We start from the raw sequence: 115,343 nt of genomic DNA, 5'->3' as shown, positions 1-115,343 counted from the left end.
AGACCATTCACTATCAAAACCCCAATATCGTCGCCGGTTGCGTACCGACCTGGGGTACAAAAGTGTTGCTCTGCCGCCGCGCCATCGAGCCGCGCCTCGGTTACTGGACCTTGCCCGCCGGTTTCATGGAGAACGGCGAGACCATCGAACAGGCCGCCGTACGCGAAACTGCCGAGGAAGCCTGCGCCCGCGTGCGCAATCTGAGCATCTACACATTGATCGATGTGCCGCACATCAGTCAGGTGCATGTGTTCTTCCGCGCCGAGCTGGTCGATCTGGACTTCGCCGCCGGCCCCGAGAGCCTCGAAGTGCAACTATTCGACGAAGCCGACATTCCCTGGGACGAGCTGGCTTTCCGCACGGTGGGGCGTACCTTAGAATGCTTCTTCGCTGATCGGCGTATCGAGGCGTATCCGGTTCGGTCGGAATCGATTCCTCCGTTGGCGCAGCCGGTCATTATTTAATCAAGACATTGGCGTGATGGCCGACAAAAAGATCGCAGCCTTCGGCAGCTCCTACATGTACACATACATATAAAATGTTGGTTATCTGCGTCACTCCCTGGGGAATCGTTTCAATGCGCTGGTTGCTTGCCCTGTTCTGCCTGTCGTTCGTTACCGTCTCCCAAGCGTCCTTCGTGACCACCGTGACGCCTTCGAATACCCCGCTCATCGAGAAAGTCCTGGTGCTCAAAGCGGCTCATCAACTGCAGTTGATCGCTGACGGCAAGCCGCTGAAGACCTATCGCATTTCGCTGGGCAAAGGCGCGAAGAAAGGCCCGAAACTGATAGAGGGTGACAAGCGCACGCCAGAAGGTTTCTATTGGATCGACTGGCGCAAGACCAGCGACAAATTCAACCTGTCGATGCACATTTCCTACCCGAACATCAGCGATTCGGCCCGCGCCCGACGTGAAGGCGTCGAGCCCGGCGGCATGATCATGATCCACGGCACGCCGGATTCGGAAGAAACCCCGGAAGACCTGTTCCACACCCTCGACTGGACTGACGGCTGCGTCGCCATGCGTAACGTCGACATGCGCGAAGTGTGGAATCTGGTGCCGGACGGCACGATGGTCGAAATCCGCCCTTAACTTCCTCACGACCATTGGTCGGCATTAAAAAATAAATCAAAAAGATCGCAGCCTGCGGCAGCTCCTACAAGGGTGATACCACTCTCAACTGTAGGAGCTGCCGCAGGCTGCGATCTTTTGCTTTTCCTGGCCAACCACTAATACCACTTGAAACCACACCCCCTGAATACCGCCAATTCATTAGACATGGCGCTGTTTCATCGCGTTGACATGGTATTCAAGTGGTATTAATTTCCGCCCCACAAGCGAGCCACAACAATCCTATACTCGCGACGGAAATGCCCTACATGAACGACCTCCATACCTTACGCCCGGACGACTCTCAGCCGACGCCGCTGTACCTGCAACTGGCACGCAATCTGGAAGCAGCGATTCATGCCGGGCAGTGGAAGTCCGAGCAGGCGATGCCCTCGGAACGCAACCTCAGCGAGCAACTGGGCATTTCCCGGGTGACTGCGCGCAAGGCATTGGAAGTCCTCCTCGATCAAGGCCTGATCCGTCGCCTGCAAGGTTCCGGCACGTTCATCACCCCACGCCTCGAACAACCGCTATCGCGCCTCTCCGGTTTCAGCGAGATGCTGCGCCTCAAGGGCTTCGTGCCCAGCTCGCAATGGCTGGAACGCGAAATCACCCTGCCGACTCATGAAGAATTGATCCGCCTCAGCCTGTCGCCGAACGACAAGGTTGCGCGCATGAAGCGTCTGCGCAAAGCCGATGACACGGTCATGGCGATCGAAATGAGCACCCTGCCCGCCTCGATCATGCCCAAGCCGCAACTGGTCGGCGATTCGCTCTACGAATACCTCGACGGCATCGGCAAACCGATCGTCCGCGCCTTGCAGCACATTCAGGCGATCAACGCCTCGGACGAATTCGCCGCGCTGGTCGGCATCGCTCCCGGCACCGCGATGCTGCTGATGACCCGGGTCGGTTATCTGGAAGACAACACGCCGATCGAAGTCACCGACACCTATTGCCGCAACGACTACTACGACTTTGTTGCAGAGCTTCGTAGATAAAGAGCTGCGCCGCTGAGAGCGGCCCAAAGCGAGAATCAAAATGTCCGAAGACAACATCCTCACCGCCAGCGGCTGGGTTCGCGGCCGGCTGGTCCACGAACACGGCAAAGTCGTGTCGATCGAAGGCGTGCCTTGCGATCCGGCGAGTAATGACTTGCCGTATCTGCTGCCCGGTTTCATCGATCTGCACGTCCACGGCGGCGGCGGCAAAGACATCATGGAAGGCGCCAGCGCTTTCGAAACCATCACCAGAACCCACGTGCGTTTCGGCACCACCTCGCTGCTGGCGACCACCATGACCGCGCCGAGTGCCGAGATTTCCAGCGTTCTAAAAGAAGTCGGAGAGTTCTGCGAACAGCGTCCGAAAGGTGCCGCCCGCGTCCTCGGCGTCCACCTCGAAGGCCCGTACATCAACCCGGGAAAACTCGGTGCGCAACCGAACTTCGCCCACACCGCGTTGATGGCCGAAGTCGAAGAGTACCTGGCACTGGCGCCGATCCGGGTGATCACCATCGCCCCGGAAATCGCCGGTCATGACGGTTTGATCCGTGAGCTGAGCAGCCGTGGCGTGCGCATGCAGATCGGTCACACCCTCGGCAGTTACGAGGAAGGTGTCGCCGCCCTCGATGCCGGCGCCACCAGTTTCACTCACCTCTACAACGCCATGAGCCCGCTGCATCACCGTGAACCGGGCATCGTCGGCGCGGCATTGGCCCACGCTAAATTCGCAGAGCTGATTCCCGATCTGCTGCATGTGCATCCCGGTGCCATTCGCGTGGCACTGCGCTCGATCCCCTGCCTGTATTGCGTGACCGATTCGACTGCCGCTGCCGGCATGCCCGACGGTGAATACAAGCTCGGCAGCCACACCGTGACCAAATGCCTGGGCGGCGTGCGCCTGCCGGACGGCACTTTGGCCGGCAGCACCCTGACCATGGATCAGGCCCTGCGCAATCTGGTGAAGATTGGTCTGCCGATCGCCGAAGCCTCACAACGTCTTTCGCAATTCCCCGCCGACTACCTCGGCATTACTGAACGCGGGCGCCTTGCACCAGGTGCCTGGGCCGACTGCGTGCGGCTCGATCGCTCACTCACACTGACCGCCGTCATGGTCGAAGGAGAAGACATTGACTTCAAAAATGCTTGAGGAGGCGCTGTCCTCGTTCGAGGCCGTGCAAGCCCAACTGCAACAACTCGACCCGCAAATGATCGAGATCGCCGGGCGCCTGCGCCGGCAGCCACCACAAGTGGCGATGACCGTTGCGCGCGGTAGCTCCGACCACGCGGCGAGCTACTTCGCCTACCTGACCATGCAGCAACTGGGTGTGCCGGTGGCGTCGTTGCCGATGTCGGTGGTGACCATGCAACAGGCGCCGTTGAAGGTCAGCGGTCAGGTCGCGTTCGCCTTTTCACAATCGGGGCAGAGCCCGGATCTGGTCAACAGCCTGCGTCTGTTGCGCAAGCGTGGCGCGTTGAGCGTGTCGATGGTCAACGCCGCCGACTCGCCACTGGAAGCGGCGTGTGAATTCAGCCTGCCGCTGCTCGCTGGGACTGAAAGCAGCGTCGCCGCGACCAAGAGTTTTATCGCCACCCTCAGCGCCAGCGCCCGGTTGATCGCGCACTGGAAAGAGGACAGCGAATTGCTGGAGGCCGGCAACGCCCTGCCTGAAGGTCTGCGCGAAGCGGCGAAACAGGACTGGAGTGTGGCTATCGAAGCCCTGCGCGATTGCGAGCGCTTGATGGTCATCGGCCGTGGCGCCGGTTTCGCCATTGCTCAAGAGGCAGCGCTGAAATTCAAGGAAACCTCGGCAATTCAAGCCGAAGCGTTCAGCAGCGCCGAAGTGCGTCACGGCCCGATGGCGCTGATCGACGAACACTATCCATTGCTGGTTTTCGCTCCACGCGGCGCCGAACAGGCCGGCCTGCTGAGCCTCGCCGCAGAGATGCGCCAACGCGGCGCCCGCGTATTGCTGGCCGCGCCGGACGATGTGAGCGAACGCGATCTGACCCTGACCCGCGCCGAACACCCGGCCCTTGATCCGATTCTGGCGATCCAGAGTTTCTACGTGATGGCCGCAGGTCTGGCCGTGGCCCGTGGCATGGACCCGGATCAACCACGCCATCTGAGCAAAGTGACCCGTACGCACTAATTGAAGCAAGCCTGTAGGAACTGCCGAAGGCTGCGATCTTTTGATTTTGATCCAAAAAAACAAGATCAAAAGATCGCAGCCTTCGGCAGCTCCTACAGGGACATCGAACCGAGATTTAACCGATGAGACCGAGCCATGCACAACAACAATAAAGAGCTGACCCTCAGCGCCCCGCTCAGCGGCCCGGTGCTCACGCTCGCCAAAGTCCCGGACGCGGTGTTCGCCAGCGGCGCGATGGGCGACGGCATTGCCATCGACCCGATCAACGACACGCTGTATTCGCCGTGTGCCGGGGTGATCATCCACGTCGCGCGCACCGGCCACGCCCTCACCGTGCGTGCCGACAATGGCGCGGAAATCCTTTTGCATCTGGGTCTCGACACCGTTGAACTGAACGGCGAAGGCTTCTCGATGCTGGTCAAGGATGGCACCCGCGTCAGCAAGGGTCAGCCGTTGTTGCGCTATGACCTGGACAAGGTCGGCCAGCAATGCAAAAGCCTGGTCAGCCTGTTGATCCTGACCAACAGCCAGGATTTTCAAGTGCGGCCGATTACGCTGAAAGCGGTGAAGGTTGGCGAGCCGCTATTGCACATTGTTGCGCGTAACAGCGTGGCGGCGAATGTCGCGGAGGTCGGCGGACCTGAGGTTCATGGTCATGTGCTGGTGGCTCATCGCGGTGGTTTGCATGCCCGCCCCGCTGCGCTGATTCGGCAAACTGCGCAAGCTTTCAAAAGCCAGTCGCAACTGCACTTCGCTGGCAAATCGGCGCCGTGCAACAGCCTGATCGGTTTGATGGGCCTGGCGGTTGGCGAGCAGGATGAAGTGCAAGTCAGTTGTCAGGGCACGGACGCTGAAGCAGCGTTGCAAGCGTTGCTCACCGCGTTGGCCACGGCGCTGCCGGATGATCATCACGCGGTGGCGCCGGTCAGTATTGCGCCTCTTAAACGCCCCGCCGAAGCAGGTGTGCTGCACGGTGTGTGCGCCGCGCCCGGACTGGTCGGCGGGCCGCTCTTTCGCTTGAACGCGATCAGTTTGCCGGCGGATGCCGGTCATCATGATCCGCTGCAACAACTGCAGATTCTTGAGACGGCGCTGACTCAAGTAAGGAGAGAAATCGACGGCACCCTCGCCCAAGCGAAAACACACAAGAACGCCGATGAAGAAGCGATCTTCGCCGCGCATCTGGCACTGCTGGAAGATCCAGCGCTGCTCGACGCCGCGCAGCAAGCCATCGAACAAGGCACTGCGGCGACTCACGCGTGGAGCCAGTCGATCGATGTGCAGTGCGAAGTCCTGCAACACACCGGCAGCGCGCTGCTGGCTGAGCGCGCCAACGATCTGCGCGACCTCAAGCAACGCGTGTTGCGGGCATTGCTCGGCGAAGCATGGCATTACGACGTGCCGGCCGGCGCCATTGTTGCCGCTCACGAACTGACACCCTCGGATCTGCTGCAACTCAGCGCGCAAGGCGTTGCCGGGTTATGCATGGCCGAGGGTGGTGCGACCTCGCACGTGGCGATTCTCGCGCGTGGCAAAGGTCTGCCGTGCATGGTGGCGTTGGGTTCGGCCTTGCTTGATCAGCCGCAAGGCCAAGCGGTGGTGCTCGATGCCGACGGTGGACGCCTCGAACTGACGCCGAATGCCGAACGTCTGGCTGAAGTTCAGCAGGCGCAAATTGATCGTCAGCAACGCCGCGACGCACAGCAAGCCAAGGCTCACCTGCCTGCAGAAACCCGCAATGGCGTGACTATCGAAGTCGTCGCCAACGTCGCCTCCAGCGCTGAAGCCGCAGACGCCTTTGCCAATGGTGCCGATGGCGTCGGTTTGCTGCGCACCGAGTTCCTCTTCGTTGATCGTCAGACCGCTCCGGATGTCGAAGAACAGCGTGCGGCCTATCAAGGCGTACTGGATGCGATGGGCGAACACTCGGTGATCATCCGCACCATCGACGTCGGCGGCGATAAACAACTCGACTACCTGCCGCTGCCCATCGAAGCCAACCCGGTGCTCGGTCTGCGCGGCATTCGTCTGGCTCAGGCTCGCCCGGAGATCCTCGATCAGCAACTGCGCGCGCTGCTGCAAGTCAGCCCGCTGCGCCGCTGCCGGATCCTGTTGCCGATGGTCACTGAGGTCGACGAACTGCTGCACATTCGTCAACGCGTCGATGCGCTGTGCCTGGAACTCGGTGTCAGTCAGCGCCCGGAAATCGGCGTGATGATCGAAGTCCCCGCCGCCGCTCTGCAAGCCGAACAACTCGCCGAACACGCCGACTTCCTCTCGATCGGCACCAACGACTTGTCGCAATACACCTTGGCCATGGATCGCGATCACGCCGGTCTCGCCGCACGGGTCGACGCCTTGCACCCCGCGCTATTGCGCCTGATCGCCATGACCTGCGAAGGCGCGGCAGTCCACAAGCGTTGGGTCGGCGTCTGCGGCGCCCTCGCCTCCGACCCGCTGGCGACGCCGGTACTGATTGGTCTGGGCGTTACCGAATTGTCGGTCAGCCCGGTGCAAATCGGTGAAATCAAGGATCGCGTGCGCCAGGTGCACGAAGCCGAATGCCAGCGCCTCAGCCGCGACCTGCTCAAGCTGAGCAGCGCCGCCGCCGTGCGCCACGCCTGTCATCAACATTGGCCACTGCGCTAACAAAAACAACAAGGACAAACGCCATGTATCAACTCTTTATCGAAGGCCTGCAACGCCTCGGCCGCGCGCTGATGCTGCCGATCGCGATCCTGCCGATTGCCGGCCTGCTGCTGCGGCTGGGTGACACCGACCTGCTGAACATCGCGATCATCCACGACGCCGGTCAAGTGATCTTCGCCAACCTGGCAATGATCTTCGCCATCGGCATCGCGGTCGGTTTTGCCAAGGACAACAACGGTACTGCCGGTCTGGCCGGGGTAATCGGTTATCTGGTGATGATCTCCACGCTCAAGGTGCTCGATTCAACCATCAACATGGGCATGCTCGCCGGTATCGTCAGCGGCCTGATGGCCGGCGCGCTGTACAACCGCTTCAAGGACATCAAGCTGCCGGAGTACCTCGCATTCTTTGGTGGTCGACGGTTTGTGCCGATTGTCACCGGGTTCGCGGCGGTCGGTCTGGGCGTGGTGTTCGGTTATATCTGGCCGCCGATCCAGCACGGCATCAACGCCTTCGGCGCGCTGATGATGGAAAGCGGCAGCATTGGCGCGTTCGTGTTTGGCGTGTTCAACCGCCTGCTGATCGTCACCGGACTGCACCACATCCTCAACAACATGGCGTGGTTTGTGTTCGGCAACTTCACCGACCCAACTACCGGGGCATTGGTGACCGGCGACCTGTCGCGCTACTTCGCCGGTGATCCGAAGGGCGGCCAGTTCATGACCGGCATGTTCCCGATGATGATCTTCGGCCTGCCGGCGGCGTGTCTGGCGATGTACCGCAACGCCCTGCCGGAACGCCGCAAAGTGATGGGCGGGATTTTCCTGTCGATGGCTTTGACTTCGTTTTTGACCGGGGTGACCGAGCCGATCGAATTCGCCTTCATGTTTCTGGCGCCGCTGTTGTATTTGCTGCATGCGCTGCTGACCGGGTTGTCGATGGCGATTACCAATGCGCTGAACATTCACCTCGGCTTCACCTTCTCCGGCGGCTTTATCGACATGGTCCTGGGCTGGGGTCGTTCGACCAACGGCTGGCTGGTGATCCCGGTCGGGCTGGCCTATGCCGTGGTGTATTACGCGGTGTTTGATTTCTGTATTCGTCGCTTCAATCTGAAGACGCCGGGGCGTGAGGATGTGGCGACCGCTGAGAAAGCCGTCCTCACCGAAAACCAACGAGCCGGTGCTTACATCAAAGCCCTCGGTGGTGCGGAGAATCTGCTGACCGTTGGCGCCTGCACTACCCGTCTGCGACTGGAGATGGTCGATCGCAACAAGGCCTCCGATGCCGATTTGAAAGCGCTGGGTGCGATGGCAGTTGTGCGTCCGGGCAAAGGTGGAAGTTTGCAGGTGGTGGTCGGGCCGCTGGCCGACAGCATTGCAGATGAGATTCGCCTGGCGATGCCGGCGGTGGGCCGTGCGGTTCTTGCTGAGCCTGTTGCGGTTGTCGATGAACCGAAAGCGGTTGTGGTCGCGGGTTCTGAAGCTCAGCAATGGCTGAATGCACTGGGCGGTGGCGACAATGTGCTGCAACTGGACTGCATTGCCATGAGCCGGATTCGCTTGCTGCTGGCAGATGGCAAGGCGTTGTCCGAGGCGCAGTTGAAGGAATTGGGTTGTCAGGGTGTCAGCCAGTTGGAAGGTGGCGTTTGGCATTTGCTGGTGGGTGACAAGGCTGCGAGTTTGAGCGGAGCGCTTGAGGCGTTGGTCAATCGCAGTGAGGTCAGTGCCAAGGTTTGAGCCTTTACATCAGGCTCTACTCGAAACAACTGATACAAAAACCCGGCGTTGGCCGGGTTTTTTCATGCTGCTCAAGTTCAGGACATTCTTGCGCGCTGTTCCGCCTCGTAATGCCGAGTCTGGTACGGCATGAGCGCCTGAATCTTCAAACCCAGACTTTCCGTCAAACCCCAAGCAACCGCCAACTCGTCGCGGCGATTGCGTAATAAAACAGCTGGTTGAGAAACGACGTGTTGCTTGGGTGTTTTGGCGTTGAAAAGCTCGAGTGCATGGAGCGTTTCCAACACGCGGCTATCCGATACACATGCGAAACGTGTAAATCGCTCCAGCAGATAAGCTGCTCGCCGCAGCTCGACTTCATCGCTGTGAAACTTGAGAAATGTTGATATCTCACTCTCAAGATCGGATTTTGAATACCAGACCTCTTTGGCTGCATCGACCAGCGCCGTCCCATCGGCTTGATCCAGCGGTCTTCTGACCAACGTATCCAATGCCGAAGAGAGGACATGATCATCAAGAGAGTTCGACATCTGGTTCCTCCAGGTAGTCCTGCAAGATATTGAAGAGCACTGAGGCAGGTTGCTCTTTGTTGCCAACATATACATCAATTGCTTGCAATGCCAGACGCCGGAAATCACTCGTCAGAATGAAACCGGCTCTGAGAAGCGCCTTGATGTCCGCAACGTCGTGATCGGTAGCCCTGCCAAGTTTTGTAATTGCAATATCCACCGGAGCAGCGATGTGAATCTGGAGCGGGGACGTCTCCGGAAACTCAGTCATGGGAATACTTCGCACCCAGTAGTCTTCATGGATCGGGCCAAAACTAGTGTTGTATTGAAGGTCGTAGTTCAGCTCCATCACTCGAGCGGAGCGTTCGTCGATAAAAGGCTCCGGAACTTGAGCTAGAAGCGCTTGAAGGTCGAACCCTGGCGGAAGGCAAGCTTCATAAATCTCCGCATCGACATCCATGGAAATACGATGATTTGTGTAGAGATGTACGGCGCAACCACCAAAGACGATGATTTTGACTGCCCCCGGATCGGTATTTTCCTGCGTCAATTCTGCTTCGACTGATTTGAACATCGAAACCAATGCCTTCCCCAAGGCAGTATTCGTGTTGATGCGGGGAGTGACTACGGGTAGCAATTCCATTTTTGAACCTCAGAGTCATGTCGATGGCTCACGCGATACAACCTGTTACCCAGCTCGCTGTTTGCCAGAGACAGATCAAGGTATGGATGCGACTTCCGAGGGACAACCTGAAAGAATGGTAGGAAATTTCCCGAGTTTGCTGACGCTCTGAAACTCGTCTGACGCCTGTCAGTGCCTCATCGCTGGCAAGCCAGCTCCCACAAGAGAATGCGTTTCAACTGTGGGAGCCAGCCTGCTGGCGGTGAACGATGACGCGCTCGTCAGGTTTGTGGGTCGACTCGATCCAGCGCTCGATTTACTGCCAGTTCGGCGAGCATGACGATTTGCTGGATGCCTAAAGCCGTACTGCGCTGCGAACCGCTTAGCTCATTGGCGAAGTTGCTGGCGGCGTTGCTTGCGCTGGCCAACGACTCAACGGCGTGGGCGAGCAGGCTTTCGGTGTCGACCTGGGGGCAGACCATGAACATGGTGCTTGGTCGCCGGGGCTTTGCGGGTTCGGGGCACAGGTAGAAGTCGAGGGCGCGCTTGATGGCTTCACGGTTGCGGGCCTGCTCTTCGGCGCGCAGGGCTTCTTCGAGTGGGGTTTTGGTTTCGGGTGGATCTGTAGTGGTCAACTAATCCCGGACACGACGTTAAGTTTTTTCTCGGCCTGAGCTGGGGCCAGTCCGTTGTTGAATTGGTGCGGTCTAATCCAGTTGTACCGATGCATCAGGTAATGACTGATGTCGCGGTGCGCTTCTTGAGCTGTCATGTAGCCCACGGTCGGTATCCATTCAGTTTTCAGGCTGCGAAACACACGCTCCATCGGCGCGTTATCCCAACAGTTTCCACGACGGCTCATGCTTTGGCGCATGCGGTAACGCCAAAGCCGTTGGCGAAACTGGCGACTGCCATATTGCGAGCCCTGATCCGAGTGAAACAAAAGCCCTTGAGGCTTGCCACGCTGCTCGTAAGCCATGTCCAACGCCTTGATGACCAGATCCGCATCCGGCTTGTTCGACAGCGCCCAGCCCACCACTCGGCGCGCGTAAAGATCCATAACCACAGCTAGGTAATGCCATTTCCCTTGAGCCCAGATGTAGGTGATGTCGCCACACCAAACCTGATTCGGCGCCGGCACATCAAACTCTCGATTCAATATGTTCGGAATGTCGGGCCGCTCAACCGTCGCTTGTTTGTAGGCATGTGATCCAGGTTGTTTACTGACCAACTCCAGTTCCCGCATCAGGCCTCGCACCTTGAACCGCCCAATTTGCTCGCCGTCTTCCTGCATCATCGACACGATGCTGCGGCTACCGGCGGCGCTTCGACTTTGCGTAAACAGTTCGTTAACCCGGCTGCGCAACCGAAGCCGCTCAACGTCTGGAGTTCGGCGCCTGAGACGGTGGGCGTAGTAACACGAACGAGTGACATCAAAGACTGCGCAAAGCCAATCAACCGGCTCTTGGGGGCTCAGTTGATCAATCAGCGCGTGCGCTCGTGCTCTTCCGACATCAAGAGCGCGGTAGCCTTTTTTAAAATGGATTTCTCCCGCTCAAGTCGAGCGATTCGAGCTTCCAATTCCTGGATTTTCTGTTGCTCTGGCGTCAGCGCTTTACTCTGCGGAGTAACGCCAGTGCGCTCCTGCTGAAGCTGATTAACCCAGCGGCGCAACGCGGACTCAACCACACCAAGCGAGCGGCTGGCTTCGATATGGCTATAGCCTTGATCGAGCACGAGGCCTGCGGCCTCGCGTTTGAATTCAGCGGAAAAAGAACGACGTTGTTTGGTCATCAGACACCTCTATCTGGCGAGCATTCTCGCCTAAATGGGTGTCCGGTTTCATTAGACCACTACAATCGGGTACGGGCTTGTTCATTGCAATGATCTCTAATCAAATGATTGAAGCCATCACTGGTCGTTTCTCACGCGACGAAGAGGTGGCAGCTATGTGCGGAGTGAGAAACCGGTAAGAGATCAACCCGGCCGAACCGAAGTCCGCCCGCACACAGCCGCCATAGAACATTACCGGCAGCAAATGAGCTGGCGGCGATTATGGTGCTACTGACGTTTGATTAAAACCTCTTACCGGGTTCTCACACCCGATCACCGATTTGCGGTGACAGCCAAAGACTAGAGACCCGACGTCCGACGGACAACCTGAAAACCTTGTGGGAAGGTTCTGGTAAGTCCGAACATTTCTAAACGCCCGCCCCCCCCCCTCACCTAACCCTCTCCCTGAGGTAGGAGGGACTGACCGAGGGAGAGGGCTGGGCGGGCGGCGTTCCGATGAGGGGCGATCCAGCACAAAACCCAAGTCGATCACACACCACTCAAACAGGATGAGCGTTAGCTCGGCTGGCCCCACATTGTCGGCACTGTCAACTGTCAGGTCTGACAGTTGTGTTCATTTGCTTTCTGTTTATAACTTGTCCGCCAGAGGCAGTACTCACCAGTTGTCGTCGCCTTGAACTCTTTAACTTATAGGAGATAACGAGATGACCATTACCGTCGAAACACTGGAAAACCTGCGAAAAGACTTCGTCAGATATGACCAAAATCAAGATGGTAAGCTCACCGTTCGCGAATATGAACAGGCGATGGAGCCTTACACCTCACCCGAAACGTTGGCAGAGGCAATTAAGGAGCTTGACCTCGACAACAACAATGAGATCACCTGGTTTGAATTCCTCACGGATTACGTGAACGACGTGGCTGGCAGAAAAACGATCAGTTGGCAGGTGATAGAGAAGTTCGACAGTGACTTCAAACGCTATGACGCAAACAACGACGGAAAGGTGTCATTCAATGAGCTTTACGATGCCATGAGTAACTACTCCAACCCGACCAAGCTCGCCGACGAATTGGACCAGTTTCATCAACGTCATGACGTCGACAACGACAAAGCGCTCACGTGGGATGAGTTTTTCATCAGTCTTGTAAGGTCGTTTGAGTAAGGCAGAAAGAGAGGATCCATCAGAAGAAGCATCGGATGAACGCGGCGAGGTAAGACTTACCGTAATCATTGATGATTTGGCCAGCCTAACCCCAAGCAGGCTCACTCCATTGGTTTTGTTTGCATTCAGTTAGAGATTGGTCGGCTGGCAGGCCACCATCGCTGGCAAGCCAAGCCCCCACAGAGGAAATGTATTTCAAACTGTGCGAGCCAGCCTGCTAGCGATGAACGATGAAGCGGACGTCAGGTTTGTGGATCGACTCGATCCAGCGCTCGGTTTACCGCCAATTCGGCGAGCATGACGATTTGCTGGATGCCTAACACCGTGCTGCGCTGAGAACCGCTTAGCTCATTGGCGAAGTTGCTGGCGGCGGTGCTTGCCGAGGAGAAAGATTCGCAGGCGTGGGCGAGCAGGCTTTCGGTGTCGACCTGGGGGCAGACCATGAACATGGTGCTTGGTCGGCGGGGCTTTGCGGGTTCGGGGCACAGGTAGAAGTCGAGGGCACGTTTGATGGCTTCACGGTTGCGGGCCTGCTCTTCGGCGCGCAGGGCTTCTTCGAGTGGGGTTTTGGTTTCGGGTGGATCGGGGACGGGCTTGGTCATGGATCGGTCCTTACTGATTGGAGCCATCCAAATACCGTTTCTCACGCGGCGAGTGGGTGGCAACTATGTGCGGGGTGAGAAACCGGGCAAGGACCAGCAAACCTCCGGCCGGACCGAAGTCCGCCCGCACATAGCCGCCATAACAATGCAGCAGCGAATCAGCTGGCGGCAATTATGGGACTACTGGCGCTGGAATGACACTTACCCGAGTTCTCACACCCGATCACTGAAGATTCAGTGACAGCCAAAGACTAGAGATCCGACGTCCGACGGACAACCTGAAAACCTTGTGGGAAGGTTCTGGTGATCTCACATCCAATTAAACAACGCGAATCGCCTCCCTCGTGTAGGAGCTGCCGAAGGCTGCGATCTTTGGACTTTGACGTTTCAACATCAAAAGCAAAATCAAAATCAAAAGATCGCAGCCTTCGGCAGCTCCTACAGGGGAACGAATACCCCCTCGGAGATTGGTCGGCTGTCAGGCGCCCCCAAGAGCGTCAATGTGAGTCCAACCCAAGCGGCAAAGCCGCCCCACTCAACAGGATGAGCGCAAGCTCGGCTGCCGCTCTTGATCTTGATCCACCGGCCCCGTCGGCAGGCTGAGCGGAGGGATTCATCCGGGGGTGGGCGCGCAGCGCCGTTCGACGAAGTCGAACACATCGAGAGGAGGTGCAGCGAAGCAAACCGGAGGCGATGCCCCCGGATGAGTCCCGGAGCGAAGGAACCCCGAGCCTTAGCGAGTGGGCCGAACGTTGGGGCAAGCCTTTTGGGTTACCTTTTCGGCGTTTGGAAAAGGTGACCCGCCGTAAGGGCGGAACCCTAAGCAGCCGTTACCGCAGCAACGGATATGTACCCGGTCAGCCAGCACATCATTGCCTGATCCGGAGCCTTCGCGAGCAAGCCCGCTCCCACATTGGAACCCCATCGCACAAAAAATCGCGGACAACAAAAAACCCGCAGACAATCACTCATCTGCGGGTTTCCTGTTTAAGCAGCAAGAAAGATCAGAAATCTTCCAGCCGCCACACCTCATAAGCCGGTGTCTCGTAGGGATGACTGAGCTTCAACGCCGCTACAGCAGCAACGATCAACTCATCCGCCACCACCAGCTCAACCTTCCATTCCTCAACCCGCTCGATCTGCCCCGCTTCACCAATGAACGGCTGACTGCCGTCCAAAGGTCGAAACTGGCCAGACCCAAGCACCTGCCACGCACAGTGGTCATAGTCACCGATTCGCCCACCACCGGCAGCGAACACAGCCTCTTTGACCACCTCGACATGACTGTCGGGAACAAAAAAAGCGAGCTTGTACACAGGCCTTAGTTAACCCAGACGCGCGCGTTACGGAACATGCGCATCCACGGTGCATCTTCGTTCCAGTCTTCCGAACGCCACGAGTTCTGCACGGCACGGAACACACGCTCCGGGTGCGGCATCATGATCGTCACACGGCCATCACGGCTGGTGAGACCGGTAATCCCGCGCGGCGAGCCGTTCGGGTTGGCCGGATAACGCTCGGTGACCTTGCCGTGGTTGTCGACAAAACGCATCGCCACGCAACCCGACAGATCGGCTTCCAGCAGTGCTTCTTCGCTGGAGAATTCGGCGTGACCTTCACCGTGAGCAATGGCGATCGGCATACGCGAACCGGCCATGCCCTGCAGGAAGATCGAGTTCGATTCCTGAACCTGAACCATCGCCACGCGCGCTTCGAACTGCTCGGAACGGTTGCGCACGAAGTGCGGCCAGAACTCGCTGCCCGGGATCAGCTCGTGCAGGTTGGACATCATCTGGCAACCGTTGCACACGCCGAGGGTGAAGCTGTCGTTACGCTCGAAGAAGCCTTGGAACGCATCGCGGGCGCGGCTGTTGAACAGTGCCGATTTGGCCCAGCCCTCACCGGCGCCGAGCACGTCGCCGTAGGAGAAACCACCGCAGGCCACCAGACCTTTGAACTCGTTCAGGTCGACACGGCCGGCGAGAATGTCGCTCATGTGCACGTCGATCGCGTTGAAACCGGCACGGTCGAACGCGGCAGCCATTTCCACCTGACCGTTGACGCCCTGCTCACGCAGCACGGCAACCTGTGGGCGGATGCCTTTCTTGATGTAAGGCGCGGCGATGTCCTGGTTGACGTCGTAGCTGAGCTTGACGCTCAGGCCCGGGTTGTCTTCTTCCAGCAGCACGTCGAACTCTTGCTCGGCGCAGTCGGCGTTGTCACGCAGACGCTGGATCTGGTAGCTGGTTTCAGCCCAGGTACGTTGCAGCAGACGACGCTGGCCTTCGAACACGGTGTCACCGTTGAAGGTGATGTTGATCTGGCCATTGTTGATCGGCTGACCGATCACCGACACGCAGTCGCCCAGACCGGCCGCGCTGAATTGCGCGAGGATGTCTGGCGTGGCGTCCTGACGAACCTGGATCACCGCACCCAGTTCTTCGTTGAACAGGATCGCAGCGATTTCGGACGAGGACTCGGCAACGCTGTCGAGGTTCAGGCTCAGACCGCAGTGGCCGGCGAAGGCCATTTCCACTACAGAAGTCAGCAGACCACCGTCGGAACGGTCGTGGTAAGCCAGCAGGTGACCGTCGGCGTTGAGGCCCTGGATCACCGCGAAGAAGGCTTTCAGGTCTTCGGCGTCATCGACGTCCGGCGCGTGTTTGCCGAGCTTGCCGTGTACCTGTGCAAGGATCGAAGCGCCCATACGGTTCTGACCGCGACCGAGGTCGATCAGGATCAGGTCGGTGGTGCCTTTGTCCATGCGCAGTTCCGGGGTCAGGGTCTGACGGATGTCAGCCACTGGCGCGAAACCGGTCACGATCAGCGACATCGGCGAGGTCACGGTTTTTTCTTCGCCGTTATCGTTCCAGCGAGTGGCCATGGACATCGAGTCCTTGCCCACCGGAATGGTGATGCCCAGCTCAGGACACAGCTCCATACCGACCGCTTTCACGGTGTCGTACAGACGCGCGTCTTCGCCCGGGTGGCCGGCAGCGGACATCCAGTTCGCCGACAGTTTGATGTCGGAGATCTTGTTGATGCGCGAAGCAGCGATATTGGTCAGGGTTTCGCCGATGGCCATGCGGCCCGACGCCGGAGCATCCAGCAATGCCAGCGGAGTGCGCTCGCCCATCGCCATGGCTTCACCGGTGTAAACGTCGAAACTGGTGGCGGTGACGGCAACGTCAGCCACCGGAACCTGCCACGGGCCGACCATTTGGTCACGGGCAACCAGGCCGGTGATGGTGCGGTCGCCGATGGTGATCAGGAAGCTCTTGCTCGCCACGGCCGGGTGATGCAGAACGCGCTCGATGGATTCGGTGATGTCGAGGTTCGACGGATCGAAGTCATCGCCCAGCTCGGCTTCACGAACCACCGAACGGTGCATGCGCGGGGCTTTGCCCAGCAACACTTCCAGCGGCATGTCCACCGGGTTGTTGCCGAAGTGGCTGTCGGTCACGGTCAGTTGCGGTTCAGCGGTGGCTTCACCGACTACTGCAAACGGGCAGCGCTCGCGTTCGCAGATCGCCTGGAAGCGCTCGAAGTCTTCCGGGCCGACCGCCAGAACGTAACGTTCCTGGGATTCGTTGGACCAGATTTCGTGCGGGGCCATGCCCGGCTCGTCGTTTGGAATGTTGCGCAGTTCGAAACGACCACCGCGGTCGCCGTCGTTGACCAGCTCCGGGAAGGCGTTGGACAGACCGCCCGCGCCGACGTCGTGGATGAAGCTGATCGGGTTCTTGTCACCCAGTTGCCAGCAACGGTCGATGACTTCCTGGCAGCGACGCTCCATTTCAGGGTTTTCACGCTGCACGGAAGCGAAGTCGAGATCCGCCGAGCTGGTGCCGGTGGCCATCGAGGAGGCCGCGCCGCCGCCCAGACCGATGAGCATCGCCGGGCCGCCGAGGACGATCAGCTTGGAGCCAACGACGATCTCGCCTTTCTTGACGTGCTCTTCACGGATGTTGCCCATGCCGCCAGCCAACATGATCGGCTTGTGGTAACCGCGAACTTCGTCACCGTGCGGGGTGGTGATCGACTGTTCGAAGGTACGGAAGTAGCCAGTCAGGGCCGGACGACCGAATTCGTTGTTGAACGCGGCGCCGCCGAGCGGGCCTTCGATCATGATATCCAGCGCGGTAACGATGCGCTCAGGCTTGCCGTACGGCACTTCCCACGGCTGTTCGAAGCCCGGGATCTGCAGATTGGACACGGTGAAACCGGTCAGGCCGGCTTTTGGCTTGGCGCCACGACCGGTTGCACCTTCATCACGGATCTCGCCACCGGAACCGGTCGACGCGCCCGGGAACGGAGCGATCGCGGTCGGGTGGTTGTGGGTTTCAACCTTCATCAGGATGTGCACCGGCTCCTGCACCGCGCCGTACTGGCGGGTTTCAGGATTCGGGAAGAAACGGCCGGCAACGTTGCCGACGATCACCGAGGCGTTGTCCTTATAAGCCGACAGAACGCCTTCGCTGTGCATCACGTAGGTGTTCTTGATCATGCCGAACAGGCTTTTTTCCTGGTTCTCGCCATCAATATCCCAACTGGCGTTGAAGATCTTGTGGCGGCAGTGCTCGGAGTTGGCCTGGGCGAACATCATCAGTTCGATGTCGTGCGGGTTGCGCTTGAGGCCGTTGAAGGCGTTGACCAGATAGTCGATCTCGTCTTCGGCCAGGGCCAGGCCCAGCTCGGTGTTGGCTTTTTCCAGCGCGGCGCGACCACCACCAAGGATGTCGATTGCAGTCAGCGGCTTCGGCTCGGCGTGGCTGAACAGACCGGCGGCCTGTTCGAGGTTGGCCAGCACGATTTGCGTCATGCGGTCATGCAGTACATCGGCAATCTGCTGGGCTTCGGCTTCGCTGAACTGACCGGCAACGTAGAAGGCGATACCGCGCTCCAGACGCTGGATCTTGCTCAGGCCGCAGTTGCGGGCGATGTCGCTGGCCTTGCTCGACCATGGCGAGATGGTGCCGAAACGCGGCAACACCAGAAACAGACGACCGGTCGGCTCTTGTACCGGAACGCTTGGGCCGTACTTCAGAAGGCGCGCTAGCACCTGCTGTTCGTCGCCGGTCAGGACGCCGGTGACTTCGGCGAAGTGAGCGAATTCAGCATACAGGCCACTGACAGCTGAAACCTTCTGGCTCAGTTGCTCAAGGAGTTTGCTGTGGCGAAAGGCAGAAAGGGCAGGAGCGCCGCGCAGGATCAACATCTTCGGGACAGCCTCGGGAAGGGGTGTGCTTTGAGGCCGTGCATTCTAGCCTAAACCGCCCTCAACATCACCCGAAACGCTACGCACGGTTGCACTCGGGTATCAATCTGTGTTTCCGACTTCAGAGTCAGGTAAATCAACCATTCAGAGGCCGCTTATTTTTACTGTAACAAAAAGCCGTAAAGGCCCGTTTCTGTGGGGTTTCGTCCGGTTTTGTGATCGCTAGCAGACTCGCCCTGCACTGTCGAGATATGGCGCCCGTGGCCGTTTGCGTATACTGCGCAGATGTTTTTCCCAACGGCTTTGCGTCCGCGGTACGCCAAATGGCTGATCGCAACCGGACTCTTCCTGATGCTCGGTGGCTGTGTTGATAAACCCAACACACTCGAGCGCGTAAAGGAGGATGGTGTGCTGCGGGTGATTACCCGTAACAGCCCCGCCACCTACTTTCAGGATCGCAGCGGTGAAACCGGCTTCGAATACGAGCTGGTGAAGCGCTTCGCCGACGATTTGGGTGTCGAGCTGAAGATCGAGACCGCCGACAACCTCGACGACCTGTTCGACCAGATCGGCAAACCGAATGGCCCGGTGCTGGCTGCCGCCGGTCTGGTCAGCAGCGAACAGCGCAAGAAACAGGTGCGCTTCTCGCACTCCTACCTTGAAGTCACCCCGCAGATCATCTATCGCAACGGCCAGTCGCGGCCGACCGACCCGGGTGATCTGGTCGGCAAGAAGATTATGGTGCTCAAAGGCAGTACCCATGCCGAACAACTGGCGGAGCTGAAAAAGAAATTCCCCGGCATTGAATATGAAGAGTCCGATGCGGTTGAAGTGGTCGACCTGCTGCGCATGGTCGATGAAGGGCAGATTGACCTGACCCTGGTCGACTCCAACGAAGTGGCGATGAACCAGGTGTATTTCACCAATATTCGCGTGGCCTTCGACCTTGGCGATGCGCGCAGCCAGAGCTGGGCGGTCGGCCCGGGAGAAGACAATAGCCTGCTCAACGAAATCAACGCGTATCTGGACAAGGTGCAGAAGAACGGCACCCTGCAACGCTTGAAGGATCGTTATTACGGCCACGTCGATGTCCTCGGCTACATGGGTGCCACGACCTTCGCCCAGCACTTGCAGCAGCGCCTGCCGAAATACGAACAGCACTTCAAGAATTACGCGAAGAAAGAGAAAGTCGACTGGCGCCTGCTGGCAGCCATTGGTTATCAGGAATCGCTGTGGCAGCCGACCGTCACCTCGAAAACCGGTGTGCGCGGCCTGATGATGCTCACACAGAACACCGCTCAGGCGATGGGTGTGTCCAACCGCCTCGATCCGAAGCAGAGCATCATGGGCGGCGCCAAGTACCTGGCTTATATGAAGGACCAGCTCGACGATTCGATCAAGGAACCGGATCGCACGTGGTTCGCCCTGGCGGCGTACAACGTCGGCAGCGGTCATCTGGATGACGCGCGCAAGCTGACGGCCAAGGAAGGGTTGAACCCGGACAAATGGCTGGACGTGAAGAAGATCCTACCGCGCCTTTCCCAGAAGCAGTGGTACAGCAAGACGCGTTATGGCTACGCCCGAGGCGGCGAGCCGGTGCATTTTGTGGCGAACATCCGTCGTTACTACGACATTTTGACCTGGGTGACGCAGCCGCAGCTTGAGGGTGATCAAGTGGCTGAAGGCAATTTGCATGTGCCCGGCATCGACAAGTCAAAACCCGCGCAAGAACCTGCCCCGCTTTAAAAGCATAAGATCGCAACCTTCGGCAGCTCCTACAGGGTTATGCGTACACCTGTAGGAGCTGCCGAAGGCTGCGATCTTTTGATCTTAGCCCTTGAGAGCGGCCGCCAGAATCAGCGCCTTCATTTCCGATACTGCAGACTTGAAGCCGACGAACAACGCATGTGCCACCAGCGCATGGCCGATGTTCAGTTCGTTGATACCCTTGATTGCCGCTACGGCTTCAACGTTGTGGTAATGCAAGCCGTGACCCGCGTTAACGATCAGCCCTTGGGCCAAACCAAACGCCACACCGTCCGCCACACGCTTCAATTCTTCAGCCACTTCGGTCGGGGTTTCGGCATCGGCGTAACGACCGGTGTGCAACTCGATGGCTGGAGCGCCAACACGCTTCGACGCCGCTATCTGACGCTCGTCGGCATCGATGAACAGCGACACTTCGCTGCCGATCTTCGACAGACGTTCAACTGCTGCCTTGATGCGCTCTTCCTGCCCCGCTACATCCAGACCGCCTTCAGTGGTCAGTTCCTGACGGGTTTCCGGGACCAGGCAAATGTGTGCCGGACGGATGCGTTCGGCGAACGCCATCATTTCTTCGGTAACGCCCATTTCAAAGTTCATGCGGGTTTGCAGCACATCCTTGAGCAGCAGTACGTCGCGCTCTTGAATGTGCCGGCGGTCTTCACGCAGGTGCACGGTAATGCCATCAGCGCCCGCCTCTTCCGCGTCCAGCGCAGCCTTGACCGGATCCGGGTAGCGCGTGCCACGGGCCTGACGCAGGGTGGCGACGTGGTCGATGTTCACGCCAAGAAGAATGCGATTACTGGTGGTCACGGATGCGCGCTCCTGAAGAAAAAGATTCGGCGCACAGCATACACGGTGAAGGGTCTGTTTACGTCTGGGCGCGGCGGCAACGGGATGCTGGCTGAGTGCAGGGCAAGGCGCGAGGAACGAAGTTTGGTTGCGCCAAATGAGTTCCGAGCAACGCGGCCCTGCGCACAGCCAGCGCCCGTTGCGCCGCTTCCAGACGTAAACAGACCCTTAGGGCTTGCGAAACAGCTCACGACTGACGAGAGGGCGACCGCCCAAATGAACGGCCAAGGCCTGCCGCATCAAGCGCTTGGCGGCGGACAGCGCACCGGGCGCGGTCCAGTCGGCTTCGGCCATGGCCAGTAATTCGACGCCGTTGAACAGGCCCGGCTGCAGCAGGAAAACCCGTTCAAGCCCCGCATCCACTTGCAGACGATAGAGACCGTCTGGCGCGACGGGCTCGCCATGGACGTCGGTATTCAACGAAAAGCCGTAACCGAGATCGTCCAACAGTCGCCACTCGAAGGAGCGCAGCAATGGCTCCAGCGGTCGACCTTCAGCCAGCGCTAGCAAAGTCGCGGCGTAGTGATCGAATACGCCCGGATGCGGGTCTTCAGCGGGCAGCAAACGAATCAGCAACTCATTGAGATAGAGACCGCTGAACAGCGCTTCGCCGTTGAGCCAGGCAGAGGTGCCAGAACCCTCCATGCGCCCGACATTCTTCAGCTCGCCCTTGCCGCGGAACTCCACTTCCAGCGACACGAACGGCCGCGCCAATGTCCCGGCCTTGCCCCGCGCACTGCGCAACACCGCCCGCAGCCGACCTTGCGGCGTGAGGAAATCCACCAACGCACTGGTTTCGCGGTAGGCGCGAGAATGCAGGACGTAGGCGGGTTGGGCAGGAGGCGGGTTTTGCGACATGACGTTTTTCCCGGTCGGGATTGCAAAAAAGATCGCAGCCTTCGGCAGCTCCTACAGGTGTAAACAAGACATTGTAGGAGCTGCCGAAGGCTGCGATCTTTTGATCTTCGAATCGCTTACAGGTCGCCGTAACCCAGCGAACGCAGCGCACGCTCGTCGTCGGACCAGCCGCCCTTCACCTTGACCCACAGGTTGAGCATGATCTTGGAGTCGAACAGCAGCTCCATGTCCTTGCGCGCTTCGGTGCCGATGCGTTTGATGCGCTCGCCCTTGTCGCCAATGATGATCTTCTTCTGGCCGTCACGTTCAACGAGGATCAAGGCGTGGATGTGCAGGGTTTTGCCCTGCTGCTTGAACTCTTCGATCTCGACGGTGATCTGGTACGGCAGCTCAGCGCCCATCTGGCGCATGATTTTCTCGCGCACCAGTTCAGCGGCGAGGAAACGGCTGCTGCGGTCGGTGATCTGGTCTTCCGGGAAGAAGTGATCGTTCTCCGGCAGATGATCGGCAATGACCTTTTCCAGCGCGTCGAGGTTGTGACCGTGTTGCGCCGAAATCGGAATGATCTGCGCGTTCGGCAGTTGTTCCTGCAACCAGCTCAGGTGCGGCATCAGCTCGGCTTTGTCTTCGATGCGGTCGGTCTTGTTCAGCGCGACGATCAGCGGACCCGTCACGTACTGCACGCGTTCAAGAACCATCTGGTCTTCGTCGGTCCACTTGGTGCGATCGACCACGAAGATCACCACGTCGACGTCTTTCAACGCCGCCGAAGCGGTTTTGTTCATGTAGCGGTTCAGGGCCTTTTCGCCACCCTTGTGCATGCCGGGGGTGTCGACGTAGATCGCCTGCACGTCACCTTCGGTTTTGATCCCGAGCATATTGTGGCGAGTGGTCTGCGGCTTGCGCGAAGTGATCGCGAGCTTCTGGCCAAGGATGTGGTTCAGCAACGTGGACTTGCCAACGTTGGGACGGCCGACGATGGCAACATAGCCACAGCGAGTTGCGTTTGTATCAGTCATTGCCATTCTCCACGCCCAGGGCAATCAGTGCTGCGGCGGCCGCTACCTGTTCGGCAATACGACGGCTCACACCCTGACCTCGGCTTTTTTCATTCAGTAAGACAACTTCGCACTCGACGAAGAAGGTTCGGCAGTGCGGCTCGCCCTGGATATCTACCACTTCGTAGCGTGGCAGATCGCAACCGCGCGATTGCAGGTGTTCCTGCAGGCGGGTTTTCGGATCCTTGTTGGTGTCGACCAGCGTCAGGCCTTCGAACTCACCGGCCAGCCAGGCCAGCACGCGCTCACGCGCCATGTCCATGCCGGCGTCGAGATAGATCGCGCCGATCAAGGCTTCGAGGGCGTCGGCCAGAATCGATTCGCGACGGAAACCGCCGCTTTTCAACTCGCCGGAACCCAGTCGCAGGTAATCGCCAAGGTCGAAACCGCGCGCCAGTACGGCCAGCGTCTCACCTTTTACCAAACGTGCGCGCAAACGCGACAACTGGCCTTCGCGGGCCAGCGGGAAGCGATCGAACAGCGCCTCGCCGGCAACGAAGTTGAGGATGGCATCGCCAAGGAATTCCAGGCGTTCGTTGTTGCGCCCGGCAAAACTGCGGTGCGTCAGAGCCAGCAGCATCAGCTCCTGGTCCTTGAAGGTGTAACCGAGCTGACGCTCGAGACGGCTTAGAGAAACGCTCACGGTTTACCCACGCTGAGTTCGTGGCTGGATTCCACTGCCATCGCCGGGATGCGGCGCAGGCCTGGGACAATTAACGCTGTGTTCAAAAATTAAATCCTGGCGATTGCGAAGCCGATTGTGCCGACTCCAGAAATGCATTCGGCGCTGTGGTCAACAGCGCCGTGTGTGATTACTTGATCAGGCCAACCCGCGAGAAATTCGGCAGGTGACTGAGTTTCGGTTCTGGCCAGCTCATCCAGACCGCGAAGGCCTTGCCGACGATATTCTGGTCGGGAACCATGCCCAGCAGATCCTTGGGAATGTTCGGATCATCCCAGTAGCGACTGTCATTCGAGTTGTCGCGGTTGTCGCCCATCATGAAGTAGTGCCCGGCAGGCACTGTCCACGAGCGATCCGGCGTGGCGCGGTAGCGGCTCATTTCCTTGCGGATCAGATGCTCGGCGGCGCCCAGTTTCTCTTTGTACAGTTCGGCGCTGCCCAGCGTGCCCGGCTCGGCGCCGACCATCTGCTCGGCAATCGACTCGCCGTTCACAAACAGACGCTTGTCGGCGGTGTAACGCACCGTGTCACCCGGCAGCCCCACTACACGCTTGATGTAGTTGACGTTCGGATCGCTCGGGTAGCGGAACACCATCACATCGCCGCGCTGCGGATCACCGACTTCGATGATTTTCTTGTCGATCACCGGCAGGCGGATCCCGTAAGAAAACTTGTTCACCAGAATGAAGTCGCCGACATCCAAGGTCGGTTTCATCGAGCCCGAAGGGATCTGGAACGGCTCCACGAGGAACGAGCGCAGTACCAGCACGATGAACAACACCGGGAAGAACGACTTGCCGTATTCGACCAGCAGCGGCTCTTTATTCAGTTTTTCAACGACCACCCCGTCAGGCTGGCTGACGCTGCCTTGATAAGAGGCAATGGCAGCACGCCGACGCGGTGCCAGGATCAACAGATCAAGCAACGCCAACAGGCCGCAGACGAACACGGCGATGACCAGCAACAGCGGGAAATTTAGTGACATAGGACCTAACTATCCAACCTGAGCACGGCAAGGAAGGCTTCTTGTGGAATTTCCACGTTGCCGACCTGCTTCATGCGTTTCTTACCGGCCTTTTGCTTCTCGAGCAGTTTCTTCTTACGGCTGACGTCACCACCGTAGCATTTGGCCAATACGTTCTTTCTGAGCGCCTTGACGGTTGTCCGGGCAACGATCTGACCACCGATGGCGGCCTGAATGGCTACGTCGAACATCTGACGAGGAATCAGTTCTTTCATCTTCTCGGTCAACTGGCGACCTTTGTAGTGCGAGTTGTCACGGTGCACGATCAATGCAAGGGCATCGACCTTGTCGCCGTTGATCAGCACGTCCAGTTTCACCAGATTAGCCGATTGGTAACGATCGAAATGGTAATCCAGCGAAGCATAGCCACGGCTGGTGGATTTGAGACGGTCGAAGAAGTCCAGGACCACTTCGTTCATCGGCAGGTCGTAAGTGACTTGCACCTGATTGCCGAGGAACAGCATGTCGACTTGAACGCCACGCTTCTCGATGCACAGGGTGATGACGTTGCCCAAGTGTTCCTGCGGCACCAGAATGTTGGCGCGCACGATCGGCTCGCGCATGTCTTCGATCGACGACACATCCGGCAGCTTGGACGGGTTGTCGACGTAAATCGTTTCACCGGTTTTCAGCACCAGCTCGAAGATTACCGTCGGCGCCGTGGTGATCAGGTCCAGGTTGTACTCGCGCTCAAGGCGCTCCTGGATGATTTCCATGTGCAGCATGCCGAGGAACCCGCAACGGAAGCCGAAGCCCAGTGCGTCGGAGCTTTCCGGGGTGTATTGCAGCGACGAGTCGTTGAGGGTCAGCTTCTGCAGCGCTTCGCGGAAATCCTCGAAGTCGTCGGAGCTGACCGGGAACAGACCGGCGTAAACCTGCGGCTGGATGCGTTTGAAGCCGGGCAGCACTTCAACGTCCGGGGTCGAGCTCAGGGTCAGGGTGTCACCGACCGGTGCACCGTGAATGTCCTTGATGCTGGCAATGATGAAGCCCACTTCGCCGGCCTTGAGGTCAGCGGTGGCGGTGTGTTTCGGGTTGAACACGCCAACGCTGTCGACCAGGTGGATCTTGCCGGTGGACTTGACGAGGATCTTGTCGCCCTTCTTCACGCGACCATGACGCACGCGCACCAGGGAGACAACGCCCAGGTAGTTGTCGAACCAGGAATCGATGATCAACGCTTGCAGCGGATCTTCGATGTTGCCGGTCGGCGCAGGAATGGTCTGCACAAGGCGCTCGAGCACTTCGTCGACACCCAGGCCGGTTTTGGCACTGCAGGTGACGGCGTCGGTGGCGTCGATGCCGATGATCTTCTCGATCTCGTCCTTGACGCGCTCAGGATCAGCCTGCGGCAGGTCGATCTTGTTCAGCACCGGCATGACCTCAAGGCCCTGCTCGATGGCGGTGTAGCAGTTGGCCACGGACTGGGCTTCAACACCCTGACCCGCATCGACCACCAGCAAGGCACCTTCACACGCGGCCAGGGAACGGCTGACTTCGTAGGTGAAGTCGACGTGGCCCGGGGTGTCAATGAAGTTCAGCTGATACTTGATGCCGTCTTTGGCGGTGTAATAGAGGGTAACGCTGTGGGCCTTGATGGTGATCCCGCGTTCACGCTCCAGATCCATGGAATCCAGTACCTGGGCTTCCATTTCACGCTCGGCCAGGCCGCCGCACATCTGGATGAAGCGATCGGCCAGCGTCGACTTGCCATGGTCAATGTGGGCGATGATGGAGAAATTGCGGATATGACTCAAATCACTCACGGATCAACACTCAAAAAGGCTGCAGGCATAGCCCGCCGAAAAATAGCCGGGAATTGTACCTGATACACGGCGCAAGCGTCACGTTCGCCTGTCACCCGGATTGCATGCAAAAACGCCCCGATCTGTCGACCGAGGCGTTTTCGAGGTTTAAAGCACAGGTCAATCGCCTGTCATCAACCGGCTCTTCGCAGCAGCCAGACACCCGCCAGCGCACAAACCCCGGCCGGCACCAGTACCGCGAACAGCGGCGAGAAACCGAACACCAGGCTCGACGGGCCGAGCAAATCCTGGACGATACGGAAGGTGAAGCCCACCAGAACACCGGTGAACACGCGCTGACCGAGAGTCACCGAACGCAACGGACCGAAGATGAAGGAGATCGCCATCAACACCAGAGCGGCAGTGACCAACGGCTGCAACACCTTGACCCAAAATGCCAGCCAGTAACGGCCGTTGCTCAGGCCTTGCTCGGACAGGTAGTGGATGTAACCCCACAAGCCACTGATCGACAGCGATTCCGGCGCCATGACCACGGTGCTGAGCAATTGCGGGCTCAACGCCACGTCCCATTGCTCACTCGGGGTATTGACGACTTCCGTGCTGCGTTCATGGAACAGCGTGGTGGCAACGTCGGTGAGTTGCCACTTATTGCCGTCGAACTCGGCCTTCTTGGCGAAGCTCGAACTCAGCAGATGGCGCTCCTTGTCGAAGTGATAGCGGGTCACGCCATACAACAGGCCGTTCGGTTGCACGGCGTTGATGTGGATGAATTCTTCACCCTGACGGTGCCACATACCGTGCTTGGCGCTCTGCGCGTCGCCGCTGCCTTGCGCCAGCGAGCGATTGGCCTGCGCCATGCTTTCGGTTGCCGGAGCAACGTACTCGCCGATCAGCACACCGGCCAGCATCAGCACCAGCATTGGCTTCATTACAGCCCAGACAATACGGCCGATGGACACGCCTGCAGCGCGCATGACCGTCAGCTCACTGCTGCTGGCCAGACTGCCGAGGCCGATCAGGCAGCCGATCAATGCGGCCATTGGCAGCATTTCGTAGAGACGGCGCGGCGCGGTCAGCAGTACGAAGCTCAGGACATCAACGAGGGTGTAGGTTTCGCTGACGTCACCCATCTCATCGATGAAGGCGAACAGCGTCGCCAGGCCGAGAATGATGGCGAGCACGGCAATGATCGCCATGAACACGCTGCTGCCGATGTAGCGATCGAGTTTAACCACGGGCCACCTCCAGCGCTGCGGAGCGACGGCTGGCCATCTTCAGGCGTAGCGGCTCCCAATAGAGCAGGCCGAGACCGATGAACAGGAAGATCGCGTGCACCCACCATAGGCCAAGGGCCGGCGGGATCTTGCCTTTTTCAAGGGCGCCGCGGGCGGCAATCAGAATGGTCAGGTAAGCCATATAAAGAAGAATCGCCGGCAGCAGCTTGAGGAAACGCCCTTGGCGCGGATTGACTCGCGACAGTGGCACCGCCATCAAGGTCACGATAAATACCAGCAGCGGCAGGGACAAACGCCATTGCAGTTCGGTTTTCGAGCGAATGTCATCGCTGCCCAGCAGAGACGAGGTCGGCATGGCGTCGCGATCGGTGACTTCTTCGCTGACGTCCGGCTTGGGCAACAGCACGCCGTAGGTTTCGTAATGAATGGCACGGTAATCGGCCTGACCCGGACTGCCGTCGTAGCGGTAGCCGTTATCGAGGATCAGATAGCGGTTGCCGTCGGGGCGCACTTCCTGGCGACCGCTTTCAGCCACCAGCACGGAAATCCCGCGATCCTTTTGATCGGCGCCGAGGTTCTTCTGCGAAATGAACACGCTACCCAGGTTGACGCGATCGTCACTCAGGGTTTCGGTGTAGGTCACCCGGGTGCCGTCACGCAGGGCCTGGAAGCGTCCCGGCTCGAGGGTATCGAATTCGGTCAGCGCGTCCTGCTTGTTCAGCAGCAACTGGAACTGGTTGGCGCCTTGTGGGGCCAGCCCAAGGCTCAGCCATGCCACCACCAGCGCAACCAGGGTCGCTGGAAACAAGGTCATGCGAAACAGCTTCTGCTGGCTCATGCCGGTGGCCGACAGCACGGTCATCTCGCTTTCGAGATACAGACGACCGTAGGCCAGCAGGATCCCGAGGAACAGGCCCAGCGGCAGAATCAGTTGCAGAAACCCCGGCAGACGAAAGCCCATGATCAGGAACAGCGAGCCCGGATCGAGCTGACCGGCAGCGGCCTGAGCGAGGTATTTGATGAAGCGACCGCTCATGATGATGACCAACAGCACGGCACTCACGGCGCTGAGGGTCAACAGGACTTCGCGGGACAGATAACGGAAGACGATCAAACCAGACACTCCAGGGTTGTCAGGCTAAGGCGGCCAAACAAGCAAACACATCGACCGGCCCGCAACGCAGAGCCGTCGAAAAAAGATGCGGCATTATCCTGTGATTGGAGGCGCCTGTCACTGCGCACACTCATCCATGTCTGTAATCCTTTGCAGATCGTACAACCTAGGGGGCGTTCTCAATTAGTTTTCACACCGCGCCGGGTCTGCTGTTGTGCAGGGCAAGGCGCGAGAAGCGTGGTTTGGTCATTCCAAATAAGCTTCGAGCAACGCAGCCCTGCACAACAGCAGGCCCGGCCCTTCGGGTTGTGCCTTAAAGCCGGCCAGTCTGCGTTGCAGGCCTTGGAAAGGGAACAACCATTCCCAGCGGCCTGCGCCTTGCCTGGCTGGCTTTAAGGCGACAACGCGGTGTGAAAACTAATTGAGAACGCCCCCTAGGGTTGTCAGGCGCGGGGAGCGAGGTTCAAACTGCGGCCCTTGTCGCAGGCTTTGGCCTGCGCCTCTTCTATCTATAAGCAGGCGACTGCGGACACCGTCGAACGCCTGCGTGTTGACCATTCATTCAGGGATCCGGACATGGAACTGGTTGTAAAAAGCGTTGGCCCAGAAACGTTGAAAACCGCCACCCTGGTGGTTGCCGTCGGTGAAGGCCGCAAACTCGGTGTCGCCGCCAAACAGGTCGACGAACTCAGCGGTGGCGCGATCAGCGCCGTTCTCAAGCGTGGCGATCTGGCCGGCAAGGTCGGCCAGAGCCTGTTGCTGCACAGCCTGCCGAATCTGAAAGCCGAGCGCGTGCTGCTGGTCGGCGTGGGCAAGGATGAAGAACTGGGTGACCGCCCGTTCCGCAAAATCGTTGCCGGCATCCTCAACACCCTGAAGGGCCTGGGCGGCAGCGACGCCGTGCTGGCGCTGGATGAAATTATTGTTAAAAATCGCGACAGCTACGGTAAAACCCGTCTGCTGGCGGAAACCCTGGTGGACGGCGAATACACCTTCGACCAGTTCAAGAGCCAGAAAGCCGAACCGCGCGCCCTGAAGAAAATCACCCTGCTGACCATCAAGGCCGCCCAAGCCGAAGTGCAACGCGCCGTGAACCACGCCACTGCGATCGCCAACGGCATGGCCTTCACCCGCGATCTGGGCAACCTGCCGCCGAACATCTGCCACCCGACCTTCCTCGGCGAACAAGCGAAGAACCTCGGCAAAGAGTTCAAGGATCTGAAAGTCGAAGTCCTCGACGAGAAGAAGATCAAATCCCTGGGCATGGGCTCGTTCTACGCCGTCGGCCAAGGCAGCGAGCAGCCGCCGCGCCTGATCGTCATGCAATACAACGGCGGCAAGAAATCCGAGAAGCCGTACGCACTGGTCGGTAAAGGCATCACCTTCGACACCGGCGGCATCAGCCTGAAGCCAGGCGCCGGCATGGACGAAATGAAATACGACATGGGCGGCGCTGCCTCCGTGTTCGGCACCCTGCGCGCCGTGCTTGAGCTGAAACTGCCGATCAACCTGGTGTGCATCCTCGCCTGCGCGGAAAACATGCCGAGCGGCAACGCGACACGTCCAGGCGACATCGTCACCACCATGAGCGGCCAGACCGTGGAAATCCTCAACACCGACGCCGAAGGCCGTCTGGTGCTGTGCGATGCGCTGACCTACTCCGAGCGCTTCAAGCCACAAGCGGTGATCGACATTGCCACCCTGACCGGCGCTTGCGTCGTCGCACTGGGTGCGCACACCTCGGGTCTGCTGGGCAACAACGACGAACTGATCGGCCAACTGCTCAGCGCCGGTAAAGCCGCTGACGACCGCGCCTGGCAACTGCCGCTGTTCGACGAGTACCAGGAACAACTGGACAGCCCGTTTGCCGACATCGCCAACATTGGCGGGCCGAAGGCCGGCACGATCACCGCCGCGTGCTTCCTCTCACGCTTCACCAAAAACCTCAACTGGGCGCACCTGGACATCGCCGGCACCGCATGGACCAGCGGTGGCAAGGACAAGGGCGCCACTGGCCGTCCAGTACCTCTGCTGACCCAGTACCTGCTGGATCGCGCCAAAGCCTGAACCCGCTGATGGGCGGCGTCACTCTCGGGTGACGCCGCTTGCCGCTCTGGAACCGCAATGACCAAAGTCGATTTTTACATCCTGCCCAGCGCCGACCCGTCGGCTCGCCTGGATTTTGCCTGCAAACTCACCGAGAAAGCCTGGCGCATGGGCCATCGCATCTATCTGCATTGCAGCGATGCGGCTCAGCGTGACGATCTCGATGCGCGCCTGTGGGCATTCAAGGGCGAAACGTTCGTGCCTCACGGCCCGGCTGACAGTGAACCGGACGGTTTGATTGTGCTGGGGTTGGGTGACGACTGCGGTCAGCATCAGGATTTACTGGTCAATCTCGATCTGAAAGTCCCGGCCTTCGCCAGCAAATTCGCCCGGGTGGCGGAAGTGGTGGTCGAAGATCCGACGATTCGGGCGGCCGCGCGGGAGAGTTTCCGTTTCTACCGCGAACAGGGCTATCCTCTGCAAGATCACCGTTTACAGCGACTCTGAGCATTCCAATGGACACTCCGAAACCGCAGCAAAAGCCAACACACCTGCTGGACGATCTCGAATCGATTCGCCAGTTGCTCGGCGACGACAACCTGCAACCACCGCTGTTGACCGACACGGTCGACGACGGCGAACAGGAACAGATTCCGATGTTGTTTGACTCTGTCGGCGCCGAGCCGGCTGCTGTCGAACCATCACCCGCGCCAGCCCCGACACCCGCCGCGCAACCTGTGGCACCTGTGAATAAAGGCCCGGACGCCCTGCTCCACCTCGACAGCGAACTACGCGCCGCCGCGCAATTGATCATGCAGGACGTGATCGACGACTTCGCGCCGCACATCGAAACCGAAATCAAACGCCGGCTCGATGCGCGGATGGAACGGCTGCTGAGTCAGTACGAATAACCCGTCCCGTGTAGGAGCTGCCGCAGGCTGCGATCTTTTGGCCTTTGTTTTTTAAAGACAAGATCAAAAGATCGCAGCCTTCGGCAGCTCCTACATTTAGATCTCCATCCGGCCCGCCCCGCTCGCCCTCGGCCCCATGCCCCGCTATACTCGTCGGCTTTTCCTGAATTAATGCCAATAGGGTCCCGCCGCGCATGGATAAGACCTACCAGCCGCACGCCATTGAAACTTCCTGGTACAACACCTGGGAGTCCGAGAACTACTTCGCCCCGCAAGGCGCGGGCGACTCCTACACCATCATGATCCCGCCGCCGAACGTCACCGGCAGCCTGCACATGGGGCACGGTTTCAACAACGCGATCATGGACGCCCTGATCCGTTTCCGCCGCATGCAGGGTCGCAACACCCTGTGGCAACCGGGTACCGACCACGCCGGTATCGCCACGCAGATGCTGGTGGAGCGTCAACTCGAAGCCCAGGGCCAGAATCGCCATGATCTGGGCCGCGAAAAATTCCTCGAGAAAGTCTGGGAATGGAAGGATCAGTCCGGTGGCAACATCAGCCGTCAGATCCGCCGCCTCGGCTCGTCCGTTGACTGGAGCCGCGAGCGCTTCACCATGGACGACGGCCTCTCGGAAGCCGTTAAAGAAGCCTTCGTGCGCCTGCACGAAGACGGTCTGATCTATCGCGGCAAGCGTCTGGTCAACTGGGACACCAAACTGCACACGGCGATTTCCGACCTCGAAGTGGAAAACCACGACGAGAAAGGTTTCCTGTGGAACCTCAAGTACCCGCTGGCCGACGGCGCGAAAACCGCTGATGGCAACGATTTCCTGATCGTCGCGACCACCCGTCCGGAAACCATGCTCGGCGACTCCGCCGTTGCGGTGAACCCGAACGACGAGCGCTACCAAGCCCTGATCGGCAAGTTTGTCGAGTTGCCACTGGTTGGCCGCCGCATCCCGATCATCGCCGACGATTACTGCGATCCTGAATTCGGCACCGGTTGCGTGAAAATCACCCCGGCCCACGACTTCAACGACTACGAAGTCGGCAAGCGCCACAACCTGCCGCTGCTGAATATCTTCGACAAGAATGCCAACGTGCTGCCGGCAGCCCAGGTGTTCAACCTTGATGGCACGCTGAACGACAGCATCGACGGCGCGATTCCGGCTGAATACGCCGGTCTTGAGCGTTTTGAAGCGCGTAAGCAAATCGTTGCTGCGTTCGACGCCGCCGGCCTGCTGGTCAGCGTCAACGACCACGGCCTGAAAGTACCGAAAGGCGACCGCTCCGGCACCATCATCGAGCCGTGGTTGACCGACCAGTGGTACGTGTCGACCAAGCCTTTGGCCGAGCCTGCGATTGCCGCCGTTGAAGACGGCCGCATCCAGTTCGTGCCGAAGCAGTACGAAAACATGTACTTCTCGTGGATGCGCGACATTCAGGACTGGTGCATCAGCCGTCAGCTGTGGTGGGGCCACCGGATTCCGGCCTGGTACGACGAGTCGGGCAAAGTCTACGTCGGTCGCGACGAAGCCGAAGTACGTGCCAAGCACAACCTCGGTCCGGACGTGGCGCTGCAACAGGACAACGACGTACTCGACACCTGGTTCAGTTCGGGTCTGTGGACCTTCTCCACCCTGGGCTGGCCGGAAAAAACCGAGTTCCTGAAGAAATTCCACTCCACCGACGTACTGGTGACGGGCTTCGACATCATTTTCTTCTGGGTTGCCCGGATGATCATGCTGACCATGCACCTGATCAAGAACGAGGACGGCACGCCGCAAGTTCCGTTCAAGACCGTTTATGTGCACGGTCTGGTGCGCGATGGCCAGGGCCAGAAGATGTCCAAGTCCAAGGGCAACGTCCTGGATCCGCTGGACATCATCGACGGTATCGAGCTGGAAGAGCTGGTGCAGAAGCGCACCTCCGGCATGATGCAGCCGAAACTGGCGAAGAAGATCGAGAAGCAGACCCGCGAGGAGTTCGCCGACGGCATCGCCAGCTACGGCACCGACGCCCTGCGCTTCACTTTCTGCTCGCTGGCCTCGACCGGTCGCGACATCAAGTTCGACATGGGCCGCGTCGAAGGCTATCGCAACTTCTGCAACAAGATCTGGAACGCCGCGCGTTACGTTCTGGACAAGGGCGAAGACTGCGGCCAGAACGGCGAAGCCTACGAGCTGTCGCTGGCGGATCGCTGGATCATCTCGCAGCTGCAACGCACCGAAGCCGAAGTGACCCGTCAACTCGATCAGTTCCGTTTTGACCTGGCAGCACAAGCGCTGTACGAGTTCATCTGGAACCAGTACTGCGACTGGTACCTGGAACTGTCCAAGCCAGTGCTGTGGGACGAGAATGCGCCGGTTGAACGTCAGCGCGGCACCCGCCGCACGCTGGTTCGCGTACTGGAAGTGGCGCTGCGTCTGGCGCATCCGTTCATGCCGTTCATCACTGAAGAAATCTGGCAGCGCATCGCGCCGCTGGCTGGTATTCAGGGCAAGACGATCATGCTGCAAGCGTGGCCAGTGGCCAACGAAGAGCGCATCGATCCCGCGGCCGAAGACGACATCGAATGGCTCAAGGAACTGATGCTCGGCACGCGTAACATCCGTGGCGAAATGAACATCGGCCCGGGCAAACCGCTGCCAATCTACCTGAAGAACGTCAGCGCTGAAGACCAGCGCCGTCTGACCGAGAACGAAGCGCTGCTGAAGAAACTGGCGCGACTGGAATCGATCACTGTTCTGAAAGCCGGCGAAGAAGCGCCGCTGTCCGCCACCGCACTGGTTGGCGAGATGGAAGTGCTGGTACCAATGGCCGGCCTGATCGACAAGGGCGCTGAACTGGCGCGTCTGGACAAGGAAATCCTGCGTCTGCAGGGCGAAGTCCAGCGCGTTGGCGGCAAACTGTCCAACGCCGGTTTCGTCGACAAGGCCCCGGCCGAAGTCATCGAAAAAGAACGCGCCAAACTGGCCGAGGCTGAACAAGCCCTGGGCAAACTGGCCGAGCAGCATGCGCGGATTGCCAGCCTGTAACTGGTAAATCGCAATAAAAAAGGGAGGCCCAGGTGGCCTCCCTTTTTTATGGTTCCCGCCACCTTCCCCTGTAGGAGCTGCCGAAGGCTGCGATCTTTTGATCTTGTTTTTCAGGATCAAGATCAAAAGATCGCAGCCTTCAGCAGCTCCTACATAAATCAAAATCCCCAAGTCCAAGGTCATGGGTCACAGGTTCGGCGCATGGCTCATCAATGTGGGACAATACCCGCCACTTTCAGCCATACCCGAATCGACCACGCCCATGAACGCCCCCCGCACACCCAAACCTGCGCGCAAGAAGCCTGACTCCGCGACCCCGGCCAAGACCGTCGAGCCGCGTGAAAAGGCCAGCCTGCACCCGCGCAATCGCCATCAGGGTCGTTACGACTTCCCGGCACTGATCAAGACCACGCCGGAACTGGCGAAGTTCGTGATCACCAACCCGTACGGCAAGGAAAGCATCGACTTCGCCAGCCCCGATGCGGTGCGCGTGTTCAACCGGGCGCTGCTCAAGTCGTTCTATGGCATCCAGCATTGGGACATCCCGGCAGATTACCTCTGCCCGCCTGTTCCAGGCCGTGCCGATTACGTGCACTTCCTTGCGGATTTGCTGGCCAGCATGAACGACGGCAAGGTCCCGCGTGGCGCGATCGTCAACGTGCTGGACATCGGCATGGGCGCCAACTGCGTTTATCCGCTGATCGGTAACAGTGAATACCGCTGGCACTTCCTCGGCTCGGAGATCGATCCGACCGCCGTGGCCGCAGCCAAAGCCATCGTCCAGTCCAACGATCTGAGCAAGGTTATCCAGCTGCGTCAGCAGGAAAACCGCAAGCACATCCTGATCGGCTTGCTGGAGCCGGGCGAGCGCTTCGACCTGACCATGTGCAACCCGCCGTTCCACGCCTCGATGGACGAAGCGACCAAGGGCAGCGAGCGCAAATGGCGTGCACTGGGCAAGGCCGACCCGAAACGCAAACTACCGGTGCTGAACTTCGGTGGCCAATCGGCCGAGCTGTGGTGCGAGGGCGGTGAAGCGCGCTTCGTGACGCAATTGATCGCCGAGAGCGCGAATTTCCAGCATAAAGTGCTGTGGTTCAGCACCTTGGTGTCGAAAGCGTCGAACCTGCCGGCCATTGAAACCGCGCTGAAAAAGGCCGGCGTGCTGGAAAGCCAGGTCGTGGAGATGTCTCAGGGCCAGAAGCAAAGCCGTTTCGTCGCCTGGACGTTCCAGACCAAGTCCGAGCAGCAGATCTGGCGCCGCGAGCGCTGGGTTCGCTGATAGCTGCGCAGATGCCCCTGTAGGAGCTGCGGCACGCTGCGATCTTTTGATCTTGATCCTGAAGAACAAGATCAAAAGATCGCAGCCTCGTTTCACTCGACAGCTCCTACAAGGCGGTGTCATTCCTCGCCAAATCGCAGACACAAAAAAACCGTGCCCGGATCGCTCCGGTGCACGGTTTTTTTTATCGCTGCGTCTTACTTGTTCACAGCGTCGGTCAGGCCTTTGGCCACAACCAGCTTGATCACTTTCTTAGCAGGGATTTCGATGGCAGCGCCAGTCGAAGGGTTACGGCCAGTGCGGGCAGGACGCTCGGTCACTTTCAGCTTGCCGATACCTGGCAAGGTGATTTCGCCGCCGTTTTCCAGCTGATCGGCAACGATTTGGCCCAGTTGGTCCAGAGCGTTACGCGCGGTGGTTTTCGGCGCGTCGATAGCTTCAGCGATGTCGGCGATCAGTTGGTCTTTAGTAAGAGCCATGTAGTGTTCCTTCCCTATCAAATTCATATGGATTGCAGAGTGCAGTGTCAGCCATCGAGCCCGATCTTCTGGATCTGGCACCCTCGGCGATAACCACGACGAGTCGGGTTATAGATACCGAAATCAGGGTTTGGTTCGACCTGACAAATGCTGATTGCACGCTTAACGCAGTGACTTCGCGTAAGACCGGGCAAAACTAGCACAGAGCCGGGGAAATATCCGCCTCTAGCTACCCATTTGGTCAGCTTTATTGCGCTAAATCGGTAAAAAACTGCATAAGCGCCAGAGCGCGCCCCGGTTTTGCCCTACAACCCGCGCCAAAACCAGTGGTTGCGGTACACTGGGCGCTTTTTCGGGGGAGCCTGCCCTCCTCCCTTCCAACAGCCGAGAAGCCCATGCCGATCCGTCATTGCATCGTCCACCTGATCGACAAAAAACCCGACGGCACACCCGCAGTTCTGCACGCCCGTGACACGGAACTGGCCGAGTCTGCAGCCATCGAAAACATGCTCGCCGACCTCAACGAGAGCTACAACGCCAAACAGGGCAAAGCCTGGGGCCTGTTCCATCCGGAGTCCGGCGCGTTCCCCTTCAGCGGCTGGCTGAAGGAATACATGGAGGGCGGCAAGGACTTCACTGCGTTCAGCAAAGTCGCGGTCGAACACCTGCAAAAACTGATGGAAGAGTCGAATCTGTCGGTCGGCGGACACGTGCTGTTCGCCCACTATCAGCAAGGCATGACCGATTACCTGGCCATCGCCCTGCTGCACCACAGCGAAGGCGTGGCAGTGACCGATGAACTGGACGTGACCCCGTCGCGCCACCTCGACCTAGGTCAGTTGCACCTGGCGGCGCGGATCAACGTCTCTGAATGGCAGAACAACAAGCAGTCCAAGCAATACATCTCGTTCATCAAGGGCAAGAACGGCAAAAAGGTTTCGGAATACTTCCGCGACTTTATCGGCTGCCAGGAAGGCGTCGACGGCCCGGGCGAGACCCGGACTCTGCTCAAGGCTTTCAGCGACTTCGTCGAGAGCGAAGACCTGCCGGAAGAATCCGCTCGCGAGAAGACCAAGACCCTGGTCGATTACGCCAGCAGCCAGGCCAAACTCGGCGAACCGATGGGTCTGGAAGAGTTGTCCGAGCTGATCGACGAAGAACGCCCGAAAGCCTTCTACGATCACATCCGCAACAAGGACTACGGCCTGTCGCCTGAAATTCCGGCGGACAAACGCACCCTGAATCAATTCCGCCGCTTCACCGGCCGCGCCGAAGGCCTGTCGATCAGCTTTGAAGCGCACCTGCTGGGTTCGAAGATCGAATACGACGAAGAGGCTGGCACCCTGGTGATCAAAGGCCTGCCAACGTCGCTCACCGATCAGTTGAAGCGGCGTAACTGATGCTCGGCAATGTGCTGAAGAAGGTTGCACTGGTTCTGCTGGTGGTCGTGGTTTATCAGAACTGGGGCAAGATCGAGCGGGTGTTCAACCCGTCACAAATGGTCTCGGAGCAGACACGGGCGCAGGCCAATGTCGTGCTCTACGCCACTGACTGGTGCGGCTACTGCAAGCAGACCAAACGCTTTCTCGACAGCAAGGGGATTGCGTTCAAGGAGTTCGATATCGAGAAGGATGCCGAGGCGCGCAAGGCGTATGAGGCATTGGGTGGGCGCGGGATTCCGCTGATTGACGTTAACGGCACATTGATTCGCGGATTCGACCCGGACGAAATCCTCGCCGCCTTGAAGTAACAGCAGGATCAAAAGATCGCAGCCTGCGGCAGCTCCTACATGAGATCGGTGTAGGAGCTGCCGAAGGCTGCGATCTTTTGCTTTTAGCGGGCTTCGATACGGAATCCAAAACGCGGGAAGTGCACATGCACCACGCCGCCGCGCTCGTCTTCGCGCCGAATGATCAACTCTTCGCTGCCGGCAAACAGCAACTCACCCACCACCGGATCAACCCCGTAATCCGTCGCAGCAATCGCCACCTGCTGACCAGCCTTGAAACCGTTCGGATCAACGAACTGCTCATCCGGCAATGCTGCCGGTGTCGCCTTGCGTGCAACCTCAAGCGCCTCTTCCGACGTCATCGCACTGGCTGCGCCATGACCAAAGCCCAGCACTCGCCCCAACCAGGCTGCAACCGCCGGATACTCATCCACCAGCGGTGCCGTGACGTGAGTCGCTTTCAGGAACCACATGGGATGCGCCAGTGCAAAGTCGGCAATCGACGGCTCGCCAAACAGGAAGTCACCCTGCTCGCGCTGCAACTGCTGCTCCAGCCGCGCCATGATCGTCGGCCACTGATGCTTGGCTTGTTCGGCAGACAAACGCGTGGCGCTGCCACCACTGAACAGACCGGCACGGTCGGCGATAAACGCTTTTATCGCTTCCGGTGGCAGCTTGGCGAAACGCACGGCAACCGATTCCGGCTGGAACACCAGACTCACGGCATGCTGGAACACCACCGAATCAGCCCAAGTGGCAAAACTCGCGGAGGTGAACTCCTGACCTTCAGGGAAGAACGCCGGCAAAGCCTTTTCCTGCTCCAGGCGCCGCGCGATTAACGATGTGTCGCAATAGATGTCAGCGCCAATCTGCAACACCGGTGTCTTGCGGTAGCCGCCAGTCAGCGCGGTCAGATCCGGTTTCGGCATCACCGGCGAAATATGCACCGAGCGCCACGACAAGCCTTTGAAACCCAACAGCAGGCGGGCCTTCTCGGCAAATGGGGAGGTCGGGTAGTGGTGCAGAATCAACTCGGACATGCTCGGCTCCGCCGCTCAGATAGTGAGCCAGCAGCTTAGCGCGCATTTGCTTAGCAGCCTACAGATCTGCCTGATGGGAACCAATCAGTCAGATTGATAAGAGCGCCAAAGTGATCTGGTCATCCTGACATCGCGCCAGCGCGCTGCCTTACAGATAAAGTCATAGAACTCATGCTAGTTACACGCCTTTTTTCGTATCAGTTTAAAGACACCCAGTGTTACGCGCAAAGACCCACAAATTCCTGAACCTTGGTTGCGCAAGGTTACGAGATCTTACCGGTCCGCAAACTTGCGCGTAGCCGCCACTCAATTTATCCCTAATTGAGCTACAGATAATTACGATTAGTTCTAAACACCTGTCATATCTGACAGTTGAACTAAAAAGCTTTCGCACCAACAATAAAGATCAGCACATCAGTAAAAAGTGCTCAATTAATTAAAACCATATTCAATAAGGAAACGAGAAATGGACATTAAAGTGCTTAACCGTTTGCGAGATCTTCAACAACGAGAAGACAAGTGCACAAACCACCCGTTTATCCACCCGGAATTCCCCGGAGTAAAAACCGATAAAAAATATCGATTTTTGAAATTCGATGAAGCCACTGACGACCTTACCTTACGTGAAGTCTGGGATAACGGCCCACCGGAGGACATCACCATAAAGGCCAGCACAGTTACAATCGTTGACAGGAGGAGCGATTACGGAATTAACTGTGTTGACTGGATTGAACAAAAAGAGGACTGGAAGGTATCTAAACTCATATAAACTCGATAAATCTTCTCTATACCTCCAAACCCGGCGGTATTTTCTGGCATCACTCCCGCAAACGCCGGGTTATTCGCCACGCCGCGATCACGTCATTGCGCGTGATGTTCTCGATGCGCTCGAAGTCATTTTTCGTAGCAATGTCACCCACAGGAATAATCTGAATCGCCTTATTACTGCTGCCAGGAGTATTGACGAACGGCGAGCGGAAATTTGCTGAGGATGCTGCGTTTGAGAAAGGTACCGACCGGCATACTTGGCTGCGCATTGTTTGGCAGCGATGGGGAAGGCTGTTGTCAATGATGTGGTGAAGACTCTTGCGCCTGAAAAAAGCCGTCCTGCGTAGCTCAACCTGCTGCCACTCCACGTGCCCCATTTTTTGGAGTTTTAATGCCTAACGGGATGTACTGATACAACGCGCCCTTCACCGCGTCCGGCGACGACAAAAATTGAATGAGGTCGCTAGTACAGCATGGAGCATTTACAGCCCTTCGAATTGGTATTTGAGGTCGCAGGTAAAATGAACTCACCGTCAAATTCGAATTTGGGTTGCATCTAGACAGGAGAATTTCTCGTAGGGAAAGAGTTGGAAAAACTTTTGAGGCGCAGGAGTTGAAGCACGTCCACAAAGTGTCCACACCAATTGGGATCACATTCCGAAGAGAGGGTAAATGGTGCTGGAAAACGCAACCGGAACGACCTTCCCCGCGTCTCCGTTGCCCAATTAAGTTGATGCAAAATCAACTCGGACATGCTTGAGTCGGCAGCTAAGCGCGCATCGGCTTGGCAGCCTAGATATCTGCCCGATGGGACGCGACCAGGCATTCCTTTGCGCTTTTCTTGAGCTTTTTGATCAAGCGTTCCTGACGCAACGCATCGCTCTTGTCGCGGCACAGCTCGGTGTAGACCAGCGCCATCGCCGGGCTGGAGAGGAAGAACCGTGCACCTTTGCCGCTTTGATGCTTGGCGAAACGGCGCACCGGGTCATCACTGATCCCGCAGTACAACGAACCATTGGCGGCGCGAACGAGGTAGACGAACCAGGATTTGCTCACCGGTTCGGCGACATCGACAGATTTTTCGCTAAGGCTGGTCACTTCGGGATCAAGACGTGTAGGAAACAGGCGGCGATCTTATCAGCGACCGGCCTGAAATGCCTTCAGTCCCTTCAATGCCTGGGCGCGCACGGCGTTGCGCACCAGCGGCGTCCAGCCCAGTAGCAGGCCTTTGAAACCGAGCGCCTGACGCGACCAGCGCCACAGATCAAAATGATCGTGGTGCTCGCAGATCTTGCCGTCACGGAACACGAAGCGGGCCTGGATATCGTTGACCACGACGTTGCCGGTCTGGCTGAACAGGTAGGTTGCGACCCAATGTGCACCGCCGCTGCGTTCATCGGCACGAACGTTGTCGAAGGTCAGCGAGAAGTCTTTGGCGCGGGTGGTGAGCATGCGCCACATGTCGCCGGCATCGCGGCCACGCAGTTCGCCGAAGGCCGGGTCGCTGAACACTACATCGTCGGTGTAGCAGGCGGCCATGGCTTCGGCGTCGAGGCGCTGGAAGGCCTGGTAGAAGCGGGTGATCAACGCGGCGTGGGCTTCGCTCATGGGCAATCTCCAAGATAGGTACAGATTGCCAGCACGATAGTCTGCAATGTGCAGAAACACTATCGGCATTCGCAAACCGAATACCCGCTGTACACAAAACCCATGTAGGAGTGAGCCCGCTCGCGATAGCGGAGTGTCAGTCAGCGCAACGTTGACTGGTATAAAGCTATCGCGAGCAGGCTCACTCCTACAGTTTGAACCGCGTCAGATCTTCTCGCTTTGCACTTGCACGTACAGCGCACGCCCGGCGCCAAGCCCGGCGATGATCGCACCTGTACCGGTGATGCCAAAGATCCAGCCGACGGCATTCCAGCCGCCGGTCCAGTCATGCACCACGCCGACCGCGAACGGCCCCATCGACGCCAGCGTGTAACCAAAACCCTGAGACATGCTCGACAGGTTCGCCGCGACATGTGAATCCCGCGAGCGCAACACGATCAAGGTCAGCGCCAGACTGAACGTACCGCCCTGCCCCAGACCCAACAGAATCGCCCAGCCCCACAGCCCTTCGATCGGCGCATACAGACAACCGAACAGACCGCCGAGGGTCAGCGCCATCACCACCACAATCGCCAGACGCTGATCCTTGCCGCGAGTGGCCAGCCACGGCGCAGCCAGTGAACTGGCCAGTTGAATGATCACCGAACCGGACAACACCAGACCGGCCTGGGTTGGCGTCAGTCCACGACCAATCAGGATCGACGGTAACCAGCCGAAGACGATGTAGGCCAGCGATGATTGCAGGCCCATGTACAAGGTCACTTGCCAGGCCAGCGGATCACGCAGCAGACCGCGTACGCGGTATGCAACATTGTGCGCGCCATGTTTCTGCCCGACTTGCGGCAACCAGAACACCGCTGCAACCAACGCCGGAATCACCCAGAAACCCAGGCCCATCGCCCAGCTACCACCGAAATGCTCACTCAGCGGCACGCTGGAACCTGCCGCCATCGCTGCGCCCAGGCACAGCGCCATGGTGTAGACACCGGTCATGGTGCCGGCGTGTTTGGCGAAATCGCGTTTGACGATGCCCGGCAACAGAACGCCGATGATGCCAATACTGGCACCACCCAATACGCTGCCGGCGAACAGGCCGATCTCACCGAAGTTGCTGCGCAAAATGATCCCGCCCGCCAGTGTCAGCAAAATCCCCAGCACCACCCGCTCAGCACCAAAACGTCGCGCCAGAATCGGTGCCAGTGGCGCAAACAAACCGAGGCACAACACCGGCAGCGTAGTCAGCAGACCGGCCTGAGCCGCCGACAAGCCAAGACTTTTCGACACATCGCTGAGCAGCGGCGCCATGCTCGACAGCGCCGGACGCAAGTTCAGCGCCACCAGAATCAAGCCGAGCAGCAACAACCACGGTCGGCGTACCAGCGGATGGCTTTGTTGCACTTGTTCGTCATCAGCCTCGGCGTCGATCAGCAGTTCTTCAAGTTCTGCCGTGCGCTTGGGGGTTGTGGATATCTCGTTGCGGGACATGGATTTCTCGGTTTCAAGGTTCATTGATCAACTGCCTCGATAAGGCTTTGGCCCGTTCCGGGTCGCGTTGCTCGACCGCATCGAGCAACTCGATGTGCAGGTCGAACACTTCCTGACGGCGCGGGACGATGTTCAGGGTCTGGCGCAATTGCGCGCCGACGATGCTGGAGAAATAGCGGTACAGCTCGCTGAGGGTCGGGTTGTGCGCGGCGTCGACCAAACGGCGGTGGAACACCAGATCGCAGGCGATGTAGGTGTCGAGATCGCCGTGGTAATGGCTGCCGCTGGTGCCGAGCGCCTCGCGCAATGCGACGAGGTCTTCTTCGGTACGACGTAACGCCGCCAGGCCGATGGCCTCGACTTCGAGGATGTGGCGGGTTTCCCGTGCCTGTTCCAGCGAGCATTGCGACAGCGCTTTCAGGGTATCCATCGGATCGACCACTGCGCGCAGGTAACTGCCGTCGCCCTGACGAATCTCGATCAGCCCGGAAAACGCCAATACGCGCATGGCTTCGCGCACGGTGTTGCGGCTGATGCCCAGTTCGGCGCACAGCTCGGGTTCAGTCGGCAAACGCTCGCCGACCTGCCAGGCACCGCCGTTGATGCGCTGACGAAGTTGATCCAAGGCCTGATCGACCAGGGATCGTTTGATGAGTGGAGAAATGTCTGACATAGGATTCGCCCTTTCATCCAATCATAGGATGAATTTTCTGACATGTTAGTCAGACCCGTGTAGGACGGCAACCACCTAGGGTCAATCGGAGACACATGAAGCGGTATTTTCGATTGGTCAAAATTACCCTTTAAGGGTAATTTCAGGGACAGGGTTTTGGTTTCTTATGGAAAAGAACACACCCCATTACGACTTGGCGGTGATCAAGGCGGAAGTCAGACGACTTGGCAGACAAGCTTTCACCAAGACCGCGGACAAAACCGGTCTCGATCTCGGTTTTAGCTTCGCAGAAATGCAGGAGATCGTTTTCGGGTTGCAGAACAGGATGTTGTACAAATCGATGACCACCTATGACGATCATCGAGTCTGGCAGGACGTGTATCACATCAACTCAAAAGGCCTGGAGATTTACATCAAGGTGACATACCGCCCTGCCGGCGGCGCACCGGTAATCTCCTTCAAGGAGAAAAACCCATGAAAACCCGGCAATGTTTCAGCTGTGGTGCCCGTGAGGGAATGAGGCATTTCGAGGGTCGCGGTGAGACCCTGAGTGTCAAAGGCATGGAGCGCCGCGTAGATGATCTCGCTGGCTGGGAATGCCGGCAGTGCGGGGAAATCGAGTGGGATGACGGCACCGATAGCGCTGATCGTTACACGGAAGCAGGCGATGAGCTGGTTATCGCTGCAAGACAAATGATCGGTTCCGAGATGAAGCGCATCCGGCGCAAATTGCACCTGACGCAAAAAGAGACGGTGCAACTGCTGTCAGGTGGAGGCCACAACGCATTTTCCAGGTACGAACGAGGCGAATTGCTGCCGCCGAAGGCGTTGATGCTTTTGATGCGGCTGCTGGATCGTTACCCGCACTTGCTTGCCGATGCGAAAGTCTTGGCCGAAGGGGCTGACTTGAGAGGTGCGTTCAAGTACACCGTGCACAAGGAACACGAAACCCTCACCGTTTCCTGACTCCAAAAAACAAACCCGGCACAAGGCCGGGTTGTTTTTACACACAAACCATCAATGCAAAATCTGACTCAAGAACAGCTTCGTCCGCTCGTTCTGCGGGTTATCGAAGAAGTCATTCGGCGCCGCCTGCTCAACGATTTCACCTTTATCCATGAAGATCACGCGATTGGCCACAGTCCGCGCAAAGCCCATTTCGTGAGTCACGCAAAGCATGGTCATGCCGTCTTCAGCCAGACCGATCATGGTGTCGAGTACTTCCTTCACCATCTCCGGATCGAGCGCTGAAGTCGGTTCATCGAACAGCATGATTTTCGGTTTCATGCACAGGGCGCGGGCGATCGCCACACGCTGTTGCTGACCACCGGACAGTTGCCCCGGAAACTTGTGCGCCTGCTCCGGAATGCGTACGCGTTCCAGGTAATGCATGGCGATTTCCTCGGCCTTGCGCTTGGGCATCTTGCGTACCCACATTGGCGCCAGGGTGCAGTTCTGCAGAATGGTCAGGTGCGGGAACAGGTTGAAGTGCTGGAACACCATGCCGACTTCGCGGCGGATCGCTTCGATCTGCTTGAGGTCGTTGGTCAGTTCCACGCCGTCGACGACGATGCGGCCCTGCTGGTGTTCTTCCAGACGATTGAGGCAGCGAATCGTTGTCGATTTTCCGGAACCCGACGGCCCGCACAGGACGATACGCTCGCCCTGTTTGACGTTGAGGTTGATGTCTTTCAGCACGTGGAACTGGCCGTACCACTTGTTGACGCCCTGCATCTGAATAATGCCTTCAGAACCTGCAGGCTTTTTGATTGCTTCACTCATTTACAGAACTCCTAACGCTTGTGGCCAGTGTCGAGCTTGCGTTCCAGATGCATGGAATAGCGCGACATACCAAAACAGAAAATCCAGAACACCAGGGCGGCGAACACGTAGCCTTCGGTGGCCATGCCCAGCCATTTCGGATCGGCAGCGGCTTGTTTGACGCTGTTGAGCAGGTCAAAGAGGCCGATGATGATCACCAGACTGGTGTCCTTGAACAGCGCAATGAAGGTGTTGACGATGCCGGGAATCACCAGCTTTAGGGCTTGCGGCAGAATCACCAGGCCCATCGAACGCCAGTAACCGAGCCCCATCGCTGCAGCCGCTTCGTACTGGCCTTTGGGGATCGCTTGCAGACCGCCGCGCACCACTTCGGCGACGTACGCCGACTGGAACAGGATCACGCCGATCAGTGCCCGCAGTAGCTTGTCGAAGTTCATGCCTTCAGGCAGGAACAGCGGCAGCATCACCGACGACATGAACAGCACCGTGATCAACGGCACGCCGCGCCAGAATTCGATAAAGGTCACGCAGACCACACGAATCGCCGGCATGTTCGAACGTCGCCCGAGCGCCAGCACAATCCCCAGCGGCAACGCACCGGCGATACCGACAGTGGCGATGACCAGGGTCAGCATCAGGCCGCCCCACTGGCTGGTTGCCACCGGGGTCAGACCGAAACCGCCGTGCAGCAGGGTGAAGGCAATGATCGGGTACAGCACCAGAAAGCTCAGCCCGTAGATCGCTTTACGCGGTACGCGCGAGATGAACAATGGCGCCGCGCCGATCACCGCCAGCCACACGGTCAGGTCGACACGCCAGCGCAGTTCCGTCGGGTAGTAGCCGTACATGAACTGGCCGAAACGCTGCTGAATGAACACCCAGCAGGCGCCCTCCTTGGTGCAGTCGGCGCGGGTGGTGCCAACCCAGTTGGCATCGACAATCGCCCAACTGAGGATCGGCGGCACCACGAGATAAATCAGGTAGAACGCAAACAGCGTCAGCAGGGTGTTGAGCCAGCTGGAGAACATGTTCGCGCGCATCCACGCCACCACGCCGATGCTGCTGTTCGGTGGGGGCATGTCGGGTTTGAAAGTATGAGTACTCATGCGCTTTTCCTTACCGCTCGATCAGCGCAATGCGCTTGTTGTACCAGTTCATCAGCAGGGAAATGCTGATACTGATCGCTAGGTACACGCTCATGGTGATGGCAATCACCTCGATCGCCTGACCGGTCTGGTTAAGCACCGTGCCGGCGAACAGCGACACCATTTCCGGGTAACCGATACCGGCTGCCAGCGAGGAGTTCTTCGCCAGGTTGAGGTATTGGCTGGTCAGCGGCGGAATGATCACGCGCAGAGCTTGCGGAATGATCACTTTGCGCAGGGTCGGGCCGTTGCGCAGGCCGAGGGAACGCGCGGCTTCGGTCTGGCCGTGGCTGACCGACTTGATCCCGGAACGCACGATCTCGGCGATGAACGCCGCGGTGTACACGGTCAAGGCCAGGGTCAACGCGAGCAGTTCCGGGATCAGCACCCAGCCGCCAACAAAGTTGAAGCCTTTAAGCTCGGGCATTTCCCAATGCAGCGGAGCGCCGAAGATCAGTGCGCACAAGGTCGGGATCACCAGCAGAATCGCCAGACCGACCCAGAACTTGTGAAACGGCACGCCGGTTTCTTCAAAGCGTTTGTTGGCCCAGCGGGTCATCAGCACGATGCCGACAATGGCCACCACAATGCTGATCACGAACGCCCAGAAACCATCAGCCGCCAGTGCGGCCGGCATGTTCAGGCCACGGCTGCTGACGAAGAAGGTGTCGCCGAAGTTATGGCTGTTGCGCGGCCCCGGCATGGTCAGGAACACCGCGAAGTACCAGAACAGGATTTGCAGCAGCGGCGGAATGTTGCGGAACACTTCCACATACACGGTCGCCAGTTTGCTGATGATCCAGTTCTGCGACAGCCGCGCCACACCGATGATGAACCCGAGGATCGTCGCCAGAACCACGCCGATCACGGTCACCAACAGGGTATTGAGAAGACCGATGACAAAGACGCGGGCATAGCTGTCCGCTTCGGTGTAGTCGATCAGGTGTTGAGCGATGCCGAATCCGGCACTGCGCTCCAGAAAGCCGAAACCGGAGGTAATGCCCCGGTGCTGAAGGTTGGTTTGCGTGTTGTCGAACAAGTACCAGCCCAGCGAGACCACCGCCACAACGGTGATGATCTGGAATAGCCACGCACGCACTCGTGGATCGCTGAGGCTGAGCCTCTGCTTTGGTGCGCCGATTGAATTTTGCATGAAGTGCCCCGGAAAAAATGGAACAAGAACATCACCCGGCGGTTGGCCCACCGGGTGATAGAACCATTAGCGCACTGGTGGTGCGTACTGAATGCCGCCGTTGTTCCACAGGGCGTTCAAGCCGCGGTCGATTTCCAGCGGAGTGCTCTTGCCGAGGTTTTTCTCGAAGATCTCGCCGTAGTTGCCGACTTGTTTGACGATCTGCACAACCCAGTCTTTCGGCAGTTTCAGGTCTTTGCCGTATTCGCCGTCAGCGCCGAGCATACGGGCGACGTCCGGGTTCTTGGTCGATTTGGCTTCAGCTTCGACGTTCTTCGAAGTGATGCCGGCTTCTTCGGTGTTGAGCAGCGCGTAGCCAACCCAACGGACGATGGCCAGCCACTCGTCGTCGCCATTACGTACGACCGGGCCCAGTGGTTCTTTGGAAATGGTTTCCGGCAGAACCACGTAGTCCTTCGGCGATGCCAGCTTGGAGCGCTGGGCGAACAGTTGGGACTTGTCGGAGGTCAGCACGTCGCAACGACCGGATTCCAGCGATTTGGCGCTTTCATCGGAGGTGTCGAAAGTGATCGGGGTGTATTTCAGACCGTTGCCACGGAAGTAGTCGGAAACGTTCAGCTCGGTGGTGGTACCGGCCTGGATGCAGATGGTTGCACCGTCCAGCTCTTTGGCACTCTTCACGCCCAGCTTGTTGTTCACCAGGAAGCCGATGCCGTCGTAGTAGGTAATGAAGCCCGGGAATTTCAGGCCCATGCCCGCGTCACGCGAACTGGTCATGGTGGTGTTGCGCGACAGGATGTCGATCTCGCCCGATTGCAGCGCGGTGAAGCGCTCCTTGGCGTTCAACTGACTGAACTTGACCTTGGTCGCGTCGCCGAATACGGCAGCGGCCACAGCGCGGCAGACGTCAGCGTCGATCCCGAGGATCTTGCCGGTCGCGTCCGGTACCGAGAAGCCCGGCAGACCGTCGCTCACGCCACACTGCACGAAACCTTTCTTCTGCACTGCATCCAGGGTTGCACCCGCCTGAGCGAACCCGCTGACACCGAGTACTGTTGCTGCAGTCACGATGGCCAGGGTGGATTTCAACATCTTCATTCAAACCTCCAGTTTTGCTCTTGTTGTGTCGGAGCTTGAGTCCAGTCGCACCCTTTTGAGGCGTTGTTGACCCGTGTTGGCTTTTTTTGGGGTCAACCGACGTAAGACCTTCGCTATGAGTCTAGTAGGAGAAAATCCACATCATGGACAACTCACTTCTCACCAATCGGCCGAACGGGCTGTAGCCCTTTCACGTTCGCTGCGCCCGTAGCGGCCATTGGCGAACATCCATCACCGGATTCTTTGCCATCCCGTCGCGGGTCGTACACTGATAGTGTTACCGCCACGCGTAGGATGCTTCGTACAGAACCTTCCATAGCAAAGCCCGTACCACACCTGTCACGGAATCGATTCGGCGACAGGTCAATAGCAAAACTTGTAACCTTGCGACATCTTCTTAACGGATCAACCGGGCGCGCACTCGAATCACGCACTTATTGAGAGCGCCCGCACATATTTGGAGCAGACATGACCGAGCCCTTGATTCTTCAGCCTGTTAAGCCCGCAGACGCCTGCGTGATCTGGCTGCACGGCCTCGGCGCCGACCGCTACGACTTCTTGCCGGTAGCGGAAGCGTTGCAGGAAAGCCTGCTGAGCACACGCTTCGTGCTGCCGCAGGCGCCGACGCGTCCAGTGACCATAAATGGCGGATATGCCATGCCCAGTTGGTACGACATTAAAGCCATGAGCCCGGCGCGAGCGATCGACCGTGATGAGCTGGAAGCGTCGGCGGATCGCATCATCGAATTGATCGAAAACCAGCGCGCCAGCGGAATAGACGCCTCGCGGATTTTCCTTGCCGGTTTTTCCCAGGGCGGCGCTGTCGTTTTGCACACCGCTTTTGTGAAATGGCAAGGCGCACTCGGTGGCGTACTTGCTCTGTCGACCTATGCACCGACGTTCAGCGATGACATGCAGCTTTCAGCCAGTCAGCAGCGGATTCCCGCGATATGCCTGCACGGTCAGTTCGACGGCGTGGTACAGAACTCGATGGGACGCAGCGCCTACGAGCATTTGGTGAAGCATGGTGTCACCGTGACATGGCAGGAATACCCAATGGAGCACGAAGTGTTACCCGAGGAAATTCGCGACATCGGCGTCTGGTTGAGCGAACGCCTGCGCTAAGCGTCGAGATTAAAATCACCCTTTGATCCCTCCTACTACGCCGCGCCCGTTTCTTGCATTACACTGGCCGGCGTACATTCCTTAACCAATTGATGAGATGACCGTGCTCGAAGCACTCAAGAAAATGTTCGGTAAAAGCGAGGCTGAGCAGCTCGCGCCAGTTCCCAGTGCGCCGTCGCACGCCCCCGGTCATCGCAACGATGCGCCCCAGGCCGACCGCCCCGCTGCCGTAGCAGCACCGAAGCAAGACCCGAAACCCGCTCCGGCCGCGCCAATCGCCGCCGAGCCTGCGCGCAGTGAAGAGCCGAAACCGGCCAGAGCGCGTCGCGAACCAAAGCCCAAGGCCCCGGTCATTCCATGGAAACTCGAAGATTTCGTTGTCGAGCCACAGGAAGGCAAAACCCGCTTCCACGATTTCAATCTTTCACCAGAACTGATGCATGCCATTCAGGATCTGGGCTTCCCGTACTGCACGCCGATCCAGGCGCAAGTGCTGGGTTTCACCCTCGCCGGCAAAGACGCCATTGGTCGCGCGCAGACCGGTACCGGCAAGACCGCCGCGTTCCTGATCTCGATCATCACCCAACTGCTGCAAACGCCGCCGCCGAAAGAACGCTACATGGGCGAACCCCGTGCGCTGATCATCGCGCCGACCCGTGAGCTGGTGGTGCAGATCGCCAAGGACGCCGCTGACCTGACCAAATACACCGGTCTCAACGTCATGACGTTCGTTGGCGGCATGGACTTCGACAAGCAGCTCAAGCACCTCGAAGCGCGTCACTGCGACATTCTCGTGGCGACCCCCGGCCGCCTGCTCGACTTCAACCAGCGCGGCGACGTGCACCTGGACATGGTCGAAGTGATGGTGCTGGACGAAGCCGACCGCATGCTCGACATGGGTTTCATCCCGCAAGTACGCCAGATCATTCGCCAGACCCCGCCGAAGTCCGAGCGCCAGACCCTGCTGTTCTCCGCGACCTTCACCGAAGACGTGATGAACCTGGCCAAGCAATGGACGACCGATCCGTCCATCGTCGAAATCGAAGTCACCAACGTCGCCAGCGAAAACGTCGAGCAACACATCTACGCCGTGGCCGGTGCCGACAAGTACAAATTGCTCTACAACCTGGTCAACGATAATGGCTGGGAGCGGGTGATGGTCTTCGCCAACCGCAAGGACGAAGTGCGCCGTATCGAAGAGCGTCTGGTGCGCGACGGTGTGAATGCTGCGCAGTTGTCCGGCGATGTGCCGCAACACAAACGCATCAAGACCCTCGAAGGTTTCCGCGAAGGCAAGATTCGCGTGCTCGTCGCCACCGATGTGGCCGGTCGCGGCATTCACATCGACGGCATCAGCCACGTGATCAACTTCACCCTGCCGGAAGTCCCGGACGACTACGTGCACCGCATTGGCCGGACCGGTCGTGCTGGCGCCGATGGCGTGTCGATCAGCTTCGCCGGTGAAGACGACTCCTATCAGTTGCCGTCCATCGAAGAGAAGCTCGGTCGCAAGATCAGTTGCGAAACGCCACCGACACATCTGTTGCGCGCGGTCGAGCGCAAGCGTCCGCAGTAAGCGACACTTGAAGGAAAAGCGCAGCCGGCCACGGACTGCGCTTTTTTTTTCGTCCGGCATTTCATCAGGCGCTTGCGAGAGATAACTAAAAGTCCATAATAGACAAATTAGTTTATATCCAGACTCCGGAGCCTGATATGTCCAGTACGCCCTACGTGATCGACCAACATCAGGCCCGCGAGCTGCTGGCGCGCATTGATGTGCCGCAGATCCTGCGCAAGCTGTTCCGCGATCTCGCTGCCGGACACGCCGTGCAACCAGCGCAGCAACTGGTGGAGTTCCCGCAGGGTGCCGGCGACTTCATCAACTATCTGGGCGTGTTGGCCGAGGACGGGGTTTACGGCGTGAAGACCTCGCCGTACATCGTTCGCGAGCAGGGTGCGCTGGTAACCGCGTGGACATTGTTGATGTCGATGAAAACCGGGCAGCCGTTGCTGTTGTGTGATGCCGGTGAACTGACCACCGCGCGTACTGCAGCGACTACCGCAGTGGCAGTCGACGCCCTTGCACCGCTGAATGCCACACGACTGGCAATCATCGGCAGTGGCAAGGTTGCGCAGGCGCATCTGCACTATGTGAAATCGCTGCGTGACTGGCAGAGCATCAGCGTGCATTCACCGTCTCTGCTCGAAGACGCTGATACTCAGGCACGGTTGAAAGCCATCGTTGCCGATCTGAACATTGCCGACAACCGCGAAGCCGCCCTTGCCGAGGCCGATGTGATCATGCTCTGCACCTCGTCCGCCGGACCGGTGATCGATCCTGCCGCATTGAGCAAGCCGGCACTGATCACTTCGATCAGCACCAACGCCCCACGCGCCCACGAAGTTCCACCGCAGAGCCTCAACGACATGCAGGTGTTCTGCGACTATCGTCTGACCACGCCGGGTTCGGCGGGCGAGATGTTGATTGCCAGCGAACAGCATGGCTGGAGCAAGGATTCGATTGTCGGCGACCTCGCCGATCTGCTCAGCGAAAAAGTGCAGCGCCCGGATTACGACCGCCACGTGTTTTTCCGCTCAATCGGCTTGGGCCTGGAAGACATTGCTCTGGCCAATGCGATTTACCACCTGAACAACTGACCACTGTAGGAGCTGCCGAAGGCTGCGATCTTTTGATCTTGATCTTAAAAAACCAGATCAAAAGATCGCAGCCTTCGGCAGCTCCTACAGGGATCGCATTCCGATTGGGGAGTTGCCAATGACAGATCCCCAGAGAACCCCGATAGTTTTGGAGTTTTTCATGAGCCAGGCAGATTTCATCATCATCGGCGGCGGGATTGCCGGCGCTTCCACCGGTTTCTGGCTGTCGCCGCACGCTAAAGTGATCGTGCTCGAACGCGAATCCCACCCGGCCTATCACTCCACCGGGCGCTCCGCCGCGCTGTTCACTGCCGCGTACGGCACACCGCAAGTGCGTACACTGACGCAGGCCAGCCGGGCGTTCTTCGACAATCCGCCAAGCGGTTTCTGCGAACACCCATTGCTGACCCCGCGCGGCGAAATGACCGTCGACTTCAGCGGTGACGCCGCCGAACTCAATAACCAATACCTCAGCGCCAAAGCCACGGTGCCGGAGATGCAACTGCTCAGCGCCGACGAAGCCTGCGCGCGGCTACCGATCCTGCGTCGGGAAAAAGTCCACGGCGCGATCTACGATCCGAGCGCCAGCGACATCGACACCGACGCCTTGCATCAGGGCTACCTGCGCGGCATCCGTCGCAATAACGGTGAAGTGCATACCGATTGCGAAGTACTCGGCCTGAGCCGCGACGCCGACGGCCTCTGGCACGTGCAAACCAACGGCCAGACTTTCAGCGCACCGATGATCATCAACGCCGCTGGCGCCTGGGCCGACAAAATCGGCGTTTTGGCCGGTGCCAAGCCGCTGGGCCTGCAACCGAAACGCCGCGCCGCATTTATTTTCGCCGGCCCCGAAGGCGTCGATATTCATCACTGGCCAATGCTGGTCAGCCTCGACGAATCCTTCTATATGAAGCCTGACGCCGGCATGTTCCTCGGCTCGCCGGCCAACGCCGACCCGGTCGAACCTCACGATGTGCAGCCGGAAGAACTGGACATCGCCATGGGCATCTACCAGATCGAAGAAGCCACGACGCTGACCATCCGCCGCCCGACCCGCACCTGGGCCGGGCTGCGCAGTTTCGTTGCCGACGGTGATCTGCTCAGCGGTTTCGATCCGCAGGTGCCAGGTTTATTCTGGGTCGCCGCGCAAGGTGGCTACGGCATCCAGACTTCGCCGGCGATGGGCCAGGCCAGCGCGGCGTTGGTGCGTGGTCAGCCGCTGCCCGAGCACTTGCTGCAGTTCGGCCTGAGCAGCGCCATGCTCTCCCCTGCCCGCCTCGCCTGATCGTCCCCCCGGATGACGCGTCCAACGGATTGCGGCACACTCGCACCGCCTCCTGATCACGGGGGCGTTGACGCTGCCTGGAGCTCCACTGTCATGACCGCCCCTGAATTCGACCCGGCGCTGGATAACTTCCGCGCCATCGCCGATGCCATCGCCACGCTGTTCTTTCCGCACGCCGAAGTGGTGCTGCACGACCTGCGCACGCAGAAGGTCGACTACATCGCCAACAACCTGTCCAAACGCGAGATCGGCGACGACTCGTCACTGGAAGACATGCTCAGCGAGGATGTCAGCGACCGCAATATCGGCCCGTACGAAAAGCTCAATTGGGATGGCCAGAAGATCCGTAGCCTGAGCAGCGTCCTGCGCGACAGCGAAGGCCTGCCGCTGGCGGTACTGTGCATCAATCTGAATATTTCGCTGTTCGAGAATGCCAAGGCAGCGCTGGACCTGTTCCTCTCACCGAGCAAACTGATCCCGCAACCGGATTCACTGTTTCGCGATGACTGGCAGGAACGCATCAACACCTTCCTTCACGCCTGGCTGCGCGAGCGGCAACTGAGCCTGAATGTGCTGACTCGCGATCACAAACGTGAACTGGTGCTGGCGCTACACGCCGAGGGAGCGTTCAAGGGCAAGAGTGCCTCGAACTATGTGGCCAATGTGCTGAACATGGGGCGGGCGACGGTGTACAAGCATTTGAAGGAATTGAAAGGCTAGAGATTTGCGGTGATTTCTCTGACGCCATCGCTGGCAAGCCAGCTCCCACAGGTTTTGTGTACGCCGCAAATCCTTGTGGGAGCTGGCTTGCCAGCGATAGCGGACTATCAGTCGCCGTAGATGTCGGACTTGAAGTACTTCTCGGAAATTTTCTGGTACTCGCCACTCGCGCGAATGCCATCAATGGCGCCATTCAACTGGCTAACCAGTTCAGCATTGCCCTTGCGCACCGCAATCCCCGCGCCCTCGCCCACGTACTTCGGATCCTTCAACTCAGGCCCGACAAACGCATAACCCTTGCCACGCGGCATCGACAGGAAGTCATTGAGTGGAATGGTGTCAGCAAAAATCGCATCCAGCCGCCCCGCCGCCAGATCCATGTAAATCTCTTCGTTGTTGCTGTAGCGCTTGACGTTGATGCCCTTCGGTTCGAACACCTCGGTGGCATAACGATCGGTGGTGGTCGCGCGCTGCACGCCGACATTCTTGCCCTTCAGGCTGGCGTATTGATCGTCGACGGTGGCGCCTTCCTTCATCACGAGGCGTGACGAAGTGAAGTAATACTTGTGAGTGAAATCCACCGACTTCTTGCGGTCTTCGTTGATCGTCATCGATGACAGCGCCATGTCGATTTTCTTCACTTTCAGCGAAGGAATCAGGCCGTCAAACTCACCTTCGACCCACACGCACTTGACCTTCATCTGCGCGCACAGGGCGTTGCCGATGTCGTAGTCGAAACCGACTATTTCACCTTTATCGGTTTTCGAGGCGAATGGCGGGTAAGCGGCTTCGATACCGATGCGCAGGGTTTGCTCGGCGGCGAACACGCTGGCGGAGGCCAACAGGCTGAGGGCCAGACCGGTGATGAGGGGGAGTTTCTTCATGTTCGTTCTCTCGCGGGTTGTTGTTGGTTTGGCAAGATGAAGGAGAGCAGCTGCTAGCGGGGAGCTTCGAGCGGCAAGATTGAAGCATGTTGTACTTGTAAATCCATCTTGGACTTATATGTACAAATCGTCAATTCGGGGCAGAAGCAAAAAGATCGCAGCCTTCGGCAGCTCCTACAGGGGTATGCCGACCCAATGTAGGAGCTGCCGAAGGCTGCGATCTTTTGATTTACTTCTTCCAGCGATCCGCCGCTGCATGATCACTGTCCCGCCCTTCAACCCATCGCGGCCCGTCGCTGGTGTTTTCCTTCTTCCAGAACGGTGCGCGGGTTTTCAGGTAGTCCATGACGAAGGCACAAGCATCGAAGGCGGCCTGGCGATGGGCACTGGCAGCGCCGACAAACACGATCGGTTCGCCCGGTTCCAGTGCACCGATGCGATGCAGCACTTCCAGCTTCAACAGCGGCCAGCGCTGCTCGGCTTCGCTGGCGATCTTGCCGAGGGCTTTTTCGGTCATGCCCGGATAGTGCTCGAGGAACATTCCCGCTACATCCAGGCCATCGTTGAAATCGCGCACGTAGCCGACAAAACTCACCACTGCGCCGACGCCGACATTGGCCGCGTGCATCGCGTTGACTTCAGCGCCCGGATCGAACGGCGTGGCCTGCACGCGAATAGCCATGGTTCAGCCTCCGGTCACGGTAGGGAAAAACGCAACTTCGTCGCCATCGGTCACTGGTTCGTCGAGCTGGCAGAGGTCTTCGTTGCGTGCACACATCAGGTTTTGTTCGCTCAGCACCTCGGCGCCGTCACGTTGCGCCTGCATTTGAAGAACATGTGCTCGCACGTCGTCGACGGTAGCGAAATCACCCTCAACCTTCAGCGAGTCCACACCCAGCGCTTCACGGTAACGGGCAAAAAACTTCACGGTCAGGTTCATGGCTGCTCCGCTTGAAAGTGGCCGCTCTTGCCGCCGACCTTCTCCAGCAAGCGCACGCTTTCGATGGTCATGCCACGATCGACGGCTTTGCACATGTCGTAGATGGTCAGGGCGGCGACACTGGCGGCGGTCAGCGCTTCCATCTCGACGCCGGTCTGCCCGGACAGTTTGCAGCGGGCGACGATGCGCACGGTGTCTTCGCCATCAGCGCTGAGTTCGACTTTGACGCCAGTGAGCATCAGCGGGTGGCAGAGGGGAATCAGATCACTGGTTTTCTTCGCCGCTTGAATGCCGGCAATGCGCGCCACGGCGAACACGTCACCCTTTGGGTGGCCGCCGCTGACGATCATCTGCAGCGTTGCGGGGAGCATGCGCACCAGCGCTTGGGCCGTCGCTTCACGGAACGTCACGGCTTTTTCGGTGACGTCGACCATGTTGGCGCGACCTTGGGAATCGAGATGAGTCAGCACGGGATTACTCCTGATCAGGAGCGTGGATTGTAAACCTGCGGGTCAAATTTCCGCACGCACGAATATGGTGTTCTTCGTGTAGGAGCTGCCGAAGGCTGCGATCTTTTGACTTTGATTTTTAAAAACAAGATCAAAAGATCGCAGCCTTCGGCAGCTCCTACATTGGGATTTGTGCAGGGGCATAAAAAACCGGGCGGCTTTGAGGGCCGCCCGGTTTTGGGTGAAGGGTTACAAATGCGATTCGGCGTATTCAGCCAGAATCGAGCGAGGCACCCCTTGCAGGGTGATGTGCACACCGTTGGGGAAATCCTTGAAACGTTCGGTCAGGTAGGTCAGCCCGGAGCTGGTCGCGGACAGGTAAGGGGTGTCGATCTGTGCGAGGTTACCCAGGCACACCACTTTCGAACCGGCGCCGGCACGGGTGATGATGGTTTTCATCTGGTGCGGTGTGAGGTTCTGGCATTCGTCGATCAGAATCAGGCTCTGCTGGAAGCTGCGACCGCGAATGTAGTTGAGCGATTTGAACTGCAACGGCACTTTGCTGAGGATGTAATCGACGCTGCCATGGGTGTTTTCGTCATCCATGTGCAAGGCTTCGAGGTTGTCGGTGATGGCGCCCAGCCAAGGCTCCATTTTTTCCGCTTCGGTGCCGGGCAGGAAGCCGATTTCCTGGTCCAGACCCTGCACGCTGCGGGTGGCAATGATGCGGCGATAACGCTTGCTGACCATGGTCTGCTCGATCGCTGCGGCCAGTGCCAGAATGGTTTTCCCGGAACCGGCGGCACCCGACAGATTGACCAGATGAATGTCCGGATCCAGCAGCGCGTACAACGCCAGACTCTGATAGATGTCGCGCGGTTTAAGCCCCCAGGCCTCTTGGTGCAGCAGCGGTTCCTGGTGCAGATCGAGGATCAGCAGCTTGGCCTCATCAATCTCCTTGATCCAGCCGACAAAGCCCTGTTCATCAATGATGAACTCGTTGATGTGCACTGCCGGCAAGTTGTCGATCAGTTGCACTTGATGCCAGGTGCGGCCGTGATCCTGACGGGTGTCGACCTTGCTCACGCGGTCCCAGAAGGAGCCGGTCATGTTGTGGTAGCCGTTGGGCAGCAGGGACACATCATCGACCAGTTGGTCGGTGCTGTAATCCTCGGCATCGATGCCACAGGCGCGCGCCTTGAGGCGCATGTTGATGTCTTTGGTGACCAACACGACCGGTTTCTTCGGATCGCGGGTATGCAGGTCGATCAGTTGGTTGATGATTTTGTTGTCGTTCAGATGCTCGGGCAGAATCAGGTTCGATTCGGCCTGTTTGCTCATCAGAATTGACAGCAAGCCCTTCGGCCCGCCTTTGCCGCGCTGGATCGGCACACCCAGTTCGACGTCTTCCGGGGACGCATCGCCCAGGGTCTTGTCGATCAGCCGGATGGCCTGACGGCATTCAGCGGCCACGCTGTGATGCCCGCTCTTGAGCTTGTCCAGCTCTTCAAGCACGGTCATCGGGATCGCGACGTGGTGTTCTTCGAAATTCAGCAGGGCGTTTGGATCGTGAATCAATACGTTGGTATCGAGTACATAAAGGATTGGCTGGTTGGAGGAAGGGCTACGTCCGTGATCATCCATACTCGGTCACCTTTGTCAGAGCCAGTAGACGCAATACCTGAGCGGTGCTGCGCCTCGAAGTGACTGCCGAAATCTCACCTGCGGAGATTCAAGTGACTGCAAACAAACGGGTCTTGGAAGACGCCACCTGTGTTGCAGGTTTCGGCGGTCTGTCTTCGTAATACTCCAAAACCGATGACATAAAAAAGTACTTTGACGGTTTTTTTAAGTTTATTTTGCAGAGTGACGAAAAGCCCTTGGCGGACTGTCCATAGCCCGCTAAAGTCGGAAGTCCACCTGCACCGAAATTCCGTAAAAAATCGCCCCAAGCCCAATGTTTCCGGGCTTTTGCCGTTTCTCAGCGAAACGCGTCCTGACAGTCCTCCCAACCGATGCCGCTTTGCGCGGTTTGCGTGATCAGCCACGGCAACGAGGTCTTCACCGCGTCTTGTTTCATGTTGAAATTGATTACCCCGTGGCGCCACAACAGCATCAGGGTCAGCACCCGCTGCGCACTCGGCGCGCCCTTGAGTTTGCCCGCGCCGTCCTGGGCATCGATGTCCCACAGCGCCACTTGCAGGCCCTGGGTGTTGAAGAAACCTTGCGCATCGCTGCGGCGCTGCCCTTCCGGCGGACGGAACAGCGGCACGTAGTTTTCCGGCAACTTGTTCTTCACCAGATCAGCGCTGCGCCGCACCGAATCCTGCCAGTCCTGCCAGTGGCTGTGGGAGCGGAACTCCCAACCTTGAACGCCGACGCACTGTTTCGAGAACTCTGCTTGCAGGCTGCTGACCGAGCGATCAGCCAGCCGCGCCTGAATATCCTTGCCCAAGACAAAGAATGTGCCGCTCAGGTTTGCCTTGCGCAGGTATTCGGTGAGCCAACCGGTGTTGTCCGGTTGCAGGTTGGCGGCGCTGTCGAACGTCAGCAGAAACAGGCGGTCGTGCATCTCGTCGCCGTTGCGCTCGTAGTCTCCGAAACGATCGAATTCGTTGCTGGTCTGTGGGGACAGAGCGGCCTTGCGCAGCAACTCGTCGAGATATTGCACATGGAAGATCCGGCTCGGTTCGGCCCACTTGGTGTAATAACTGTCGTCGCTGACCACGAACTTGGCGGCTTGCTCGCGCAGCGTCGGCAGGTCTTCGACAAGGAAACAGAACGAGGCGTCCTGATCACAGCTTTGCTGGGCGTAGTTGTAGTTGGCCAGCAGACGCTGCCAGAGGCGTTGACGCAGAATATTGACCGCATCGATGTTGACCGTGCGCAAGCCCAGACGCGGACCCAGAGCAGCCTCGTCCATCGACTCAGTGCCCAGCAGGACACGGGCGAACATGAGGATTTCCGCCCGTGAGGCCACGTCAAACAGCGTCGGGTTGCTGAGCTGCTCTGGCCAGGTACTGCGATCCAGCGTCGCCACATCGCCCGGCGCCGCGACGGCACCGACGCTCAACAGCCACGCGGTGAATAAAAGAACAATGCGCAAAAGGGATGTCTCCATAACAAAACCCGCGCGGCACTATAGCTGATGTGCAAGGCTGAAGGACGCCGCCCTCACCCCAGCCCTCCCGAAACGTCGGACCGCCCGGGGGGAGAGGGAGCTGACCGAGTATCGCTTTCGATATCCGCCAATCGGAACTACCGAGTCGCACTCAAATTTTGAAATCAGTGAGATCGGCTCCCTCTCCCTCTGGGAGAGGGCTGGGGTGAGGGAAACATCCACCAGCCGTCGCAAATGCCCAAGCTTCCCCACACCTATTGCCCCCATAGCTGGAGTCAACTCGGACAACCCCCTAGAATCGCCCCCACGATTAAAGGAGACGACTTCATGCTGATGGTGATTTCCCCCGCCAAGACCCTCGATTACGAAACACCGCCGGCGACCCAGCGCTTCACCCAGCCGCAATACCTTGACCACTCGCAGGAACTGATCCAGCAACTGCGCGACCTGACGCCTGCACAAATCAGCGAGCTGATGCATGTGTCCGACAAGATCGGCGGGCTCAACGCCGCGCGTTTCGGCAGCTGGACGCCTGCGTTCACCCCGGACAACGCCAAACAGGCGCTGCTCGCCTTCAAGGGCGACGTCTACACCGGTCTCGACGCACAGTCCTTCAGCGAAGCCGATTTCGATTACGCGCAAAAACACCTGCGCATGCTCTCCGGCCTCTATGGCTTGCTGCGCCCGCTCGACCTGATGCAACCGTATCGCCTGGAAATGGGCACCAAACTGGCCAACGCCCGGGGCAAGGACTTGTACGCTTTCTGGGGCACGCGCATCAGCGAATGGCTGAACGAAGCGCTGGTCGATCAGGGCGACGATGTGCTGCTCAACCTTGCGTCCAACGAGTACTTCTCGGCGGTCAAACGCACGGCCCTGAACGCGCGGATCATCAACACCGAGTTCAAGGACCAGAAGAACGGCCAGTACAAGATCATCAGCTTCTACGCGAAGAAAGCGCGGGGCCTGATGAGCCGTTTCGTGATTCAGGAAAAGATCAACGATCCGGCCCTGCTCAAGCAGTTCGATGTACAGGGTTATCGCTACAGCGCCGAGCAGTCGAAACCGGACAATCTGGTGTTTTTGCGCGACCACGCCCCCGAATAAAGCATGCCCAATGCACGACTCTTTCTATAAAGAGTCGTGCAGCTCGCACGATGTCAAAAAACCCTCGCCACATTTCGCCATTTTAATGGCGCCAGAAAATCCTCCCTGTCTTTTCTAAGATTAGTTTCACTCGACACTGATCATTTTTTTCAGTAGTGGCACCTAAATTTTTTCACCGTAGTGGCACAAAACTATCTAACGTGATTTTTCGCCTGTTATTAAAGGTCGAAAACGAAAGTGCTATCAAATTGAGACTAGTGCCATCTCTGACAATATTTCAAGAAATTTCAGATTTCGCGATGAGCGGGCAGGAACTTCGTTCGAATGCATAGCTCATACCACCGGTAACGATTCTCGCCGAGTTTGTACGAGATAACTTACGCGGAGCAGATGGCCATGTAACCAAGTTGTCACAGCAACTTGCCTAGATGACTAACTAGTCTCAAAACAGACGATGGACAGGAGATACGCACCATTAATATCCCCTACAAAGGCCATGGCCGCGCCCTTATAAACGTGCTCGCCTGAGCACCCAACCGCTTGATTTACGGGACTTTCATCCCGACATCGAGCGCGCAAGACGATTGCACAAGAGTCTTCTCCAAAGAAGATCGGATGCATAACAGGGCACGTCATAACAACAAGGCCTGGTTACGCACATCTTGAGTGCACTTATTTAGACACTCGAAACTTAGTATGCCTGCACACGGCATTGTGGCGCCTGTATGCCGCACTTTCGAGTGCACTAATGAACGCTGAACACCATTAACTCCGGCCCTCTAAGGCCTGATATATACAGAGGTAATTGCGATGCGCATCAGCATATTTGGTTTGGGTTACGTTGGCGCAGTATGTGCCGGTTGCCTGTCTGCACGGGGCCATGACGTAGTTGGCGTCGATGTTGCCAAAGACAAGATCGACATGATCAATGCCGGCAAATCGCCGATTGTTGAACCGGGCCTGGGCGAACTTCTGCAACAGGGTATCCAGACCGGTCGTCTGCGTGGCACGACCAACTTCGCCGAGGCGATTCGCGACACCGACCTGTCGATGATCTGCGTCGGTACGCCGAGCAAGAAGAACGGCGACCTCGAACTGAACTACATCGAAGCGGTATGCCGCGAGATCGGTTTTGTCCTGCGTGAAAAAACCACTCGCCACACCATCGTCGTGCGCAGCACCGTACTGCCGGGCACTGTTGCCAACGTGGTGATCCCGATTCTCGAAGACTGCTCGGGCAAGAAAGCCGGCGTCGACTTCGGCGTTGCGGTCAACCCTGAGTTCCTGCGTGAATCCACCGCGATCGCCGACTACGACCTGCCACCGATGACCGTCATCGGCGAGTTCGACAAGGCCTCGGGCGACGTTCTGCAATCGCTGTACGAAGAACTCGACGCACCGATCATCCGCAAGGACATCGCCGTCGCCGAGATGATCAAGTACACCTGCAACGTCTGGCACGCAACCAAAGTGACCTTCGCCAACGAGATCGGCAACATCGCCAAAGCGGTCGGCGTCGATGGCCGTGAAGTGATGGAAGTGGTCTGCCAGGACAAGACCCTCAACCTGTCCCAGTACTACATGCGCCCAGGCTTCGCCTTCGGCGGTTCGTGCCTGCCAAAAGACGTGCGCGCCCTGACCTACCGCGCCGGTTCCCTGGACGTCGAAGCGCCGCTGCTCAACTCGCTGATGCGCAGCAACGAATCGCAAGTGCAGAACGCCTTCGACATCGTTGAAAGCCACGACAAACGCAAAGTCGCCCTGCTCGGCCTGAGCTTCAAGGCCGGCACCGACGATCTACGCGAAAGCCCGCTGGTGGAACTGGCCGAGATGCTGATCGGCAAGGGTTACGACCTGAGCATCTACGACAGCAACGTCGAGTACGCCCGAGTTCACGGCGCGAACAAGGACTACATCGAGTCGAAGATCCCGCACGTTTCGTCCCTGCTCAACGCGGACTTCGATTCGGTGATCGACAACTCCGACGTGATCATCCTCGGCAACCGCGACGAGAAGTTCCGCCCGTTGGCCCAGCAAGCGCCGCACGGCAAGCAGGTCATCGACCTGGTCGGCTTCATGGCCAAAGCCACCGACGCCGGTACGCGCACCGAGGGTATCTGCTGGTAATGCAGACCTAAGCGACAAGCTTCGAGCTGCAGGACTTGCAGCTCGGAGCTTGCAGCTTGAAGCCTCCCTTACCTTCGGATGACGCTGATGAGCAAGCTCAAACATTTTTTTCTGCAATCAGCCGGCTGGCTTTTTTATCTCAGTCTGCTGATGGGCCTGGCCTTGATGCTGCCCACGTCCACATTCGACTCCGAGTCGAAGGACTTCATTTTCCTGATTGGCGCCGTGGGTATCTGGCGCTACTCGATGGGTGCAACGCACTTTGTGCGCGGCATGATTTTTCTCTACATCGTTTACCCGCACCTGCGCCGCAAAGTGCGCAAGCTGGGTAAGGCGGCGGACCCGTCGCATGTGTTCCTGATGGTCACCAGTTTCCGGATCGACGCGCTCACCACTGCGCAGGTCTACAGCTCGGTGATCCGCGAAGCCATCGACTGCGAACTGCCGACCACCGTGGTCTGCTCGATCGTCGAAATGTCCGATGAGCTGCTGGTCAAGGCACTGTGGGCACGGATGAATCCGCCCGACCGCGTCAAGCTCGACTTCGTGCGCATTCCCGGCACCGGCAAACGTGATGGCCTGGCCTATGGTTTCCGCGCGATCTCCCGTCACCTGCCGGACGACCGCGCCGTGGTGGCCGTGATCGATGGCGACACCGTGCTCGGCGAAGGCACCGTGCGCAAGACCGTGCCGTGGTTCCAGCTGTTCGGCAACGTCGGCGGCCTGACCACCAACGAGTTCTGCGAAGTGCGCGGCGGCTACATCATGAGCGAATGGCACAAGCTGCGTTTCGCCCAGCGCCACATCAACATGTGCTCGATGGCCCTGTCCAAACGCGTGCTGACCATGACCGGTCGTATGTCGGTGTTCCGCGCCACTGTGGTGACCAACCCGGAATTCATCGCCGACGTTGAAAGCGACTCGCTGCAACACTGGCGTCTGGGTCGTTTCAAGTTTTTGACCGGCGACGACAAGTCGAGCTGGTTCAGCCTGATGCGCCTCGGCTACGACACTTTCTACGTGCCTGACGCGGCGATCAACACCGTTGAACACCCGCCGGAAAAGAGCTTCATCAAGGCCAGCCGCAAACTGATGTTCCGCTGGTACGGCAACAACCTGCGGCAGAACTCGCGAGCGCTGGGCCTGGGTGTGAAACGTCTCGGCGCGTTCACCTCGGTGGTGCTGTTCGACCAACGCGTGTCGATGTGGACCTCCTTGCTCGGCCTGACCGTGGCGCTCATCGCCAGCTTCAAATACGGCACCGCGTTCATCCTCGTTTACCTGCTGTGGATCGGCATCACCCGCCTGATCCTGACGTTGCTGTTGTCGTGTTCCGGTCACCGCATCGGCCCGGCTTACCCAGCGATTCTGTATTACAACCAGATCGTCGGTGCGCTGGTGAAGATCTACGTGTTCTTCCGCCTCGACCAACAATCCTGGACTCGCCAACCGACATCCCTGACCCGTGATCTCGCCAGCTTTCAACGTTGGTTCAACACCTGGTCGTCTCGGACCATGACCTTCTCCGCCGGCAGCATTTTTGTCGCCGTGCTGCTGATGATGGTCTGACCCGCCCCTATTGAATTAACAAGGAAATCGCCCCTATGAATACCGCCGTCAACGCCAACGTAGTGCATGAATCCGAAGCCCAGCGCCAACACGCCCGCGTGAAAATCCCGGCCAAACTGCGCTTCTTCGGTCCCGACCGGACGCCGGTCGAAGCGCGGGTCATCGACCTGTCTGCCGGTGGTCTGGCATTCAACGCCGGGCAGCTGCCGCTGACCATTGGCCAGGTGTACAAGGCGCGTCTGCAATTCGTCATCGACAACCTCGGCATCGCCATGGACGTTGAACTGCAAGTACGTTCCTTCGATCGCCAGACCGGCCGCGCCGGCTGCCAGTTCCAGAATCTGGAGCCGCAGGACATTTCCACCCTGCGCCACTTGATCACTTCGCACCTGGCCGGCGACATCGTCAGCATCGGTGAAGTGCTGGCGACCCTGCAGCGCGACAACTTCACCAAGGCGCGCAAGGTCAAGGACGGCGGCTCCGGCATGACCCCGTTCGGTCGCCTGAAAGCGGTGACATTCAGCGCCGGTATCTTCGCGGTCGGTCTGGTCGCGGCGGGTTTCATTTTCAAATCGGTGTACGGCATGTACTTCGTCAGCCACGCGCAGGCCGGTCTGGTCAGCGTGCCGGGGATGAACATCACCATGCCGCGTGACGGCACCGTGCAGAGCCTGGTCAAGTCCGACGGCGTCGCGGCGAAAGGCGCGCCACTGGCGACCTTCAGCACCAGCATGCTCGACGTACTCAAGGGCCATCTGGAAGAAGATCAACTGTCGCCGGCCAAGGTTGAAGAACTGTTCGGCAAGCAAATGACCGGCACCCTGACCTCGCCGTGCGATTGCACCGTGGCCCAGCAACTGGTGGCTGACGGTCAATACGCGAGCAAGGGCGATGTGATCTTCCAACTGGTGCCGCGCAATACCCAGGCCACCGTCGATGCGCGCTTCTCCTATCGCCAGTTCGGCGACGTGCGTCCAGGCACCCCGGTGAGCTTCCAGATTGCCGGCGAAGACAAGACCCGCACCGGCAAGATCGTCAGCAGCACCAGCCTGAAGAGCGCCGACCTGTCTTCCGATATCCGCGTGCAGATCCAGCCTGACGAGCCGCTCGACAGCAGCCTCGCCGGCCGTCCGGTGGAAGTGAACAGCGACCGTGGCCCGAACCTGAACTGGCTGATCGACAAAGCCATGGCTGCCGGTCTTTAAGTCGAGGACATGCCTGTGACTACTCCACCCATCCTGAAAACACCGCGATCCCTGTGGGAGCTGGCCTGCCGGCGATTGGATCAGCGCGGTGTGTCTGATGTACCGCGCCGCCTGAATCGCGAGCAGGCTCACTCCTACATGGGGACGGTGTGTGCCTTGGCATTGGCGGTGAGTCTGGCCGGTTGCGCCGGCCTGCCCGATCAGCGTCTGGCCAACGAAGCGCTCAAGCGTGGCGACACCGCCACCGCCGCGCAGAACTATCAGCAACTGGCTGATCTGGGTTACAGCGAAGCGCAAGTCGGCCTCGCCGATATCCAGGTCGACAGCCGCGACCCCGAGCAGATGAAACAGGCCGAAGCGACTTACCGCGCCGCTGCCAGTGTTTCGCCGCGTGCTCAGGCGCGTCTCGGTCGCTTGCTGGTGGCCAAGCCGGGCTCCACCGAAGCCGAGCACCACGAAGCCGAAACCCTGCTGAAAAAAGCCGCCGCCAATGGCGAAGGCAATACGTTGATCCCGCTGGCGATGCTGTACCTGCAATACCCGCACAGCTTCCCCAACATCAACGCGCAGCAGCAGATCGATCAGTGGCGCAAATCCGGCTACCCGGAAGCCGGTCTGGCGCAGGTGCTGCTGTATCGCACCCAAGGTACTTACGACCAGCACCTGGATGACGTGGAAAAGATCTGCAAAGCCGCGCTCAACACCACCGACATCTGCTACGTCGAACTGGCCACCGTGTACCAGAAACGTGCGCAGCCTGAGCAACAAGCCGAGCTGATCAAGCAGATGCAGGCCGGTTACAGCCGTGGCACCGTCACCGCCCAGCGCGTCGATTCCGTCGCCCGTGTACTGGCTGATTCGACCCTCGGCAAGCCCGACGAGAAAACCGCGCAGTCGCTGCTCGAGCCGATCGCTCCGGGCTACCCGGCGTCGTGGGTGACCCTCGCACAACTGCTCTACGACTACCCGGAACTGGGTGACGTCGATCAGATGATGAAGTACCTCGACAACGGCCGCGCCGCCGACCAACCGCGCGCCGAGTTGTTGCTGGGCAAGCTCTACTACGAAGGCAAAATGGTCCCGGCCGACGCCAAAGTCGCCGAAGAACATTTCCAGAAAGCCGTTGGCCGCGAAGTCGCCGCCGACTACTACCTCGGCCAGATCTATCGCCGTGGCTACCTGGGCAAGGTCTATCCGCAGAAGGCTCTCGACCACTTGTTGACCGCTGCGCGCAATGGCCAGAACAGCGCCGACTTCGCCATCGCCCAACTGTTCTCCCAAGGCAAGGGCACCAGGCCCGACCCGCTCAACGCCTATGTGTTCAGCCAATTGGCCAAGGCGCAAAACACCCCGCAAGCCGATGAGCTGGCGACCACCCTCGCCGCGCAACTGCCGCCCGAGCGTCTGGCCGAAGCCCAACGTCTGCTGCAACAAGAGCAAGCCAGCCGTGGCGCTCTGAACCCGAACACGCTGCAACTGCACGCCCTGCAAGAAGAAGACGGCGAGGAAAAATTATGAAGTTGAATCCATTCGTGAAGGCCGGCATTGGCCTTTCGTTCGCGCTGATCTGGTCTTGCCCGACACTGGCCGCGATGACTGAAACCCAGAACTTCGGCCTCGAAGTGAAAGTCACCGGCCAGTCCGAAGACGACCGTGACCTCGGCACCGCCAGCGGCGGCGACGTCAACGGTGTCGGCCTCGACCTGCGTCCGTGGATCTATGGTGAAAGCGGCGCGTGGAGTGCCTACGCCATGGGCCAGGCCGTGACCTCGACCGACATCATCGAAACCGACACCCTGCAACAATCCGACGGTGAACAAGCCACCGACAACAGTGATCGCAAAACCAAGAAAAACTACCTGGCGATGCGCGAGTTCTGGGTCGGCTACAGCGGCCTCACCCCGTACCCGGGCGAGATGCTCAAGTTCGGTCGTCAACGTTTGCGCAATGACGACGGCCAATGGCGCGACACCAATATCGAAGCGCTGAACTGGACCTTCGACACCACCCTGTTGCGCGCCAACGCCGGTGTCGCCGAACGCTTCAGCGAATACCGCACCGACCTCAAAGAGCTGGCGCCGAAAGACAAGGATCGCCTGCACGCTTACGCCGATGCAGCCTATCAGTGGACCCCGGGCAACTGGGTCGGCATTCGCGGTCATCACACCCACGACGACGGCAAACTCGATTACGCCGAGCCGGGCGTGCCGCGCGACTCGCTGGATAAAACCGAGAACGGCGACATCAGCTGGATCGGCCTGACCGCCGACAGCGACGCCTACAACTGGCGCAACACCAACACCGTCAACTACTGGGGCAGCATCACCGGCATGAGCGGCGACCGCGACTCGGTCAACGCCCTCAACGCCGATGGTTCGCGCCCGGCACAAGCCAAGCGCAGCGAAGACGTCAACGGCTGGGCCACCGACATCGGTGTGCGCTTGCGCCTTGATCCGCAATGGCAAGTCGGCGGTGCCTACGCCCGCGCCAGCGCCGATTACGAGCAGACCGGTCTGGAGAGCAACCGCTCCAACTACACCGGTACGCGCTCGCGGGTTCACCGTTTCGGTGAAGCCTTCCGTGGCGAAATGAACAACATGCAGACCGCGACCCTGTTCGGTTCGTGGATGGTCAACGACGAGTACGACGCCAGCCTGATCTACCACAAGTTCTGGCGCGTCGACGGCAACAAGCCAGTGGGCAGCAACGGCATCAACGCGGTGGAAAACAACACCGACGACGCCACCGGCGCGATCCTCTCCAGTACTTCGCTGCCGCTTGAAGACGGCAACAAGGATCTCGGTCAGGAGATGGATCTGGTCGTCACCAAGTACTTCAAGCAAGGCCTGTTGCCGGCGGCGCTGAGCCAGTCGATCGACGAGCCTTCGGCCCTCGTGCGTTTCCGTGGCGGTGTGTTCAAACCGGGCGATGCCTATGGCAAGCAGGTTGATTCGTACATGCACCGCGCGTTCATCGACGTGATCTGGCGCTTCTGATGCAAACCGCCAAGGGAGTGCCCGACATGATCAGCACCAGGACAGGCTCACTCAGCCTGCTGGCCGGCGCGATGCTGCTGGCCAGCGCCAGCGCCTTCGCGACTGTGGAGCCGGTTAAGCCGGTGACCACCGCCAAAGAGCTGCAACAAGCCAAGACCTACACCGTCAGCAGCGCGCCGACCGAAGCGCTGAACCTGGCCGCGCCGAAACTGCCGGACATTTCCGGCTACACCGCCGAAGCCGCCGCCGCGAAAATCGTCCGCAGCAAAGCAGGCAAAGTCAGCGTGCGCCGGATGATGCAGGAAGACGCCCTTAAGGACTTTATCGGCGGCGACAACAAGATGGCCGAATGGGTGGTGCGTCAGCACGGTATCCCGCAGGCGATCTTCGTCGACGACGGCTACATGAACCTCAAGGATCTGGCGCAGAAACTGCCCAAGCAGTATTTCAGCGAGACCGCGCCGGGCGTGTACCTGTCGAAGCTGCCGATCGTGGTTGGCCGTAAAGGTATCCTCGAAATCGACGGTCAGACCCAGGAACTGCGCCTGTCGCAAGAAGCCGGTGCGTTCATGGTCAACGACGGTCAGTTGTTCGTGCGTGACACCAAAGTCACTGGCTGGCGCGAAAAGGACAACGGCCCGGCAACCTTCCGTTCGCCGAAGGAATTCCGACCGTTCCTGCTCGCCTGGGGCGGCACCGAGACCTACATCGTCAACAGCAAGATGGCCAGTTTCGGTTACGCCAACAGTAAGTCGTACGGCGTGAGTATTTCCCAGTACACGCCGAACATGGCCAAGGTCCTCAAGCGTCCTGAACCGACTGGCTGGATCGTCGGCTCCGAGTTCTCGGACATGTGGTACGGCTTCTACTGCTACGAGACCCGCGACTTTGTGGTCAAGGGCAACACCTACAAAGACAACATCGTCTACGGCATCGACCCGCACGACCGTTCCCACGGTCTGATCATCGCGGAGAACACCGTCCACGGTACGAAGAAGAAGCACGGGATCATTATTTCCCGTGAGGTCAACGACAGCTTCATCTTCAACAACAAGAGCTTCGACAACCACCTCTCGGGCCTGGTGATCGACCGTAACAGCGTCAACAACATCATTGCCTACAACGAGATCTACAAGAACCACACCGACGGCATCACCCTCTACGAGTCCGCCGACAACCTGCTGTGGGGCAACAAGGTCATCAGCAACAAGCGCCACGGCATCCGCATTCGTAACAGCGTGAATATCCGCCTCTACGAAAACGTCGCCATGGCCAACGGTTTGACCGGCGTCTACGGCCACATCAAGGACCTCACCGACACCGACCGTGACATCAAGCTCGACCCGTTCGATGCCCAAGTGTCGCTGATCGTCGTTGGCGGTGAACTGGCGGCCAATGGCAGCGGCCCGCTGTCGATCGATTCACCGTTGAGTGTCGAGCTGTATCGCGTGTCGATGCTGGCGCCGACCAAATCCAGCGGCATCAGCTTCAACGGCATCCTCGGCGAGCGCCAGGATGAAATTCTCGACCTGCTGGTGCGCCAGCAGAAAGCCGTGCTGATCGACCCTGTCGAACGCCAGACCGAAATGCGGGACTGAGGATAATTTTATGCACCCACACTTGATCAGATTACTCAGCCTGTCGGCCCTGACCGTGGGCATTCTCGCGGCCAGCAACGGTGCGCGCGCCGATGAAGCGGCCGGCGCCACGCCGCCAAAGTTCAGCGCCGAACCGTGCTGCAACCTGTGCCCGGCTGCGCATGACGCGAAGAACTACACCACGCGCTATCAGCAGAACTTCACCACCCTGGTGCAGGCGCAAGGTGACTGGCTGTTCCGGACGCAGGAAGACCTGCGTACCGAGTTCAACACCACCCCGGCCGGCTACAAACGCCTGCAACAACTGCACGATGCGTTCAAAGCCAAAGGCGTTGAGCTGGTGATCGTTTACCAGCCGACCCGTGGTCTGGTGAACCGCAACAAGCTCAATCCGCAGGAAAAAGCCGCGTTCGATTACGAGAAAGCGCTGGGCAACTACAAGACCATGCTCGGCCGTTTCGCCAAGATGGGTTACGTGGTGCCAGACCTGTCGCCGCTGACCAACGAATCGCTGCCGGACACTCTGCCCGCCCACGATTTCTACTTCCGTGGCGACCAACACTGGACGCCATACGGTGCACAGCGCACGGCGAAAATCGTCGCCGAAAAGGTCAAGCAGATTCCGGCCTTCGCCGACATTCCCAAGCGTGAATTCGAAACCAAACGCTCCGGGCGCATGGGCAAGACCGGCACCCTGCACAACATGGCCGGGCAACTGTGCGGCACCAGTTACGCGATCCAGTACATGGATCAATTCACCACCGAGCCTAAGGGCGAGGCCGGTGACGGCGACCTGTTCGGTGATTCCGGCAATCCACAAATCACCCTCGTCGGCACTTCGCACAGCGGCAAGAACTACAACTTCGCCGGCTTCCTCGAAGAAGCCATCGGCGCCGATATTCTCAACGTCGCCTTCCCCGGCGGTGGCCTGGAAGGTTCGATGTTGCAGTACCTCGGCAGCGACGAATTCCAGAAGACCCCGCCGAAAATTCTCATCTGGGAATTCTCGCCGCTGTACCGCCTCGACCAGGAAACCATCTATCGCCAGATGATGTCGCTGCTCGACAACGGCTGCGAAGGCAAAGACGCGCAAATGTCCGCGAGCACCACGCTCAAGCCGGGCAGCAAACAAGAACTGCTGGTCAACAGCAAGAACCTGAACCTGCAGAACAGCAGCCATCAGGTCGACATCCGCTTCGCCGACCCTTCGGTGAAAACCCTGCAAGCCACCCTCTGGTACATGAACGGTCGCCACGAGGACATCAAGATCGAGAAACCGGAAACCTCCGACACCGACGGTCGTTTCGCCTTTGAGCTGCGCACGGACGAAGACTGGGCCTCGCAAAACCTGCTGGCAGTCGAAGTCCAGGGCCCGGAAGCGGGCACCGCGCCGCAGAAAGTCGAAGCGAAAATCTGCAAACGCAACGTATTCCCGGGCGCTGGGCAACAAACCGCTCAGGTCGGGCAATGAGGTCTGCTATGCGAAACTCGAAACTGAAAACTCTTTTAGCGCCGACGCTGCTCGGGCTGGCGATCTTCGCCGGCACCGCGCAGGCCGCCGCACCACTGCGTCCACCTCAGGGCTATTTCGCGCCTGTGGATAAATTCAAGACCGGTGACAAAAGCGAAGGCTGCGATGCGATGCCGACGCCCTACACCGGGCCGCTGCAATTTCGCAGCAAATACGAAGGTTCGAACAAGGCCCGCGCGACACTGAACGTGCAGTCGGAAAAAGCCTTTCGCGACACCACCAAAGACATCACCACGCTGGAACGCGGCACCGCCAAACGGGTGATGCAGTTCATGCGCGACGGGCGTCCGGAGCAGCTCGAATGCACGCTGAACTGGCTGACCGCGTGGGCCAAGGCCGATGCGTTGATGTCGAAAGACTTCAACCACACCGGCAAGTCGATGCGCAAATGGGCGCTGGGCAGCATGGCCTCTTCGTACATTCGCCTGAAGTTCTCCGACTCGCATCCGCTGGCCCAGCATCAACAGGAAGCGCAGTTGATTGAGGCGTGGTTCAGCAAAATGGCTGATCAGGTGGTCAGCGATTGGGACAACCTGCCGCTGGAAAAAACCAACAACCATTCCTACTGGGCTGCATGGTCGGTGATGGCGACCTCGGTCGCGACCAACCGCCGCGACCTGTTTGACTGGGCGGTGAAGGAATACAAGGTTGGCGTCAATCAAGTCGATGCCGACGGCTTCCTGCCCAACGAACTCAAGCGCCAGCAACGCGCCCTCGCCTATCACAACTACGCCCTGCCGCCGCTGGCGATGATCGCCAGTTTTGCTCAGGTCAATGGTGTTGATTTGCGTCAGGAAAACAACGGTGCGCTGAAGCGTCTGGGTGATCGGGTGTTGTCTGGGGTGAAAGACCCGGATGAATTCGAGAAGAAGAACGGTAAAGAGCAGGACATGACCGACTTGAAAGAGGACATGAAATTCGCCTGGCTCGAACCGTTCTGCACGCTCTACACCTGCCCGCCAGATGTGATCGAGAAGAAGCACGGCATGCAACCGTTCAAGACTTTCCGCCTGGGTGGCGACCTGACCAAGGTCTACGACCCGTCCCATGAAAAGGGCTAAAAGCCCCTCACCCTAACCCTCTCCCGGAGGGAGAGGGGACTGACCGAGGTGGCTGTGCGAGTTACACCGAAATGAAATACCGAGCCGATCTCAGGTGTTGAAAAACAATCGAGATCAGGCTGCACAGAAATACCGAGTCGATCTCCTTTTCTGAAAACCATGGAGATCAGGCTCCCTCTCCCTCCGGGAGAGGGCGGGGGGTGAGGGCAAGTTTTCAAGGCCCTGCACAACCCTGACAGAAACACCGTTTCACCCCTCCACTACCACGGGGGGTTTGGGGGGGCTTTGGCCCTTGACTGTTGGTTCAAACATGGAGAGATCGGGATGGTATTTTCATCCAACGTGTTCCTGTTTCTGTTCTTGCCGATCTTTCTCGGCTTGTACTACTTGAGCGGGCAACGCTATCGCAACCTGCTGCTGCTGATCGCCAGCTACGTGTTCTACGCCTGGTGGCGTGTGGACTTCCTCGCGCTGTTCGCCGCCGTCACGCTGTGGAACTACTGGATCGGCCTCAAAGTCGGGGCCGCCGGCGTCAGAACCAAACCGGCGCAGCGCTGGCTGCTGCTCGGCGTAGCAGTCGACCTGTGCATCCTCGGCTACTTCAAGTACGCCAACTTCGGCGTCGACAGCATCAATGCGATGATGACTTCGGTCGGTCTTGAGCCGTTCATCCTCACCCACGTGCTGCTGCCGATCGGTATCTCGTTCTACATCTTCGAGTCGATCAGCTACATCATCGACGTGTATCGCGGCGATACCCCGGCCACGCGCAACCTGATCGACTTCGCAGCGTTCGTGGCGATCTTCCCGCACCTGATTGCCGGCCCGGTCCTGCGTTTCCGCGACCTCGCCGATCAGTTCAACAACCGCACGCACACCCTCGACAAGTTCTCCGAGGGCTGCACGCGGTTCATGCAGGGTTTCATCAAGAAGGTCTTCATCGCCGACACCCTCGCGGTGGTCGCCGACCATTGCTTCGCCCTGCAAAACCCAACCACGGGTGATGCCTGGCTCGGCGCGCTGGCGTACACCGCACAGCTGTATTTCGACTTTTCCGGTTACAGCGACATGGCCATCGGTCTGGGCTTGATGATGGGTTTCCGCTTCATGGAAAACTTCAAACAGCCATACATCAGCCAGTCGATCACCGAGTTCTGGCGCCGCTGGCACATCAGCCTGTCGACCTGGCTGCGTGACTATCTGTACATCACTCTCGGCGGTAACCGTAAAGGCACGCTGATGACTTACCGCAACCTGTTCCTGACCATGCTCCTCGGTGGCCTGTGGCACGGCGCGAACATCACCTACATCGTCTGGGGCGCCTGGCACGGCATGTGGCTGGCGATTGAAAAAGCGCTGGGCCTGAACACCTCGCCGCGCAGCCTCAACCCGATCCGCTGGGCGCTGACCTTCCTGCTCGTGGTCATGGGCTGGGTGATCTTCCGTGCCGAGAACCTGCACGTCGCCGGTCGTATGTACGGCGCGATGTTCAGCTTCGGTGAATGGTCGTTGTCGGAACTTAATCAGGCCAGCCTCACCGGTCTGCAAGTGGCGACTTTGGTTGTTGCGTACGTGACGCTGGCGTTCTTCGGTCTGCGCGATCTGTACACCAATCAACCGCCAGCCAAGAGCAAACCTGAAGTCAACGTCGAGGCCAACGGCCCTGCCACCGCGACGCCGGGAATGATCAAAGCCGCACCCGGCGAAAACCCGGCGAGCATCCACGAGCCTGGCTACACCGTCGGCGTCGAAGCCCAGGTACAACCGGCCTACTGGAGCGCGGACTGGTCGCGTTACGTGATGCGCGGCCTGATCCTGCTGCTGTTCATCGCCTCGATTCTCAAACTTTCGGCGCAAAGCTTCTCGCCGTTCCTTTACTTCCAGTTCTGAGGGATCTGACATGACCCGCTCATTACGCATCTTCTACATCGCCCTGTTCCTGGTGACCCTGTTGGTCTTGGGTCTGTGGTCGGTACGCAGCTTCTTCGGCTTCAGCACCAACGCCGATGCGACGGTGCTTAACGGCCGCTGGACCAAGGCTGTGGAAACCCATTACGACGAAGAATTCCCGATCAAGCGTCTGGGCACCAACCTCTGGGCCGCGCTGGATTTCAAACTGTTCAACGAAGGTCGTCCGGGCGTGGTGCTCGGTCGCGATCAGTGGTTGTACAGCGATGAGGAATTCAACCCGATCGTCAACGAAGAGCTGAACCTGCAAGGCAACTACGCGCTGGTCGAAGGCGTGCGCCAGACCCTGAAAGAGAAAGGCGTGAAACTGGTGATGGCGATCGTGCCAGCCAAGGTTCGTCTGTACCCGGAGCACCTGGGTGAAGTGAAACCGGCGAGCATTCACGAAAACCTCTATGAGGATTTCCACCACCGCGTCGCGGCGGACAAGATCCTCGCCCCTGACCTGCTCAAGCCACTGCAACAGGCCAAGCAGAATGGTCAGCAAGTGTTCCTGCGCACCGACACGCACTGGACGCCGGAAGGCGCCGAGATTGCCGCGAACACCCTGGCAAAAACCATCGCTGACAAGTTCCCGCTCAGCGGCGAGCCGCAGCGCTTTGTTACCACGCCAGCGGAGAAGGTCACGCACAAGGGCGACCTGCGCTTGTTCCTGCCGCTCGATCCGCTGTTTGAAAACCTGATGCCGGCGCAAGAGCCGCTGCAAAAGCGCAACACCGTCGCGGCTGGCGATCAGCCTGCCGGTGACGACGCGCTGTTCGCCAGCAATGAAGTGCCAGTGGCACTGGTCGGCACCAGCTATAGCGCCAACCCTAACTGGAACTTCGTCGGTGCACTGAAACAAGCGCTGCACAGCGACGTGGTGAGCTACGCCGAAGACGGCCACGGCCCGATCCTGCCGATGCTCAGCTACCTGAAAAGCGATGACTTCAAGAACAGCCCGCCGCAGGTGCTGATCTGGGAGTTTCCTGAACGTTATCTGCCTGTGAACAACGAAATCGGTGACGCCGACCCGCAGTGGGTCGCAGAGCTTAAACAAGCCGGCGCGCGCCAACAAAACGTAGCAATCAACACTAAATCCGAGACGCCCGATCGGGCGCAAAACTGAAAGAGAGGTACACCATGACTTTCACTACTACTCCTCGTCGTCTCGCAAAACGCATTGCACTGGTTGCAGGTTTGAGCGTGCTGTCGGTTCAAGCTTTCGCCGGTGGCGACGCTGCACTTTACGGCCCGACCGCACCGAAAGGCTCGACCTTCGTGCGTGTCTACAACGCCAGCAACGCTGAAGTCAGTGCGACTGTCGGCAGCACCAATTTGAGCGACGTTGCGCCACTGGCCAGCAGCGACTTCAGCTTCATGCCGGGCGGTGATTACAGCGCCAAGGTCGGCAGCCAGACCCTGCCGGTGAAACTCGCTGGTGACCACTACTACACCCTGGTCAACAACGCTTCCGGCGCGCCGCAACTGATCGAAGAGCCGCCGTTCAAGAACAAGCAGAAATCCCTGGTGCGCGTACAGAACCTCAGCGACAAGCCGCTGACCCTGAAGACCGCCGACGGCAAGACCGACGTGGTGCCGAACGTGGCCGCCAAGGGCCGTGGCGAACGTGAAATCAACCCGGTGAAAGTCAGCCTGGCGCTGTACGAAGGTGACAAGAAAGTCGGCGACGTGAAGCCGGTCGCCCTTGAGCGCGGTGAAGCCGCAGTGCTGTACGTCACCGGTTCGGGCAGCAGCCTGTCGCCAGTCTGGGTGAAACGCCCGGTATCGACTCGCTAACGAATTTTCCGAACTGACCCGGCTCCCTGTGGGAGCTGGCTTGCCAGCGATGCAGACACCTCTGCTCTGCAGATACACCGAGGTGATGCCATCGCTGGCAAGCCAGGCTCCCACAGGGACCGAGGTGAGAGTTCGGACACGAGACAAAAACAAGAGTGAAACGACACAGCGTTCGTGCCTCTAACCAATCGATTTTATGGAGTAAACAATATGATTCCGGTGATCTTGTCAGGTGGTAGCGGTTCGCGTCTCTGGCCGCTTTCGCGTAAGCAGTTCCCTAAACAGTTCCTCGCCCTGACCGGCGAACACACTCTATTCCAGCAGACCCTCGAGCGTCTGGTGTTCGAAGGCATGGACACCCCGATCGTGGTCTGCAACAAGGATCACCGCTTCATCGTCAACGAGCAGTTGGCCAACCGTAAGCTGGAATGCCAGCGCATCCTCATGGAACCGTTCGGCCGCAACACCGCGCCGGCCGTGGCGCTGACCGCGATGATGCTGGTCAATGAAGGTCGTGACGAGTTGATGCTGGTGCTGCCGGCCGACCACGTGCTGGAAGATCAGAAAGCCCTGCAACGCGCCCTCGCCCTCGCCACCGTTGCTGCCGAAAACGGCGAAATGGTCCTGTTCGGCGTGCCGGCAACCAAACCGGAAACCGGTTACGGCTACATCAAATCCACCGGCGACTCGCTGCTGCCCGAAGGCGTCAGCCGCGTTTCGCATTTCGTTGAAAAACCTGACGTCAAACGTGCCACCGAGTACGTCGAGTCCGGCGGTTACTACTGGAACAGCGGCATGTTCCTGTTCCGCGCCAGCCGCTTCCTCGAAGAACTGAAAAAACACGATCCGGACATCTACGACACCTGCCTGCTGACCCTCGAGCGCAGCCAGCAGGACGCCGACACCATCACCTTCGACGAAGCCACCTTCGCCTGCTGCCCGGACAACTCCATTGACTACTCCGTCATGGAAAAAACCCAGCGCGCCTGCGTGGTGCCGCTGACCGCAGGCTGGAGCGATGTTGGTTGCTGGTCGTCGCTGTGGGAAGTCAACGAGAAGGACGCCAACGGCAACGTCACCAAAGGCGATGTGGTGATTCAGGACAGCAAGAACTGCATGATCCACGGCAACGGCAAACTGGTGTCGGTGATCGGTCTGGAAAACATTGTCGTGGTCGAAACCAAAGACGCCATGATGATCGCCCACAAAGACAAGGTTCAGGGCGTCAAGCAGATGGTCAACACGCTCAACGAGCAGGGCCGCAGCGAAACCCAGAACCACTGCGAAGTCTATCGTCCGTGGGGCTCGTACGACTCGGTGGACATGGGCGGGCGTTTCCAGGTCAAGCACATCTCGGTGAAACCGGGCGCGTGCCTGTCGCTGCAGATGCACCACCACCGCGCCGAGCACTGGATCGTGGTCAGCGGCACCGCCGAAGTGACCTGCGACGAAAACGTGTTCCTGCTCTGCGAAAACCAGTCGACCTACATCCCGATCGCCTCGGTGCATCGTCTGCGCAACCCGGGCAAGATCCCGCTGGAAATCATCGAAGTACAATCGGGTTCGTACTTGGGTGAAGACGATATCGAACGCTTCGAAGATATCTACGGCCGCTCCACCCCGATCGAACGCGGCGTGTCGGTGAAAACCATCGCGCAGTAACGATCGACAACGTTCAGTAGAACAAGAAGCCCCCGTCCAGCCCACTGCGTCCCCTATCCGCAGCGGGTTGGGCGGGGGCTTTTTTTCAGCCGAGCGAATGTTGTCGGATCAGTTTTGGCCGGGAACTTCCTCCCAGCGATTGCTGCCTCCCGGCGTATGGCGTCGGTGCAATAAATCCAATGAAGTCCTGAGTCCGTTCCAGCGTTTGAACAGTGTTCGATGTTTGCATTGAAAGCCCTGCAACCGTTTCGAAAAGCTCAGGATCTGAACTGCCGGCAGTCGCCAACTCGTTCAAGATGGCTGACATCCTGAACGTTGCCATGTCGATGTCTACCGGAATATGTTCGTAAGCTTCACTTAACGCTTCGGCATTCAAACCTCGCGAAGCATGGGCGAACTCCCGTACCGTCTGGACCAGACCCGGTGCCTCCGGTCCCAGTTTGTCGGCGATTATCTCGATTACTTTGTCCTCCGCCTTGGTGCCAGCCATTTTCACCAGACGTGATCGACCGTCGGCAGTGCGCGGATCATGGGCGGCCAACTCCAGTTTTACCTTGGCGAGACTGGGTTTCGTTTTTGGCGCCACGCTTTCAACGAACGCCTTCGGATTCATCTCGCTGCCCTTGAAGTTGATAGGACGGTTCAACTGAAAGGTGTCCACGACCTTTTCGATGACGACGTTCGCCAGCGCGGTGCCGGCCTTCGAACCCACCTGCCCCCCGAGTGCACCCACTACCGGCCCCAATGTTCCCCCCAACGCTGTGCCTGCCGCGCCCCCCAAAGCCTTAGCTCCAGTTCTGACCAGACTGCTGCTCAGTTGCGTCGTCACCCGCCTGACCAGCGCCTGAAAGCGGTGCCGCGCCTGCGTGTGATTGAGTAACGAATTTCTGACATCCGCAGCAGCCGAAGTCATCGAATCCAGCAATGCCTTCTGCTCTTGTGCACTGTCAGCCAACTCTGACGTATCGGTCTTTTTACCGCCGTCGCTGTCGGCATGCCGCATCGGTGAGTTACCGACCATCTGGTACAGATTCGGCCCGTCGATAAAACCTTTCGGGTCAGGGTTGAGCCAGCGCTGCAACCACGGCATGTAATAACGAAAACCATAGTAGTACAGACCCGTGGCATCACGCTCCTTGCCCGAATAACGCACGGTTTTGTAACTGATGTCGCTTTCCTCACTCCACGCGGTCGCCCCGAATGGATAGAAATGCTCGCGGCTGATCAGTTGCGCATCTGCCGCCAGTTCCAGACTGATCGATCCCAGATGATCATTGAAACTGTAGCGATACTGATCGTTAACGCCTGCTGGCGGCGGACTCTCCCAGTGCAGAACACGAACACTGTTCAGGGCGGTCTGCACCGTGATGACTTGCAGCACCTCGCCGGTGCCGGCATCGGTGCGCAATTCCAGTTCAGGGAGGTAGCGTACCTGCGTAACGACAGCACGAACCCTGGTCTGCAGCGACCGAATCTTGCGTACACGCTGACCAGCGCCGTCGTAGAGATAGACTTCGTGATCATCCGCAGCGCAATCGCGTTGCACCGCCACGAACGCATCCAGTTGATTGCGCAGATTCCACTGCAACTGCCGGCCTTGATCCAGCAGCAGCAAGTTACCGCGAGCGTCGAACGCTGCGGCGATCTCTGCCTCGTCGGGGGGCACGCCATTGCACCAGGGCAGGCAGCGATTGCTGTAGCGGGCAGCCTGCAGATCATGACCTGGACTCTGTGCACCGACGTGGGTCAGCTTGAGCAGATTGCCGCCAGCGTCATAACCATAGGTTTGCAAATAGTTGGCGATCGCTGTCGGGCCGCCATCGCCCGGCCCTGCCTCCCATCCGCGGGCCTCACACAATTGGTAGAGGCTGTCGTAGGTGAAGCGGCTGATCGGTTCGATGCGCTGGTTGGCGAAGTAGCGCACGGGCAGCGCCCGGTCTTCGATGCTCAGCACATTGCCTGTCCGGTCGTATTGGTACAGCAGATTCTGCAAGACCACACCCTGACCGGTTTCGGCGTGACGCGTCATCAGACGTCCATCCTCTTCACGGTAGGTCAGCGTTGTCAGCACGCCATTGCCTGCCAGTTCCTGCGTGACCAGCCCTTCTGCGTTGTAGTGAATATCGCTGACCACCGCCCGCCACTCAGTCTGATGGCTCAACTGCAGACGGCGGGCGCGCAAGCCTCCATCGAGGGTCAACTCACTGACATGCCGGTTACCCTTCGCATCGATCTGCTCGAGCACCGCCCCGAGGGGCCCGAAACGCCAATGGGTCATTGCGCCCTCACCGGGCTCGAGCAAACGCTGGCGCTCATCGATTGGCTCAGGCCAATCCGGGGAGACGGGTTCAAGGGTGAAATGCCGGGTACTTTCAACGTTCTCCCCGGTGATCGCGAAGACCTCGAACAGCACGCTTCCCGCCGGGTCTTCGTGACGAATCAGTTGGCCAAGCTGATTACGCGCCTGATCGGCATCACCCGGCTGACCATATCCAAAACGCTCGGCGCAACGGCGTGGTTGCAGCTCACCAGCTTCGAACACTGCCGTCGGCCGCAGTAACAGGTCATGCTCAATGTCCCGGCGGGTGCCTCGGCTGTCCCAATCCGTCAATGTCTCTGAGCCCAGACCGAACAGACTGAGCTGCACCCCGGCGTCGACGCTGTTCGAGCGCAGAATCTGCCCGTTCAACAAGTAAACGGTGCTTAGGTTGGCCGGCGCTAGCGGATCATCGCTTTGTAGCGCCCACAATCGCGGGTCCCACTGCGTCACCGCGCGACCCGCCGCATCGTGGGCCGTGCGATGGATGCGCGGTTCAAGTGCTTGATTAACGTCGCAACGCCAGTAATCGACCCTGCGAACGGCCAGCCCGCGTGGGTCGTTCACTGCCAGCACCGGTGTTTTGCTGAACATGTCCACGTAGCTCACCCCGCTCGATAACTGCGTCCTCTGCGCCTGCAATGATCTGAGCAGACGCTTGGCGATGCGCCTACTGTCAGAAATTACAGTTCCGACCAACGGTTAAATCCCGTGCGCAACAAATGTCCATTGCGCTGAGCCTTCGGTAGGATGGTGCGCACAAACTCACGGAGCGTTCCCACATGATCATCGGCATCTTGCTGGTCATCACTTGGCTGATCCTCCTGCTGCGCTATCCGGCCAAGGCCTTGCCGGTTTCCGTGGCGGCGGCGATTGGCCTGGGTTTCGTGGCCATGTGGGTGGTGTGGCTGGACAACCGCGAGATCAAGCAACTGGCGCGCCTTGAGATGCGTATCGCCTACGCTCCCGAACAATGCCCGGCGGATCGTCCGCTGCAACTGAAAATGAAAAACGCCAACGACGTGCCCCTGACCGAACTGCGCTGGCGCATCGCTGCCTATGCGCCGGGTGACACGGTGAATCTGGCCGACAACCAATACACTGCCCCGCGCTATCGCGGTCCCGGCGAATTGCAGGCCGGCGGCGACTGGGAAGACTGCCTGCCGATGCCGCCGCTGCGTCCCGGTTATCGCCCGCAAACCCTGGAGTTTCGCGCCGAGCGCTTGCAGGGTAGTTTCTCCGATTGATCCTCCCTTCCCCACTTTTTTGCACAAGGAATGCGCCATGCCCGTTGCGTTGATTACCGGTTGTTCCAGCGGCATCGGCCGCGCCCTCGCCGATGCGTTCAAAGCTGCCGGGTACGAAGTCTGGGCCAGTGCGCGCAAGACTGAAGATGTGGCGTTGCTGGCGTCTGCCGGGTTCACCGCCGTGCAACTCGATGTCAATGACAGCGCGGCGCTGGAGCAACTTGGCGAGCGGATCAACCAGCAACACGGCGGCCTTGATGTGCTGATCAACAACGCGGGGTACGGCGCCATGGGGCCGCTGCTCGATGGCGGTGTGGCGGCCATGCAGCGCCAGTTCGAGACCAATGTATTTTCGATTGTTGGCGTTACGCGCGCACTGTTCCCGGTGCTGCGCCGGGCCAAAGGATTGGTGGTAAATATCGGCAGTGTTTCAGGGGTTTTGGTCACACCGTTTGCCGGTGCTTACTGCGCCTCGAAAGCGGCGGTGCATGCCTTGAGCGATGCACTGCGCATGGAACTGGCGCCGTTCGGCATTCGCGTGATGGAAGTTCAGCCGGGGGCGATTCAATCGAGCTTTGCCAAAAACGCCGGGCACGAGGCCGAGCAATTGATCAATGAACAATCACCGTGGTTTCCCCTGCGCGAAGGTATTCGCGCGCGGGCCAAGGCGTCGCAGGACAAGCCGACGCCGGCCAGTGAGTTTGCGGCTGAACTGTTGAAGGCTGTGCAGCAGAACAAACCACCACGGTTGATCCGCATCGGCAATGGCAGTCGCGCGTTGCCGTTGTTGGCGGCGTTGCTGCCAAAGGGGTTGCTGGAGTCGACGTTGATGAGGCGCTTCGGTTTGCGCGGCAAACTCTGAGACCGGGTCGACGCCATCGCGAGCAGGCTCACTCCTACAGGGGATCCTCGGTGTGACACAGATCCAGTGTAGGAGTGAGCCTGCTCGCGATTCAGTCAACGCGGTCGGTCAGTTATCCACAGCATCCTGCCGCACCACCACCGTGCAAGTAATCCCCGCCGCCAACAAAACACCCTCCGGTACTTCATCAATGTGAATCCGCACCGGCACCCGCTGCGCCAACCGCACCCAGTTGAACGTCGGGTTCACATCGGCGATCAGTTCGCGGCTTTCCGGGTTGTCGCGGTCATAGATGCCGCGGGAAATGCTTTCTACGTGGCCCTTCAAGACTTCGCCGCTCATCAACTGCATATCGGCCTTGTCACCGACTTTCACGTGGGGCAGTTTGGTCTCTTCGAAGAAGCCGTAAACCCAGAACGAGTTCATGTCGACCACGGCCATTTTCGCCTCGCCGATGCGCGCGTAGTCACCGCGATGCACGTTGAGGTTGGTCACGTAACCGTCGACCGCCGCGCGCACTTCGGTGCGTTTGAGGTTGAGTTCGGCAGCTTCCAGTTGCGCCTGCGCGTGTTGGTAATCGGCGAGCGCGGCATCGGCGATGTTGCTGGCGTCGTCACGGTTTTCCTTGGAGATCACCAGGTTGTCCAGATCGGCGCGGCGATGGGCGTTGACCTTGCGCATCTCCCACGTCGACTTGCGCGAGGCGACCAGCGACTGCGCCTGTTTCACCGCGATGCGGTAGTGCTCCGGGTCGATCTGCATGAGCAAATCGCCCTTCTTCACCAGTTGGTTGTCGCGCACCGGCACGTCGATCACTTCACCGGTAACGTCGGCGGCGACGTTGATGATGTCGGCGCGAACCCGGCCATCGCGGGTCCACGGCGTGTTCATGTAGTGCTCCCACAACGTGCGGCCGATCCACAATGCCAGGGCCAGCACCAGCAGGGTCGCGAGCAGGCTGAAAAACTTTTTCATCAGAACGTTCTCAACGGTAGACAGTCAGCGCCATGGCGCCGAACAGACAGGTAAACAGACTCAGACGCAGCAGCGCCGGGTGCCAGAAAAAACGGTACAGATCGAACCCGGACAGGAACCGGTCCACCGCCCAGGCCAGTGCCGCAGCGATAAAAAACATCAAGGTCATGGTCGGCATGTACACGCCGTGGAAGGCGATTTCACGAGGCATGGGCAAGTCCTTCGGGCTTGGCGATGGCGTAGGCAGCGAGCGGTGATTGCGGGTCGAGCAGCGAGGTACGGATGAAGTGCAGATAGCTCTTCACCCGACGCAATGCCGAGGTATCGAAGTGTGGGGCGAACGGCTCATCGGTGGCTGCGACGCGGCTGATTGCGTGGTCAACCGCGACCAATGCGCGCTCGAGATTGCTGGAGTTCGGTTGCAGGAACAGTCGCACCAGCGCGCGGCCCATCACGCGGATTGCCTGCCGCCACGGCTGTGATTCGGCATAGGCAGGGTGCACCGGCAGGATCGCCTGTTCCTTGCGCAACTCGATGATCGCGTGACCGACTTCCAGTACCACGAACATCCAGCGCAGCAAGTTTTTTTGCACCTTCGGCTGACCGGCCGCGAGGCCGTAAGCCTGATGCAACAGATCACGTGTGCGGCTCTCGAAACTCGAGGCCAGACCTTTCAGTTTGCCGCTGATCGCGTAGACCACTTGCCCGCGCAGATCCTGCTCCAGACGCTTCCACAACCAGCGGCTGTTCGGCGGCAGAATAATTGCCCCGGCAGCGGCACAGACCAACATGCCCATGACCATGGCGATGTAGTCGTTGATAAAGGTGTAAGGGTTGTAGATGGTCAGGTTGTCCGGCACCGAACCGGTGCTGAAGAAGATCAGCAAACCGAAGCCGACGCCGGCGTATTGCGGCCGCGAGGTGAGGAACGAGCCGAGCACGATCACCGGCGCGAGCATCACGCACAGCAGCGGGAAACCATCGATCCACGGGAAGATGAAAAACATCTCGACGAAGCCGATCAGGGCACCGAGGAAGGTTCCGCACGCCATCTGGAACGCCATGCGTTTCGGGTTCGGCGTGGCGGCGGAAAGGCCCACGGTCGCGGCCGCAATCAGGGTCATCGTCGCGCCGCTTGGCCAAGCGGTGGCGACCCAGTAACTGCCCAGCACGATGAGAATGAACGAGGCGCGAATGCCCGAGGCCGCTGCCGCCCACCAGTTGGTTTGCGGGGTGAACGGCTCGTCCCAGCGCTCGCGTTCGTGGCGGTGATCGGCCAATGAGGCGTGGGTCTGTGCATAACTGTGCAAGTCGTCGACGAAGCGATAAAGCAGTTCGTAAGCGGTGTGGAAATCCAGTTGTTCGGCTTCGCTCGGCTCGGTGTCCTGAAAGATCGCGCGCAGGCTGCGCACGCGGGCCGGCAGGCCTTCCTTGTAGCTCGCCAGTGCGGTCGCCAAACGGCCGGCATCGGGGCTGGTCAGAGCGCGGCCACTGAAGCCGTCGAGCACTTCGGCGAGATCCTGCAGGCCCGGTTTGATCGCGGCGACAACGTGTTCTTCGCCATTGCCGCGCAAGCGCTCGAGCAATTGATGCAGGGCGTTGAAGCGCGTAGTGATGCCCATGAATTCGCTGTTCAACCGACTTAGTCGACCGTTACGCCGACGCATGTGCGGGTCTTCGAACACGGTCACGCTGCGCAGCCCTTCCAGCCCCACGGCTTCAGCAATGAAGCGCACATTGCTCGCCTCGAAAGACTCGGCCTTGCTGCGCCCGCGCAAGCCATCGGTGACGAACAACGCGAACACACCGAAACGCTGATACAAGGCGTTGCGCATCGCCGCGCTGGCGGTTTGCGGCAGGATCGCGGCGCTGATCAGGGTCGAGCAGAGAATCCCCAACGAGATCTCCAGCACCCGCCACACCGCCGCCATGAACGCTCCGTCCGGGTGCGCCAGCGCCGGCAGCCCGACCATCGCTGCGGTGTAACCGGCGAGGACAAAACCGTAAGCGCGGAAGTTGCGGCAACGCGCAGCGCCGGCCGAGCAGATGCCGACCCAGATCGCCAGCGAGCCGAGAAACAGCTCGGTGTTTTGCGCGAATAACGCGATCAACGTGACCATCATCGCCGAGCCGGCGAGGGTGCCGAGGAAGCGATAGAAACTCTTGGCGAACACCTGGCCGCTCTGCGGCTGCATGACGATGAACACGGTGATCATCGCCGTGCGCGGTTGCGGTAATTCCAGACGCATGGCCAGCCACAGGGTGAGGAATGCGGCGAGCAACACCTTGAAGATGTAGACCCAGGTCACGCCATCGCTGCGCGCCCAGTCGAAGAAACCACGGCGCCATTCCAGGGAGTAGAGCCAGCGCAGAGGTGCGGGCAAGGGGGTCATTTAATTGTGCTCAAGAATTCAGGCAAGACGCGATCCCTGTAGGAGTGAGCCTGCTCGCGATGGCGATTTTACATCCAACATTTCTGTTGACTGATACACCGCTATCGCGAGCAGGCTCACTCCTACAATTTGATGTGTGTTCAATGCAGGAGAACCGGGGTTTTCGGCGCTTGGGTTTTCTCGGCAGTCGGCACGTCGTTGCCAGCCCCGAGGCCACCACCCAGCGCAGTCACCAACTCGGCATGCGCAGTCAACCGCGCCGCCTGCACCTGCTGCTGCACCTGCTGCTGTTTGAACAGCAACGTCTGCGCATTGAGCACGTTGAGGTAATCGGTGAGGCCGCGCTGATAAGCGATCATCGCGATGTCGTAAGTCTTCTGCGCCGTGGCAACGGATTCGGCGGCGAAGCCTTGCTGCTTGTCCATCGACTCGCGGCGGATCAATTGGTCAGAGATGTTCTTCAGCGCATTCACCAGCGTCTGGTTGTAATGCGCCACGGCGATGTCGTAACCAGCGGAGGCTTCACCGAGTTCGGCACGCAGTCGGCCACCGTCGAAGATCGGCAAAGAGATCGCCGGGCCGACGTTGTAGTTGAGTTTCTTGCCGGTCAAAAACTCCAGCGCGCCACCGCCGGTCGCCATGTAGCCGAGGCTGCCGACCAGATCGACGTTGGGGTAAAACCCGGCATGCGCCACATCAATCCCACGCGCCTGCGCCGCCACTTGCCAGCGACTGGCGACCACGTCCGGCCGCTGACCGAGCAATTCGGCGGGCAGAGCCGACGGTAGTTTCAACGCAGCAGCGAGCGACAGCGTCGGACGCTGCAACTGCGCGCCCGCCCCCGGACCTTTGCCGGCGAGCGCGGCAATCTGGTTGCGGCTCAGGGCGATTTCTTCGTCCAGCGCATCGATCTGGCGGTGGGTTTCCGGCAACGGCGTTTCGGCCTGGCTGACTTCGAAATGTGTGCCGATCCCACCATTCAGACGTTTTTGCGCCAGATCGAGAATCTGCTGTTGCTGCTTAAGCGTCGCCGCAACGATGTCGCGTTGGGCGTAATGCAGCGACAGTTCGATGTAGGCGCGGACGATGTTGTTCTGCAATTCAAGCTGCGCCAATCGCGCCTCGGCCGCGCTCATATGCGCAAGATCCACCGCTCGCTCGCTGCTATTGCTTTCGCGACCCCAGAGGTCGAGGGCGTAGCTGAAACCCAACGCGGCGTTGTTGTCCCAGGTGGTGGTGTTGGCCAGATCGCCCGGGCCGTAGAACTGATCGGTCGGCCAGTTGTGGCGTTTGAGGGTCGACTCGCCATTGATTTGCAATGACTCGGCGGATTCGGCGACACCGGCCAAGGCTTTGGCCTGACGCACCCGCGCAGCGGCCATGGCCATGCTCGGGCTGCCCTGCACGGCGAGGTCGATCCAGCGATTGAGTTGCGGGTCGCCGTAGGCTTGCCACCATTGCGCGGTGGGCCAGTTGGCGTCACGGGCGGCGTGAGCAATGGCATCGTCGGTGGCCAGCGAGTTGGCCTCCATTGCCATGCCTTGTGGAGCAATTCCGTCCGTTGAGATGCAGCCGCCAAGACCCAGGGTAAAAGCCAGAACACTGAGCGGCAAAAGCGCTCTGTTGATGCGACGCGGCACAGCTGCGAATTCCTGAGAAGGGGGTAGATCGAGGACCCATGTAGGAGCTGCCGCAGGCTGCGATCTTTTGATCTTGATTCCCTTAAAACAAAACCAAAAGATCGCAGCCTGCGGCAGCTCCTACAGGGATCGGCGCAATTCTATGGAACGCCCTGTACGGCGATAAGCTGGGATTTCTGTGAATCTTTGTTACGGTTAACGAGATAATCCTTAAGTCTGGGGTCTCAGCCCCCGAAACTTCGTGTCACAATTTGCCATCTCCCTTGAGAGCACCCCATGGACACTTTGCAAAACATGCGCGCCTTCAGTTGTGTCGCCGAAGCCGGCAGCTTCACTGCCGCCGCCGTGCAACTCGACACCACCACCGCCAACGTCTCGCGCGCGGTCTCCAACCTGGAAGCCCACCTGCAAACCCGCTTGCTCAACCGCACCACGCGGCGCATCGCCCTGACCGAAGCGGGCAAACGCTACCTGCTGCGCTGCGAGCAGATCCTCGCCTACGTCGAAGAAGCCGAAGCCGAGGCCAGCGACGCCCACGCGCGCCCGGCCGGGCAATTGAAAGTGCACACCATGACCGGCATCGGCCAGCACTTCGTCATCGACGCCATCGCCCGCTACCGCAAGACTCACCCCGACGTCACCTTCGACCTGACCCTGGCCAACCGCGTGCCGGACCTGCTCGACGAGGGCTACGACGTGTCCATCGTGCTCGCCAGCGAATTGCCGGATTCGGGTTTTGTTTCGCAACGGCTGGGCATCACCTACAGCATCGTCTGCGCCTCACCGGCCTACGTGAAAGCCAACGGCGCCGCGCAAAAACCCAGCGACCTGCTCAACCACGCCTGCCTGCGCCTGGTCAGCCCGGTGATTCCGTTGGAGAAGTGGGCCTTCGACGGCCCGGAAGGCCAGGAAATGGTCACCATCAACAGCTCGCCGTTTCTGGTGAACTCCGCCGACGCGATGAAAACCGCGATCACCAGCGGCATGGGGGTGGGCGTGCTGCCGGTGTATGCGGCGATCGAAGGTTTGCGCAACGGCACGCTGGTGCGGGTCATGCCGAACTATCGCTCGCAAGAACTGAACCTGTATGCGATCTACCCGTCGCGGCAATATCTGGATGCGAAGATCAAGACGTGGGTTGAGTATTTGCGTGGGTCGTTGCCAGAGATTCTCGCCGCCCACCAGGCCGAATTGGCCGCTTACGAATTAAGCGGCAGCCTCGCCGGCGCGCGCGTCGCCAACTGATTTTCAACACACCACGAACCCTGTAGGAGCTGCCGCAGGCTGCGATCTTTTGATCTTGCTGTTTAATCGCAGCCTACGGCCGAGCCTACAGAAACGGCAATTTCGCGGATGTTTCCGACAGGTTTTGACGGTTGTCCGTCGGAAGTGCCGTGGCTAGGATTTGGGTGTCGCTGACGCATCAGCGACCGGGTCTGGAAAACCCGATTTCAACTACCAAAGCTCATGGCATACTGCGGCGCTTTTTAGCTCGCAATGTTATGGCGGCTGTGCGCGGGAGGCCCTTGGGCCTGCCGGTTTTGGTGAGTTGACCGGTTTTTCCAGTCCGCGCGCAGCTGCCACCCTTTCGCCTGGAAAACGAAAAGTGGCAGCTTCAACTCAACTTGCCACGAGTATGTTTCCTATGTTCAAACCAACGCCTAATCCACCCGAAACCGACGACACCACCCCCTACGAATTCCCCGGCTCAAAGAAATTCCACGAAGCCGCCGACCGCGCCCTCGACCACTACCTCAAACCCAACGCCCTCACCCTGCGCTTCCACAAACCCAGCACCATGTTCCAGGTCGCCCCCGAACAGGACAGTGAAAGCCTGCTGGTCCACGCGTGCGAATCATTGGCCCAGGCCAGCCTGATGACCAGCGACATCGCCGCGTACATCGACTTGCCGCAACGACGGACGATTCTGGCGATTCAGCAGATCATCATGCTCGCCGAACTGGCGGTGAACCGCGTGCTGGATAATCACGAAATCCCCCATTCCCCGACACACAACTAAAAGCCCCTCACCCTAGCCCTCTCCCAAAGGGAGAGGGGACTGACCGAGGTGTTTGGGCGAGTTACACCGACGTGAAATACCGAGTCGAATTCAAACTCTGAAAGGCTCAGAAATCGGCTCCCTCTCCCTTGAATGATGCCGGATGACGGCCTGACGCAATTAAGCATTGTCCAATGGCCGCAAACCTGAAGTGGGCAATCAAGTTCCACAAATCATCTTCCGATTAATTTTTAATAGCCAATCGATATAGGAGACCTGTCAGATCTGACAGTGCCCATTTTATCGCTTTAGCCGAACAATGGATGTCGTCACACCAACCTAACCTTGAAGGAGCAAGACATGTCGATTAAAGATCTGGAACTCGACAAACTTAAGAAATCAGGTGAAGGCACTGTAATTGCCAAACTAAACAAAGACTATATCACCGACAAGTTCGAAGGAAAACCCGACCATTTTATTACCGATAACAAGATAGTCGCGCTAAAAGCAACTTACCAAAAATCCTCTACCACCTCATTCACTATCAACCTCACTTTTGACGCAAATATTAAGCTTGGGAGGAATGAATTCAGCACGGAGCACTTTCCCTCTCCGTTCAGATTTTCATATACGTCAGGCTCACATACAAAAGGCTATACAAGCGTTAAAAATGCAGGGTTCATTGTTGTAGAAGAGTTCAACATTGCCAAAGGCATTTTCAAGGCAGCCTTCAACTTCAGTTTTGTAGATTTCGACACAAATGAGCTGCATCAAGTTCATGATGGTCAGATTGATGTCAAAGGCCTTGAAACTATCGAGGTGTAAAGGTAGATCGCAAAGTCTGACCCAAGGCAGACACAAGCAGGTATCAGCCAATGTTGATACCGCTTCCCCAAAGCCACCGTGTTTCAGATCTCCCCCGAACAGTACAGCGAAAGCCTGCTGGTCCACGCCTGCGAATCACTGGCACAAGCCAGCCTGATGACCAGCGACATCGCCGCCTACATCGACCTGCCGCAACGACGGACGATCCTGGCGATTCAGCAGATCATCATGCTCGCCGAACTGGCGGTGAATCGCGTGCTGGATAACCACGAAATCCCGAAATCCCCGGCACACAACTAAGAGCCCCTCACCCTAACCCTCTCCCAAAGGGAGAGGGGACTGACCGAGGTGTTTGGGCGAGTTACACCGACGTGAAATACCGAGTCGAACTCAAATTTTGAAATGCCCACAAATCCAAAGCCGACCACGCCCCGCTCTTCATCACTCAATAGGCCGAGTGTCAACTCGCCTGCTCTTGATCTTGCTCTTGATCCACGGGCGACGTCGGAAGGCTGAGTGGAGGGATTGATCCGGGCGTGGGAGCGCAGCGACCGTTTGGCGAAGCCAAACACAGCGAGAGGAGGTGCAGCGAAGCAAACCGTAGGCGCTGCGCCCGGATCGATCCCGGAGCGAAGGAACCCCGAGCCCCAGCGAGCGGGCCGCACGTAGGAGCAAGCCTTTTCGGTTACCTTTTCGGCGTTTGGAAAAGGTGACCCGCCGTCAGGGCGGAACCCAAAGCCGCCGTTACCGCAGCAACGGATATTCACCAAGCACACCCACAACATGGTCGGCCCAGAGGCCGCCAAGACAACCCCGAGCCAGAAATGTTAGCGTGCTTGGTATCAAGCCCGAACAAGAGCCAACAACGATGAAAAAGACTGTCCTGGCCTTCAGCCGCATCACCCCACCCATGATCGAACACCTGCAACAGGAGTTCGACGTCATCGTCCCAAATCCAAAGAACGGCGACATCAACGCCCAATTCAACGAAGCCCTGCCCCACGCCCACGGCCTCATCGGCGTCGGCCGCAAACTCGGCCAGGCGCAACTCGAAACCGCCACAAAACTGGAAGTGGTCTCAAGCGTCTCCGTCGGCTACGACAACTACGACCTCGACTACTTCAACCAACGCGGGATCATGCTCACCAACACCCCCGACGTGCTCACCGAAAGCACCGCCGACCTCGCCTTCGCCCTGATCATGAGCAGCGCCCGCCGCGTCGCCGAACTCGACGCCTGGACCAAGGCCGGCCAGTGGCAAGCCAGCGTCGGCGCCCCACTGTTCGGCTGTGACGTCCACGGTAAAACCCTCGGCATTGTCGGCATGGGCAACATCGGCGCCGCCGTCGCCCGCCGTGGCCGCTTCGGTTTCAACATGCCGATTATCTACAGCGGCAACAGCCGAAAGACCGAACTGGAACAGGAACTCGGCGCGCAATTTCGCAGCCTCGATCAACTCCTCGCCGAAGCCGATTTCGTCTGCCTGGTGGTGCCGCTCAGCGACAAGACCCGCCACCTGATCAGCCATCGCGAACTGGCGCTGATGAAACCCGACGCCATCCTGGTGAACATCTCACGTGGCCCGGTCGTCGATGAACCAGCGTTGATCGAAGCCCTGCAAAACAAGCGCATTCGTGGCGCCGGCCTCGACGTCTACGAAAAAGAACCGCTGGCCGAATCACCGCTGTTCCAATTGAGTAACGCCGTGACCCTGCCGCACATCGGCTCGGCGACGAATGAAACCCGCGAAGCCATGGCCAATCGTGCGCTGGCCAATCTGCGTAGTGCCCTGCTCGGCGAACGCCCGCAGGATCTGGTCAACCCGCAAGTCTGGCGCGGATAAAAAAATACGGGCAAGTGCGTTATCGCACTTGCCCGTTAGTTACGCGTTACACAACTTGAAATTGAACAAAAAAGCCAATCAAACAACAGCATTATAAGCTCTGCCTGCCTGTCGAATAATCGACAAACGCTATGGAGAGCCAATACCTTGAACACCCTGACAACCGACAAACTCATTCGTTACAGCAAAGTCATATTAATGGCTTACATCAGCTTCTTTGGCGTGCTGGTGATGATCCACAACTTTACCGACTACAATTCAAACTACACCTACGTGGCGCATATCCTGAGTATGGACACCACCACGGCCAGTGAAACCATCAAGTACCGAGCCATTGAATCACCGATGATCCATCACCGGATCTACTGGTTCATCATCACGCTGGAAGTCACGTATACCGTGCTGTGCCTGATAGGCACGTATCAGCTATATCGCCACATAAATGCGTCCGCAGAAGTATTCCACGAGGCAAAAAAGTTCTCGATCATGGGCATACTGGCGGCAATCTTCATTTATTACGTCTGTTTGCAAACCGTGGGTGTGGAATGGTTCGACATGGACACTTCGCAATCATGGAATGCCAAGGACTGGGCGCGACATATCGTTGATTTCATCTTCCCGGTAATGATTTACATCACCTTGAAAGTAGAGCGCTGAAGTTCAGCGCTCGTTTATTTCAAGCCAACTTTCCCTGTACTGGCGCCACGACCACCTTGGGTTTGCGGAACACCAACACATTGCCCAGCATCACTAACACCAGACCGACCAGCGCCGGCGCTGTCCACTGATAACCTTCAGCAAAAGCCGAGACGTTCAGCGCCACGACCGGAAACAGCACGGTGCAGTAAGCCGCACGCTCCGGACCCATGCGCCCGACCAGCGTGAGATACGCGGTGAAGCCGATGACCGAACCGGGAATCACCAGATAGAGCAGCGCACCGACGTAACGCGGACTCCAATCCATATCGAACGGAATACCTTTGACCAGACACCACACCGACAGCATCGCCGCGCCGTAGGCCATACCCCAGGCATTGGTGGTCAGCGGTTTGAGGCCGGCCTTCTGCTGCAGGCTCGAGAGCATGTTGCCAGCCGAAAAACACAACGTGCCGCACAACGCCAGGCCGAGACCGAGCAAGGTTTGCGGACTAGCCTGATGCCCCGCCAGTTCCGGCCAGAACAGCATGCCCAGGCCAAACAGGCCCAACGCACCGCCCATCAGCACATTGCGCGCAATGCGCTGGCCGAAGAACACCCGCGCATTCAGCGCGTTCCACAACGTTGCGGTCGAAAATACTACCGCGACCAGACCACTGGGAATCCACTGACTGGCGGTCAGGAAGCACATGAAGTTGACGCAGAACAGACACAAGCCCTGAGCCACGCAGATCAGATGCCCGCGACGGTTCATCGGTTGCAGGCGACGGCTGAGCAGCAACAGCGCAAACAGCACCAGCGCGGCGAGGCCGAAGCGATAGACGATCGACACCGGAATCGCCACCACGCCCAGTTGCCATTTCAAGGCAATCCAGGTGGTGCCCCAGATCAGCACGGTCAACAAATACAACGACAGGTTCATGGCGACACTCCTCGATAGGCCTTGAGTGTCTGCCCGAGCCCGGTTTGCGCGCTTGCAGAATCTTGCGCTTTTGTCTGGCGGCAGGCTGGCAGCAAGACGTCTACGGAGTAGGATGCAAGGCGTTGAAGAGAACCGATCATGGCCGCCATCGATACCCTGCAAGTCTTTCAAGCGCTAAACAGCTCGCCGAACGCACGTCTTGTGCACAGCGCCGAGCTCGGCGACGGCTTGTCTGCCGCTTTGTGGACCAACCACCACGATGCGCAGGATTATGAAGCGCCGAGCCATCACACCCTGTCCTGCTACATCGCCGGTGGCACCGGTACCTTTCGTCGCGATCAACCCGGTCAGAAAGGCGGGCCGGACAAGCTGTGCATCCTCCCGGCCGATCACGAGTCAGGCTGGGTGATCAACGGTGATATCCGCTTGGCGCATCTGTATTTCAGCGCCGAACAATTTGCCCTCGGTTGCGTCACGTTGCTCGATCGCGAACCACGTGAGATGCAATTGCGCGAGCAGACGTTTCTCGAAGATCCACAACAGGCCCAGCGCTTCCGGCAGTTGCTGACGCTGAATTGGGACGAACCTGCCGAACGCTTGCTGACCAGCAGCCTCGCCCATGAATTGATCAACCATACCTTGCTCAGTCAGGTCGGCGCACGTCAGGGTCTGCGTTTGAAGGGCGGATTGGCGCCGCACCAGCGTCGGCAACTGGTGGATCTTATCGACACTCAGTTGGCCGAGCCGATCAGCCTGGGTCAATTGGCCGGATTGTGTGCGCTTTCGGAATACCATTTTGCGCGGATGTTTCGCACGAGTTTCGGCCTGCCGCCGCACCAATACGTGCTGGCGCGACGCTTGAGCCGGGCGCGGGAGTTGTTGCGCGGGACCGCGTTGCCGTTGGGTGAGATTGCACTGGCGTGCGGGTTTGCCAGTGCCAGTCATTTCACTAATCGGTTCAAGCAGGTTTTGGGCGGGACGCCGGGGGAGTATCGGCAGGCGTTTTTGCGTTGAGCCCTTTTCCCCTCACCCCAGCCCTCCCGAAACGTCGGACCGCCCGTAGGGAGAGGGGGCCGATTGGGGGATGCTCAAGCTTTACACCGACCTGAAAGTGCTCTTCTGAATCCATAATCGAATCGATATCTCAAGTCGATGTATCGCGCAAGACACCTCGGTCAGTCCCCTCTCCCTCGGGGAGAGGGTTAGGGTGAGGGGCTTCTGATCTTGCCTTAAAACTCCAAAGTGCTGGACAGCGAAACCTGCCGCGCATCCCCCATCGACACAAAGAACCGGCTCGCCGCCGAGGTGTAATACGTGCGATCAAACAGGTTCTTCACATTCAGCTGAAACTTGACCTTCTGCCCCTCAACCCTGGTGTCGTACGTGGCAAACGCATCGGCCACGGTATAACTCGGCAGATCAAAATCATTCACCGCGTTACCCGCACGTTCCCCGACATAACGCGCCCCGGCACCGACGCGCAACTGGTCGCCACCGATCACGCTGCCGAAGTCATACACCGCCGACAACGAACCAGAATTCTTCGCCACGTTTTGCAGGCGCTTGCCTTTGTAGTCCGGGTCTTCGGTGACTTCGGCATCGGTGTAGGCGTAGCTGCCGATCATGCTCCAGTGATCACTCAACTGCCCGGTCAAATCCATTTCCAGACCCCGCGAACGCACCTCGCCGGCCGCGCTGTAGATCGTCGTCGGGCCTTCAGAGTTGGCCACCAGCACATTACGTTTTTTGATGTCGAACAACGCAATGTTGCCAGTGACGCGTCCCGGCATATCCAGGCGTGCGCCCAGCTCCCATGACTTGGCTTCTTCCGGCGCGATGCTGCCGTCGAGCACGGTGTTGCTGCCGCTCAGCGGGGCGATGGTCGAGTTGGGCTTGAACGATTCGGTGTAGCTGCCGTAGAACGACAAGGCGTCGGTGTAGCGATACACCAGACCTGCGCGCGGGACGAACTTCTGGCCGTTGCTGTCGGTGTTGGCCTTGAACGGCACGCCTTTGCCGGCGTACTGGTCGTATTCCTGGAAACGCCCGCCGGCGACCAGAATCCACTGGTCGTTGAGGTGAATGGAGTCCTGCATGAACACCGAATCACTGCGCAGTTCATCGGTCTGCGCGCTGTCGGGGGCGCTGACGGTTGTACCGGCGACTTCGCGGCCATACACCGGATTGAGGTAACTGAAGGTGGTCAGGCTTTTCTGCCGGATCAAGTCCTCGCGGTAGATCTTGCGGTACTCGTCATCAACGCCGAACACCAGATCATGCTGCATGCCCAGCACTTCGACCTTGCCTTCAAGACTGGCGGTGGTGAAACGGTCAGTGCTGATCGCGTTCTGTGTGCCGTCCATGCTGCGGGTCAGCGTGCCCTTGTTGGTGTCGATGGCCGTCACGCGGACTTGGCTGGCGTCGTAGGTTTCGCGGTTCCAGCTGTAGCCGAAGTGCGCTTTCCAGTCGTCGTTGAGCTCGTGATCAGCTTCAAAGTGATACAGGTCCGAGCGGCCTTCCATGTTGTTGAACGGCTCGTCCAGACGCTCCTTGCGCGAGATATCCAGCGGGTGATTGGTGCGTGGATCGATCAGCGTGCCACGGTCGAACGGCGTGAGAAATTCGCGGTGCTCGTAGGCGAACAACAGCTTGGTGCTCTCGCCGAACCAGGCCAGCGACGGCGCGATCAGGGTTTCACGGTGGGTGCCGAAGTTGCGCCAGTAATCTTCGTCTTCGTGATCGAGCACCATGCGGTAGGCCAGCCCGGAATCACCCAGCGGGCCGGTGCTGTCGAGGCTGCCGCCGCTGCCATTCTTGCCCTCGCCGTAAGTCGAGCCACGCAAGGTCAGCGCATTGTATTGGGTGAGTTCCGGCTTCTTGCTGACCATGTTGACCACGCCACCCGGGTCTTGAATGCCGTAGAGCAACGAGGCCGGGCCTTTGAGCACTTCGACGCGATCCACCGTGGCGTTCATGCCACGCCCCTGCACGATCGGCATGCCGTCGCGCATGATCGAGCCGTTACGGTTGTCACCGAAACCGCGGGTCATCACCGAATCCTGAGTGCTGCCCAAGGTGTTGCCCTGGGTGATGCCGCTGACATTGGCCAGCGCGTCATCCAGATTGCGCGGCGCCTGATCACGGATGACTTGCGCCGGGATAACGTTGACGGTCTGCGGGATTTCCTGCAACGACGCCGAAGAGCGCATCACCGAACTGGTTTCCGGCGGCTGGTAGCTCATCGACTCGTCGCGCATCGAAGTGATGGTCGTGGCACCAAGGTTCAGCGCGCCTTCGGTGGGTTTCGGCTCCAGCGCCAGCGTGTGGCTGTCGGTGCGGCGGAAGTTGAGGCCAGAGCCACTGAGCAGTCGTTGCAGCGCTTGCTCGGCACTCATCTGGCCATTGACTGCTGGCGCCGTGAGGCCGTACGGCGCTTCGTCGGTGTAGACCACGCTCTGCCCGGTGACGCGGCTGAAGTCGCTCAAGGCTTGCGGCAGCGGCTTGGCGGCCAGGGAAAAACTGAACTGCTTTTGCGCCTGGCTGCTGGTAGTTTCAGCGGCCAGAGACACGCTTATCGGCAGCAATGCCAATGCCGAAAAACTCAATGCCGACACGCCCAACCACTGTTTGACCGAACCCGATTTTGCCCTGGACTTCATGACTCAATGACCTGTGTAGAACCGCAACGGATGCGAATGAATCGCAGTTTCAGTCACTACACGGATGGGGCTCGGGTTTACCTCACCACAAATCCGAAAATATTTTTGCAGATCAAAAGATCGCAGCCTTCGGCAGCTCCTACAGGAGATCGCATTCCAATGTAGGAGCTGCCGAAGGCTGCGATCTTTTGACTTTGCCTCAACGCAAAATAATCAGATGCCCCAACACCTGATGCTGCTCAAACCCCAACACCCCTTGCAGTGAACTGAGCACCGCCTGCGGATCCTTGCTCGGAAAACTGCCACTGACCTTGCGCGCCGCCAGCTCTTCGTTGAGCAACACAATCCGTCCCGGGTAATAACGCCGCAGATCCTCGACCACATCGGCCAGCGTCGACTTGTAATACGTCAGCCAGCCCTGACGCCAGGCCAGTTGCGCTTCGCTGTCCACGGCATGAAGGTTTTGCGCCGTGCCTTCAGCGTAAGCAACTTGCTGGCCGGCGGTGAGAATCTGTTGTTCGCCATCGCGATCCGCCGTCACACCAACGCGCCCGGACAACACCGTGACCTGCGCGCCATGCGGTTGCAGTCGCACTTCGAATTGCGTGCCGAGCACCCGCGCCTGACCTTTCTCGGCCTCGACCATAAAGGGCTCGCCGGTGTGCGTAACCGTGAAAAACCCGGCACCGCGACGTAACTGGACATGCCGCTCGCCACGGCTGAAATCCACGGCAATCGCACTGTCAGCATCCAGCGTTACTTGCGATTGATCAGCCAAGGTCACGGTGCGAATTTCCCCCGGCGCTGAAACGTAATCCGCGCCCAGATCATCGATCCAGCGCTGCGGCTGCCAGCCGGTGCCGAGGCTGACCATCAACAACAGACACGCCGCCATCGCCAGCGCCCCCGACCATCGCAACAGCGCTGGACGACGCGGGCGATCCATCGCATCGAGGTAGCCCTGCAACGCCGAGGCTTCTTCATCGGCCAGCGTTCGCGCCGGGCCTTCGCTCAATTCCCAGAGCACTTGCGCCTGCGCATACGCTTCGGCATGCGCCGGATCAGCGCGCAGCCATTGGCTGAAGGTCAGTTGATCGCCGGCACTCGGCCGATCATGCAACAGGCTCAGCCAGGCAAACGCGGCCTGCTCTTGCGCGGGCGTGGGGATGACGGAGTCGGATGGCTTCACGGTGCGTTCCCTGGCAGGCGTGGCGCGGGTTCGCGCAGGCTGGCCTTGCAGGCCTCGAGGGCGCGCATCATATGTTTTTCCACGGCACTTTGGGACAGGCCCATGGCTTTGGCGATGTCCGCGTATTTGCGACCGTGGATGCGATTGAGCAAAAAGATTTGCCGGGTGCGCTCGGGCAAGGCGCGCAACGCCGCTTCGACATGCTTCAGATCATTGCCCGCTTCCAGCGCCGCTTGCGGTTCGCTGCCGTGGCTGTCCGGCGCCTCCGGTTGCCAGCCTTCGTTGACGCGCGTGCGTGTGCCTTCGCTGCGCAGATGATCGATGGCGATGTTGCCGGCGCAGCGCAGCAGATAGGTGCTGAGTTCTTCGACCTGCACCAGCGGTCGCCGCCAGAAACGCAGAAACAGATCTTGGACCAGATCCGCCGCCGTCGCCCGGCAACCGACGCGCCGGTTCACCAGCGCTTCCATTTGCGAACGCTGGGACAGGAACACCTGAAGAAAATGCGCACGCGCCCCACGCGGCTCGTCGTCGCGGGATTCCGGTGGCAGATCGATCAGCACTTCAGCACTGCGCCCATGCGGCGACCGGGCTGGCCAACAGGCTGAACCCGGCCAGCGCCAATGCGAAACGCGGGCGATACGGCAGCAACAATACCAACGCCAGGGCACTGAGCATCAGCACGGCGAACCAGTCGACCAGACCGAAGCTCCAGCCATTGGCCTTCACCGCCGCCCAAAGCGACAAACACAGCAATAACCATCCGCCGACTTTCAGGCCCTGGCGGCGACGCGTGGACGGTTTGTGACCGAGCAATTCATCGTGGTGACGAGGCATCGACAGGCACAACGCGGTGAATCCGGTGTAGGTGAGCAACAAGGGCAAGAGCATCAGTTCGCCCCTTGTTCAAGGGTGATCGGCCGGGCCTGTTCGCGGCGGGGCTTTTTAATGCTGACGGTGTTGCCAGCACGCTGCATTTTCCACGCGGCCCACGCCAGAAACACACCGGTTGCGAGGCAGGTCAGATCAAAACCGGCCAACGCCCAATCGCTCTGCATCAAAGCCACGCCGAGGTTCCAAGGGGTGGTCAGCGCATTGATCAGCGGCACCGCAACAAACAGCGCAGCACCGAAAACAAGCTGCTCAACCCAGGCTTTGCGCCCCGGTCGCAACATCGCGTGCAGCACGCTCAAGCCCCAGGCCATGAAGAACGCGTTCACCTCCCAATCTGCACGTTCGGCAAGGCTCACCGGCAACAGACGATTGGCCAGGAAAAACACCGCCACCGCAGACACCAGCCCGGCCATGCTGGCGATATTCAGCACTTCCACCAGCCGCAACTCGAACGGCATCACACCGCTCTTGGCGTGTTTGAGTTGACGCTTGCCGAACCAGATCACCAGCCCGGTGCCAATCATTGCCGTGCCGGCCAGCCCGCAGATGAAGTACAGCCAGCGCAAGACCGGCCCGGCGAAGTGGCCCATGTGCAAACCATAGAACGCGCCACCCACCGCCATCGCCAGCGGCTGGTCCGGTGTGCTGCCGAGCATCTGCCCGGTCACACCGTTGAAGGTCACGGCGCGGCCGAAATCATGCACCACACGGTCGCCGGCACGGGACAGCACCACCGTCGCATTGGCATCGCCCGGATTGCTCACGGAAAGGCGCGCCGTGTGGCCGCCCGACCATTGCTCGCGGGCCTTGCTCAACAGCGGCGCCATGGCCGCCAACGGCGCAGCGATAGCGGCGCGCTCGGGTGTTTTCGAGGCCGGGAAAACCTCGTCATAAAACGTGCGCACGTCACTGCCGTAAGACGCAACGATGCTCGCCGGCATGACCATCGACATGAAAATCACCAGGCTGCTGTAGGTGATCATCAGGTGAAACGGCAACACCAGCACACCCACCGCGTTATGCCCGTCGAGCCAGGAGCGCGGGCCCTTGCGCGGGCGGAAGGTGAAGAAGTCCTTGAAGATTTTCTTGTGGGTGATGATCCCGGTGATCAGCGCAACGAACATCACCATCGCGGCAATGGTCGCCAGCCAACGGCCCCACGGATAAGGCATTTGCAACTGGAAGTGGAAACGGTAGAAGAACTCGCCGCCCATGCTGTCGCGGCCCTGCACTTCTGCGCCGGTTTGCGCATCAAGGGTTTTCGATTCGAAGCGCCCGCGCTCGCCGGGCTTCGCCGGCGCGGCCTGCCAGCGCACGGTAAGACCGGGATCACGGGCATCTGGCAGATCGATCAGCCAACGTGAGGCGCCAGCCGCGTGTTGCTGCAGATAATCCTGGGCCAGCGCCAGGCTGGTCTCGGCACTCACCGATCGCGCAGGGATTTCCGGCTGCATCCAGTGGCTGATTTCATCTTTGAAATACGCCAGCGTCCCGCTCAGGAAAATCGCGAACAGCAACCAGCCGAACAGCAGCCCGGCCCAGGTGTGCAGCCAGGCCATCGCCTGACGAAAGCCCTCTTTCATGCCAGGCCCAATCCGCGTGCCGCGCCAGAGACAGTTGCCAGAATCACACTCGGTACCAGCAAACCGACCCAGGCCGACCATGCCGTACGACAGGCAAAACACCAGAGCACCGCCACCAGGTAGACCAGAAAGGAAATGGTCATGCCGGTCACCACCGCTTCGGCACGGCTCAGCGGCAGCCACAGTGTCAGGGTGACACTGGCCAGCGCCGCAACGAGATAACCGCCAAACACCGCGGCCAACACCCGTGAGGTGACGGCCAGACGATAGGACATGGGAAGTGTGGCGAGTTTGCCTTTCATGTTTCGACCCTGAAACGAAAAACGTCCGGCCGATCAGCCGAACCTATAGGCGAGCAATATTAATGATAAATATTCTCATACGCAAAAGCATCTGATTGCCGGTTGAGCGCTTCACCCCCTACAATGCGAACAGTTCTTGTTCTCTAACGCACACTCTCTACCGCGTCAAGAAAGCGCCCGGAGTTCACCGTTGTCGTCCGCCCATCCCGTCGAATCGCTCTATCAGGCCCATCACGGCTGGCTCACAGGCTGGTTGCGGCGCAAACTCGGTTGCCCGGACAGCGCGGCAGACCTGGCGCAGGACACGTTCATCAAGGTGCTGACCGCCCGCGAGCCGCCGGTGATCATCGAACCGCGCGCCTTTCTCACAACGTTGGCCAAGCGCGTCCTGTTCAATCATTACCGCCGTCAGGATGTCGAACGCGCTTACCTCGACACCCTGGCGCAGATGCCGGACATGGTCGCGCCGTCGGAAGAAGACAAGGCGATCATCCTGCAAACCCTGATGGAGCTGGATGAGTTGCTCGACGGTTTGCCGCGTCAGGTCAAACGCGCATTTCTACTGGCGCAGGTGGATGGCCTGACTTATCCACAGATTGCCGCCGAACTCGGCATTTCCGTGGCCACGGTCAAACGTCATCTGAACAAAGCGGCAATGCGCTGCTACTTCGCGCTATGAACCGCACACCAGACTTCTCCTCTCAGGTGGCGGAACAGGCCGTGCACTGGCTGATGGAAATGCAGCAAGGCGCGCTCTCCCCGCGCCAGCAACACGCCTGGCAACAATGGCTGGAGGCGCACAGCGAACACCGGCGGGCGTGGGAGCATATTCAACGAGTCAATCAGCGTCTGCGCGGCGTGTCTTCACCACTGGCGCATGCGGCATTGAACGGGGCGAAGTCCGGCAGTCGTCGTCAGGCACTGAAACTGTTGCTGATTCTTGGCGCGGGCTCAGCCGTCACGTGGGGCATGCGCGAGCACAATCCACTGCCGTCGTTCCTCGCCGACTACCGCAGCCCGATCGGGCAACGGCGCAAGGTGGCGCTTGGTGCCGGCGATCAGTTGCAACTCAACACCGCCAGTGCCGCCGATGTCGATGCCTCGGCGCGACTGATACGCTTGCTCGAAGGCGAAATCCTCCTGACGGCCAAGCAATCGTTCGAAGTGCGCACCGCTCAGGGCATTCTTGAAACTCACGGCGCACGTCTCAATGTGCGTCAGTTTGCCGATCACACGCAGGTTGCCTTGTTCGAAGGTCGCGTCGAACTGAGCAGCAATGGACGCGCGCCGATGCTGTTGCCGCTTGCACGGCAACTGAGTTTCACCTCGACCTCCGTCAGCGCAGCCAAACCGTTGGATGCCAACAGCGGCGCTTGGGCCGACGGCATGCTGGTGGCCGCGCATATGCGATTGGGCGACTTCCTTGATGAGCTTGGCCGTTACCGTCGCGGCCAACTCAATTGCGCCAAGAACGTCGCCGATCTGTTGATCTCCGGGACGTATCCACTGGACGACAGCGAGCGGATTCTCGATCTGCTGGAAATCAGTTTGCCGGTAAAGGTGAAGCGCTTTACCCGTTATTGGGTGAGCGTCGAAGCGCGGGTTTAAAGCAGCAGAATCAAAAGATCGTCCGAAGGCTCGGGCCGCGATCGGACGATCCTTTGATCTTGAAAAATAAATGAGCCGTTTTTCAGATCTGGCGTGACAGAGAAGGAAAGCCCCCTTGATTCAACCTTCTCAGGATCATCAACATGCACTCCACCCGCCTCACGCCACTGGCCCGCAGCCTGCGCAATCTCGTCCTCGGCGCCAGTCTGAGTTTCAGCGCCCTGCCCGCCGCAGTGGCTGCCGATGCCAAGGCTTATCACATCGCGCCGTCGTCGCTGGAAAACGCTCTCAACCAGTTTGGTCGTGAAGCAGGCGTGTTGATTTCATTCGGTTCGCAAGTCACCAGCGGTGTGCAAAGTCGAGGTCTGGAGGGCAGCTACACGCCCGAACAAGGTTTGAATGCGCTGCTCGAAGGCACCGGTCTGCAAGCGCGCGCCGAAGGCAACAACGCGTTCAGCCTGCAACCGGTGGTGGATGCCGCGCTGGAACTGGACACTTCGAAAGTCGTCGGCGACTGGCTGGGTGACGCCGCGCAAATCAACGTGTTCGAACATCCCGGTGCTCGCGACGTGATCCGCCGCGAAGAGTTCGAACGTCAGGGTGCAACTCAGGCGCGTGATGTGCTCAACCGTATCCCCGGCGTCAACGCCCCGAAAAACAACGGCACCGGCAGCCACGACATGGCGCTGAACTTCGGCATTCGTGGTTTGAATCCACGCCTGGCCGCGCGCTCGACGGTGTTGATGGACGGCATTCCGGTGCCGTTTGCGCCTTATGGCCAGCCACAACTGTCGTTCGCGCCGATCAGCATGGGCAACATGGATGCCGTGGACGTGGTACGCGGCGGTGGCGCCGTGCGTTACGGCCCGCAGAACGTCGGTGGCGTGGTCAACTTCGTGACCCGGGCGATTCCCGATGAGCCAACGGTCAAGGGCGGTTTCCAGACGGAAACCAGCCCATCTTCGAGCCATGACGGTTTCAAGACCAGCGCCAACCTGCTGGCCGGCGGCACTAACGCCAATGGCCTCGGTGGCGCGTTGCTCTACTCCGGCACCCGTGGTGGTGACTGGCGCGAACACAGCGACACCGAGATCGACGACCTGATCCTCAAGGGCAAATACCAGCTCGACGAGGCCAACAGCTTCAACGCCATGGCGCAATATTACGAAGGGAAAGCCGACATGCCCGGCGGTCTGAACGTCGCTGATTACGACGCCGATCCGTATCAATCGACGCGTCCGAAAGACCAGTTCTGGGGCCGGCGCACGATGTTCAACTTCGGCTATCGCTATCAGGAAGATCGCCGCGAATTCACCGCCAACACCTTTTTCACCAAGACCTTGCGCAGCGGCTATCTGGATCAGGGCACATTCCTTTCGCTGTCGCCGCGAGAGTATTGGGTTCGCGGCCTGGAAACCCGTTTCGCCCAAGGCTTCGACCTCGGCCCGACCAGCCATGAAGTCGGCGTCGGCTACCGTTATATCAACGAGGCCGGCCACGAATTGCGCTATCGCACGCCGATCAGCAGCAACGAATACCCGACCACCAGCAGCCGCAACGACCGCGATACCCGTGGCGGCACCGAAGCCAATGCGTTTTTCGTCGACGACCGCATCGACATCGGCAAATGGACGATCACCCCTGGCGTACGTTACGAGATGATCGAATCGCAGCAGACCAACAACCTGACCAACGTCAAATACAAGGGCGACTACAACACCGCGCTGCCGGCGCTGAACGTGCTCTATCACCTGACCGACAGCTGGAACCTCTACGCCAACACCGAAGGCTCGTTCGGCAGTGTGCAATACAGCCAGATGCCCAACCGTGTAACCAGCGGCGAAGTGAAACCGGAAAAGGCGCGCACCTGGGAAGTCGGCACGCGCTATGACAACGGTGCGTTACGCGCGGAGATCGGCGCGTTCCTGATCAACTTCGATAACCAGTACGAAAGCAACCAGACCAACGACTCGGTAATCGCCCGTGGTGAAACCCGCCATCAGGGTATAGAAACTAGCATCAACTACGCGCTGGATGACTTGAGCCCTGCGCTCGCCGGTTTTGATGTCTATGCCAGCTACGCCTACGTTGACGCGACCATCCGCGAAGACGGACCGAACAAGGGCAACCGCGTACCGTTCTCGTCGAAACACAAGGGCACGATTGGCGTTGGTTACACCGAGGGGCCATGGAAGCTGAATCTGGACAGCAGCTTCCAGAGCGATCAGTTCGCCGACAACGCCAACACTTCGAAGGAAAGTGCCGATGGCAGTACCGGGAAGATCCCGGGTTACATGCTGTTCAGCAGCCGCGCGGGGTATGACTTCGGGCCGCAGTTGTCGGATCTGAATGTGGCGGTGGGGGTGAAGAACATCTTCAACACGCAGTACTTCACGCGGTCGTTTGATGACAACAACAAGGGCAAGTATGTGGGGGAGCCGCGCACGGTTTATGTGCAGACTTCTGTAGCGTTCTGAGGGTTGAAGAGCCCCTCACCCTAACCCTCCCGAAACGTCGGACCGCCCAGAGGGAGAGGGGACTGATTGGGGGGATGCTTGCGAGGTACGCCGACCTGAACGTACTGTGCCGAATCCATAATCGACTCGACCTGAAACCGCTTTGCCGAATCCATAATCGACTCGGTCTGTCAGGTCGATGTACCACGCCAGACACCTCGGTCGGCCCCCTCTCCCTCCGGGAGAGGGCTGGGGTGAGGGTTCTCGGCTACAGTGAAATATCCAACCAACTTCACAAGGATCGTGAAGCATGCAAACTCGCCCCACCCTCGCCCAGTTCGCCCGCCATCTACGTGTTAATCAAACCGACTGCGAACACCTGCTCTGGCAAAAAATCCGCTCTCGCCAAATCGCCAATCTGAAATTTCGTCGGCAGTTTCCGTGCCCGCCTTACGTGCTGGATTTTTACTGTGCCGAGCTGAAATTGGCGATTGAACTGGACGGCGGTCAGCACTATGAAACGCGAGAAGTGATTCATGACCAACGCCGGACACGCTATCTGAATCAAAAGGCTATTGAAGTCGTGCGTTTCAGTAATCTGGAGGTACTTCAGCAGATGGATGAAGTACTGGAGCAGATCATACGAATTGCGGCAGTTCGAAGATTGCCCTCACCCTAACCCTCTCCCAGAGGGAGAGGGGACTGACCGGGAGATGCTCGTAATTTCCGTCGACCTGAAATTGCTTTGCTGAATCCATAATCGACTCGGTATTCCAAGTCGACGTACCTCTTCAGACACCTCGGTAGGCTCCCTCTCCCTCCGGGAGAGGGCTGGGGTGAGGGACTTTTCTGCTTACAAACAAAAAACGGGCCTGCTTTCGCAGGCCCGTTCTCATTGGTTGGCTTATTAAATCAGCGTATCAACTGTTGATCGCTGCCTGTTCATTCTCGTCAAACTCTTCCGCCAACAGCTTGTCGTTGGCCTTGCCGGTGAGTGGCACCACAGCGGCACGTGGCTTACCTCGCAGTTTGCCGAAAAGGTGCTCCAGGGCGTGCTCGAGTTTTTCGGCAGCGCCGTCGATCGCCTGTTCCAGCGAATCGGCCTTGTGGGTCACGGAAATCGGTTGATGGCCTTTTGGCCGCGCTTCCAGTTGGCAGCGCAAGTCATGGGGACCTGGTTTGTCACCGTTCTCGTCGCTCAGGTGGACTTCGACACGGGTCAGGTCTTCTTCATAACGTTCGAGCGTGCTCTCAATGGTTGTACGTACCCACTCCTCCAGTCGTTGACTACTTTGAATATGGTTATCGCTGTTGACTTGGATTTGCATAGTTCATCCCTTATTTCAGCTAGCTCGTGAGAGGCCTTGAGTTGAATTTCCTGACCTCCTGGTTACAACAATCGGCCCGACTGCCGAACATTTCAACCCCTGAAAAAAGATAAATATTCATTCGCAAAAAAAGCCGGACAACCGGGCAAAGCACTGGTAAGGTCGGGAGTTGGGTCGCCTCGCAACCCTGCAAAATTCGCTCACAATTGCCCGTCATTCAACGGGTGCAAACTGCGAAATATCCCCGCCTCCTCGACCAGCCAATCATGCACCGCACGCACGCCCGGATGGCTCAACGCCCCCGGCGCATACAGCAACACGTAACGTTTGTGATTCGGTACCGACAGGCCGAACGGCACAATCAACGTGCCTCGTTCCAACTCATCGTTAAGCAAAGTGCGGCGGGCAATCGCCACGCCCATGCCGGCGATCGCCGCTTCGATGGTCAGGTGATTGCGATTGAAGGTATGCCCGCGCCGTACGTCGGCGCCTTCAAAGCCGATCGCGTTTAAATAAAACTCCCACTCTGCGTATTCATAACTGCCACGCCAGGCAGTGATGTCGTGCAATAACGGAAAATGCACCAGATCCGCCGGCCCATGCAGCGGCGGACGCCCACGCAACAGGCTCGGTGCACACACGGGAAAAATCTGCTCGTCGAGCAAGGCTGTGGATAACAATCCCGGGTAACTGCCGTCGTTCAGATCGATCGCCAGATCAAAGTCACCCTCGTGTAACGGTACGCTGCTGTCCTCGGCGACCAGCCGCAGCTGAATGTCCGGATAGCGCTGCTGCAGGCGTGGCAAGCGCGGTGTCAGCCACTTGCTGAGGAACGACGGAATCGAGCGCACGCGCAAAATTCCGCTGATCATTCCGGCGTCCAGTCGACGCAATTCGGCATCGATGCTGCCGTACGCCTCATTGACGGTAATCGCCAGCCGCTGCCCCTCCGCGCTCAGCTCGACACCGCGCGCACGCCGATGAAACAAACGAAAACCCAGGCGCTCTTCCAACTGACGAATCTGCTGACTGACCGCCCCCGGGGTGATGTGCAGTTCTTCGGCGCAACGGGTGAACGACAGGTGCCGCGCGGCACAGGAAAACACCTGCAGCCAGACATAGGTCTGGGCATGCAATTGACGACTCATCGTTTAGTCCTGCTAAAGGCTTACTTAGGAAGTTTCGTTAGTCACGTAGGACCGAGGTAGGCAGTATCGCCGACATTGCGCTTGTCCTACAAAAAATGGCAGCGATTCCTACTCCATTGCTTGTAAGGGTTTAGCATGGCTATCAGTGTTTTCGATCTATTCAAAGTCGGCATCGGCCCGTCCAGCTCCCACACTGTCGGCCCGATGCGGGCGGCAGCAACCTTCGCTCAGGCGCTGATCGATCAACATCTGTTGAACGATGTACGCCGTGTGGAAATCCGTTTATACGGTTCGCTGTCGGCCACTGGTGTCGGTCACGCCACCGACCGCGCCACGGTGATGGGCCTGATGGGTGAATGGCCAGACAGTATCGATCCGGCGACCATCGATCCCCGCATCCAGCAACTGCGTGAGACAGGCCAACTGTCCCTCGCCGGTCAGAGAGAAATTGCCTTCGACTGGCAGCGCGATCTCCTGATGCTTGACGAGAGCCTGCCCTACCACCCCAACGCCATGTCCCTGACAGCCTTTGGCGAAACGGCCGAACTGTTCGAGCAAACGTACTACTCAGTTGGCGGCGGTTTTATCATCGAAGCGGCCGAAGCCGAGTCCGGCGTAGCCCCGGCCGGTGACGTGGTGTTGCCGTACGATTTCTCCAGCGCCGCCGAACTGCTGGCGCTGTGCAAGCAGCACAACCTGCGCGTCTCTGAACTGATGATGGCCAACGAGCGCGCCTGGCGCAGCGACGCGGAAATCCGCCAAGGCCTGTTGCACATTTGGTCGGTGATGCGTGAATGCGTCGAACAAGGCCTGCGCCACGAGGGGATTCTGCCCGGCGGCCTGAACGTGCCGCGCCGCGCGGCGAAATTGCATCGCAGCCTGCTGGAAATCGGCAAGCCCAACGTGATCAGTTCGACGCTATCGGCAATGGAATGGGTCAACCTGTTCGCCCTCGCCGTCAACGAAGAAAACGCCGCCGGCGGGCGCATGGTCACCGCGCCGACCAATGGTGCAGCGGGGATCATTCCGGCGGTTCTGCACTACTACATGAAATTCAACCCGGACGCGTCTGACGATGATGTCGTCGCTTTCTTCCTGGGCGCGGCCGCCGTCGGCATTCTCTGTAAGAAGAATGCCTCGATCTCCGGCGCCGAAGTGGGCTGCCAGGGTGAAGTCGGTTCGGCTTGCGCGATGGCCGCTGCCGGCCTGGCCGATGTGCTCGGCGCCACCCCGGAGCAACTGGAAAACGCCGCCGAAATCGGCCTGGAACACAACCTCGGCCTGACCTGCGACCCGGTCGGCGGCCTCGTGCAAGTGCCATGCATCGAGCGCAATGCCATCGCTGCCGTGAAAGCGATCAACGCCACGCAAATGGCCCTGCGCGGCGACGGCAAGCACTTCATTTCCCTCGACCGGGTGATCCGCACCATGCGCGACACCGGCGCCGACATGCACGACAAATACAAAGAGACTTCACGGGGCGGCCTTGCCGTGAGCTGGGTGGAATGCTGAGGCGCACTCCCTGACCGCCCCGGCAGACCGCACCCGACGGTCTGCCAACCGTGAGCCCGAGCAAAAATAATAACGAGGCGATACCGATGACCGATGTACGTACACCTGCTGCCGAAAATCCCGCTGTAGATCGCACACGCAATGCAGAAACGGCCCACACGGGCTGGAGCAAATTCGACACCACCTGGATGCTCGGCCTGTACGGCACCGCGATCGGTGCAGGGACTTTGTTTCTGCCGATCAACGCCGGTGTCGGTGGTTTCTGGCCGTTGCTGATTCTCGCCGTGCTGGCTTTCCCGATGACGTTTTTTGCCCACCGTGGCCTGACCCGATTCGTGCTGTCCGGGCGCTCCGGGGATATCACCGAAGTGGTCGAAGAACACTTCGGCATCGGTGCCGGCAAGCTGATCACGCTGCTGTATTTCTTTGCGATCTTCCCGATCCTGCTGGTATACAGCGTGGCGCTGACCAACACCCTGAGCAGCTTTCTCGAACACCAATTGCACATCGCCCCGCCGCCACGGGCGATCCTCTCACTGGTGTTGATCCTCGGTTTGATGGCGATTGTGCGCTGTGGGCAAAGCGTCATCGTCAAAGCCATGAGCGTGCTGGTTTATCCCTTTGTTGCGGCGTTGCTGCTGCTCGCGCTCAGCCTGATCCCGAACTGGAACGGCGCGTTTTTCGCCAGCGCTCAAGAGGCCATGCCGATGTCTGTTTTCTTCAAGACAATGTGGCTGGCGATTCCGGTGATGGTGTTCTCGTTCAACCATTCGCCGATCATCTCCGCGTTCGCGGTTGATCAGAAACAACGCTACGGCGAGCAGGCCGAACGCAAAAGCAGCGGCATCCTCGCCATGGCCCACGGCATGATGGTGGTGACGGTGATGTTCTTCTGCTTCAGTTGTGTGCTGGCGCTGTCGCCGGCGGATCTTGCGGCAGCGAAGGCGCAGAACATTTCGATCCTGTCGTATCTGGCCAACCATTTCCAGACGCCAGTGATCGCTTACGCCGCGCCGCTGATTGCGCTGGTGGCGATCACCAAATCCTTTCTCGGCCACTACATCGGGGCCAGCGAAGGTTTTCAGGGCATGATCGTGAAAAGCCTGCGCAGCCGTGGCCGGGTCATGTCGGCGAGCTGGCTGAACCGCGCGACCGCCGTGTTCATGATCCTCAGCTGCTGGGCCGTGGCGACTTTCAACCCGAGCATCCTCGGCATGATCGAAACCCTCGGCGGGCCGGTGATTGCCTGCCTGTTGTTCCTGATGCCGATGTACGCCATCCGTCGCGTGCCAGCGTTGCGCCAGTATTCGGGCCAGATGTCCAACGTGTTTGTGGTGTTGATCGGTCTGATTGCACTGTCAGCGATCATCTACTCGGTTCTGCCCTGAAAACGCGCCATTAAAAAAGGCGAGCCGCGTGGCTCGCCTTTTTTATGCCCGTGTTCATTGTTCGACAATTTTCCCGGCACAGCCCTTGCTACTCCCCTGTGAGAGCTGTCGCAGGCTGCGATCTTTTGATCTTCATGATCGAAATCAAAACACCGAAGATCAAAAGATCGCAGCCTCGTTTCACTCGACAGCTCCTACATGAAGCAACAAATACAGGCCACGGAATCGCCGATGATCCGGTTGGGCGAACCAACCCGATCACGGCCGGTCAACAACTGCACGTTCAATCAGGCGGTGACGCATCATGGACAATCCTTTTCAGATCATTACCGATGCCTTCGCGCCGGACTATCAGATCAACCTGAGCATTCAGGGCCTGGACGGCAGCATCATGCTGACCCTGTCCAATAGCGGCCGAATCGTGGCCAAGCGCATGATCAGCGCCGAGCAGCGCAACGACCCCGTGCGCCTCAAGCGTCTGGTGCAAAGCATTCAATTCGGCATCGCTATCGAACAGGGCCACAGCGCCATGGCGATCCTCGAAGCCATGACCAGCGGCAGCGGAATAATCCCGCCACCGCCACGTGTCAGCGGCCGGCCAGGGCAAGCGGCCGGGCTTTAAAGCTCACCCTTCTCGACTTCCGGATGCTCGCTGGAACCGGCGCCAAGTTTGCGCTGCGGTTTCTCGATCTTCACCGAAGGAAATTGTGACGAGGCGTAACGCACCACCAGAATCGAGAACGCCAGCAGCAGAATCCCGCCGCACAGGTAGATGATGCCCATGTCCGGCGGGTTGTGGTGCGAGACGTTGGAGATCAGCAAGCGGGTCAGCGCGGTGATCGCCACGTAGATCAGGAAGCGCACCGGCATGTGGTTGGTCTTGAAGTAGATCCCGACCATCGCTCCCAATTCCAGATAGATGAACAGCAGCAGAATGTCATCGATCTTGATGTGGCCTTCCTCGAGCATCCCGAGAAACTCCATCACCGCCGCCCACGCCGTCACCGCACCGATGGCGAACAGCGCCAGATAGTGGAAGGTCTCGACGAAGAGGTTACCCAGGGACTCGGCCAGTTGATGCACGTTTTGCCGCAGTTTCTCGGCCCAGTTGATTTTCACGATGATGTTCCTTAGCTCGAATGCGAGCGGATGATGCGTGTTGGACGTGACGGTTTTCTGCACGTAACGGTTTTCATGCAGAAAAGAGGCCACGCCATCATGGCGAGACGCCGCCAAACCCGCGCCGTGGCGTTTGGTCGCACCGCTGTGCTTTTGTGGGAGCGAGCCTGCTCGCGAATGCAGCGACACGGTCTCCCTGACAAACCCGAAATCCGGTCTACATTGAAAAGCCACTACCCATGGCGCAGGGATTCGCTTATCCTTTTCGCTGTATATGGATACAGTAGTCGTCAAGACAACTTAATGTGAAGGCATGTGAGGTGGTGAATGGCCGTCGAAGTGGTATACCGCAGCAGCCGAGATCTGGAGCGCTTGTTCATGGATAAAGCCGAAGCTGACCGTCATGACAAAATGCTCGAACTGGCCGAATATCTGGCCGATGTGCTGCAAAAAGCCGTTCCGTCGCTGACTGAACAGCAAGTGGAGGAAGCCGGGATATACATGGCGAAGAATCGCGATGTGTTCGCCCGGGCGTTCAAGAGCCAGCCGGATGCACTGTCCGAGCTGCTCAACGCACCGGCCGAGCCGGTCGATAATGCGCAAGCAGCGGAACCCGCTGAAACGCCGGCGAAGCCAGCCAAAGCAGCAAAAGCCGCGAAGTAAGCAACGCCCTAAAAGATCGTCCGAAGGCTCGGGCCGCGATCGGACGATCTTTTGCTTTTTCAGCGATACAAAACTTTTTCCGCCAACTCATCCGCCACCCGCGCCGGCGAACGTTTTTCCGCCTGTGCATGGGCAAATACTTCGGTGAGTCGAGAGCTGATCTTCGACAGATGCGCGGTAATGGTGGTCAGTTCTTCGCCGCGATGCTTGAGCGAGACGTAGATCAAGCCTCCGGCATTGATCACATAGTCCGGCGCATACAGAATCCCGCGCCGTTCCAGTTGATCGGCGACATCCAGGTGCGTCAGTTGGTTGTTTGCCGAACCGGCCACGGCCGAGCAACGCAGTTGCGTGACCGTGTGGCTGTTCAAAACCCCGCCCAGACCGCACGGCGCGAGGATGTCACACGGCGTACTGAGCAACGCGTCGTTAGCGATCGGGTGAGCGTTGAGTTGTTCCATCGCCAGTTGCACTTTGCCATGGTCAATGTCGCTGACCAGCAGTTCTGCCCCGGCGGCGTGGAGTTGCTCGGCCAACGCGTAACCGACATTGCCCAAGCCCTGAATCGCGATGCGCAAACCTTCGAGATTGTCGCTCCCCAGCCGTGCCATGGCGGTCGCCCGAATGCCGGCAAACACGCCCATCGCTGCGTGTGGTGCGGGGTCACCGGCCGACGTGGTGCTGGTGACATGCTGGGTCTGCTGAGCGATGCAGTCCATGTCCGCCACCGAGGTACCGCTGTCGATGGCGGTGATGTAGCGACCATCAAGCTGATTGATGCAACGGCCAAACGCTTCGAACAGTGCACCACGGTTTTCCACGTGCACAGGACGCACGATCACTGCAACGCCACCGCCCTGCGGCAGCCCCGCCAGCGCGGCTTTGTAGCTCATGCCCTGAGCGAGGCGAATGGCATCTTCGACGGCAGATTCGTCATTGGGATAGGCAAGATAACGACATCCACCCAAGGCTGGCCCGAGGCGACTGTTATGGATGGCAATGACCGCCTTCAACCCGGAGACCGGGTCAACGCTAAGGTGCAGCGATTCCAGGCGAGTGCTTTGCATGAGCGCAAACATCGTTGGGCTCCCGAATCACTTCTTGTAGAACGCCAGTATAGGCCTGCGCCTGAAAATTGCTGGAGCACACCGGAATAAGCGCCCGCGCCGACAACAGCTTTGCGGCATAACCCGACAGCGGTGCTGCGAGGCACTGGACGAATGACCCGGACCGGGCTAAAACGAGGCATTCCCCGGAGATTTCGATGAGTGCGCGTCAACGTTTTTTCGAATGCCTGCACCGTTCACCGCCCGCGCTGTTCGAAGCCGCGCTATGGATGGCGGCCGAGCACGAAAAAGCGGTCGATCCCGAAGCGCTGTTACTAGAATTCAAAGACCTGCAACAACGCGTCAGTTACGGCTTGCCGATGCTGCCGGTCAGTGAACTGGCGCAGCCCCTGTTGCGCCGCATGACTGATCTGGGCTTTGCCCAGGACGACTTCCTGCCGCTGCGCCCGCAGGCGGCGCTGTTGCACAAAGTGATGCAGACCCGTCGCGGCCAACCGTTGGCATTGGCGCTGATTGCCCTGGAGCTGGCGCGAGGGCTGGAGATTCCTCTGGTCGGGGTCAACTTCCCCGGACACTTCCTGCTGCGCGTGCCCGGCGCCGATCACCTGCTTGATCCGTGCGGCGGCCGGCGCTTGTACCCCAATGATTGTCGCGAACTGTTGCAGCGCCAGTATGGGCCGAATATGAAGCTCAACGCCGAGCATCTGTTGACCGCCTCGCCGGTGCAAATGCTTCAGCGCCTGTCGCGCAACCTGCGGCAGTTGCACCTGACACATGATGACTTCATTGCCGCACTGATCGACGCCGA

General features: G+C 59.1%; 100 protein-coding genes and 3 pseudogenes (2 of these 103 running past the window's edge). 55 read left to right on the top strand and 48 right to left on the bottom strand.

The window, feature by feature from the left end; translation table 11 throughout:
* The 7 genes from AC3IUF_RS05235 to nagE all read left to right on the top strand — a co-directional run.
* Window positions 1–464 carry the 3' portion of an NUDIX hydrolase gene (locus tag AC3IUF_RS05235; RefSeq protein ID WP_007909002.1) on the top strand. It extends 88 nt beyond the left edge of the window, so the window shows 464 of its 552 coding nt (coding positions 89–552); the start codon falls outside the window, past its left edge; its stop codon occupies window positions 462–464.
* Between the two features lie 113 nt (window positions 465–577).
* Window positions 578–1,093, top strand: a complete 516-nt coding sequence (locus tag AC3IUF_RS05230; RefSeq protein WP_007909004.1) for a L,D-transpeptidase family protein — start codon at window positions 578–580, stop codon at window positions 1,091–1,093.
* Window positions 1,094–1,380: 287 nt separating this feature from the next.
* Window positions 1,381–2,112 (top strand): GntR family transcriptional regulator, encoded by a 732-nt coding sequence (locus AC3IUF_RS05225; protein WP_093436861.1) that lies wholly within the window; start codon window positions 1,381–1,383, stop codon window positions 2,110–2,112.
* 40 nt (window positions 2,113–2,152) lie between these two features.
* On the top strand, window positions 2,153–3,259 hold the full coding sequence (nagA, locus tag AC3IUF_RS05220) for an N-acetylglucosamine-6-phosphate deacetylase (protein ID WP_489280563.1): 1,107 nt from the start codon (window positions 2,153–2,155) through the stop codon (window positions 3,257–3,259).
* A complete protein-coding gene (locus AC3IUF_RS05215; protein ID WP_414916584.1) occupies window positions 3,240–4,262 on the top strand; it encodes an SIS domain-containing protein in 1,023 nt (340 codons plus the stop codon). The genes nagA and AC3IUF_RS05215 overlap by 20 nt, the downstream gene beginning before the upstream one ends.
* A gap of 135 nt (window positions 4,263–4,397) precedes the next feature.
* Complete coding sequence (gene ptsP, locus AC3IUF_RS05210) at window positions 4,398–6,911, top strand: phosphoenolpyruvate--protein phosphotransferase (protein WP_489280561.1); 2,514 nt, start codon at window positions 4,398–4,400, stop codon at window positions 6,909–6,911.
* Window positions 6,912–6,934: 23 nt separating this feature from the next.
* Complete coding sequence (gene nagE, locus AC3IUF_RS05205) at window positions 6,935–8,650, top strand: N-acetylglucosamine-specific PTS transporter subunit IIBC (protein WP_489280560.1); 1,716 nt, start codon at window positions 6,935–6,937, stop codon at window positions 8,648–8,650.
* 77 nt (window positions 8,651–8,727) lie between these two features.
* On the opposite strand, the gene AC3IUF_RS05200 is transcribed toward nagE, so the two are convergent.
* The 4 genes from AC3IUF_RS05200 to AC3IUF_RS05185 all read right to left on the bottom strand — a co-directional run bounded on the left by AC3IUF_RS05200 (window position 8,728) and on the right by AC3IUF_RS05185 (window position 11,575).
* Window positions 8,728–9,180: a hypothetical protein gene (locus AC3IUF_RS05200; protein WP_267799193.1), complete on the bottom strand. Its 453-nt coding sequence runs from the start codon at window positions 9,178–9,180 to the stop codon at window positions 8,728–8,730.
* Entirely contained in the window at window positions 9,164–9,802 is a 639-nt protein-coding gene (locus AC3IUF_RS05195; RefSeq protein ID WP_463542443.1) for a DUF6036 family nucleotidyltransferase, read from the bottom strand. Before AC3IUF_RS05195 ends, AC3IUF_RS05200 begins: the two co-directional genes overlap by 17 nt.
* Window positions 9,803–10,062: 260 nt before the next feature.
* Window positions 10,063–10,416, bottom strand: a complete 354-nt coding sequence (locus AC3IUF_RS05190) for a DUF6124 family protein (RefSeq protein ID WP_489280559.1) — start codon at window positions 10,414–10,416, stop codon at window positions 10,063–10,065.
* Window positions 10,413–11,575 (bottom strand): IS3 family transposase gene (locus AC3IUF_RS05185; RefSeq protein ID WP_489278830.1). Its coding sequence is split into 2 segments (ribosomal slippage): window positions 10,413–11,320 and window positions 11,320–11,575, totalling 1,164 coding nucleotides; the frame shifts between segments, so codons are not numbered across the junction. Before AC3IUF_RS05185 ends, AC3IUF_RS05190 begins: the two co-directional genes overlap by 4 nt.
* A gap of 704 nt (window positions 11,576–12,279) precedes the next feature.
* Here AC3IUF_RS05185 and AC3IUF_RS05180 point away from each other — a divergent pair.
* Entirely contained in the window at window positions 12,280–12,738 is a 459-nt protein-coding gene (locus tag AC3IUF_RS05180) for an EF-hand domain-containing protein (RefSeq protein ID WP_489280558.1), read from the top strand.
* A 242-nt stretch (window positions 12,739–12,980) separates the two neighbouring features.
* Here the strand turns inward: AC3IUF_RS05180 and AC3IUF_RS05175 are convergent, their stop codons facing one another.
* The 3 genes from AC3IUF_RS05175 to purL form a co-directional block, all read right to left on the bottom strand.
* The gene (locus tag AC3IUF_RS05175) at window positions 12,981–13,340 is read right to left on the bottom strand and encodes a DUF6124 family protein (RefSeq protein ID WP_489280557.1); all 360 of its coding nucleotides are present in this window, start codon (window positions 13,338–13,340) and stop codon (window positions 12,981–12,983) included.
* A 1,004-nt stretch (window positions 13,341–14,344) separates the two neighbouring features.
* The gene (locus AC3IUF_RS05170; RefSeq protein WP_489280555.1) at window positions 14,345–14,656 is read right to left on the bottom strand and encodes an NGG1p interacting factor NIF3; all 312 of its coding nucleotides are present in this window, start codon (window positions 14,654–14,656) and stop codon (window positions 14,345–14,347) included.
* 5 nt (window positions 14,657–14,661) lie between these two features.
* The gene (purL, locus tag AC3IUF_RS05165; RefSeq protein ID WP_123375702.1) at window positions 14,662–18,558 is read right to left on the bottom strand and encodes a phosphoribosylformylglycinamidine synthase; all 3,897 of its coding nucleotides are present in this window, start codon (window positions 18,556–18,558) and stop codon (window positions 14,662–14,664) included.
* A gap of 285 nt (window positions 18,559–18,843) precedes the next feature.
* Here purL and mltF point away from each other — a divergent pair, with 285 nt between their 5' ends.
* Window positions 18,844–20,304: a membrane-bound lytic murein transglycosylase MltF gene (mltF, locus tag AC3IUF_RS05160; protein WP_081498726.1), complete on the top strand. Its 1,461-nt coding sequence runs from the start codon at window positions 18,844–18,846 to the stop codon at window positions 20,302–20,304.
* Between the two features lie 84 nt (window positions 20,305–20,388).
* Here the strand turns inward: mltF and pdxJ are convergent, their stop codons facing one another.
* From pdxJ to lptF, 8 genes are all read right to left on the bottom strand, one after another.
* The gene (gene pdxJ, locus AC3IUF_RS05155) at window positions 20,389–21,135 is read right to left on the bottom strand and encodes a pyridoxine 5'-phosphate synthase (RefSeq protein ID WP_047292711.1); all 747 of its coding nucleotides are present in this window, start codon (window positions 21,133–21,135) and stop codon (window positions 20,389–20,391) included.
* 207 nt (window positions 21,136–21,342) lie between these two features.
* Window positions 21,343–22,032: a DNA repair protein RecO gene (gene recO / locus AC3IUF_RS05150; RefSeq protein WP_095112584.1), complete on the bottom strand. Its 690-nt coding sequence runs from the start codon at window positions 22,030–22,032 to the stop codon at window positions 21,343–21,345.
* 116 nt (window positions 22,033–22,148) lie between these two features.
* A complete protein-coding gene (gene era, locus AC3IUF_RS05145) occupies window positions 22,149–23,051 on the bottom strand; it encodes a GTPase Era (protein WP_007909024.1) in 903 nt (300 codons plus the stop codon).
* Window positions 23,044–23,733, bottom strand: a complete 690-nt coding sequence (gene rnc / locus AC3IUF_RS05140) for a ribonuclease III (protein WP_016986099.1) — start codon at window positions 23,731–23,733, stop codon at window positions 23,044–23,046. The genes era and rnc overlap by 8 nt, the downstream gene beginning before the upstream one ends.
* A gap of 169 nt (window positions 23,734–23,902) precedes the next feature.
* Complete coding sequence (lepB, locus tag AC3IUF_RS05135; RefSeq protein ID WP_007909027.1) at window positions 23,903–24,757, bottom strand: signal peptidase I; 855 nt, start codon at window positions 24,755–24,757, stop codon at window positions 23,903–23,905.
* A 5-nt stretch (window positions 24,758–24,762) separates the two neighbouring features.
* A complete protein-coding gene (lepA, locus tag AC3IUF_RS05130; protein WP_007909029.1) occupies window positions 24,763–26,562 on the bottom strand; it encodes a translation elongation factor 4 in 1,800 nt (599 codons plus the stop codon).
* A 173-nt stretch (window positions 26,563–26,735) separates the two neighbouring features.
* A complete protein-coding gene (gene lptG, locus AC3IUF_RS05125; protein WP_007909032.1) occupies window positions 26,736–27,797 on the bottom strand; it encodes an LPS export ABC transporter permease LptG in 1,062 nt (353 codons plus the stop codon).
* A complete protein-coding gene (lptF, locus tag AC3IUF_RS05120) occupies window positions 27,790–28,911 on the bottom strand; it encodes an LPS export ABC transporter permease LptF (RefSeq protein WP_007909044.1) in 1,122 nt (373 codons plus the stop codon). Before lptF ends, lptG begins: the two co-directional genes overlap by 8 nt.
* Window positions 28,912–29,487: 576 nt before the next feature.
* Between lptF and AC3IUF_RS05115 the strand changes: the two genes are divergently transcribed.
* The 5 genes from AC3IUF_RS05115 to rlmF all read left to right on the top strand — a co-directional run bounded on the left by AC3IUF_RS05115 (window position 29,488) and on the right by rlmF (window position 36,191).
* Complete coding sequence (locus AC3IUF_RS05115; protein ID WP_007950052.1) at window positions 29,488–30,978, top strand: leucyl aminopeptidase; 1,491 nt, start codon at window positions 29,488–29,490, stop codon at window positions 30,976–30,978.
* Window positions 30,979–31,035: 57 nt separating this feature from the next.
* On the top strand, window positions 31,036–31,464 hold the full coding sequence (locus AC3IUF_RS05110; protein WP_007909049.1) for a DNA polymerase III subunit chi: 429 nt from the start codon (window positions 31,036–31,038) through the stop codon (window positions 31,462–31,464).
* Window positions 31,465–31,472: 8 nt separating this feature from the next.
* The gene (locus AC3IUF_RS05105; RefSeq protein ID WP_007909050.1) at window positions 31,473–31,868 is read left to right on the top strand and encodes a hypothetical protein; all 396 of its coding nucleotides are present in this window, start codon (window positions 31,473–31,475) and stop codon (window positions 31,866–31,868) included.
* A 194-nt stretch (window positions 31,869–32,062) separates the two neighbouring features.
* Window positions 32,063–34,909, top strand: a complete 2,847-nt coding sequence (locus tag AC3IUF_RS05100) for a valine--tRNA ligase (protein WP_489280551.1) — start codon at window positions 32,063–32,065, stop codon at window positions 34,907–34,909.
* 262 nt (window positions 34,910–35,171) lie between these two features.
* Window positions 35,172–36,191 (top strand): 23S rRNA (adenine(1618)-N(6))-methyltransferase RlmF, encoded by a 1,020-nt coding sequence (rlmF, locus tag AC3IUF_RS05095; protein ID WP_007909052.1) that lies wholly within the window; start codon window positions 35,172–35,174, stop codon window positions 36,189–36,191.
* Between the two features lie 197 nt (window positions 36,192–36,388).
* Here the strand turns inward: rlmF and AC3IUF_RS05090 are convergent, their stop codons facing one another.
* Window positions 36,389–36,670 (bottom strand): HU family DNA-binding protein, encoded by a 282-nt coding sequence (locus tag AC3IUF_RS05090; RefSeq protein WP_003221909.1) that lies wholly within the window; start codon window positions 36,668–36,670, stop codon window positions 36,389–36,391.
* A 395-nt stretch (window positions 36,671–37,065) separates the two neighbouring features.
* On the opposite strand from AC3IUF_RS05090, the gene yejK reads away from it, so the two are divergent.
* Both yejK and AC3IUF_RS05080 read left to right on the top strand, forming a co-directional pair.
* Window positions 37,066–38,070, top strand: coding sequence for a nucleoid-associated protein YejK (gene yejK, locus AC3IUF_RS05085; RefSeq protein ID WP_007909053.1), 1,005 nt, complete (start codon window positions 37,066–37,068; stop codon window positions 38,068–38,070).
* Window positions 38,070–38,420, top strand: coding sequence for a glutaredoxin family protein (locus AC3IUF_RS05080; RefSeq protein WP_095112594.1), 351 nt, complete (start codon window positions 38,070–38,072; stop codon window positions 38,418–38,420). The genes yejK and AC3IUF_RS05080 overlap by 1 nt, the downstream gene beginning before the upstream one ends.
* A gap of 83 nt (window positions 38,421–38,503) precedes the next feature.
* On the opposite strand, the gene AC3IUF_RS05075 is transcribed toward AC3IUF_RS05080, so the two are convergent.
* Window positions 38,504–39,439: a glutathione S-transferase family protein gene (locus tag AC3IUF_RS05075; RefSeq protein WP_095112595.1), complete on the bottom strand. Its 936-nt coding sequence runs from the start codon at window positions 39,437–39,439 to the stop codon at window positions 38,504–38,506.
* A gap of 466 nt (window positions 39,440–39,905) precedes the next feature.
* Here AC3IUF_RS05075 and AC3IUF_RS05070 point away from each other — a divergent pair, with 466 nt between their 5' ends.
* Window positions 39,906–40,208: a hypothetical protein gene (locus AC3IUF_RS05070; protein ID WP_489281720.1), complete on the top strand. Its 303-nt coding sequence runs from the start codon at window positions 39,906–39,908 to the stop codon at window positions 40,206–40,208.
* Here the strand turns inward: AC3IUF_RS05070 and AC3IUF_RS05065 are convergent.
* From AC3IUF_RS05065 to AC3IUF_RS05045, 5 genes and pseudogenes are all read right to left on the bottom strand, one after another.
* A pseudogene (locus AC3IUF_RS05065) lies at window positions 40,199–40,422 on the bottom strand (phage portal protein); the annotation flags it as partial. The gene AC3IUF_RS05070 and the pseudogene AC3IUF_RS05065 sit on opposite strands and share 10 nt — an antisense overlap.
* Before the next feature lie 577 nt (window positions 40,423–40,999).
* Window positions 41,000–41,305: a GIY-YIG nuclease family protein gene (locus AC3IUF_RS05060; RefSeq protein WP_489280549.1), complete on the bottom strand. Its 306-nt coding sequence runs from the start codon at window positions 41,303–41,305 to the stop codon at window positions 41,000–41,002.
* 39 nt (window positions 41,306–41,344) lie between these two features.
* Window positions 41,345–41,815, bottom strand: a complete 471-nt coding sequence (locus AC3IUF_RS05055) for a nuclear transport factor 2 family protein (protein WP_007909058.1) — start codon at window positions 41,813–41,815, stop codon at window positions 41,345–41,347.
* A 204-nt stretch (window positions 41,816–42,019) separates the two neighbouring features.
* The gene (locus tag AC3IUF_RS05050) at window positions 42,020–43,324 is read right to left on the bottom strand and encodes a CynX/NimT family MFS transporter (RefSeq protein ID WP_489280547.1); all 1,305 of its coding nucleotides are present in this window, start codon (window positions 43,322–43,324) and stop codon (window positions 42,020–42,022) included.
* Window positions 43,314–43,973: a FadR/GntR family transcriptional regulator gene (locus tag AC3IUF_RS05045; protein ID WP_489280545.1), complete on the bottom strand. Its 660-nt coding sequence runs from the start codon at window positions 43,971–43,973 to the stop codon at window positions 43,314–43,316. Before AC3IUF_RS05045 ends, AC3IUF_RS05050 begins: the two co-directional genes overlap by 11 nt.
* Window positions 43,974–44,139: 166 nt before the next feature.
* Here AC3IUF_RS05045 and AC3IUF_RS05040 point away from each other — a divergent pair, with 166 nt between their 5' ends.
* A complete protein-coding gene (locus AC3IUF_RS05040; protein ID WP_489280543.1) occupies window positions 44,140–44,451 on the top strand; it encodes a type II toxin-antitoxin system MqsR family toxin in 312 nt (103 codons plus the stop codon).
* Window positions 44,448–44,939, top strand: coding sequence for a type II TA system antitoxin MqsA family protein (locus AC3IUF_RS05035; protein ID WP_007914353.1), 492 nt, complete (start codon window positions 44,448–44,450; stop codon window positions 44,937–44,939). Before AC3IUF_RS05040 ends, AC3IUF_RS05035 begins: the two co-directional genes overlap by 4 nt.
* A gap of 51 nt (window positions 44,940–44,990) precedes the next feature.
* On the opposite strand, the gene AC3IUF_RS05030 is transcribed toward AC3IUF_RS05035, so the two are convergent.
* From AC3IUF_RS05030 to AC3IUF_RS05015, 4 genes are all read right to left on the bottom strand, one after another.
* Window positions 44,991–45,755 carry an amino acid ABC transporter ATP-binding protein gene (locus AC3IUF_RS05030; RefSeq protein ID WP_007914351.1) on the bottom strand — a complete coding sequence of 255 codons (765 nt, stop codon included), beginning with the start codon at window positions 45,753–45,755 and terminating at the stop codon, window positions 44,991–44,993.
* Between the two features lie 11 nt (window positions 45,756–45,766).
* On the bottom strand, window positions 45,767–46,861 hold the full coding sequence (locus AC3IUF_RS05025; RefSeq protein ID WP_007949911.1) for an amino acid ABC transporter permease: 1,095 nt from the start codon (window positions 46,859–46,861) through the stop codon (window positions 45,767–45,769).
* Between the two features lie 10 nt (window positions 46,862–46,871).
* On the bottom strand, window positions 46,872–48,053 hold the full coding sequence (locus AC3IUF_RS05020) for an amino acid ABC transporter permease (RefSeq protein ID WP_007914329.1): 1,182 nt from the start codon (window positions 48,051–48,053) through the stop codon (window positions 46,872–46,874).
* Window positions 48,054–48,119: 66 nt separating this feature from the next.
* A complete protein-coding gene (locus AC3IUF_RS05015) occupies window positions 48,120–49,151 on the bottom strand; it encodes an amino acid ABC transporter substrate-binding protein (RefSeq protein ID WP_007914328.1) in 1,032 nt (343 codons plus the stop codon).
* Between the two features lie 468 nt (window positions 49,152–49,619).
* On the opposite strand from AC3IUF_RS05015, the gene AC3IUF_RS05010 reads away from it, so the two are divergent.
* The 5 genes from AC3IUF_RS05010 (at window position 49,620) to AC3IUF_RS04990 (ending at window position 54,942) form a co-directional block, all read left to right on the top strand.
* Window positions 49,620–50,276 (top strand): alpha/beta hydrolase, encoded by a 657-nt coding sequence (locus AC3IUF_RS05010; protein WP_007914327.1) that lies wholly within the window; start codon window positions 49,620–49,622, stop codon window positions 50,274–50,276.
* Window positions 50,277–50,373: 97 nt separating this feature from the next.
* Window positions 50,374–51,852, top strand: a complete 1,479-nt coding sequence (gene rhlB, locus AC3IUF_RS05005; RefSeq protein WP_007914326.1) for an ATP-dependent RNA helicase RhlB — start codon at window positions 50,374–50,376, stop codon at window positions 51,850–51,852.
* Between the two features lie 137 nt (window positions 51,853–51,989).
* Entirely contained in the window at window positions 51,990–52,934 is a 945-nt protein-coding gene (locus AC3IUF_RS05000; RefSeq protein WP_095112607.1) for an ornithine cyclodeaminase family protein, read from the top strand.
* Between the two features lie 160 nt (window positions 52,935–53,094).
* Window positions 53,095–54,222: an NAD(P)/FAD-dependent oxidoreductase gene (locus AC3IUF_RS04995; RefSeq protein ID WP_489280540.1), complete on the top strand. Its 1,128-nt coding sequence runs from the start codon at window positions 53,095–53,097 to the stop codon at window positions 54,220–54,222.
* A gap of 93 nt (window positions 54,223–54,315) precedes the next feature.
* Window positions 54,316–54,942 carry a helix-turn-helix transcriptional regulator gene (locus tag AC3IUF_RS04990; protein WP_007914317.1) on the top strand — a complete coding sequence of 209 codons (627 nt, stop codon included), beginning with the start codon at window positions 54,316–54,318 and terminating at the stop codon, window positions 54,940–54,942.
* Window positions 54,943–55,049: 107 nt separating this feature from the next.
* On the opposite strand, the gene AC3IUF_RS04985 is transcribed toward AC3IUF_RS04990, so the two are convergent.
* The 6 genes from AC3IUF_RS04985 to AC3IUF_RS04960 form a co-directional block, all read right to left on the bottom strand.
* On the bottom strand, window positions 55,050–55,826 hold the full coding sequence (locus AC3IUF_RS04985) for an ABC transporter substrate-binding protein (protein ID WP_007914314.1): 777 nt from the start codon (window positions 55,824–55,826) through the stop codon (window positions 55,050–55,052).
* A 229-nt stretch (window positions 55,827–56,055) separates the two neighbouring features.
* Window positions 56,056–56,508, bottom strand: coding sequence for a molybdopterin synthase catalytic subunit MoaE (gene moaE / locus AC3IUF_RS04980; protein ID WP_007914312.1), 453 nt, complete (start codon window positions 56,506–56,508; stop codon window positions 56,056–56,058).
* Between the two features lie 3 nt (window positions 56,509–56,511).
* Window positions 56,512–56,766, bottom strand: a complete 255-nt coding sequence (locus AC3IUF_RS04975; protein WP_007914311.1) for a MoaD/ThiS family protein — start codon at window positions 56,764–56,766, stop codon at window positions 56,512–56,514.
* Entirely contained in the window at window positions 56,763–57,236 is a 474-nt protein-coding gene (gene moaC / locus AC3IUF_RS04970; protein WP_007914310.1) for a cyclic pyranopterin monophosphate synthase MoaC, read from the bottom strand. The genes AC3IUF_RS04975 and moaC overlap by 4 nt, the downstream gene beginning before the upstream one ends.
* Before the next feature lie 228 nt (window positions 57,237–57,464).
* Window positions 57,465–58,859: a PhoH family protein gene (locus AC3IUF_RS04965; protein WP_007914309.1), complete on the bottom strand. Its 1,395-nt coding sequence runs from the start codon at window positions 58,857–58,859 to the stop codon at window positions 57,465–57,467.
* 337 nt (window positions 58,860–59,196) lie between these two features.
* Entirely contained in the window at window positions 59,197–60,321 is a 1,125-nt protein-coding gene (locus AC3IUF_RS04960; protein ID WP_095112623.1) for a polysaccharide deacetylase family protein, read from the bottom strand.
* A gap of 342 nt (window positions 60,322–60,663) precedes the next feature.
* On the opposite strand from AC3IUF_RS04960, the gene yaaA reads away from it, so the two are divergent.
* The 13 genes from yaaA (at window position 60,664) to AC3IUF_RS04895 (ending at window position 78,939) form a co-directional block, all read left to right on the top strand.
* A complete protein-coding gene (yaaA, locus tag AC3IUF_RS04955) occupies window positions 60,664–61,443 on the top strand; it encodes a peroxide stress protein YaaA (RefSeq protein WP_273914221.1) in 780 nt (259 codons plus the stop codon).
* 810 nt (window positions 61,444–62,253) lie between these two features.
* Entirely contained in the window at window positions 62,254–63,570 is a 1,317-nt protein-coding gene (locus AC3IUF_RS04950) for a nucleotide sugar dehydrogenase (protein WP_007914305.1), read from the top strand.
* Window positions 63,571–63,657: 87 nt separating this feature from the next.
* On the top strand, window positions 63,658–65,139 hold the full coding sequence (alg8, locus tag AC3IUF_RS04945) for a mannuronan synthase (protein WP_007914304.1): 1,482 nt from the start codon (window positions 63,658–63,660) through the stop codon (window positions 65,137–65,139).
* Between the two features lie 35 nt (window positions 65,140–65,174).
* Window positions 65,175–66,344, top strand: coding sequence for an alginate biosynthesis protein Alg44 (locus AC3IUF_RS04940; protein WP_007914303.1), 1,170 nt, complete (start codon window positions 65,175–65,177; stop codon window positions 66,342–66,344).
* Between the two features lie 9 nt (window positions 66,345–66,353).
* A complete protein-coding gene (algK, locus tag AC3IUF_RS04935; protein ID WP_489280536.1) occupies window positions 66,354–67,862 on the top strand; it encodes an alginate biosynthesis TPR repeat lipoprotein AlgK in 1,509 nt (502 codons plus the stop codon).
* Complete coding sequence (locus tag AC3IUF_RS04930) at window positions 67,859–69,340, top strand: alginate export family protein (protein WP_489280534.1); 1,482 nt, start codon at window positions 67,859–67,861, stop codon at window positions 69,338–69,340. The genes algK and AC3IUF_RS04930 overlap by 4 nt, the downstream gene beginning before the upstream one ends.
* A 26-nt stretch (window positions 69,341–69,366) precedes the next feature.
* Entirely contained in the window at window positions 69,367–70,938 is a 1,572-nt protein-coding gene (gene algG, locus AC3IUF_RS04925; RefSeq protein WP_414894691.1) for a mannuronan 5-epimerase AlgG, read from the top strand.
* A 10-nt stretch (window positions 70,939–70,948) separates the two neighbouring features.
* Window positions 70,949–72,409 (top strand): alginate O-acetyltransferase, encoded by a 1,461-nt coding sequence (locus AC3IUF_RS04920; protein ID WP_123375715.1) that lies wholly within the window; start codon window positions 70,949–70,951, stop codon window positions 72,407–72,409.
* 8 nt (window positions 72,410–72,417) lie between these two features.
* The gene (locus AC3IUF_RS04915; protein ID WP_489280532.1) at window positions 72,418–73,530 is read left to right on the top strand and encodes a mannuronate-specific alginate lyase; all 1,113 of its coding nucleotides are present in this window, start codon (window positions 72,418–72,420) and stop codon (window positions 73,528–73,530) included.
* A gap of 324 nt (window positions 73,531–73,854) precedes the next feature.
* Entirely contained in the window at window positions 73,855–75,420 is a 1,566-nt protein-coding gene (locus AC3IUF_RS04910) for an MBOAT family O-acyltransferase (protein ID WP_007914295.1), read from the top strand.
* A 10-nt stretch (window positions 75,421–75,430) separates the two neighbouring features.
* Complete coding sequence (locus AC3IUF_RS04905) at window positions 75,431–76,606, top strand: alginate O-acetyltransferase (RefSeq protein WP_007914293.1); 1,176 nt, start codon at window positions 75,431–75,433, stop codon at window positions 76,604–76,606.
* Between the two features lie 14 nt (window positions 76,607–76,620).
* The gene (locus AC3IUF_RS04900; RefSeq protein WP_003221835.1) at window positions 76,621–77,277 is read left to right on the top strand and encodes an alginate O-acetyltransferase AlgF; all 657 of its coding nucleotides are present in this window, start codon (window positions 76,621–76,623) and stop codon (window positions 77,275–77,277) included.
* A 210-nt stretch (window positions 77,278–77,487) separates the two neighbouring features.
* Window positions 77,488–78,939 (top strand): mannose-1-phosphate guanylyltransferase/mannose-6-phosphate isomerase, encoded by a 1,452-nt coding sequence (locus tag AC3IUF_RS04895; RefSeq protein ID WP_007914094.1) that lies wholly within the window; start codon window positions 77,488–77,490, stop codon window positions 78,937–78,939.
* Between the two features lie 85 nt (window positions 78,940–79,024).
* Here the strand turns inward: AC3IUF_RS04895 and AC3IUF_RS04890 are convergent, their stop codons facing one another.
* Window positions 79,025–81,850: an RHS repeat domain-containing protein gene (locus AC3IUF_RS04890; protein ID WP_489280530.1), complete on the bottom strand. Its 2,826-nt coding sequence runs from the start codon at window positions 81,848–81,850 to the stop codon at window positions 79,025–79,027.
* Between the two features lie 188 nt (window positions 81,851–82,038).
* Here AC3IUF_RS04890 and AC3IUF_RS04885 point away from each other — a divergent pair, with 188 nt between their 5' ends.
* Both AC3IUF_RS04885 and AC3IUF_RS04880 read left to right on the top strand, forming a co-directional pair.
* The gene (locus tag AC3IUF_RS04885; protein WP_489280529.1) at window positions 82,039–82,503 is read left to right on the top strand and encodes a multidrug transporter; all 465 of its coding nucleotides are present in this window, start codon (window positions 82,039–82,041) and stop codon (window positions 82,501–82,503) included.
* Between the two features lie 37 nt (window positions 82,504–82,540).
* Window positions 82,541–83,365 (top strand): SDR family oxidoreductase, encoded by an 825-nt coding sequence (locus tag AC3IUF_RS04880; RefSeq protein WP_489280527.1) that lies wholly within the window; start codon window positions 82,541–82,543, stop codon window positions 83,363–83,365.
* A 108-nt stretch (window positions 83,366–83,473) separates the two neighbouring features.
* Here AC3IUF_RS04880 and AC3IUF_RS04875 read toward each other — a convergent pair whose 3' ends face one another.
* From AC3IUF_RS04875 to AC3IUF_RS04860, 4 genes are all read right to left on the bottom strand, one after another.
* Window positions 83,474–84,340 carry an efflux RND transporter periplasmic adaptor subunit gene (locus AC3IUF_RS04875; RefSeq protein WP_447783728.1) on the bottom strand — a complete coding sequence of 289 codons (867 nt, stop codon included), beginning with the start codon at window positions 84,338–84,340 and terminating at the stop codon, window positions 83,474–83,476.
* A 10-nt stretch (window positions 84,341–84,350) separates the two neighbouring features.
* Window positions 84,351–84,551, bottom strand: coding sequence for a DUF1656 domain-containing protein (locus AC3IUF_RS04870; RefSeq protein ID WP_007914106.1), 201 nt, complete (start codon window positions 84,549–84,551; stop codon window positions 84,351–84,353).
* Window positions 84,541–86,733: an FUSC family protein gene (locus tag AC3IUF_RS04865; RefSeq protein WP_489280525.1), complete on the bottom strand. Its 2,193-nt coding sequence runs from the start codon at window positions 86,731–86,733 to the stop codon at window positions 84,541–84,543. Before AC3IUF_RS04865 ends, AC3IUF_RS04870 begins: the two co-directional genes overlap by 11 nt.
* A gap of 140 nt (window positions 86,734–86,873) precedes the next feature.
* Window positions 86,874–88,373, bottom strand: a complete 1,500-nt coding sequence (locus AC3IUF_RS04860; RefSeq protein WP_463542421.1) for an efflux transporter outer membrane subunit — start codon at window positions 88,371–88,373, stop codon at window positions 86,874–86,876.
* A gap of 276 nt (window positions 88,374–88,649) precedes the next feature.
* Here AC3IUF_RS04860 and AC3IUF_RS04855 point away from each other — a divergent pair, with 276 nt between their 5' ends.
* From AC3IUF_RS04855 to AC3IUF_RS04830, 6 genes and pseudogenes are all read left to right on the top strand, one after another.
* A complete protein-coding gene (locus AC3IUF_RS04855) occupies window positions 88,650–89,618 on the top strand; it encodes a LysR family transcriptional regulator (RefSeq protein ID WP_007914118.1) in 969 nt (322 codons plus the stop codon).
* A 400-nt stretch (window positions 89,619–90,018) separates the two neighbouring features.
* Window positions 90,019–90,393 carry a DUF6124 family protein gene (locus AC3IUF_RS04850; protein ID WP_489280522.1) on the top strand — a complete coding sequence of 125 codons (375 nt, stop codon included), beginning with the start codon at window positions 90,019–90,021 and terminating at the stop codon, window positions 90,391–90,393.
* 339 nt (window positions 90,394–90,732) lie between these two features.
* A complete protein-coding gene (locus AC3IUF_RS04845) occupies window positions 90,733–91,197 on the top strand; it encodes a hypothetical protein (protein WP_489280521.1) in 465 nt (154 codons plus the stop codon).
* 60 nt (window positions 91,198–91,257) lie between these two features.
* Window positions 91,258–91,497 (top strand): annotated as a pseudogene (locus tag AC3IUF_RS04840) (DUF6124 family protein); the annotation flags it as partial.
* Window positions 91,498–92,065: 568 nt separating this feature from the next.
* On the top strand, window positions 92,066–93,040 hold the full coding sequence (locus AC3IUF_RS04835) for a 2-hydroxyacid dehydrogenase (RefSeq protein WP_489280519.1): 975 nt from the start codon (window positions 92,066–92,068) through the stop codon (window positions 93,038–93,040).
* 147 nt (window positions 93,041–93,187) lie between these two features.
* Window positions 93,188–93,697, top strand: a complete 510-nt coding sequence (locus tag AC3IUF_RS04830; protein WP_122598000.1) for a DUF2165 family protein — start codon at window positions 93,188–93,190, stop codon at window positions 93,695–93,697.
* Between the two features lie 19 nt (window positions 93,698–93,716).
* Here AC3IUF_RS04830 and AC3IUF_RS04825 read toward each other — a convergent pair whose 3' ends face one another.
* Window positions 93,717–94,619, bottom strand: coding sequence for a DMT family transporter (locus AC3IUF_RS04825; protein ID WP_007914130.1), 903 nt, complete (start codon window positions 94,617–94,619; stop codon window positions 93,717–93,719).
* 138 nt (window positions 94,620–94,757) lie between these two features.
* Between AC3IUF_RS04825 and AC3IUF_RS04820 the strand changes: the two genes are divergently transcribed.
* Window positions 94,758–95,633, top strand: a complete 876-nt coding sequence (locus AC3IUF_RS04820; protein ID WP_489280518.1) for a helix-turn-helix domain-containing protein — start codon at window positions 94,758–94,760, stop codon at window positions 95,631–95,633.
* Between the two features lie 215 nt (window positions 95,634–95,848).
* On the opposite strand, the gene AC3IUF_RS04815 is transcribed toward AC3IUF_RS04820, so the two are convergent.
* From AC3IUF_RS04815 to AC3IUF_RS04790, 6 genes are all read right to left on the bottom strand, one after another.
* Complete coding sequence (locus AC3IUF_RS04815) at window positions 95,849–98,278, bottom strand: TonB-dependent siderophore receptor (RefSeq protein ID WP_489280517.1); 2,430 nt, start codon at window positions 98,276–98,278, stop codon at window positions 95,849–95,851.
* Between the two features lie 199 nt (window positions 98,279–98,477).
* Window positions 98,478–99,467, bottom strand: coding sequence for a FecR family protein (locus tag AC3IUF_RS04810; protein ID WP_489280515.1), 990 nt, complete (start codon window positions 99,465–99,467; stop codon window positions 98,478–98,480).
* Window positions 99,464–100,030, bottom strand: a complete 567-nt coding sequence (locus tag AC3IUF_RS04805) for an RNA polymerase sigma factor (protein WP_463542416.1) — start codon at window positions 100,028–100,030, stop codon at window positions 99,464–99,466. Before AC3IUF_RS04805 ends, AC3IUF_RS04810 begins: the two co-directional genes overlap by 4 nt.
* A gap of 1 nt (window position 100,031) precedes the next feature.
* Window positions 100,032–100,358 (bottom strand): DUF3325 domain-containing protein, encoded by a 327-nt coding sequence (locus tag AC3IUF_RS04800; RefSeq protein WP_007914161.1) that lies wholly within the window; start codon window positions 100,356–100,358, stop codon window positions 100,032–100,034.
* Window positions 100,358–101,944 carry a PepSY-associated TM helix domain-containing protein gene (locus tag AC3IUF_RS04795; RefSeq protein ID WP_489280513.1) on the bottom strand — a complete coding sequence of 529 codons (1,587 nt, stop codon included), beginning with the start codon at window positions 101,942–101,944 and terminating at the stop codon, window positions 100,358–100,360. The genes AC3IUF_RS04800 and AC3IUF_RS04795 overlap by 1 nt, the downstream gene beginning before the upstream one ends.
* Window positions 101,941–102,246: a DUF3649 domain-containing protein gene (locus tag AC3IUF_RS04790; RefSeq protein ID WP_095112645.1), complete on the bottom strand. Its 306-nt coding sequence runs from the start codon at window positions 102,244–102,246 to the stop codon at window positions 101,941–101,943. The genes AC3IUF_RS04795 and AC3IUF_RS04790 overlap by 4 nt, the downstream gene beginning before the upstream one ends.
* 190 nt (window positions 102,247–102,436) lie before the next feature.
* Here AC3IUF_RS04790 and AC3IUF_RS04785 point away from each other — a divergent pair, with 190 nt between their 5' ends.
* From AC3IUF_RS04785 to AC3IUF_RS04770, 4 genes are all read left to right on the top strand, one after another.
* Window positions 102,437–102,925, top strand: a complete 489-nt coding sequence (locus AC3IUF_RS04785; protein WP_007914173.1) for a sigma-70 family RNA polymerase sigma factor — start codon at window positions 102,437–102,439, stop codon at window positions 102,923–102,925.
* Window positions 102,922–103,854, top strand: a complete 933-nt coding sequence (locus AC3IUF_RS04780) for a DUF4880 domain-containing protein (RefSeq protein ID WP_123375730.1) — start codon at window positions 102,922–102,924, stop codon at window positions 103,852–103,854. The genes AC3IUF_RS04785 and AC3IUF_RS04780 overlap by 4 nt, the downstream gene beginning before the upstream one ends.
* Before the next feature lie 143 nt (window positions 103,855–103,997).
* Window positions 103,998–106,331, top strand: a complete 2,334-nt coding sequence (gene fecA, locus AC3IUF_RS04775; RefSeq protein ID WP_489280511.1) for a TonB-dependent Fe(3+) dicitrate receptor FecA — start codon at window positions 103,998–104,000, stop codon at window positions 106,329–106,331.
* 289 nt (window positions 106,332–106,620) lie between these two features.
* Complete coding sequence (locus AC3IUF_RS04770) at window positions 106,621–106,989, top strand: endonuclease domain-containing protein (protein WP_414894704.1); 369 nt, start codon at window positions 106,621–106,623, stop codon at window positions 106,987–106,989.
* Between the two features lie 241 nt (window positions 106,990–107,230).
* Here AC3IUF_RS04770 and AC3IUF_RS04765 read toward each other — a convergent pair whose 3' ends face one another.
* Window positions 107,231–107,638, bottom strand: a complete 408-nt coding sequence (locus AC3IUF_RS04765) for an HPF/RaiA family ribosome-associated protein (protein WP_007914181.1) — start codon at window positions 107,636–107,638, stop codon at window positions 107,231–107,233.
* 200 nt (window positions 107,639–107,838) lie between these two features.
* Window positions 107,839–108,786 (bottom strand): LysR substrate-binding domain-containing protein, encoded by a 948-nt coding sequence (locus AC3IUF_RS04760; protein ID WP_007914183.1) that lies wholly within the window; start codon window positions 108,784–108,786, stop codon window positions 107,839–107,841.
* Window positions 108,787–108,921: 135 nt separating this feature from the next.
* On the opposite strand from AC3IUF_RS04760, the gene AC3IUF_RS04755 reads away from it, so the two are divergent.
* From AC3IUF_RS04755 to AC3IUF_RS04745, 3 genes are all read left to right on the top strand, one after another.
* Entirely contained in the window at window positions 108,922–110,298 is a 1,377-nt protein-coding gene (locus AC3IUF_RS04755; RefSeq protein WP_489280509.1) for an L-serine ammonia-lyase, read from the top strand.
* 86 nt (window positions 110,299–110,384) lie between these two features.
* Window positions 110,385–111,686 carry a serine/threonine transporter gene (locus AC3IUF_RS04750; RefSeq protein ID WP_489280507.1) on the top strand — a complete coding sequence of 434 codons (1,302 nt, stop codon included), beginning with the start codon at window positions 110,385–110,387 and terminating at the stop codon, window positions 111,684–111,686.
* 304 nt (window positions 111,687–111,990) lie between these two features.
* Window positions 111,991–112,308, top strand: a complete 318-nt coding sequence (locus tag AC3IUF_RS04745; protein WP_007914191.1) for a DUF3509 domain-containing protein — start codon at window positions 111,991–111,993, stop codon at window positions 112,306–112,308.
* Here AC3IUF_RS04745 and AC3IUF_RS04740 read toward each other — a convergent pair.
* Window positions 112,305–112,805, bottom strand: coding sequence for a phosphate-starvation-inducible protein PsiE (locus AC3IUF_RS04740; RefSeq protein ID WP_026000737.1), 501 nt, complete (start codon window positions 112,803–112,805; stop codon window positions 112,305–112,307). The two genes, AC3IUF_RS04745 and AC3IUF_RS04740, sit on opposite strands and share 4 nt — an antisense overlap.
* Window positions 112,806–113,132: 327 nt before the next feature.
* Between AC3IUF_RS04740 and AC3IUF_RS04735 the strand changes: the two are divergent.
* Window positions 113,133–113,387, top strand: a pseudogene (locus tag AC3IUF_RS04735) (YebG family protein); the annotation flags it as partial.
* Between the two features lie 140 nt (window positions 113,388–113,527).
* Here the strand turns inward: AC3IUF_RS04735 and AC3IUF_RS04730 are convergent.
* Window positions 113,528–114,547: a Leu/Phe/Val dehydrogenase gene (locus tag AC3IUF_RS04730; RefSeq protein WP_414916159.1), complete on the bottom strand. Its 1,020-nt coding sequence runs from the start codon at window positions 114,545–114,547 to the stop codon at window positions 113,528–113,530.
* Window positions 114,548–114,732: 185 nt separating this feature from the next.
* Here AC3IUF_RS04730 and AC3IUF_RS04725 point away from each other — a divergent pair, with 185 nt between their 5' ends.
* On the top strand, window positions 114,733–115,343 hold the 5' portion of the coding sequence (locus AC3IUF_RS04725) for a SirB1 family protein (protein WP_007950287.1). Its footprint extends 193 nt past the window's final position; only the first 611 of its 804 coding nucleotides appear in the window; the start codon lies at window positions 114,733–114,735; its stop codon lies beyond the right edge, outside the window.

The organism is Pseudomonas sp. KH_040, assembly GCF_057839305.1.
Note: the sequence above shows the minus strand (reverse complement) of the source record. Positions and strands in the feature narration are given on the sequence as shown.

What these genes read in the sequence shown, in the direction of transcription:
- AC3IUF_RS05230 (WP_007909004.1), top strand. Translation starts at nt 578, where the DNA reads ATGCGCTGGTTGCTTGCCCTGTTCTGCCTGTCGTTCGTTACCGTCTCC.
- AC3IUF_RS05225 (WP_093436861.1), top strand. Translation starts at nt 1,381, where the DNA reads ATGAACGACCTCCATACCTTACGCCCGGACGACTCTCAGCCGACGCCG.
- nagA (WP_489280563.1), top strand. Translation starts at nt 2,153, where the DNA reads ATGTCCGAAGACAACATCCTCACCGCCAGCGGCTGGGTTCGCGGCCGG.
- ptsP (WP_489280561.1), top strand. Translation starts at nt 4,398, where the DNA reads ATGCACAACAACAATAAAGAGCTGACCCTCAGCGCCCCGCTCAGCGGC.
- nagE (WP_489280560.1), top strand. Translation starts at nt 6,935, where the DNA reads ATGTATCAACTCTTTATCGAAGGCCTGCAACGCCTCGGCCGCGCGCTG.
- AC3IUF_RS05200 (WP_267799193.1), bottom strand. Translation starts at nt 9,180, where the DNA reads ATGTCGAACTCTCTTGATGATCATGTCCTCTCTTCGGCATTGGATACG.
- AC3IUF_RS05195 (WP_463542443.1), bottom strand. Translation starts at nt 9,802, where the DNA reads ATGGAATTGCTACCCGTAGTCACTCCCCGCATCAACACGAATACTGCC.
- AC3IUF_RS05180 (WP_489280558.1), top strand. Translation starts at nt 12,280, where the DNA reads ATGACCATTACCGTCGAAACACTGGAAAACCTGCGAAAAGACTTCGTC.
- AC3IUF_RS05175 (WP_489280557.1), bottom strand. Translation starts at nt 13,340, where the DNA reads ATGACCAAGCCCGTCCCCGATCCACCCGAAACCAAAACCCCACTCGAA.
- purL (WP_123375702.1), bottom strand. Translation starts at nt 18,558, where the DNA reads ATGTTGATCCTGCGCGGCGCTCCTGCCCTTTCTGCCTTTCGCCACAGC.
- mltF (WP_081498726.1), top strand. Translation starts at nt 18,844, where the DNA reads ATGTTTTTCCCAACGGCTTTGCGTCCGCGGTACGCCAAATGGCTGATC.
- recO (WP_095112584.1), bottom strand. Translation starts at nt 22,032, where the DNA reads ATGTCGCAAAACCCGCCTCCTGCCCAACCCGCCTACGTCCTGCATTCT.
- era (WP_007909024.1), bottom strand. Translation starts at nt 23,051, where the DNA reads ATGACTGATACAAACGCAACTCGCTGTGGCTATGTTGCCATCGTCGGC.
- lepB (WP_007909027.1), bottom strand. Translation starts at nt 24,757, where the DNA reads ATGTCACTAAATTTCCCGCTGTTGCTGGTCATCGCCGTGTTCGTCTGC.
- AC3IUF_RS05115 (WP_007950052.1), top strand. Translation starts at nt 29,488, where the DNA reads ATGGAACTGGTTGTAAAAAGCGTTGGCCCAGAAACGTTGAAAACCGCC.
- AC3IUF_RS05110 (WP_007909049.1), top strand. Translation starts at nt 31,036, where the DNA reads ATGACCAAAGTCGATTTTTACATCCTGCCCAGCGCCGACCCGTCGGCT.
- AC3IUF_RS05105 (WP_007909050.1), top strand. Translation starts at nt 31,473, where the DNA reads ATGGACACTCCGAAACCGCAGCAAAAGCCAACACACCTGCTGGACGAT.
- AC3IUF_RS05100 (WP_489280551.1), top strand. Translation starts at nt 32,063, where the DNA reads ATGGATAAGACCTACCAGCCGCACGCCATTGAAACTTCCTGGTACAAC.
- rlmF (WP_007909052.1), top strand. Translation starts at nt 35,172, where the DNA reads ATGAACGCCCCCCGCACACCCAAACCTGCGCGCAAGAAGCCTGACTCC.
- AC3IUF_RS05090 (WP_003221909.1), bottom strand. Translation starts at nt 36,670, where the DNA reads ATGGCTCTTACTAAAGACCAACTGATCGCCGACATCGCTGAAGCTATC.
- yejK (WP_007909053.1), top strand. Translation starts at nt 37,066, where the DNA reads ATGCCGATCCGTCATTGCATCGTCCACCTGATCGACAAAAAACCCGAC.
- AC3IUF_RS05080 (WP_095112594.1), top strand. Translation starts at nt 38,070, where the DNA reads ATGCTCGGCAATGTGCTGAAGAAGGTTGCACTGGTTCTGCTGGTGGTC.
- AC3IUF_RS05075 (WP_095112595.1), bottom strand. Translation starts at nt 39,439, where the DNA reads ATGTCCGAGTTGATTCTGCACCACTACCCGACCTCCCCATTTGCCGAG.
- AC3IUF_RS05070 (WP_489281720.1), top strand. Translation starts at nt 39,906, where the DNA reads ATGGACATTAAAGTGCTTAACCGTTTGCGAGATCTTCAACAACGAGAA.
- AC3IUF_RS05055 (WP_007909058.1), bottom strand. Translation starts at nt 41,815, where the DNA reads ATGAGCGAAGCCCACGCCGCGTTGATCACCCGCTTCTACCAGGCCTTC.
- AC3IUF_RS05050 (WP_489280547.1), bottom strand. Translation starts at nt 43,324, where the DNA reads ATGAACCTTGAAACCGAGAAATCCATGTCCCGCAACGAGATATCCACA.
- AC3IUF_RS05045 (WP_489280545.1), bottom strand. Translation starts at nt 43,973, where the DNA reads ATGTCAGACATTTCTCCACTCATCAAACGATCCCTGGTCGATCAGGCC.
- AC3IUF_RS05040 (WP_489280543.1), top strand. Translation starts at nt 44,140, where the DNA reads ATGGAAAAGAACACACCCCATTACGACTTGGCGGTGATCAAGGCGGAA.
- AC3IUF_RS05035 (WP_007914353.1), top strand. Translation starts at nt 44,448, where the DNA reads ATGAAAACCCGGCAATGTTTCAGCTGTGGTGCCCGTGAGGGAATGAGG.
- AC3IUF_RS05030 (WP_007914351.1), bottom strand. Translation starts at nt 45,755, where the DNA reads ATGAGTGAAGCAATCAAAAAGCCTGCAGGTTCTGAAGGCATTATTCAG.
- AC3IUF_RS05025 (WP_007949911.1), bottom strand. Translation starts at nt 46,861, where the DNA reads ATGAGTACTCATACTTTCAAACCCGACATGCCCCCACCGAACAGCAGC.
- AC3IUF_RS05020 (WP_007914329.1), bottom strand. Translation starts at nt 48,053, where the DNA reads ATGCAAAATTCAATCGGCGCACCAAAGCAGAGGCTCAGCCTCAGCGAT.
- AC3IUF_RS05015 (WP_007914328.1), bottom strand. Translation starts at nt 49,151, where the DNA reads ATGAAGATGTTGAAATCCACCCTGGCCATCGTGACTGCAGCAACAGTA.
- AC3IUF_RS05010 (WP_007914327.1), top strand. Translation starts at nt 49,620, where the DNA reads ATGACCGAGCCCTTGATTCTTCAGCCTGTTAAGCCCGCAGACGCCTGC.
- rhlB (WP_007914326.1), top strand. Translation starts at nt 50,374, where the DNA reads ATGACCGTGCTCGAAGCACTCAAGAAAATGTTCGGTAAAAGCGAGGCT.
- AC3IUF_RS05000 (WP_095112607.1), top strand. Translation starts at nt 51,990, where the DNA reads ATGTCCAGTACGCCCTACGTGATCGACCAACATCAGGCCCGCGAGCTG.
- AC3IUF_RS04995 (WP_489280540.1), top strand. Translation starts at nt 53,095, where the DNA reads ATGAGCCAGGCAGATTTCATCATCATCGGCGGCGGGATTGCCGGCGCT.
- AC3IUF_RS04990 (WP_007914317.1), top strand. Translation starts at nt 54,316, where the DNA reads ATGACCGCCCCTGAATTCGACCCGGCGCTGGATAACTTCCGCGCCATC.
- AC3IUF_RS04985 (WP_007914314.1), bottom strand. Translation starts at nt 55,826, where the DNA reads ATGAAGAAACTCCCCCTCATCACCGGTCTGGCCCTCAGCCTGTTGGCC.
- moaE (WP_007914312.1), bottom strand. Translation starts at nt 56,508, where the DNA reads ATGGCTATTCGCGTGCAGGCCACGCCGTTCGATCCGGGCGCTGAAGTC.
- AC3IUF_RS04975 (WP_007914311.1), bottom strand. Translation starts at nt 56,766, where the DNA reads ATGAACCTGACCGTGAAGTTTTTTGCCCGTTACCGTGAAGCGCTGGGT.
- AC3IUF_RS04965 (WP_007914309.1), bottom strand. Translation starts at nt 58,859, where the DNA reads ATGGATGATCACGGACGTAGCCCTTCCTCCAACCAGCCAATCCTTTAT.
- yaaA (WP_273914221.1), top strand. Translation starts at nt 60,664, where the DNA reads ATGCTGATGGTGATTTCCCCCGCCAAGACCCTCGATTACGAAACACCG.
- AC3IUF_RS04950 (WP_007914305.1), top strand. Translation starts at nt 62,254, where the DNA reads ATGCGCATCAGCATATTTGGTTTGGGTTACGTTGGCGCAGTATGTGCC.
- alg8 (WP_007914304.1), top strand. Translation starts at nt 63,658, where the DNA reads ATGAGCAAGCTCAAACATTTTTTTCTGCAATCAGCCGGCTGGCTTTTT.
- AC3IUF_RS04940 (WP_007914303.1), top strand. Translation starts at nt 65,175, where the DNA reads ATGAATACCGCCGTCAACGCCAACGTAGTGCATGAATCCGAAGCCCAG.
- algK (WP_489280536.1), top strand. Translation starts at nt 66,354, where the DNA reads ATGCCTGTGACTACTCCACCCATCCTGAAAACACCGCGATCCCTGTGG.
- AC3IUF_RS04930 (WP_489280534.1), top strand. Translation starts at nt 67,859, where the DNA reads ATGAAGTTGAATCCATTCGTGAAGGCCGGCATTGGCCTTTCGTTCGCG.
- algG (WP_414894691.1), top strand. Translation starts at nt 69,367, where the DNA reads ATGATCAGCACCAGGACAGGCTCACTCAGCCTGCTGGCCGGCGCGATG.
- AC3IUF_RS04920 (WP_123375715.1), top strand. Translation starts at nt 70,949, where the DNA reads ATGCACCCACACTTGATCAGATTACTCAGCCTGTCGGCCCTGACCGTG.
- AC3IUF_RS04915 (WP_489280532.1), top strand. Translation starts at nt 72,418, where the DNA reads ATGCGAAACTCGAAACTGAAAACTCTTTTAGCGCCGACGCTGCTCGGG.
- AC3IUF_RS04910 (WP_007914295.1), top strand. Translation starts at nt 73,855, where the DNA reads ATGGTATTTTCATCCAACGTGTTCCTGTTTCTGTTCTTGCCGATCTTT.
- AC3IUF_RS04905 (WP_007914293.1), top strand. Translation starts at nt 75,431, where the DNA reads ATGACCCGCTCATTACGCATCTTCTACATCGCCCTGTTCCTGGTGACC.
- AC3IUF_RS04900 (WP_003221835.1), top strand. Translation starts at nt 76,621, where the DNA reads ATGACTTTCACTACTACTCCTCGTCGTCTCGCAAAACGCATTGCACTG.
- AC3IUF_RS04895 (WP_007914094.1), top strand. Translation starts at nt 77,488, where the DNA reads ATGATTCCGGTGATCTTGTCAGGTGGTAGCGGTTCGCGTCTCTGGCCG.
- AC3IUF_RS04890 (WP_489280530.1), bottom strand. Translation starts at nt 81,850, where the DNA reads ATGTTCAGCAAAACACCGGTGCTGGCAGTGAACGACCCACGCGGGCTG.
- AC3IUF_RS04885 (WP_489280529.1), top strand. Translation starts at nt 82,039, where the DNA reads ATGATCATCGGCATCTTGCTGGTCATCACTTGGCTGATCCTCCTGCTG.
- AC3IUF_RS04880 (WP_489280527.1), top strand. Translation starts at nt 82,541, where the DNA reads ATGCCCGTTGCGTTGATTACCGGTTGTTCCAGCGGCATCGGCCGCGCC.
- AC3IUF_RS04875 (WP_447783728.1), bottom strand. Translation starts at nt 84,340, where the DNA reads ATGAAAAAGTTTTTCAGCCTGCTCGCGACCCTGCTGGTGCTGGCCCTG.
- AC3IUF_RS04870 (WP_007914106.1), bottom strand. Translation starts at nt 84,551, where the DNA reads ATGCCTCGTGAAATCGCCTTCCACGGCGTGTACATGCCGACCATGACC.
- AC3IUF_RS04865 (WP_489280525.1), bottom strand. Translation starts at nt 86,733, where the DNA reads ATGACCCCCTTGCCCGCACCTCTGCGCTGGCTCTACTCCCTGGAATGG.
- AC3IUF_RS04855 (WP_007914118.1), top strand. Translation starts at nt 88,650, where the DNA reads ATGGACACTTTGCAAAACATGCGCGCCTTCAGTTGTGTCGCCGAAGCC.
- AC3IUF_RS04850 (WP_489280522.1), top strand. Translation starts at nt 90,019, where the DNA reads ATGTTCAAACCAACGCCTAATCCACCCGAAACCGACGACACCACCCCC.
- AC3IUF_RS04845 (WP_489280521.1), top strand. Translation starts at nt 90,733, where the DNA reads ATGTCGATTAAAGATCTGGAACTCGACAAACTTAAGAAATCAGGTGAA.
- AC3IUF_RS04835 (WP_489280519.1), top strand. Translation starts at nt 92,066, where the DNA reads ATGAAAAAGACTGTCCTGGCCTTCAGCCGCATCACCCCACCCATGATC.
- AC3IUF_RS04825 (WP_007914130.1), bottom strand. Translation starts at nt 94,619, where the DNA reads ATGAACCTGTCGTTGTATTTGTTGACCGTGCTGATCTGGGGCACCACC.
- AC3IUF_RS04820 (WP_489280518.1), top strand. Translation starts at nt 94,758, where the DNA reads ATGGCCGCCATCGATACCCTGCAAGTCTTTCAAGCGCTAAACAGCTCG.
- AC3IUF_RS04815 (WP_489280517.1), bottom strand. Translation starts at nt 98,278, where the DNA reads ATGAAGTCCAGGGCAAAATCGGGTTCGGTCAAACAGTGGTTGGGCGTG.
- AC3IUF_RS04800 (WP_007914161.1), bottom strand. Translation starts at nt 100,358, where the DNA reads ATGCTCTTGCCCTTGTTGCTCACCTACACCGGATTCACCGCGTTGTGC.
- AC3IUF_RS04795 (WP_489280513.1), bottom strand. Translation starts at nt 101,944, where the DNA reads ATGAAAGAGGGCTTTCGTCAGGCGATGGCCTGGCTGCACACCTGGGCC.
- AC3IUF_RS04790 (WP_095112645.1), bottom strand. Translation starts at nt 102,246, where the DNA reads ATGAAAGGCAAACTCGCCACACTTCCCATGTCCTATCGTCTGGCCGTC.
- AC3IUF_RS04780 (WP_123375730.1), top strand. Translation starts at nt 102,922, where the DNA reads ATGAACCGCACACCAGACTTCTCCTCTCAGGTGGCGGAACAGGCCGTG.
- fecA (WP_489280511.1), top strand. Translation starts at nt 103,998, where the DNA reads ATGCACTCCACCCGCCTCACGCCACTGGCCCGCAGCCTGCGCAATCTC.
- AC3IUF_RS04770 (WP_414894704.1), top strand. Translation starts at nt 106,621, where the DNA reads ATGCAAACTCGCCCCACCCTCGCCCAGTTCGCCCGCCATCTACGTGTT.
- AC3IUF_RS04765 (WP_007914181.1), bottom strand. Translation starts at nt 107,638, where the DNA reads ATGCAAATCCAAGTCAACAGCGATAACCATATTCAAAGTAGTCAACGA.
- AC3IUF_RS04760 (WP_007914183.1), bottom strand. Translation starts at nt 108,786, where the DNA reads ATGAGTCGTCAATTGCATGCCCAGACCTATGTCTGGCTGCAGGTGTTT.
- AC3IUF_RS04755 (WP_489280509.1), top strand. Translation starts at nt 108,922, where the DNA reads ATGGCTATCAGTGTTTTCGATCTATTCAAAGTCGGCATCGGCCCGTCC.
- AC3IUF_RS04750 (WP_489280507.1), top strand. Translation starts at nt 110,385, where the DNA reads ATGACCGATGTACGTACACCTGCTGCCGAAAATCCCGCTGTAGATCGC.
- AC3IUF_RS04745 (WP_007914191.1), top strand. Translation starts at nt 111,991, where the DNA reads ATGGACAATCCTTTTCAGATCATTACCGATGCCTTCGCGCCGGACTAT.
- AC3IUF_RS04730 (WP_414916159.1), bottom strand. Translation starts at nt 114,547, where the DNA reads ATGTTTGCGCTCATGCAAAGCACTCGCCTGGAATCGCTGCACCTTAGC.